72 protein-coding genes, 2 tRNA genes, 3 pseudogenes and 1 riboswitch are annotated in these 99,299 nt (G+C 57.8%); of the genes and pseudogenes, 24 read left to right on the top strand and 53 right to left on the bottom strand.

The genetic code is table 11. The features are described from left to right. The 3 genes and pseudogenes from ACIQYF_RS01880 to rnr form a co-directional block, all read right to left on the bottom strand. Positions 1-111, bottom strand: a pseudogene (locus ACIQYF_RS01880) (30S ribosomal protein S6); the annotation flags it as partial. Positions 112-361: 250 nt separating this feature from the next. After that, positions 362-1,129 (bottom strand): 23S rRNA (guanosine(2251)-2'-O)-methyltransferase RlmB, encoded by a 768-nt coding sequence (gene rlmB / locus ACIQYF_RS01875; RefSeq protein ID WP_322235559.1) that lies wholly within the window; start codon positions 1,127-1,129, stop codon positions 362-364. Next, positions 1,126-3,801 carry a ribonuclease R gene (gene rnr / locus ACIQYF_RS01870; RefSeq protein ID WP_402855994.1) on the bottom strand — a complete coding sequence of 892 codons (2,676 nt, stop codon included), beginning with the start codon at positions 3,799-3,801 and terminating at the stop codon, positions 1,126-1,128. Before rnr ends, rlmB begins: the two co-directional genes overlap by 4 nt. Before the next feature lie 224 nt (positions 3,802-4,025). Here rnr and ACIQYF_RS01865 point away from each other — a divergent pair. From ACIQYF_RS01865 to ACIQYF_RS01850, 4 genes are all read left to right on the top strand, one after another. Continuing rightward, positions 4,026-4,112 (top strand) — tRNA-Leu (locus ACIQYF_RS01865). 175 nt (positions 4,113-4,287) lie between these two features. Further along, positions 4,288-4,374: transfer RNA gene (locus tag ACIQYF_RS01860), tRNA-Leu, on the top strand. 203 nt (positions 4,375-4,577) lie between these two features. Then, on the top strand, positions 4,578-5,600 hold the full coding sequence (locus ACIQYF_RS01855) for an iron ABC transporter substrate-binding protein (protein ID WP_402855991.1): 1,023 nt from the start codon (positions 4,578-4,580) through the stop codon (positions 5,598-5,600). Further along, positions 5,600-7,153: an ABC transporter permease gene (locus tag ACIQYF_RS01850; RefSeq protein WP_402855988.1), complete on the top strand. Its 1,554-nt coding sequence runs from the start codon at positions 5,600-5,602 to the stop codon at positions 7,151-7,153. The genes ACIQYF_RS01855 and ACIQYF_RS01850 overlap by 1 nt, the downstream gene beginning before the upstream one ends. Before the next feature lie 140 nt (positions 7,154-7,293). Here the strand turns inward: ACIQYF_RS01850 and ACIQYF_RS01845 are convergent, their stop codons facing one another. The 13 genes and pseudogenes from ACIQYF_RS01845 to ACIQYF_RS01785 all read right to left on the bottom strand — a co-directional run bounded on the left by ACIQYF_RS01845 (position 7,294) and on the right by ACIQYF_RS01785 (position 21,732). Then, positions 7,294-8,082: a methyl-accepting chemotaxis protein gene (locus ACIQYF_RS01845; RefSeq protein ID WP_402856193.1), complete on the bottom strand. Its 789-nt coding sequence runs from the start codon at positions 8,080-8,082 to the stop codon at positions 7,294-7,296. A gap of 69 nt (positions 8,083-8,151) precedes the next feature. Beyond that, positions 8,152-8,412: pseudogene (locus ACIQYF_RS01840) on the bottom strand (HAMP domain-containing protein); the annotation flags it as partial. A 982-nt stretch (positions 8,413-9,394) separates the two neighbouring features. Continuing rightward, entirely contained in the window at positions 9,395-10,684 is a 1,290-nt protein-coding gene (locus ACIQYF_RS01835) for an adenylosuccinate synthase (RefSeq protein WP_402855985.1), read from the bottom strand. Positions 10,685-10,741: 57 nt separating this feature from the next. Beyond that, on the bottom strand, positions 10,742-11,929 hold the full coding sequence (locus ACIQYF_RS01830) for an ATP phosphoribosyltransferase regulatory subunit (RefSeq protein ID WP_402855982.1): 1,188 nt from the start codon (positions 11,927-11,929) through the stop codon (positions 10,742-10,744). Between the two features lie 350 nt (positions 11,930-12,279). Next, positions 12,280-13,152 (bottom strand): protease modulator HflC, encoded by an 873-nt coding sequence (hflC, locus tag ACIQYF_RS01825; RefSeq protein WP_402855979.1) that lies wholly within the window; start codon positions 13,150-13,152, stop codon positions 12,280-12,282. Then, complete coding sequence (hflK, locus tag ACIQYF_RS01820) at positions 13,152-14,333, bottom strand: FtsH protease activity modulator HflK (protein WP_402855976.1); 1,182 nt, start codon at positions 14,331-14,333, stop codon at positions 13,152-13,154. The genes hflC and hflK overlap by 1 nt, the downstream gene beginning before the upstream one ends. Before the next feature lie 96 nt (positions 14,334-14,429). Continuing rightward, positions 14,430-15,731: a ribosome rescue GTPase HflX gene (gene hflX / locus ACIQYF_RS01815; RefSeq protein WP_402855973.1), complete on the bottom strand. Its 1,302-nt coding sequence runs from the start codon at positions 15,729-15,731 to the stop codon at positions 14,430-14,432. A gap of 12 nt (positions 15,732-15,743) precedes the next feature. Further along, entirely contained in the window at positions 15,744-16,004 is a 261-nt protein-coding gene (gene hfq / locus ACIQYF_RS01810) for an RNA chaperone Hfq (RefSeq protein ID WP_019411154.1), read from the bottom strand. 89 nt (positions 16,005-16,093) lie between these two features. Continuing rightward, positions 16,094-17,074, bottom strand: coding sequence for a tRNA (adenosine(37)-N6)-dimethylallyltransferase MiaA (gene miaA / locus ACIQYF_RS01805; protein ID WP_402855969.1), 981 nt, complete (start codon positions 17,072-17,074; stop codon positions 16,094-16,096). After that, positions 17,074-18,972 (bottom strand): DNA mismatch repair endonuclease MutL, encoded by a 1,899-nt coding sequence (gene mutL, locus ACIQYF_RS01800; protein ID WP_402856190.1) that lies wholly within the window; start codon positions 18,970-18,972, stop codon positions 17,074-17,076. The genes miaA and mutL overlap by 1 nt, the downstream gene beginning before the upstream one ends. Positions 18,973-18,983: 11 nt before the next feature. Then, positions 18,984-20,411, bottom strand: coding sequence for an N-acetylmuramoyl-L-alanine amidase (locus tag ACIQYF_RS01795; protein WP_402856187.1), 1,428 nt, complete (start codon positions 20,409-20,411; stop codon positions 18,984-18,986). Positions 20,412-20,413: 2 nt separating this feature from the next. Then, positions 20,414-20,884: a tRNA (adenosine(37)-N6)-threonylcarbamoyltransferase complex ATPase subunit type 1 TsaE gene (gene tsaE / locus ACIQYF_RS01790; RefSeq protein ID WP_402855966.1), complete on the bottom strand. Its 471-nt coding sequence runs from the start codon at positions 20,882-20,884 to the stop codon at positions 20,414-20,416. Further along, positions 20,872-21,732: an NAD(P)H-hydrate dehydratase gene (locus tag ACIQYF_RS01785; protein WP_402855963.1), complete on the bottom strand. Its 861-nt coding sequence runs from the start codon at positions 21,730-21,732 to the stop codon at positions 20,872-20,874. Before ACIQYF_RS01785 ends, tsaE begins: the two co-directional genes overlap by 13 nt. A gap of 62 nt (positions 21,733-21,794) precedes the next feature. On the opposite strand from ACIQYF_RS01785, the gene queG reads away from it, so the two are divergent. Continuing rightward, positions 21,795-22,928, top strand: a complete 1,134-nt coding sequence (gene queG, locus ACIQYF_RS01780) for a tRNA epoxyqueuosine(34) reductase QueG (protein ID WP_402855960.1) — start codon at positions 21,795-21,797, stop codon at positions 22,926-22,928. Here the strand turns inward: queG and ACIQYF_RS01775 are convergent. Both ACIQYF_RS01775 and ACIQYF_RS01770 read right to left on the bottom strand, forming a co-directional pair. Beyond that, entirely contained in the window at positions 22,878-27,533 is a 4,656-nt protein-coding gene (locus ACIQYF_RS01775) for an RHS repeat domain-containing protein (RefSeq protein WP_402855957.1), read from the bottom strand. The two genes, queG and ACIQYF_RS01775, sit on opposite strands and share 51 nt — an antisense overlap. A 62-nt stretch (positions 27,534-27,595) precedes the next feature. Beyond that, the gene (locus tag ACIQYF_RS01770) at positions 27,596-28,591 is read right to left on the bottom strand and encodes a hypothetical protein (protein ID WP_402855954.1); all 996 of its coding nucleotides are present in this window, start codon (positions 28,589-28,591) and stop codon (positions 27,596-27,598) included. A gap of 480 nt (positions 28,592-29,071) precedes the next feature. Between ACIQYF_RS01770 and ACIQYF_RS01765 the strand changes: the two genes are divergently transcribed. Beyond that, positions 29,072-29,329, top strand: coding sequence for a DUF3077 domain-containing protein (locus ACIQYF_RS01765; RefSeq protein WP_402855951.1), 258 nt, complete (start codon positions 29,072-29,074; stop codon positions 29,327-29,329). On the opposite strand, the gene ACIQYF_RS01760 is transcribed toward ACIQYF_RS01765, so the two are convergent. Beyond that, positions 29,326-29,937 (bottom strand): trimeric intracellular cation channel family protein, encoded by a 612-nt coding sequence (locus tag ACIQYF_RS01760; RefSeq protein ID WP_402855948.1) that lies wholly within the window; start codon positions 29,935-29,937, stop codon positions 29,326-29,328. The genes ACIQYF_RS01765 and ACIQYF_RS01760 overlap by 4 nt on opposite strands. A gap of 145 nt (positions 29,938-30,082) precedes the next feature. Between ACIQYF_RS01760 and ACIQYF_RS01755 the strand changes: the two genes are divergently transcribed. Then, entirely contained in the window at positions 30,083-31,165 is a 1,083-nt protein-coding gene (locus tag ACIQYF_RS01755; protein WP_402855945.1) for an RHS repeat-associated core domain-containing protein, read from the top strand. A gap of 45 nt (positions 31,166-31,210) precedes the next feature. Here ACIQYF_RS01755 and orn read toward each other — a convergent pair whose 3' ends face one another. After that, positions 31,211-31,753 carry an oligoribonuclease gene (gene orn / locus ACIQYF_RS01750; RefSeq protein WP_402855942.1) on the bottom strand — a complete coding sequence of 181 codons (543 nt, stop codon included), beginning with the start codon at positions 31,751-31,753 and terminating at the stop codon, positions 31,211-31,213. A gap of 106 nt (positions 31,754-31,859) precedes the next feature. On the opposite strand from orn, the gene rsgA reads away from it, so the two are divergent. Next, positions 31,860-32,891 carry a small ribosomal subunit biogenesis GTPase RsgA gene (rsgA, locus tag ACIQYF_RS01745; RefSeq protein WP_402855939.1) on the top strand — a complete coding sequence of 344 codons (1,032 nt, stop codon included), beginning with the start codon at positions 31,860-31,862 and terminating at the stop codon, positions 32,889-32,891. A gap of 62 nt (positions 32,892-32,953) precedes the next feature. On the opposite strand, the gene motB is transcribed toward rsgA, so the two are convergent. Beyond that, positions 32,954-33,943: a flagellar motor protein MotB gene (gene motB / locus ACIQYF_RS01740; protein WP_402855936.1), complete on the bottom strand. Its 990-nt coding sequence runs from the start codon at positions 33,941-33,943 to the stop codon at positions 32,954-32,956. A 3-nt stretch (positions 33,944-33,946) separates the two neighbouring features. After that, on the bottom strand, positions 33,947-34,798 hold the full coding sequence (gene motA / locus ACIQYF_RS01735) for a flagellar motor stator protein MotA (protein ID WP_402855933.1): 852 nt from the start codon (positions 34,796-34,798) through the stop codon (positions 33,947-33,949). Between the two features lie 265 nt (positions 34,799-35,063). On the opposite strand from motA, the gene ACIQYF_RS01730 reads away from it, so the two are divergent. Genes ACIQYF_RS01730 through asd form a run of 3 tightly spaced genes read left to right on the top strand, consistent with a single transcriptional unit; the run spans position 35,064 to position 38,325 of the window. Next, positions 35,064-36,593, top strand: a complete 1,530-nt coding sequence (locus ACIQYF_RS01730) for an HDOD domain-containing protein (protein ID WP_402856184.1) — start codon at positions 35,064-35,066, stop codon at positions 36,591-36,593. Between the two features lie 43 nt (positions 36,594-36,636). Continuing rightward, a complete protein-coding gene (locus ACIQYF_RS01725; RefSeq protein WP_402855930.1) occupies positions 36,637-37,464 on the top strand; it encodes a rhodanese-like domain-containing protein in 828 nt (275 codons plus the stop codon). Between the two features lie 9 nt (positions 37,465-37,473). Further along, on the top strand, positions 37,474-38,325 hold the full coding sequence (gene asd, locus ACIQYF_RS01720; RefSeq protein ID WP_402855927.1) for an archaetidylserine decarboxylase: 852 nt from the start codon (positions 37,474-37,476) through the stop codon (positions 38,323-38,325). Between the two features lie 104 nt (positions 38,326-38,429). On the opposite strand, the gene serB is transcribed toward asd, so the two are convergent. Beyond that, the gene (gene serB / locus ACIQYF_RS01715) at positions 38,430-39,644 is read right to left on the bottom strand and encodes a phosphoserine phosphatase SerB (protein ID WP_402855924.1); all 1,215 of its coding nucleotides are present in this window, start codon (positions 39,642-39,644) and stop codon (positions 38,430-38,432) included. Positions 39,645-39,776: 132 nt separating this feature from the next. Here serB and ACIQYF_RS01710 point away from each other — a divergent pair, with 132 nt between their 5' ends. Next, positions 39,777-41,315 carry an AhpA/YtjB family protein gene (locus ACIQYF_RS01710; protein WP_402855921.1) on the top strand — a complete coding sequence of 513 codons (1,539 nt, stop codon included), beginning with the start codon at positions 39,777-39,779 and terminating at the stop codon, positions 41,313-41,315. A 185-nt stretch (positions 41,316-41,500) separates the two neighbouring features. On the opposite strand, the gene ACIQYF_RS01705 is transcribed toward ACIQYF_RS01710, so the two are convergent. The 9 genes from ACIQYF_RS01705 to ACIQYF_RS01665 all read right to left on the bottom strand — a co-directional run bounded on the left by ACIQYF_RS01705 (position 41,501) and on the right by ACIQYF_RS01665 (position 50,825). Further along, complete coding sequence (locus ACIQYF_RS01705; protein ID WP_402855918.1) at positions 41,501-42,205, bottom strand: membrane integrity-associated transporter subunit PqiC; 705 nt, start codon at positions 42,203-42,205, stop codon at positions 41,501-41,503. A gap of 179 nt (positions 42,206-42,384) precedes the next feature. After that, positions 42,385-44,649 carry a DNA topoisomerase IV subunit A gene (gene parC, locus ACIQYF_RS01700; RefSeq protein WP_402855915.1) on the bottom strand — a complete coding sequence of 755 codons (2,265 nt, stop codon included), beginning with the start codon at positions 44,647-44,649 and terminating at the stop codon, positions 42,385-42,387. A gap of 11 nt (positions 44,650-44,660) precedes the next feature. Then, complete coding sequence (locus tag ACIQYF_RS01695) at positions 44,661-45,182, bottom strand: TIGR02281 family clan AA aspartic protease (protein WP_402855912.1); 522 nt, start codon at positions 45,180-45,182, stop codon at positions 44,661-44,663. Continuing rightward, positions 45,179-46,159 carry an esterase-like activity of phytase family protein gene (locus ACIQYF_RS01690; RefSeq protein WP_402855909.1) on the bottom strand — a complete coding sequence of 327 codons (981 nt, stop codon included), beginning with the start codon at positions 46,157-46,159 and terminating at the stop codon, positions 45,179-45,181. The genes ACIQYF_RS01695 and ACIQYF_RS01690 overlap by 4 nt, the downstream gene beginning before the upstream one ends. Further along, positions 46,159-48,063, bottom strand: coding sequence for a DNA topoisomerase IV subunit B (parE, locus tag ACIQYF_RS01685; RefSeq protein ID WP_402855906.1), 1,905 nt, complete (start codon positions 48,061-48,063; stop codon positions 46,159-46,161). Before parE ends, ACIQYF_RS01690 begins: the two co-directional genes overlap by 1 nt. A 52-nt stretch (positions 48,064-48,115) precedes the next feature. Further along, on the bottom strand, positions 48,116-48,724 hold the full coding sequence (locus ACIQYF_RS01680; protein ID WP_402855903.1) for a YqiA/YcfP family alpha/beta fold hydrolase: 609 nt from the start codon (positions 48,722-48,724) through the stop codon (positions 48,116-48,118). Positions 48,725-48,824: 100 nt separating this feature from the next. Continuing rightward, positions 48,825-49,640, bottom strand: a complete 816-nt coding sequence (gene cpdA, locus ACIQYF_RS01675) for a 3',5'-cyclic-AMP phosphodiesterase (protein WP_402856181.1) — start codon at positions 49,638-49,640, stop codon at positions 48,825-48,827. 118 nt (positions 49,641-49,758) lie between these two features. Further along, positions 49,759-50,211, bottom strand: a complete 453-nt coding sequence (locus ACIQYF_RS01670; RefSeq protein ID WP_402855900.1) for a DUF1249 domain-containing protein — start codon at positions 50,209-50,211, stop codon at positions 49,759-49,761. Then, on the bottom strand, positions 50,202-50,825 hold the full coding sequence (locus ACIQYF_RS01665; RefSeq protein ID WP_402855897.1) for an NUDIX domain-containing protein: 624 nt from the start codon (positions 50,823-50,825) through the stop codon (positions 50,202-50,204). Before ACIQYF_RS01665 ends, ACIQYF_RS01670 begins: the two co-directional genes overlap by 10 nt. Positions 50,826-51,197: 372 nt before the next feature. On the opposite strand from ACIQYF_RS01665, the gene ACIQYF_RS01660 reads away from it, so the two are divergent. Next, positions 51,198-51,935, top strand: a complete 738-nt coding sequence (locus ACIQYF_RS01660) for an RsiV family protein (protein ID WP_402855894.1) — start codon at positions 51,198-51,200, stop codon at positions 51,933-51,935. Positions 51,936-52,024: 89 nt separating this feature from the next. Here ACIQYF_RS01660 and cytX read toward each other — a convergent pair whose 3' ends face one another. Both cytX and thiC read right to left on the bottom strand, forming a co-directional pair. After that, positions 52,025-53,287 (bottom strand): putative hydroxymethylpyrimidine transporter CytX, encoded by a 1,263-nt coding sequence (gene cytX / locus ACIQYF_RS01655; protein ID WP_402855891.1) that lies wholly within the window; start codon positions 53,285-53,287, stop codon positions 52,025-52,027. A gap of 163 nt (positions 53,288-53,450) precedes the next feature. Further along, complete coding sequence (gene thiC, locus ACIQYF_RS01650) at positions 53,451-55,340, bottom strand: phosphomethylpyrimidine synthase ThiC (protein ID WP_402855889.1); 1,890 nt, start codon at positions 55,338-55,340, stop codon at positions 53,451-53,453. Positions 55,341-55,494: 154 nt separating this feature from the next. Next, positions 55,495-55,600, bottom strand: a riboswitch (TPP riboswitch). A gap of 179 nt (positions 55,601-55,779) precedes the next feature. Between thiC and ACIQYF_RS01645 the strand changes: the two genes are divergently transcribed. After that, positions 55,780-57,216, top strand: a complete 1,437-nt coding sequence (locus ACIQYF_RS01645) for a TolC family outer membrane protein (RefSeq protein WP_402855886.1) — start codon at positions 55,780-55,782, stop codon at positions 57,214-57,216. Positions 57,217-57,341: 125 nt separating this feature from the next. After that, on the top strand, positions 57,342-62,027 hold the full coding sequence (locus ACIQYF_RS01640; RefSeq protein ID WP_402855883.1) for a dermonecrotic toxin domain-containing protein: 4,686 nt from the start codon (positions 57,342-57,344) through the stop codon (positions 62,025-62,027). A gap of 19 nt (positions 62,028-62,046) precedes the next feature. On the opposite strand, the gene waaA is transcribed toward ACIQYF_RS01640, so the two are convergent. Beyond that, entirely contained in the window at positions 62,047-63,324 is a 1,278-nt protein-coding gene (waaA, locus tag ACIQYF_RS01635; protein WP_402855880.1) for a lipid IV(A) 3-deoxy-D-manno-octulosonic acid transferase, read from the bottom strand. Between the two features lie 147 nt (positions 63,325-63,471). Here waaA and ACIQYF_RS01630 point away from each other — a divergent pair, with 147 nt between their 5' ends. The 4 genes from ACIQYF_RS01630 (at position 63,472) to ACIQYF_RS01615 (ending at position 66,923) form a co-directional block, all read left to right on the top strand. Next, positions 63,472-63,804: a DMT family transporter gene (locus ACIQYF_RS01630; protein WP_402855877.1), complete on the top strand. Its 333-nt coding sequence runs from the start codon at positions 63,472-63,474 to the stop codon at positions 63,802-63,804. A 139-nt stretch (positions 63,805-63,943) separates the two neighbouring features. Beyond that, a complete protein-coding gene (locus ACIQYF_RS01625) occupies positions 63,944-65,119 on the top strand; it encodes an NAD(P)/FAD-dependent oxidoreductase (protein ID WP_402855874.1) in 1,176 nt (391 codons plus the stop codon). After that, positions 65,116-65,928 carry an aldo/keto reductase gene (locus ACIQYF_RS01620; RefSeq protein ID WP_402855871.1) on the top strand — a complete coding sequence of 271 codons (813 nt, stop codon included), beginning with the start codon at positions 65,116-65,118 and terminating at the stop codon, positions 65,926-65,928. Before ACIQYF_RS01625 ends, ACIQYF_RS01620 begins: the two co-directional genes overlap by 4 nt. Positions 65,929-65,969: 41 nt before the next feature. Next, complete coding sequence (locus tag ACIQYF_RS01615) at positions 65,970-66,923, top strand: metal ABC transporter ATPase (RefSeq protein WP_402855868.1); 954 nt, start codon at positions 65,970-65,972, stop codon at positions 66,921-66,923. 165 nt (positions 66,924-67,088) lie between these two features. Here ACIQYF_RS01615 and hldE read toward each other — a convergent pair whose 3' ends face one another. The 3 genes from hldE to ACIQYF_RS01600 all read right to left on the bottom strand — a co-directional run bounded on the left by hldE (position 67,089) and on the right by ACIQYF_RS01600 (position 71,768). Further along, positions 67,089-68,510, bottom strand: coding sequence for a bifunctional D-glycero-beta-D-manno-heptose-7-phosphate kinase/D-glycero-beta-D-manno-heptose 1-phosphate adenylyltransferase HldE (hldE, locus tag ACIQYF_RS01610; protein WP_402855865.1), 1,422 nt, complete (start codon positions 68,508-68,510; stop codon positions 67,089-67,091). A gap of 263 nt (positions 68,511-68,773) precedes the next feature. Continuing rightward, a complete protein-coding gene (gene msbA / locus ACIQYF_RS01605; protein ID WP_402855862.1) occupies positions 68,774-70,585 on the bottom strand; it encodes a lipid A export permease/ATP-binding protein MsbA in 1,812 nt (603 codons plus the stop codon). Positions 70,586-70,601: 16 nt separating this feature from the next. Beyond that, the gene (locus tag ACIQYF_RS01600; protein WP_402855859.1) at positions 70,602-71,768 is read right to left on the bottom strand and encodes an O-antigen ligase family protein; all 1,167 of its coding nucleotides are present in this window, start codon (positions 71,766-71,768) and stop codon (positions 70,602-70,604) included. A 98-nt stretch (positions 71,769-71,866) separates the two neighbouring features. Here ACIQYF_RS01600 and ACIQYF_RS01595 point away from each other — a divergent pair, with 98 nt between their 5' ends. After that, the gene (locus tag ACIQYF_RS01595) at positions 71,867-72,472 is read left to right on the top strand and encodes a lipopolysaccharide kinase InaA family protein (protein WP_402855856.1); all 606 of its coding nucleotides are present in this window, start codon (positions 71,867-71,869) and stop codon (positions 72,470-72,472) included. On the opposite strand, the gene ACIQYF_RS01590 is transcribed toward ACIQYF_RS01595, so the two are convergent. From ACIQYF_RS01590 to ACIQYF_RS01560, 7 genes are all read right to left on the bottom strand, one after another. Further along, a complete protein-coding gene (locus ACIQYF_RS01590; protein WP_402855853.1) occupies positions 72,469-73,560 on the bottom strand; it encodes a glycosyltransferase in 1,092 nt (363 codons plus the stop codon). The two genes, ACIQYF_RS01595 and ACIQYF_RS01590, sit on opposite strands and share 4 nt — an antisense overlap. A 47-nt stretch (positions 73,561-73,607) precedes the next feature. After that, positions 73,608-74,369, bottom strand: a complete 762-nt coding sequence (locus ACIQYF_RS01585; protein WP_402855850.1) for a glycosyltransferase family 2 protein — start codon at positions 74,367-74,369, stop codon at positions 73,608-73,610. Positions 74,370-74,437: 68 nt separating this feature from the next. After that, the gene (locus ACIQYF_RS01580) at positions 74,438-75,394 is read right to left on the bottom strand and encodes a glycosyltransferase (protein WP_402855847.1); all 957 of its coding nucleotides are present in this window, start codon (positions 75,392-75,394) and stop codon (positions 74,438-74,440) included. Beyond that, positions 75,391-76,815, bottom strand: coding sequence for a PIG-L deacetylase family protein (locus tag ACIQYF_RS01575; protein WP_402855844.1), 1,425 nt, complete (start codon positions 76,813-76,815; stop codon positions 75,391-75,393). The genes ACIQYF_RS01580 and ACIQYF_RS01575 overlap by 4 nt, the downstream gene beginning before the upstream one ends. A 98-nt stretch (positions 76,816-76,913) precedes the next feature. Further along, the gene (locus ACIQYF_RS01570; RefSeq protein WP_402855841.1) at positions 76,914-77,810 is read right to left on the bottom strand and encodes an antimicrobial resistance protein Mig-14; all 897 of its coding nucleotides are present in this window, start codon (positions 77,808-77,810) and stop codon (positions 76,914-76,916) included. Beyond that, a complete protein-coding gene (locus tag ACIQYF_RS01565; RefSeq protein WP_402855838.1) occupies positions 77,810-78,940 on the bottom strand; it encodes a glycosyltransferase in 1,131 nt (376 codons plus the stop codon). Before ACIQYF_RS01565 ends, ACIQYF_RS01570 begins: the two co-directional genes overlap by 1 nt. Next, positions 78,924-80,681, bottom strand: coding sequence for a carbamoyltransferase (locus ACIQYF_RS01560; RefSeq protein ID WP_402855835.1), 1,758 nt, complete (start codon positions 80,679-80,681; stop codon positions 78,924-78,926). Before ACIQYF_RS01560 ends, ACIQYF_RS01565 begins: the two co-directional genes overlap by 17 nt. 113 nt (positions 80,682-80,794) lie before the next feature. Between ACIQYF_RS01560 and ACIQYF_RS01555 the strand changes: the two genes are divergently transcribed. The 3 genes from ACIQYF_RS01555 to ACIQYF_RS01545 all read left to right on the top strand — a co-directional run bounded on the left by ACIQYF_RS01555 (position 80,795) and on the right by ACIQYF_RS01545 (position 87,898). Further along, the gene (locus tag ACIQYF_RS01555) at positions 80,795-81,091 is read left to right on the top strand and encodes a hypothetical protein (RefSeq protein WP_402855832.1); all 297 of its coding nucleotides are present in this window, start codon (positions 80,795-80,797) and stop codon (positions 81,089-81,091) included. A gap of 162 nt (positions 81,092-81,253) precedes the next feature. Then, positions 81,254-85,546 (top strand): dermonecrotic toxin domain-containing protein, encoded by a 4,293-nt coding sequence (locus tag ACIQYF_RS01550; protein ID WP_402855829.1) that lies wholly within the window; start codon positions 81,254-81,256, stop codon positions 85,544-85,546. 273 nt (positions 85,547-85,819) lie between these two features. After that, positions 85,820-87,898 carry a TonB-dependent receptor family protein gene (locus tag ACIQYF_RS01545; RefSeq protein WP_402855826.1) on the top strand — a complete coding sequence of 693 codons (2,079 nt, stop codon included), beginning with the start codon at positions 85,820-85,822 and terminating at the stop codon, positions 87,896-87,898. A gap of 92 nt (positions 87,899-87,990) precedes the next feature. Here ACIQYF_RS01545 and ACIQYF_RS01540 read toward each other — a convergent pair whose 3' ends face one another. The 8 genes from ACIQYF_RS01540 to glnE form a co-directional block, all read right to left on the bottom strand. Continuing rightward, a complete protein-coding gene (locus tag ACIQYF_RS01540) occupies positions 87,991-89,430 on the bottom strand; it encodes a lipopolysaccharide kinase InaA family protein (protein WP_402855823.1) in 1,440 nt (479 codons plus the stop codon). Then, a complete protein-coding gene (locus ACIQYF_RS01535) occupies positions 89,430-90,182 on the bottom strand; it encodes a lipopolysaccharide kinase InaA family protein (protein ID WP_402855820.1) in 753 nt (250 codons plus the stop codon). The genes ACIQYF_RS01540 and ACIQYF_RS01535 overlap by 1 nt, the downstream gene beginning before the upstream one ends. Next, on the bottom strand, positions 90,179-90,913 hold the full coding sequence (locus ACIQYF_RS01530) for a lipopolysaccharide kinase InaA family protein (RefSeq protein ID WP_402855817.1): 735 nt from the start codon (positions 90,911-90,913) through the stop codon (positions 90,179-90,181). Before ACIQYF_RS01530 ends, ACIQYF_RS01535 begins: the two co-directional genes overlap by 4 nt. Further along, positions 90,913-91,719: a lipopolysaccharide core heptose(I) kinase RfaP gene (gene rfaP / locus ACIQYF_RS01525; protein WP_402855814.1), complete on the bottom strand. Its 807-nt coding sequence runs from the start codon at positions 91,717-91,719 to the stop codon at positions 90,913-90,915. Before rfaP ends, ACIQYF_RS01530 begins: the two co-directional genes overlap by 1 nt. Further along, positions 91,719-92,840 carry a glycosyltransferase family 4 protein gene (locus ACIQYF_RS01520; RefSeq protein ID WP_402855811.1) on the bottom strand — a complete coding sequence of 374 codons (1,122 nt, stop codon included), beginning with the start codon at positions 92,838-92,840 and terminating at the stop codon, positions 91,719-91,721. The genes rfaP and ACIQYF_RS01520 overlap by 1 nt, the downstream gene beginning before the upstream one ends. Further along, entirely contained in the window at positions 92,840-93,901 is a 1,062-nt protein-coding gene (gene waaC / locus ACIQYF_RS01515; protein ID WP_402855808.1) for a lipopolysaccharide heptosyltransferase I, read from the bottom strand. Before waaC ends, ACIQYF_RS01520 begins: the two co-directional genes overlap by 1 nt. Beyond that, the gene (waaF, locus tag ACIQYF_RS01510) at positions 93,902-94,936 is read right to left on the bottom strand and encodes a lipopolysaccharide heptosyltransferase II (RefSeq protein WP_402855805.1); all 1,035 of its coding nucleotides are present in this window, start codon (positions 94,934-94,936) and stop codon (positions 93,902-93,904) included. Between the two features lie 192 nt (positions 94,937-95,128). Continuing rightward, positions 95,129-98,071 carry a bifunctional [glutamate--ammonia ligase]-adenylyl-L-tyrosine phosphorylase/[glutamate--ammonia-ligase] adenylyltransferase gene (glnE, locus tag ACIQYF_RS01505; protein WP_402855802.1) on the bottom strand — a complete coding sequence of 981 codons (2,943 nt, stop codon included), beginning with the start codon at positions 98,069-98,071 and terminating at the stop codon, positions 95,129-95,131. Positions 98,072-98,454: 383 nt separating this feature from the next. Between glnE and ACIQYF_RS01500 the strand changes: the two are divergent. After that, positions 98,455-99,299: pseudogene (locus tag ACIQYF_RS01500) on the top strand (pyruvate dehydrogenase (acetyl-transferring), homodimeric type); the annotation flags it as partial.

Below are 99,299 nucleotides of genomic sequence, written 5' to 3'. Positions count from 1 at the left end.
GTGGATTTTGCCGCCGTCTTCTTCGATCAGCTTGGTGTAACGCTCTACCATGCCGCCGACTTGTTCGCTTTGATCCGGGTGGACCAAAAAGATGATTTCGTAATGACGCATGAATGCTCCTTACGGGTTGTAGCCTGCCGCTAACTAAAAAGCGGTCAGACAAGGAGTGAATGACACTTGTGTGTCTTGCCTAGAGAGGCACATATGCGCCCGCCATGACGGCAAGGGGCGCAATTGTAGAGAAGGCACAGGAGAGGCGCAAGGTGATTGGTGATTATTTGAACAATCAGTTCTCACCTTACCCTGTCGCCAATGCCGCAGACTGCGAGCGGGACCGCACAGCCTTCAAATTAACGGCTTGCTATTTCTTCTTGGCTGGAGCCTTGGCTTTGACGCTGCGCTGACGCAGGGCTTCGAACAGGCATACGCCAGTCGCTACCGACACGTTCAGGCTGCTGACGCTACCTGCCATCGGCAGACGCACCAAGTAGTCGCAGTGCTCACGCGTCAGACGACGCATGCCCTTGCCTTCGGCCCCCATGATCAGGATGGTCGGCCCCGTCAGGTCTTGTTCGTACAGTTCCTGCTCGGCCTCACCCGCCGTGCCAACGATCCACAGGCCGCGCTGCTGAAGTTTTTTCAGGGTCGCGGCAAGGTTGGTCACGGCCACCAACGGAATCACTTCCGCTGCGCCGCAGGCTACTTTTCGTACCGTCGGAGTCAGCGTTGCAGACTTGTCTTTAGGCACGATAACGGCCAAAGCACCGGCCGCATCGGCGGTACGCAGGCAAGCACCCAGGTTGTGCGGGTCGGTCACGCCGTCCAGCACCAGAATCAGCGGAGCACCTTCAGTGCGATCCAGCAATTCGTTGAGCATGGCCTCGCCCCACACCTGGCTTGGGCTGACTTCAGCCACGACACCCTGGTGCACGCCTTCAACCCAAACGTCCATTTCGCGACGTTCAGCCTGGCCAACATCGACCCGGTTTTCAGCAGCCAGCGCGACCAGGGTCTGGACGCGAGGATCGTTGCGGCTTTCCGCCAACCACACTTGCTTGACGCGTTTCGGGTGGTGACGAAGCAACGCTTCTACAGCGTGAATGCCGTAGATTTTTTCCAACTGACTCATGGTTTGGCCTTAGGTTTGCGCGCCCCGCCGCTTTTGGCGGCTGGAGCGGTGCCCGATTTTGGCGGGCCTTTACGGTGTTTGCTTGGCTTGGAAGGCTTGCCCGCGTCTTTAGCGGGTGCTGCCCTCCCCGACTTTCCCGGCTCCGGTGTCCGACCGCCGCTTTTAGCATCGGCCAGCAGCGCCTTTTTCAATTCACGACTTTTGCGCAACTCGGCATTTTTAGCCGCCGCATCGCTTGAACGATAAGCGTCGTCAGTGGTTTTTTTTGCCGTCTTGGCCGGCGCACTGCGACGCGCTGGTTTAGCAGCCTCGACTGGCGGCTCGGTAGCCTTGGTACCGGACTTGCCGACATTTTTGCCAGCGCTCTTGCCGGCAGGTGCGTCAGCCGTACGATTCTTGCGACCAATGGGCGCGCTAAGGGTTTTCTCAGCCATCTCGAAGTCGATTTTGCGTTCGTCGAGATCGACGCGCATAACACGCACTTCAACGGTGTCGCCCAAGCGGAAGCTACGACCGGTGCGTTCGCCCGCCAAGCGGTGATGCACAGGATCGAAGTGGTAGTAATCGCCCGGCAAGGCGGTCACGTGGACCAGACCCTCGACATAGATGTCGGTCAGCTCAACAAACAGGCCAAAGCCGGTCACGGCGGTGACAACACCTGGGAATGTCTCACCAACGCGATCCTTCATGAACTCGCACTTGAGCCAGTTGGTCACGTCTCGCGTGGCTTCGTCGGCACGGCGCTCGCTCATCGAGCACTGCTCGCCGAGTTGCTCGAGGATCGCTTCGTCGTACGGGTAAATACGCGCCTTAGGAATGGTCATCGCGCCAGCACGCAGAACGTGCGGGGTATCCTGCTTGGAATGGATGACACTGCGAATCGCCCGGTGAGTGAGCAAGTCCGGGTAGCGACGAATCGGCGAAGTGAAGTGGGTATAGGCTTCGTAGTTCAGGCCAAAGTGGCCCTGGTTATCAGCGCTGTACACCGCCTGACTCAACGAGCGCAGCATCACGGTCTGGATCAGGTGGAAATCCGGACGATCCTTGATGGTTTCAAGCAGTGCCTGATAGTCCTTCGGCGACGGACCATCCTTGCCTTTGTGCAGGGTCAGACCCAACTCACCAAGGAACGCGCGGAGTTTTTCCAGACGCTCAGGCGGCGGACCATCGTGCACGCGGTACAACGCAGGAATTTCGTGCTTCTTGAGGAATTCAGCGGTGGCCACGTTGGCCGCCAGCATGCATTCTTCGATCAACTTGTGCGCGTCGTTGCGGGTGGTTGGGCGAATTTCAGCGATTTTGCGCTCGGAACCGAAGATGATTCGGGTTTCCTGGGTTTCAAAATCAATCGCGCCACGGGTATGACGCGCAGCCAGCAGCACCTTGTACAGCGAGTACAGCTGCTTGAGGTGCGGCACCACATCGGCGTATTCGCTGCGCAGTTGCTTGGCTTCGCTGGTTTTCGGCTGCTCAAGGATGGTGCTGACCTTGTTGTAGGTCAGACGCGCTTGAGAGTGAATCACCGCCTCATAGAACTTGTAGTCAGTCATTTCGCCCGTTTTGGAGATGGTCATCTCGCACACCATGGCCAAACGGTCGACTTTCGGGTTCAGGGAGCACAAACCGTTGGACAGCTGCTCTGGCAGCATCGGGATTACACGCTCGGGGAAGTACACCGAGTTACCGCGCACCTGAGCTTCTGCGTCCAGCGCCGAACCGATTTTCACGTAGCTGGAAACGTCGGCAATCGCCACGTACAACTTCCAGCCGCCCGAGAACAGACGCAGCTTGCCAGGCTTGGCTTCGCAGAACACTGCGTCATCGAAGTCGCGAGCATCTTCGCCGTCGATGGTAACGAACGGCAGATGACGCAGATCGATGCGCTTCTCTTTGTCTTTCTCTTCTACTTCCGGTTTCAGGCGGCCTGCTTCTTTAAGCACAGCCTCTGGCCAGACGTGAGGAATGTCATAGGTGCGCAGCGCGATGTCGATTTCCATGCCAGGCGCCATATAGTTGCCCACCACTTCAAGCACATCACCCTGCGGCTGAAAGCGCGGCGTCGGCCAGTGAGTGATCTTCACTTCGACGAACTGGCCAATCTTTGCACCCGCATTGCGGCCCGGCGTCACCAACACTTCCTGCTGGATTTTCGGGTTATCGGCCACTACAAAGCCAATGCCGCCTTCTTCGAAGTAGCGACCCACGATGGTTTCGTGAGCACGCGAGACCACTTCAACAATCACGCCTTCACGACGACCACGACGGTCGAGACCCGAAACACGGGCCAGCGCACGGTCGCCATCGAATACCAGGCGCATTTGCGACGGGCTCATGAACAGGTCGTCACTGCCATCATCCGGGATCAGGAAACCGAAGCCATCGCGGTGACCACTGATGCGGCCGAGAATCAGGTCAAGTTTGTCCACCGGCGCATACGTGCCACGGCGGGTATAAATCAGTTGAGCATCGCGCTCCATCGCACGCAGGCGACGACGCAGAGCCTCAATTTGGTCTTCAGTCGTCAGACCAAACTCTTCTACCAACTGCTCACGAGCAGCAGGCGAGCCGCGTTCGGCCAGGTGCTGAAGGATCAGCTCGCGGCTAGGGATAGGGTTTTCGTATTTTTCCGCTTCACGTGCGGCCTCGGGATCGAGGGTCTGCCAATCGGCCATTAGATAGTTTTCACCTTGTCTATATGCGGGTTAGTTTGGCATACGCGTATTGAAACGGGAAATTTCGGGTTCATACAGTGCTGTATTAGCCCGTTCTGACACGCTTTGTAGGCGCTAACCAACCATTCGCGAAATATTTGCAATATTTTTAATCACAACGCTTTACAGGTCAAAGGGGCATCCGTATAGTGCGCGCCATCGACAACGGCAACGTTGAAGATGCTGCCCAGATGGTGAAATTGGTAGACACGCCAGCTTCAGGTGCTGGTGATCGCAAGGTCGTGGAAGTTCGAGTCTTCTTCTGGGCACCAATTTAGAGATGGAGATTAGTACAATCTTCACACTCACACAAAACCCGCGAAAGCGGGTTTTTTGCATTTCGGGATCTTATAAAAATTTGATTTATTAAAACCAAAACAGGGGTTTACAGATCAAACAGCTCTCCGTATAGTGCGCCACATCAACAGCGGCAACGTTGCTGATACTGCCCAGATGGTGAAATTGGTAGACACGCCAGCTTCAGGTGCTGGTGGCCGCAAGGCCGTGGAAGTTCGAGTCTTCTTCTGGGCACCAATTCAGGTTTACAGATTCACTCTGTATAACCCCACAAAAACCCGCGAAAGCGGGTTTTTGCATTTTCGGGTCAAGCAAATCTCTCACCCCTTCCTTTAACACCCCCTTTTACGACCATCGCTCTCGCCGTCAAGCGCACTTGAGAAACAATATCGTTTATTATTGTGTCAAGTTTTGTAGTACCCAAGCGAGGAACCCAGCGAATGATGCTCCGAAATACCCGGTTTGCGACATCCCTACTGCGCGGTCTGACTCTTTCCATTCTCGGTCTTGCACTGGCAGCCCCCGCCTACGCCACCGACCCTGTCACCCTGACGTTGTATAACGGCCAGCACAAGGAAGTCGGCGATAACCTCGCCGCCGCCTTTGAAGCCAAGACTGGCATTCACGTCAACGTACGCAAAGGCAGCAGCAACCAACTGGCCAGCCAAATCATGGAGGAAGGCGACCGCTCACCTGCCGACGTGTTCTACGCCGAAGAATCACCGCCGCTGAACAACCTCGGCGAACAAGGCTTTCTGGCCAAGGCTGACGACAGCACCCTGCAAGCACTGCCCAAGGAATACGTGGCCGCCAATGGCACGTGGATCGGCGTAACCGCGCGCACCCGCGTAGTGGCGTTCAATCCCAAACTGATCAAGGAAGAAGACCTGCCTAAGTCGGTGCTGGATTTTGCAGGCCCTGAATGGCAAGGCAAAGTCGGTTTCGTACCGACCAGCGGCGCCTTTCAGGAACAAGCCGTAGCCATCATCAAACTGCACGGGCGTGAGGCCGCAGAAGAATGGCTGACCGGCCTGCGTGCCTTCGGCAAGACCTACACCAACAACATGGTGGCGCTCAAGGCGGTGGAAAACGGCGAAGTCGCCACTGTTCTGGTGAACAACTATTACTGGTTTGCCCTGAAAAAAGAAAAAGGCGAACTGGATTCCAAACTGCACTACTTCACCGATGGCGATGCAGGCGGCTTGATCACCGTGTCCAGCGCCGGCGTACTGAAGGCCAGCAAACACCCCAAAGAAGCCCAGCAATTGCTCGCCTACATGGCCAGCGAAGAAGGTCAGCGGGTGATCACCAACACCACCGCCGAATACCCGATGCGCAAAGGCATGGTCTCGGAGCGCGGCCTCAAGCCGTTTGATGAGCTGCAAGCCCCCAAGATCACACCAGCCGACCTGGGCAACGCCGAAGAAGCGCTGGACCTCGAACGCGACACTGGCCTGCTCTAATGCTCTCTGCCGCCCAACCCGCGCGCTACACCCTGAAACGCAAAAGCCCGTCGATCTGGCTGCTGCTGCCCGTCCTGTTATTGGTCGGGCTTAGCCTGCTGCCACTGCTGTATGTCGGCACCAAGGCCTGGCAAGCCGGTTGGACACAAGCACTGAGCCTGCTCTGGCGGCCTTATGTGTTTGGCCTGATGCGCAACACGTTGCTGCTGATGATCGGCGTTACCGTGACCTGCGCGCTGGTCGGGCTGTCACTGGCCTGGTTACTGGAGCGCAGCAACTTGCCGGGCAGACGCCTGTGGGGCGTAATTCTGTGCCTGCCATTTGCCGTACCGGCGTTCGTCAGCAGCTTTACCTGGGTCTCGCTCAGCGCCAGCTTTGAAGGTTTGGGCGGGGCGATTCTGGTGATGAGCCTGTCAAAATACCCGCTGATTTTTTTGCCGGTCGCAGCCACCTTGCGCAACCTTGATCCAGCCCTTGAAGAGTCAGCCCGCACCTTGGGTCAGAATCGCTGGGGAGTGTTTTTCAAAATAACCCTGCCGCTGCTCTGGCCATCGTTGCTGGCCGGCTCATTACTGATTGCCCTGCACATGCTGGTGGAATTCGGCGCGCTGTCGATCATCGGCCTGCAAACCTTCACCACCGCGATCTACCAGCAATTTGAGCTGGAGTTCAGCAACGCCAATGCCGCAATGCTGTCTGCAGTGCTGCTGGTGATGTGCCTGAGCCTGTTATGGCTGGAACTGAAAGTGCGCGGCAAAGGCCGACATATTCGCATCGGCCAAGGTGCTGCCAGACGCGCCGAACAAGTGCGACTGGGCAAGTGGTCATTGCTGGGGCAAGTGTATTGCTTGCTACTGGCTGTGATTGGCAGCGGCATTCCGCTGGGCATGCTGGTGTACTGGCTGGTCAAAGGCAGCTCGGCGGCATTCCCGATGGCGGCGATTGGCGAGGCACTGTTCTCGTCGCTTTCATTGGCGCTGGGCGGTGCAGCATTGTGCCTGGTGCTGGCGGTGCCGGTTGGCTTGCTGGTGGTGCGTTACAAAGGCCAACTGGCAATCTGGGCCGAGCGCCTGCCCTACCTGCTGCATGCGCTGCCTGGGCTGGTGATTGCGTTGGCGCTGGTGTACTTCTCGCTGCATTACGTGCCCGCGCTGTACCAGACCTCGGCATTACTGCTGATCGCCTATGCGCTGCTGTTTTTGCCGCTGGCACAGGCACCGATCCGCACGGCGCTGAACAAGGCCGCCCCGCAGTTGGAAGAAGCCGCTCGAACCTTGGGAGCATCACCGTTCTCGGCTTTTTGCCGGGTGACGCTGCCGATCATCTTCCCGGCGCTGGGGGCCGCCTTCGCACTGGTGTTTCTGGACGCCATGAAGGAGCTGACCGCGACCTTGCTGCTGAGCCCTACCGGGCTTAACACCCTGGCCACACAGGTCTGGGCGCACACCTCGAACATCGAGTTCGCGGCGGCGGCACCTTATGCGGCGCTGTTGATATTGGTCTCGGGGCTGCCGGTGTACTTGCTGACGACGCGGATGTATTTGAGCCGCTGAAAAAGCAAGCCTTCACCTTAGCGACCGCAGTTCTTGTCGTCGCTGACGAGGCACGAAAGCTGCAATGCGGGCCCCAGGACCACCGCCTGGGGCCGCTTCGCAACCCATCGCCGCCTCATGCCTGGGCAGCGGCTACAGAGTTAAGCCCTGAACTGCCCCAAACTCGCTTTCAGTTGCGCCGCCAAACCATCCAACACCTTGCCGCTGGCCGTAGTCTGCGTCACAGCCTCTGCTGCGCGCTCAGCCTGTGCATGAATCACTTCTACCCGCCCGCGCACTGCATGCGCCCCCTGAGCCTGATGCGCAGCGGCTTTAGTGGCCTCACCTATGGCCGTGTGCACCTGCTCAACCGACACCTGCACACTCTTTTGCAGTTGCACGCTACCGCGCAACACCGCCAAGCCCTCATCGGCCTGGCGCCCAGCCTGAGCAATCGCTGCCACTGCTTCTTTGGCGCCCTGCTGCAAGGCCACGATATGCGCCTGAATATCGCCGGTGGAGCTTTGCGTCTTGCTCGCCAGCGCGCGCACTTCATCCGCCACCACGGCAAAGCCACGCCCCGTCTCACCGGCCCGCGCAGCCTCAATGGCCGCGTTCAACGCCAACAAGTTAGTTTGCTCGGCGATGCCATGGATCACCGTCAGCACCACCTCGATCTGCTCGCTTTGCTGCGCCAGCCGCTCGATGACCTTGGCACCCGCGCCCACCTGTCCGGCCAGCGCTTCGATCAATCCCCCCACCTGAGCAGAAGTGCGGGTGTTTTCATCGGTCGCCTGACGAATATCCACCACCTGTTTAAGCGCCGCCTGCATGGCCTGGCTCTCAGACTGCGCGTCATCCGCCATGGTCGACAGCGCCTTGAGGCTCTGCGCCACTTCATCACGCTGCAACTGCGCGGCCGCATCCGCCCCGGCATTGCGCAAGCTCATGGCGCCAATCTCGACCCCGGTGCGCTGCGCCACATCCCCCGCCTCGCGCACGATGGGCTGCAATTTGTCGACAAAACGATTGACGGCCGCCGCCATATCGCCAATTTCGTCCTTGCTGTTCAAACCCACCCGCTTGGTCAAATCGCCATCGCCCGCCGCCAGATCATTCAGCGCCGTAATCAACAGCAGTAATTTGTTAACCACACGCCTGCCCAGCACCACTGCCAGCAGCAGCAATACACCCAAGCCCACCAGCGCAAGGCTCGAACCGATGCGCCAGCGCAAGGTGTCTGCGGCGTTCTGCACCGTCAGTGCCGTATTGGCCTGCATCTGCGCCGCCGCAGTCTGAGCCGACTGCAAACGAGCTCCCAACGCCTTTGAGCTGTCGCTCGCCGCACCTTGCAGGCTTGCGTCGACCAATTGCTCACTGCTGGCTATCAACGCTGCAAAGCGCTTATCCAACGCCGCCAGCGCCTGCTCAACCGACGCCGTGGAAACCCCCATCAAGACTTTGCCGATCTCCACCCCATTCGGGCTGATAGGCGCCTCGACGTAATACACCGCCGGATCGCTGCGCGCCGCATCCAGCACTTTGTCCAGTGCACGCTCGCCCTTGCCCTTTTCCAGCAGCGCCTGGTTGATGGGGTTGTCTCGATTGAGATAACGCGTCAGGTGTTGCCCCGTCGCATCGTCGTAGACCACGAACAACACATTGGGATTTCGCTGAGCACGGCGCGCGAATTCAGACAGCGCAGGCACATCGTTGTCCCACATTGCACGGGGCGCAACAGACGCCAGCAATTGCGCCATGTCATTCGCAGAGTCCTTGAGGCTCTTCTCCAGGGTTTCCAACAGTTGCATTTGCTCTTCTTTCAGACGCGGCGCCAAGCCTGCGGTCAGACGCTGGCGAGTGCTGGAAGACAACCCTTCAAGACTGCTCTTGACCTCACGGTCTGCCTGCGCCAATTCAGCCGAGAGCTTTTGACTGTCAGAGGCCAGGCCCGCGTCTAAATCAGACTCCAACGCCGAGATCGTGCTCCGTGTGAGTGCCACAGCCACCAGCACTTGCACCAAAAGGGCGATACCGAGGGTAACGAATACAGGCCGCAGCAAACGGCTTTGTAACAATGAGAGAACGGCAGACACAGAAAACCCCTCTACAACGGCGCCATAATGTTGATGGCACACTAATGGCATTTTCAAAGCAAGGGTCGTGCCGCGGGCGGGATCACGTTCGCAGCAGCTGGCGAAGAGCAATGCCCCAAAAACAACAAAGGGCCCAGAAGGGCCCTTTGTTTTGTATCGCGACGTGTTACGCGAACGGGTGACGCAGAACGATGGTTTCGTTGCGGTCCGGACCTGTCGAGACGATGTCGATCGGCGCGCCGATCAGTGCTTCTACGCGCTCGATGTAAGCGCGAGCGTTTTGTGGCAGCTCTTCCAGGGTTTTGGCGCCCACGGTCGATTCGGTCCAGCCCGGTACGGTTTCGTACACAGGCTCCAGGCCTACATAGCTGTCAGCGTCGGTCGGCGCCACTTCAACACCATTTGCATCTTTGTAGCCGACGCAGATGTTGATGGTTTCCAGACCGTCGAGTACGTCCAGCTTGGTCAGGCAGATGCCCGAGATGCTGTTCACATCGATAGCGCGACGCAGGATAACGGCGTCGAACCAGCCGCAACGACGAGCACGGCCGGTGGTAGCACCGAACTCGTGACCTTGTTTGGCCAAGTGCGCGCCAACGTCGTCGAACAGCTCAGTCGGGAACGGCCCCGAACCTACGCGAGTGGTGTAAGCCTTGGTGATGCCCAGGATGTAGTCCAGGAACATCGGGCCAACGCCCGAACCGGTCGCAACGCCACCCGCAGTGGTGTTGGAGCTGGTGACGTACGGGTAGGTACCGTGGTCGATGTCCAGCAACGAACCTTGAGCGCCTTCGAACATGATGTCTTTGCCAGCGCGACGCAGGTCGTGCAGCTCGGCAGTCACGTCCAGCATCAGCGGCTTCAACAGCTCAGCGTATTCTTTGCACTCGGCCAGAGTCTTGTCGAAGTCGATGGCGGTTTCTTTGTAGTAACCGACCAGCATGAAGTTGTGGTAATCCACCAGTTCACGCAGCTTGGCTTCAAAACGCGGCATGTTCAGCAAATCGCCAACACGCAGGCCACGACGAGCAACCTTGTCTTCGTATGCCGGGCCGATGCCACGACCGGTAGTACCGATCTTCAGCTCGCCACGGGCCTTTTCACGGGCCTGGTCCAGCGCCACGTGGAACGACAGGATCAGCGGGCAGGACGGGCTGATACGCAGGCGCTCGCGCACCGGTACGCCTTTCTCTTCCAGCTTGATGATTTCACGCAACAGGGCGTCGGGAGCAACCACCACACCGTTACCGATCAGGCACTGCACGCCTTCGCGCAGTACGCCCGACGGGATCAGGTGCAGAACAGTTTTTTCACCGTCGATTACCAAGGTGTGGCCAGCGTTGTGGCCACCTTGGTAGCGCACTACAGCGGCAGCATGTTCGGTCAGCAGATCAACGATCTTGCCTTTGCCCTCATCACCCCATTGGGTGCCCAGGACTACGACATTCTTACCCATAACACTTGTCCTCATTCGCGCAAACTTGGTGCCGGCAACAACCGCCGGCAGGAAAACTCAAGAAACCAGCGGCACTACTTGCCACAAGCCGTTCTGCTGAATCAATTGGCGGTCGCAGTCCGCCTCACGGGCGGCAGCTTGTGACTGCCCAGGCAACGCCTGAACCACACGCCGACCTTCACTGCGAAGCTGGCAAACCTGCTGCCAGAGTGCCGCATCTGTGCTGTCAGGCATCCAGATACCGCCAGACGGTAACTCGACTTCAGCACGCCCCAGGGTCACCAGGGTTTTCAAATCGGTCGAAAAGCCGGTCGCCGGACGGGCACGCCCGAACACAGCACCGATGTCGTCATAACGACCGCCCTGAGCGATGGAGTCTCCAACGCCCGGTACAAAGACCGCAAACACCACACCTGTGTGGTAGTGATACCCACGCAACTCACCCAGGTCAAAATACAGCGGCAACTGCGGGAAACGCACAGACAACCGCTCGGCAATGGCCAGCAAGTCGTCCAGAGCAGCCAGAACCGGGGCCGGAGCCTTGGCCAGACGCTCACGCGCAGCAACCAGCACTTCGCGGCCGCCACACAATTCAACCAACGCCTGGAGCATGCCTGCTAAATCAGCCGGCAAGCCTTCGGTCAAGGCCGTTACTTCGTCGATCGCCTTGCGTTGCAGGGCGTCGAACAGTTGTTGTTCCACTTCAACCGACAGGTTGGCCGCACGGGCCAGCCCACGGTAAATACCTACATGCCCCAGGTCCATGTGCACATCCGGCACGTCGGCCAGTTGCAACATCGCCAGCATCAGGCTGATGACTTCTACGTCGCTGCTTGGGCTTGCATCACCATACAACTCGGCACCCAACTGGATCGGGCTGCGCGAGGATGACAACGCGCGCGGCTGAGCATGCAGCACGCTACCGGCGTAGCACAGACGGCTCGGGCCTTCGCGACGCAAGGTGTGCGCATCGATGCGCGCCACTTGCGGCGTGATGTCGGCACGAAAACCCATCTGGCGACCCGTTTTCGGGTCAATAACCTTGAAGGTCCGCAAGTCGAGATCCTGGCCAGCCCCTGTCAGCAAGGACTCCAGGTATTCGATATGCGGGGTGACGACGAACTCATAGCCCCAGCTCTGGAACAGATCCAACACCTGACGCCGCGCGACTTCAATGCGGGCTGCCTCAGGTGGAAGTACTTCTTCGATGCCATCTGGCAGAAGCCAGCGGTCTACCGTTGCCATTACGCCATTCCCCTATGATCCGGGCGGCCAGCCAGCAGGCGAGCCTTGAGTAAAGCAGAACGTGGCTGTGTCTTCAGCGCGCACAGCAAAAAAGCCTGAATGACAGGCTCAGCACATTCCTCGAAAAATCTGCCGACGCTATAACAGCCATTCGGTCAATCAAACATGCAGACGCAAAAAAGCCGGGAATTTCCCGGCTGCCGCATCATACACACGTTTTCTAAAAGGATCACCCCGCGAGGCAATTTGCCCGCCCGGCGGAGCGAATGCAGATGATGCTTTTTGCTGTAGGAACGAGCTTCAAGAGATCGAAAGATCGCGCGCAAGCTCGCTCCTACAGATTTACAGCGTTACTGCGGCTTGGACTTTTCCAGGTAGCGGAAGAAGTCGCTGCTTGGGTCCAGGACCAGTACGTCGCTCTTGTTCGCAAAGCTTTCGCGGTAAGCGCGCAGGCTGCGATAGAACTTGTAGAACTCTTGGTCCTGACCGTAAGCCTTGGCGTAAATCGCCGCTGCCTGAGCATCACCATCACCGCGTGCTTCTTCGGACTGGCGATAAGCCTCGGCCACCAGAACACGACGTTGACGGTCGGCGTCAGCACGAATGCCTTCTGCCAGTTCGTTACCCTTGGCCCGATGCTCACGTGCCTCACGCTCACGCTCGGTGCTCATACGCTCGAAAACGCTGCGGTTTACTTCTTTAGGCAGGTCAATGGCCTTGACGCGAACGTCGACCACTTCGATACCCAACTCTTTCTCAGCCATTTTGTTCAGCGATGCGGTGATGTCAGCCATCAGTGCATCACGCTCACCCGACACCACTTCGTGCAAGGTGCGCTTACCGAACTGGTCACGCAGGCCCGACTCCAGACGACGCGACAAGCGCTCGTCAGCAATCTGCTTCATGCCCGAGGTCGCCGTGTAGAAGCGCTCGGCATCTTTCACACGCCACTTGGCGAAGGCATCAACCATCACTGCTTTCTTTTCCAGCGTCAGAAAACGCTGAGTCGGCGCGTCCAGCGTCATCAGGCGGGCGTCGAACTTACGCACCTGGTTAACGTATGGAATTTTCACGTGCAGGCCCGGCTGAACATCCGCCTGAACCACACGACCGAAGCGCAACAGCACTGCACGCTCGGTTTGCGAGACGATGTAGAAGCTGTTCCAGGCAACGATCGCCACGACAACGGCAACAATAAGGGCGATCAGCGATTTATTGCTCATCAGCGACTCTCCCTGGTACGCGGTGGTGTCGGCAGATCCGTGCTGATGTGCGAGCTTGAATCATTGGTGCTCGCCGCAGCTGCCGAACCCGTTGCCGGGGTGCTGCCATTACGGCCTTCGATCATTTTGTCCAACGGCAAGTACAGCAGGTTGCTCTGGCCGTTTTTGTTACCGGTCACGAGTACTTTGCTGGTGTTGCTGAAGACTTCCTGCATGGTGTCCAGATACAGACGATCACGGGTCACTTCAGGATTTTTGCGGTACTCGGCCACCAGCTTGGTAAAGCGGTCGGCTTCACCTTTGGCGCGAGAAACCACTTCATCACGGTAGCCGTTGGCATCTTCGATAATGCGCTGAGCCTGACCACGGGCTTCCGGCACCACGCCATTGGCGTAGCCTTCGGCCTGGTTACGGGCACGCTGTTCGTCTTCACGGGCACGGATCACGTCATCAAAGGCTTCCTGCACTTCACGCGGTGCAGCAGCGTTTTGTACGTTGACCTGAGTCACGGTGATACCGGTTTTGTAGGTATCGAGGAAACGCTGCAAGCGCTCCTTGACGTCTACAGCCATTTGTTCACGACCATCGGTCAACACCTGATCCATCGAAGTGGAGCCCACTACGTGGCGCAAGGCACTGTCGGTGGCTTGTTGCAGGCTGACTTCCGGCTGATCAACGTTGAGCACGAAGTCGCGCAGGTTGCTGATCTTGTACTGCACGGTCAGCGGCACTTCGACGATGTTTTCGTCTTCAGTGAGCATCTGGCCCTGCTTGGTGTACGCACGCTCACGCGTGACGTTTTCCATGTACTTTTTATCGAACGGCGGGAAGTAGATGTTCAGACCCGGCCCTACGGTTTCGTAGTACTTGCCCAGGCGCAGCACCACGGCTTGCTCCTGTTCGTCGACTACATACACCGCGCTGTACAGCCACGCGGCTGCCAGCACGACCAAACCGATACCGAGCAGACCGAAGCCAGCACCCTTACCGCTTGGGCCGCCTTCGTTGCCACTACCGCCAGTACGTTTTTTTCCACCACCGAACAACCCATTCAGGCTTTCCTGTAGCTTTCGGAAGGCCTCGTCGAGATCTGGTGGTCCCTTGCGGTCGCCATTTTTAGGGCGTTTGCTACCCCAGGGATCTTGATTATTCGAGTTGCCACCCGGCTCATTCCAAGCCATAGCGCTCTCCATCTGATAAAGCAAAGACGCGCCCACGGCGCGCCGACCAATGCTACAGAATGCCTATCACAGCGGCACAGCCGCTTTGCGAGGCTTTTATTGCAAAGTGTGTTCTTCGATGAATTCCAGCGGCTGCATCCCTTCACGGCTGACCAAGCGATTTAGCTCGGAACGCGGCAGGCGTACGTCCAACAAACTGGCTCCCTCATCGTCATGCTGTTCCTTTTGCACAACTCCCAGTTCGAAGAATTGTGCACGCAGTCGAGCAAAACGTTGCGGCAAGCGCAAGGTGCCGACGAACAAATCATTACCCAGCAACTCGGCGATAGCTTGCTCAAGCAACTCCAACCCTTGACCTTCACGGGCCGACAACCAGACCCGCTGCGGTTTGCCATCGGCATCGCGCTGGATCTGCGGCTCTACACCTTCAATCAAATCGATTTTGTTGTAGACCTCGAGGATCGGCAAGTCCTGGGCACCAATTTCGCCCAACACCACCATCACCTGTTCAATCTGCTGCATGCGCTCAGGCTCGTGCGCATCAATCACGTGCAGCAACAAATCAGAGTTGCTCGACTCTTCGAGCGTAGACCGAAATGCTTCAACAAGCTTGTGCGGAAGATGACGAATAAAGCCCACTGTATCGGCCAGCACAATCGGCCCCAGGTCGCCCAGATCAAGACGGCGCAAGGTCGGGTCGAGCGTGGCGAACAGTTGGTCAGCGGCGAAGACATCAGAGCCGGTGACCGCATTGAACAACGTGGATTTGCCGGCGTTGGTGTACCCCACCAGCGACACCGTAGGAATGTCGGCGCGCTGGCGCCCTCTACGGGATTGCTCACGTTGACTGCGGACTTTTTTAAGGCGGGCCTTGATCTGGCTGATGCGGATACGCAACAGACGGCGGTCGGTCTCGAGCTGGGTTTCACCCGGACCACGCATACCAATGCCGCCACCTTGACGCTCAAGGTGAGTCCAGCCACGCACAAGACGCGTGCTCATGTGATCAAGCTGAGCCAGTTCGACCTGCAGCTTGCCTTCATGGGTACGGGCGCGTTGAGCGAAGATGTCGAGAATCAGCCCGGTACGGTCAAGCACGCGACACTCGAAAACACGCTCGAGGTTACGCTCCTGACTGGGCGTGAGGACGTGATTGAAAATCACGATGTCGACCTTCTCGGCCTTGACCAGGTCGCATAACTCCTCGACCTTGCCACTGCCAATCAGGTACTTGGCCGATGGCCGATGACGCGGCACGTTAAAAAACGCGACAGTCTCGGCGCCGGCCGATACAGCTAACTCCTGGAACTCCTGCGGATCTTCGCGCGCCTCAGGGTCCTGACCTTCCAAGTGAACGAGGATCGCTCGCTCACCACCACCGTGGCGCTCAAAGAACAAAGCAGACTCCTATCAGGCGTTACCTGGTTCAGCGTCTGCCAGTTCCGATTCAGTTGCGCTAGGCAAACGAATTGGACGCACTGGTACTACTGTCGAGATAGCGTGTTTGTAAACCATTTGGCTGACGGTGTTTTTCAGCAGGATCACGAACTGGTCGAAGGACTCGATAGTCCCCTGCAGCTTGATCCCGTTGACCAGGTAGATGGAAACGCCAACCTTCTCTTTACGCAAAGTATTCAAGTAAGGGTCTTGTAGCGAATGCCCTTTTGACATATGCCGCACTCCTGTAAGGATAAAAATAGAAACAAAAATTAGATGGCTGGTGTCGCCATACCCATAGGATAGACGGCAATTCCAAAGACTCAGCTCAATATGGAGACCGAATCCAGGTATTTCAAGGCTCGTGGCAGATTGTCGCAGTCCAGGCTGTCTAGCCAATGTAGATCATCCCAACTGCGTAACCAGGTGAACTGACGCTTGGCCAATTGGCGCGTAGCAATGATGCCGCGCTCCTGCATCTCGGCTGCTGTCAGCTTGCCGTCCAGGTAATCCCAGACTTGGCGGTAGCCCACTGCACGTATAGACGGCAACCCGGCATGCAGGTCACTTCTATTACGCAGGGCTAAGACCTCATCAATGAATCCCTGTTCCAGCATTTGCCCGAATCTTTGTGCAATTCTTTCATGCAGCACCTGCCGGTTCGCCGGAGCGATGGCCAGTTGGGCGACAGTATAGGGCAATTGTCCGCGCCCAGAAGCTGCTGCTTTAGTAGATTGATCAGATTGTTTTTGCCGATGGGCCGTCATGCTCATGCCGCTGACCCGATAAACCTCTAATGCACGGGTCAGACGCTGCGGATCATTGGGGTGAATACGCGCCGCAGACTCCGGATCGATGGCCGCCAACTGATCGTGCAGGGCTTGCCAGCCCAGGCGCTGAGCTTCTTCTTCAAGCTGCGCACGCACTTGCGGATCAGCCGCCGGCATGTCCGCCAGCCCGTCAAGAAGCGCCTTGTAATAAAGCATGGTGCCGCCCACCAGCAGCGGGATATTACCCCGTGCAGTGATCTCAGCCATGGACGTGAGCGCGTCACGGCGAAAATCAGCCGCAGAATAGCTCTGGACCGGGTCGATGATGTCGATCAGTTGATGCGGGTGCGCCGCCAGAATTTCTTTCGAGGGCTTGGCCGTGCCAATGTCCATGCCGCGATACACCAGCGCCGAATCGACACTGATCAACTCACAAGGCAGCACTTTGCTCAGCTCAATCGCCAGGTCGGTTTTACCGGCTGCTGTCGGCCCCATCAAAAAGATGGCCGGGGGTAAAGCATTGGAACCTGTCATCAGCGACCGCGCAAAAAGAGTTTGTCCAAGTCGTCCAGGCCCATCTGGGTCCAGGTCGGACGACCATGATTGCACTGGCCGCTGCGCTCGGTGTTTTCCATGTCACGCAACAAGCCGTTCATTTCCGGGACCGCCAAACGACGATTGGCGCGGATCGCGCCGTGGCACGCCATGGTGCCGAGCAATTCGTTGAGGTGCGCCTGAATCCGATCACTGGTGCCGTATTCCATCAAATCACCCAGCACGTCATGCACCAGACGCTGCGCCTCGGCCTGTTTGAGCAAAGCCGGGATTTGGCGAATAGCCAAGGTTTCCGGGCCCAGGCGCTGCAACTCGAAGCCCAGTCGCTGGAACCATTGGGCATGCTCTTCGGCGCAATCGGCCTCACGCTGACTGACCGAAATCGACTCGGGCACCAGCAGCGGCTGGCCACTCAGCCCTTCGCTGGCCATGGCGACTTTAAGACGCTCGTACATGATCCGCTCGTGGGCTGCGTGCATGTCCACCAGCACCAGCCCGTGGGCGTTTTCGGCAAGAATATAAATACCCTTGAGCTGCGCCAGCGCAAAACCCAACGGCGGAATATCACCCTGCCCGTCAGGTAACGGCGCCGCATTGGCCTCAGGCAATGGCGCGAAAAATTCGCGGTAGGCATTTTTAGCTTCAGCGGTCGGCACAGAGGGTGTCGAAGACGGCGGGCGATAGTAAGACTGATAGCCCGCTCCGGCGCCTGCCCCCGGCACGTGTGGCACAGGCGCGGCCTGCGGTTGCTCAAGCAGGTGAGCGGCCAGGCGCATCTCGCCTTGCGGGCCGAACTCGCCAGCGTCGAGCCCGGTTGGGCGCTCAGCACCCGGCACTGGCGCAGGCGCCGCCAATTGGTCTTCGGGGCGCACATCGCCCAGGGCGCGGTGCAAGGTGCCATACAAAAAGTCATGCACCATGCGCCCGTCACGGAAGCGCACTTCGTGCTTGGTCGGGTGCACGTTGACGTCGACCACCGACGGGTCCACTTCAAAAAACAGTACAAACGTCGGGTGCCGACCATTAAACAGCACATCGCGATAAGCCTGACGCACCGCGTGCGCCACCAACTTGTCGCGCACCGCACGGCCATTCACATAGAAATACTGCAAATCGGCCTGACTGCGCGAAAAGGTCGGCAAACCGACCCAGCCCCACAAATGCAGGCCATTGCGCTCCACTTCAATCGGCAGCGCCTGCTCCAGAAACGCCGGCCCGCAAACCGCCGCCACGCGCCGGGCGCGGGCTGTATCGTCACGGGCTTCGTGCAGGTTAAGGATGCTTTTGCCGTTGTGGCGCAGATTGAAGGCCACATCAAAACGCGCCAGCGCCAAACGCTTGATCACTTCTTGCAGGTGATCGAATTCGGTTTTTTCGGTTTTGAGGAATTTGCGCCGCGCCGGGGTGTTGAAAAACAGGTCACGGACTTCAACCGAAGTACCGACCGGGTGCGCGGCGGGCTGAACCCGGGGCGCCATGTCGCGGCCTTCGGTTTCGACCTGCCAGGCCTGATCGGCACCCCGGGTGCGCGACGTCAGGGTGAGACGGGCCACCGAACTGATGGAGGCCAATGCCTCCCCGCGAAAACCCAGGCTCATCACCCGTTCAAGGTCTTCAAGGTCACGGATCTTGCTGGTGGCGTGTCGCGCCAGCGCCAGCGGCAAGTCGTCGCTGGAAATACCGCTGCCGTCGTCACGCACCCGCAGCAGCTTGATCCCGGCCTGCTCTACATCCACATCAATTCGCTTGGCGCCCGAGTCGAGGCTGTTTTCCAGCAACTCCTTGATCACCGATGCCGGACGCTCAACCACCTCTCCCGCAGCAATCTGGTTAGCCAGACGCGGACTGAGCAGTTCAATGCGAGCGCTGCTGCTCAAGAGCTCTTCACTCATTGCTTGGACACCAAGTCGGTGGCCGGAATATTCAGATTTTGGCCAACTTTCAGCTCATCGGTTCTCAAGTTGTTGCTGGAACGCAGCGACGCCACGCCCACTTGATAACGCACAGCAATCATCGCCAGGGTTTCGCCGGGGCGCACGGTGTGCTCGCGGGTGCCTTGGGCGATCTTGCCAGTGTCACGCAGCCAGGCAATGTAAGTGCCCGGTGGCGGGTTTTGCTGGAAGAACTGACGCACGCCGCTGCTGATCGAACGCGCCAGCGCTTGCTGGTGACTGCTCGACGCCAGCTTGGATGCTTCGTTGGAGTTTGAGATAAACCCGGTTTCGACGAGGATCGATGGAATATCGGGCGACTTGAGCACCATAAATCCGGCTTGCTCAACACGTTGCTTGTGCAACGGAGTGACCCGGCCAATGTTGCTCAACACTTTCTGCCCAACGTTGAGGCTTGACGTCAGCGAGGCGGTCATCGACAAGTCGAGCAACACGCCCGCCAGCATCCGGTCCTTGTCATCGAGACTCACGTTGCCCGCACCGCCGATCAAGTCAGAACGGTTTTCGCTGTCAGCCAACCAGCGTGCGGTTTCAGACGTCGCACCGCGTTCAGACAACGCAAACACCGACGCACCAAAGGCCGCCTTGGACGGTGCGGCGTCGGCGTGAATCGACACAAACAGGTCAGCGCCCTTCTTACGGGCGATTTCGGTACGGCCACGCAGCGGAATGAAGTAGTCGCCGCTACGGGTCAACTCAGCTCTAAAGCCCTTCATGCCATTGACCTGGCGTTGCAATTCTCTGGCAATCGCCAGCACCACGTCTTTTTCGTGCTGCCCCCCCGAACCGGAAGCACCCGGGTCTTCGCCACCGTGGCCGGGGTCAATCATCACAATAATGTCGCGCTTGCCACTCGGTACTGGCTCCAGCTTGAGATCGGGCTGCGCAGGCGTCACCGGAACCACAGGGACCTTGGCCACAGTGGTGGCAGGCAAGCTTGGGGCAACATCGGCTCCCTGATCGAACAGGTCGACCACCAGACGGTTGCCGTACTGGGCATTTGGCGCCAGTACAAAGCTCTTGGGCGTGACCGGTTTTTTGAGGTCGATCACCACCCGCAAATCAGTCGGGGTGCGCTGCGCCGAGCGCATGCTGGTGATCGGCGTATTGGCCGTGGGTACATTCAAAGGCCCGGCCAGGGTCGCGCCATTGATATCAATCACCAGACGATCAGGTGACGTCAGCGTGAAGACGCTATGCTGCACCGGGCCAGTCAGGTCAAACACCAGCCGTGTGTTGTCTGGAGCACGCCACAAACGCACGCTTTTCACTTGTGTCGCTGCCACGGCATTCACCGCCATGACACTCAGCAACAGACCTACGGCGACACTGACCAACGCGCGAAAGCGCATACCAAACCCCATCATTATTTGAATTCCAATGCCAACGCCTCACACCAAGCCTCGCCACGCGGGCCTTGTGCCGACACCTTCAGCGAGCGCCCGGCGTTGTGCGGGCTAATGGTAATGGTCAGGTCAGGCTTTGGCAAAAAGCCTGCACCTTTATCGGGCCATTCGATGAGGCATAAGGCGTCATCTTCGAAATAATCGCGGATACCCATGTATTCCAGCTCTTCAGGGTCGACCAGGCGATACAAATCGAAATGGAATGCCCTGACTTCACCAATCTCGTAAGGCTCCACCAATGTAAATGTAGGACTTTTTACAGCCCCCACATGCCCAAGGCCGCGAATAATGCCGCGTGACAGGGTGGTTTTACCTGCCCCCAGGTCTCCTTCAAGAAAAATCACGCCATGTCCTTGGGTGATGCGAGCCAACTGCCCGCCCAATGCGACCATGGCCGCTTCATCAGCCAATAGCAGTACTAATTCAGACACGGTGCTTGCTCCTCCAACAACTGACGAATGGCTGGAATCAAATCACTGGCCGCCAGCCCACGGCCCAATTGCCCTTGTTGTTCCCCTGCACGGGCGTGCAACCACACCGCCAGGCACGCGGCATCAAATGCCGTCATGCCCTGCGCCAACAGCGCGCCGAGCACACCGGCCAGCACGTCACCCAAACCGGCCGTCGCCATTGCCGGATGCCCGTGTGTACACAGCGCCAATTCGCCATCCAGGCCTGCGATCAACGTGCCCGCCCCTTTAAGGACGCACACCGCTGAGTATTTTTTAACCAGCGCCCGAGCCGCAGCCGGGCGATCGGCCTGCACGTGTTCAGTGCTAAGGCCCAGCAAACGCGCGGCTTCGCCAGGGTGCGGCGTGAGCACCGAGCCCGGCGGTAAATCAAACTGCGCGTTGGACAACAGATTCAGCGCATCGGCATCCCACACTTGAGGCATTTTTGCTTGAGCCGCCGCCGACAACAGACTACGCCCCCATGCGGCCTGCCCCAACCCCGGTCCAACCACGACCACTGAGGCTTGCGCCAACACGCCCATCAACTGGTTCGCCGACAGCACGCCCAAGGTCATCACCTCAGGCAAACGGGTCAAGGCCGCAGGCACATGCTCTGGTCGAGTCGCCAGCGACACGAGGCCAGCGCCACAACGCAGCGCACTCTGAGCACTGAGGGTAATGGAGCCGCCAAAACCACGGTCGCCGCCAATCAGCAGCACATGCCCGAACTGGCCCTTGTGCGCGCTTGGGGCACGCGCAGGCAGTCGCGGCAGGGCGTCTGCGAGCAGTGGCTGGGGTTCAGGAAACAGGTGTTTGGTCTGCGGCATACGTGTCGGGCTCCGATGTCTGGCAGAATTATACGCATCTCAGCTCCGGTTTCTCTTGCCTCATGCCTGCTATTACTACCGACCTCCCCGCTCTTGCTCAGTCCATCAAGGAATGGGGCCGCGAGCTGGGCTTTCAACAAGTCGCCATTGCCGGCCTTGATCTGGGGGAACACGAACAATATCTGGAGCGCTGGCTGGCCGCTGGCTACCACGGCGACATGGACTACATGGCCGCCCACGGCAGCAAACGCTCACACCCCGAAGAACTGGTGCCCGGCACCCTGCGCGTGGTGTCGTTGCGCATGGACTACCTGCCCGGCGACACCCACATGGCGCAATTGCTGGCCCAACCCGAAAAAGCCTACGTGTCGCGCTACGCACTGGGCCGCGATTACCACAAGCTGATCCGCAAGCGTGTGCAGCAACTGGCCGACCGCATTCAGAAAGATATTGGCCCGTTTGGTTTTCGTGCCTTTGTCGACAGCGCCCCGGTGCTGGAAAAAGCCATCGCACAAAAAGCCGGGCTGGGCTGGATCGGAAAAAACACCCTGGTTCTCAATCGCAAGGCGGGCAGTTACTTCTTCTTGAGCGAACTGTTTGTGGATCTGCCGCTGCCAGTAGATGAACCTCACGAAACGGAACATTGCGGGCGCTGTACGGCGTGCCTGGACATTTGCCCGACCAACGCGTTTGTCGGCCCCTACGTGCTGGATGCACGACGCTGCATTTCGTACCTGACCATCGAACTGAAAACCGCGATCCCCGAAGAGTTGCGCCCGCTGATTGGCAATCGGGTGTTTGGCTGCGACGACTGCCAGATCGTCTGCCCCTGGAACCGCTTTGCCCGCACCACCGCCGAGGGCGACTTCAAGCCCCGGCATAACCTGGACAACGCCGGGTTGGCTGAGCTGTTTATGTGGGATGAAGACAAGTTTTTGAGCAACACCGAAGGCTCGCCCCTGCGCCGGGCCGGTTACGAACGCTGGCTGCGCAATTTGGCGGTGGGTTTGGGCAATGCGCCTTCAACCATTCCCGTGCTGGAAGCGTTGAAAGCGCGGCGCGATTACCCATCGGCTTTGGTGCAAGAGCATGTGGAGTGGGCGTTGGCACAACACGCCACTCGGCAAACAGCCCCTGGCCTTAACTCAAGTGTGGCCCCCGACTTGTTTAATCTCTACAGAGGCCTTACGGAGTAAAAACGTCACGCGGTCCTTACCGCCAATGCGCACTTCAAATTGATTCGACTTACGGCTTAATTGGGTGTACTTCGCTTGACCTATTCGCTCAGCGGCAACTTTAGGGTGAAGGTTCTCCTTATCAATCGCGTCAATGAACGCCTCGTAATCACGCATTGCGCTATCGCTCAAGTCGGGCTTTATATTTCGCGGTTTGGGCCTGATAAGGTTCCACTTGAACGAAGACTCTTCCTCTGCCGGATTTAACCTTGCCATCTGCTTTGCCGCCTTTGCTCCTCCCCTCCCAGAGAGGCCTTGTTTAAATGCATCATTCATGCGGTTACCCCACTGACTGAATGCTTTCGTCGAGGCCGCGAGCCCAGCCCCTAACGATAAAAGCCCCAAGCCTAAACTCACATAACCCAGCACATCCCCCGCGCCCGAGTTCGGAAACAACTCCTGTACTGCGGCTCCCGCGATACCTGCTACGCCACTGGCGACCCCCGCCACCAACCCGGTAATCGCCAAGGGAGTCGCGGCGCCGAAGCTTAGAATGCTCGCAAGAATACCAAACACTGCAAGGCCAACACCCAACCAGGCCTGCCACGAAGAGTGCCCAGTGGGGTCACTGCGATTAATCGGATCACCCAAGCAATACACATAAGGATTGAGACCACCTTCACCAAACGGGCTAAGGCTGTCAGGGCTTTGAAAACGCATCAGCAGCGGATCATAAGCGCGATAACCATTACCCAATAAGTAGCACCCGGTGATCGAGTCAAATCGCTCATTGTTTAACCCTAACAAACTCTGCAGGCCATCTTGGGCCGTGCGCGCGCCATAGGGTGTGTAGGTGACAGCGCGTAAAGGTGCCGCCTCGGCCAAGACGGTATTTTGATGGTCAACACCCAACAACACTGTTTGATCAAGCGAGCCATGCAAGCCTTGCCCCAGCAATACATCCCCCAGCCGGAAGAAAGTCGCCGCATCAGGGCCCCTGACTTCACTGCTGACGGCATCATTTCGATAAAAAAGATGCGTGGATGTTTGCTCGCTGTCGGTCATTTCAAGTAACCGATCCCGGGCGTCATACCCATAACGCCGGATGACCGAACTCACTGCCACTGAGACTTCGCTCAAACGGCCCAGCCCGTCATAACCCAGGCTACGGCCCTGAGTGTCGATTAGCAGTTTGCCGTTGGCGTCATAACGCAGCGTGATCGCCGCCGGGTAATCCGGATGAGAGTGCTGGAGGCCGATCAATTGGGTCGGATCACGCTCACTCATCGTATAAGTGGTGGTGTTTACTCCCCCCGGGAACTGGGTTTCCAGCGAAACAATATTGTCAAACGCGTCAAACGTGAACCGTTGCCCCACTATCTCTTTGCCGAAAACGTCAAGCGGGCGGTGCGTACCTGCGCAGCGGTAGGTTTCTAGCCTGCCCCGCGAGTCATAACTGAAGTTCTCGTCCCGAAGCATACCGGTCGCGCCAACCAGGGTGCGCTGCGCCACCTTGCTGGCCTTGGTGTAGCGGGTTGTTAACGTATAGGACTCACTGCCAACAAGTTCGATCACTCGCTGCACTTCACGCGCCAGCGCGTCATAGCTCAGCGTAGTCTTCAACTGCTGCGATGATGCATCCGTCGCGCTTATCACATGCAACTGACCTAGCGCGTTGTACGTGAACTCAGCAGTCAAATGCGTGTGCCTGAAAGACTTAACACGACCCGCAGCGTCGTACTCGTAACGGTGTTCTTCCCCTTTCACGTCTACATGACTCAAGACACGCCCGCCCAACGAATAGCGGTTGGTTGTTTCATAAGCGTGCCCAGGTAAAGCCCATCGCTCATGGGTCAGCCAACCGGCACGCGAATATTGGAAAGTTCCCACGCGGCCCTGCTCGGAGCACTCCGACATCAACCCCGACCGAGGGTAATAGGCATAGTTCGAGATTTGATCGGCCTGCGTACGTCGGGTCAAAAGCCCATCCAGCAAAGGCTCGTATTGGTGTGTAACACGTCGACCATCAGGCTGGATGATGGCCGTGGGCGCGTGCCCCGAGCCTACGTATTCGTGCCTGACCTCCCGCCCGCCCGTCACGGCACTGATCAATCGCCCCAGTCCATCGAAGGTTTGGCTGCCCAAGGTCTTGCCAGCCACGCGAATCTCTACAGGCAGAGCGTCATGACTAAAGGATGCATAACGGGTTTCAACCACATTGCCATCTGGCAACGTACTTCGACTAAGACGCCCAAACGCATCGTAGTGAAAGGAGGTCACGTTGCCTGCGGGGTCTGTCTGTTGTGTGCACCGATCAAAACCATCATAGGCATGGGTCGTCTTAGCCTGGCTAACCCCCTCCACGTCGAACAACTCGACACTCACAGGCTTGCCCCGCTCATTGAAAAACGTCACGGTTTTGCCATGCCCCTGCTTCCATCGGGTTTCACATAACCGCTCTTGCTCTCGCTCGATGTAGTCATGCAAACCATCTGGGCCCTGAATGGTTTTAACCTTGCCCCAATCGTCATACTCATAGCGGGTGCGCTGGGCCAGAGGGGCTCCATTGAGCCAGTCAGTGGCTGTTTCACTCTGAAGCTGGCCAGAACTGTTGTACGTATTCGCTTTAACGACCCGCAAAGGGATGCCGCTCGCAGAACCGTCTACCTCATCCTCTTCTTCGAGCGTGCAGACACGGCCAATACCGTCATAAGTCACCCGCTGCCGCATGCCATTAACATCGGTCACCAATAGCGTGGGGTACTGAGACTCTGCCTGCGGCAATTGATAAACGCGTACGGTATGCGCCGCATAGGCCGTACCTTGCGACACTGTTTCGCGGGTCACACGCCCCAACGCGTCATATTCGTAACTAACAGGCGCCTTGCCTTCTTCCTGGGTCGACAGGCAATTGCCCGTCAGCGCTGCATAGACAACCGTGCTCGCGGCGCTCTTTGCGTCGTGCCCCGTGAGCGCAGTTTTAACACTCACTGCCAGGTTGTTGACGCTGTAGGTATAGGTTTGCCGGGTAGCCAAAGCGTTGAGCGTCGACGTCTTGGCCGACAAGCGGCCATGGAGGTCAGGCGCCTGGGGCGCGTTAACGTATTCATAATCGATTTGTTCGTATAAATGCTCGCCCTGTTCGCCGCGCAAATAAAACTGTTCGCGCACAGGAACAATCGAAGCAATTGAATAGCCTTCAAGCAGCGGGGAGCTCGCATACCGGTAGCGCGTGATGCTGCTGCCAGACTGTGAGTCTGCGGGGTTAAATACCGTTCTCTGGCGAGGAAACCTGACAAACGCGAGCGGATCTGGCGGGCAGTCAACACCGCCTTCAGTTGCAAAATACTCAGTCAACGTGGTTAAGCCACCGGGCTCCACTCGCCTGATTTCATTCCCGAAATTATCGTATTCAAACTGCGTGACCTCCTCTCGCGAGCGCTTCGAAATGGCGTCTTCATAGCGCATGACCGAGCGCTTTGGTAAACGGCATTGAGCAGGCTGCTCTTCAAAGCTTTTGCCTGGCTCATAGTAATAATCAAACAGCTGGGAGGTGATTTTCGCACCGCAACGGCGGACTTCAGACACCAACAGGTGAAACTTGTTATAGGTACGCACCGTCTCCTGATAACTGTTGGAATCTCGCAGCAGGGTCTCGTAGGACGTGTAGTTGTAGTCCCCAGCCAATTTATAGAGTGCATCGCTGGCCGTTGACGCTGAAACACCGGGGGCGCCAAAGCCCAAAAAGTTTTGGTCCGAGAAACGATAGCTCTTATGGATGGCTGGCTGCCCATTACCTGGAAACACCGTATAGGTTGCCACCGACGCCATTGCCGCGCGGCCGGCTCCTACCGGAAAGCGCAATCCCGCTTTTTTATAGCTGACGCGCTCAACAGCCCCCATGGGCGAGAAAATCCGCGATACATACGTCAAGCCATCAATGACCTGATAACCAATATCCCAACGGCCTGCGCAGGGCAGCGTAATACTGACGATACGGTTATTGGTGAAACGGATATCAAAACGGGCTTCTTGATCTGTGTCGGGGTATCGCTTGAGCTGTACCCCGGCGCCAGTGCGCGTTATCGACAGCAACGTACGCTGGCTATCACGAACGGCTGCAAGCATTGGCTGGCCGTTGAAGAGCGTGTATTCCAGATCAAGGCTTGCCCCATTGGCTGCCCATATACGCTGCGATACGGCTACGCTGCTCTGGCCCACCCTGCACAATTCTTCACGCTGACCATTAACGGTCGACAGGATGAAACGGTTTTCTTCGGTTTTGCCCAGCCTGAAACGCTCAATTTTTTGGTCAACGAGCTGGACTTCAGCAGGTAACTCCAGCGTTTTACAGGTTTCACCACTGACCAGCGTCAAACATTTAGCCGCGCGGTCATAACGCGTACACGCCAGCGTCCAACCTTTGCCAAAACCGCGGTCCAAGGGGTTGAGCGGATTGAAGTGAAAATTAATGGGCAAAGAGGGACCATTCAGTGCGTGCGAAGTGATCTCCCCCAATGACAGCGTGCAACTATAAATACCCGTTCGCGGATCGACACCTCCCAACAGGAAGCTGCTGAAATTAAAAGCATTTGAATACAATTCTTCGCCTTCCACATCCGACATATATAACGTCCATTTAATAAGTAATTTACAAGCACGCTGCCATTGTTTTAAAAACGGCGAGCCTACTTTAATTCAAGTTCAAAACTGTTCGAGTTAGTGACAATTTGAAAGTTATGAGCGGTACCAAAATCATCCAATACCGTCATCGTAAATGGTTGAGTCTTGGCCGGCACACGTCTGTCGGTCCACCCCGAGAAGCCCTGGACCAACGAAATTTCACCCGGCCTATCGTTGACCTTAATTAAATAGTTCTCCTTGACCCGCCCACTGTGGTCTGCCGGATCTTTTGGCAGCCACACATCTATCGCTCCATGGTGATCATCAGCGATAGCGCACACTATGTATTGGGGGTACCCCCATGTTCCTTGCCGCCAGGGATTACAGTAAATTTCCACTTCACTGTCGCTATCAAACCCAGGGGAAAACCACCCTGCAAGCGGTACTTTTACACCACCGAGATACAACCCCAAGTACCACCTGTAAATTGATCTGGCCGTTCCAGAAAACTCCTCGACTTTAGTTAATCGAAAATTTTCAAAACCATATTGGACAGGTGCAATGGCTTCGAGGGTGACAGAACTGTCGCTGCCTCCAAACGGCCCGCTCGGGTTATTGCTTTTGACAAGCCTGCCATTAGGCAACGTGATGGCTGCGGCAATCCGCTTTTCATCGAGCTGCTCACAACTGACCCAGCGCTGAATTCGTACGACCTTATCGTCAAATTCGCCAATGTGTCGGCGACTACGGCCACCCGCACCTGACATTTCATGCCTGTATTTATTAGGCGTTTCAGAGACGCTCCAGGGTGAACCAAGATCAGCGCCACCTAAATATTCAATTAATTTAAGTGATTCTACTATCTCGGGTGTAGGACGAACTTCTCGCCCCTCCGAATCATGGCAACTAATACACACGATCACGCGAGCTTGCATCCGCCCGTTGGCGTATATTTTTTTGATAGCCGTACCGGGGGCCGAATCAAACACAACTTCAAAAGTAGCCACACCTACAATCTGATTTGTTTGCGCCGATAGCGCAGAATCCAATAATTCATCCATGATATAAACCTAAACCCTCCCTGTTTAATTAACTGTTTTTAATTAACCGCCCCCTTAGAATAGTTAAATAACTGCGCACAACCACTCCTTATCATCTACGCACCGTGTAGGAGTGTTCAGTAATGAAGAGGGATTTATTAAAGCGTTTTCAACTACATCTCAGGGCGTTACATCCCACACAAACAGCAACGTCTTAACCTGATATTTCCCTTTCCCTTGCGGGATATATCCGAGAGAATCCCCACCGCCTTGTGGCGCTGGAACTGTGCGGATAGTCTCGCCAGGTCACTGATTTCAGTGACCGGTTTTGACAGACCGTCTGATCTCGCATGACCACTACTGTGTTATGGCGGCCATGTGCGGGGCATCTTCGGGTGCGCCGAGTTCGCGAGACTCCTCGGTCTGTCAACCCGCACATAGCTGCCACCCTTTCCGATTGACAGCGGATTGACGGCAGCTCCAACGTTTGGAGTTTCTCGCATGAACAAACTAGTCCCCGACCCACCCCTCGACGCCTTCCACACCAGTGCCCATCACTGCACGCGGCTGTACACCATTAACCCCGGCATTCCGGCACGAGATGCACTGATGCAGGTGTCATTGCTGTTAAAAGGCGCGGAGCTGAACGCCGACGACATCAGCGCCCATCTCTCTGGCCTTGAAGCCGAACAGCTGTGGCGCGTGATTCACAGCATGGAGATGGCCCGCGGCCTGGTGGACTCGCTGCTGGCCGATTAATGCTCGTCGTTGTACACGAACTTGGGCATTTCCCAACTGAAGCGAATCGCCAGCAAGCGCAGCAAAAGCCCACCGAACAAGGTGACGAAAATCGCCTGTTCGTTGGGCATGTTCAGGTAAGTGCAGAGCAAGAAGCACCACGCGGCCGCAAATGAAACGCTGGCATACAGCTCACGACGAAAGATCAACGGGATGTCATTGCAGAAGATGTCACGCAGGATGCCGCCAAAGACGCCGGTAATCACCCCACTGACTGACGCCACCAGCATGCCTTGGCCCATTTCCAGGGCGGTCATGCAGCCGATCAGGGTAAACGCCACCAACCCCAGCGCATCGAGTACCAAAAACAGCGAGCGTAAATGGCGCATCAGCGGTGCGATAAAAATCGTCACCAGCGCGGCAAAGGTGGTGAGCACCAGGTATTCCGGGTGTTTGACCCACGTTAGCGGGTAATGCCCCAGCAGCACATCGCGCACCGAACCGCCGCCGAGCGCGGTGACGCAGGCAATCAGCACCACACCAAACCAGTCCATGCCCCGACGCCCGGCAGACAACGCGCCGGTCATGGCTTCGGCAGTAATGGCAACTAAATAGAGCATCAGCAACATGGCAGCGATCCTTGCAGGAAGGCGCGCAGTCTACTCACTTGGTGCAGGCACCAAAAGGGGGCATCTACTGACCTAGCAGATCTGCTAGCTAGGCAAGAGGCTATCCATCACAAACACTGGCCTCTCACCTCTTGGGAGAAACATCATGCAAAAGGACAGTTCAACGCGTTTATGCAATTACCACTACGACCCATTGGATCGCCTGAGCCGCAGCCAGTCTTCAGACCAAACCAGTATCGGACGTTTTTATAATCAATCGCGCTTGGCCACGGAGATTCAAGGCCTGAACCGGCACAGTATTTTTCAACACGGCGACCAATTGCTGGCGCAGCGCTCACACGATGGCAAAGCAATTGACACAACATTGCTGGCCACAGACACACAGTGTTCAGTATTAACTGAAGTGAGCAGTAAAACTCACCGAACAGCGGCGTATACCGCTTACGGTCACACCGACCCCGGCAATGGATTGTTGAGCTTGCTGGGCTTTAATGGTGAACGCTCAGACCCTGTGACGGGGCACTATTTATTAGGCAATGGCTATCGCGCATTTAATCCGGTACTCATGCGTTTTAATAGCCCGGACAGTTGGAGCCCTTTTGGGAAAGGGGGCATTAATGCGTATGCGTACTGCACAAACCCTATTACATATAGCGACCCGACTGGACATATTAAATTCAAAACACTTAGCACGGTGATTGCACGAAGCAGAAGCTCATTAAAAAAAGCCCAAGAAAATTCACTACGAAAACTCACACGAGAAGGAATACCAGAGGTTGAACTTGAGACACAAATCGAATTTGTCAATGACTACATGAGAGCAAGAAAATCGTCAAACCCCTTCATCGAGGTTCTCAGTTATCCGGAAATCTCGACCCTAAACAAAAACCCTAAAACTTTAATTGGTATAACACTGGATACATTTACTGGCAGCGAACTGCACAGACTAGAAACCACCGTTTATAAAAACGTCATGAGCCACATTGCCTCGCGAACTACAGACTCCCAATCTTTACATCGACTCAATAAAAATTATCATCCAGCGATGCAAATAGCCAACTTTATAGCTGAAGACACCCCCGGCGTCTCACCAAGCGAATTTTCAACCTTCCTTATCAACCTATCAAACCACACACCTACAAATATGAACGCCGCCGATTCACTTGGCGTAGAAACTTACTATAAAATGCTGGCAATAAAACTTAAGCAAACGAGAGGAAGTCATTAAAAAACAAGCCCACTGCACTTTCGCAATGGGCTCAAACATGGACAATTAAAACTTAATAAAGTGCTTGCGATAATGCTGCAACTCAGCAATCGACTCACGAATATCGTCCAGTGCCAGGTGCGTGCCTTTTTTCACTAGGCTGTCGCGCACTTGCGGCGCCCAGCGGGCAACCAGTTCTTTGAGGGTCGACACATCAAGGTTGCGGTAGTGGAAGTAGCTTTCGAGGGCTTTCATGTGGGTGTACAGAAAACGCCGGTCCTGGCAGATGCTGTTGCCACAGATCGGCGATTTGCCTTTGGGCACCCACTGTTCAAGGAAGGCGATGGTCTGTGCTTCGGCTTCGGCCATGCTGGTGGTGCTGTCTTTGACGCGCTGGATCAGGCCGCTGCCGCCATGGGTACGGGTGTTCCATTCGTCCATGCGCGCCAGCACGTCGTCGCTGTGGTGGATGGCGATGACCGGGCCTTCGGCCAAGGTGTTGAGTTCGCTGTCAGTGACAATGGTGGCCATTTCGATAATGACGTCGTTGTCCGGGTCAAGGCCGGTCATTTCCAGGTCGATCCAGATCAGGTTCTGCGCGTTGTTCATAAAGGCCTCCAGAGCTTAGTCGCGCAGTTTAGCTTAGGCACCCGGCCCTCGTGCTAAACTCGCCAGCGTTTTACCCTCCTTATCGTTTTATCAACACGGAACACCCATGGCCAAACGCCAGCTCAATCGTCGCCAAAACTGGCGCATCGAAAAGATCCAGGGCGAGCGCGCTGCCCGCGCTGCCAAACGCGAATCCAGTGCCGTCGAAGCGCTTGAAGGCGGCGACTTAGGCCCCGAGCAACTCGGCCTGGTGATCGCGCACTTTGGTGTGCAGGTCGAAGTCGAAGCCCAGGAAGGCGATCTGAAAGGCCAGATGTTTCGTTGCCACTTGCGCGCCAACCTGCCCGCACTGGTAACAGGCGACACGGTGGTGTGGCGCGCGGGCAACCAGGGTATCGGCGTTATCGTCGCCCAGTTGCCGCGTAAAACCGAACTGTGCCGCCCCGACAGCCGCGGCCAGCTCAAGCCGGTAGCCGCCAACGTCGACATGATCGTGATTGTGTTCGCGCCGATGCCCGAGCCGCACGCCAACCTGATCGACCGTTACCTGGTCGCCGCCGAGCACGCAGGGATTCGTCCGCTGTTGCTGCTCAACAAAGCGGATTTGATCGACGATCAAAACGCCCCTGCGCTGAATGCGTTGCTGGGTGTTTATCGTCAGTTGGGCTACCCGGTGCTCGAAGTGTCCGCGCACCACGGCGATGGCATGCAGCAGTTGCAAGCGCAACTGGACGGCCACATCAGCGTGTTCGTGGGTCAGTCGGGTGTGGGCAAGTCATCGCTGGTGAACAGCTTGCTGCCTGAGGTCAACCTGCGGGTGGGACCACTGTCGGAAATTTCCGGTCAGGGCACGCACACCACGACGACGGCGCGATTGTTCCACTTTCCAGGCGGTGGCGAGTTGATCGACTCCCCGGGTATTCGCGAGTTTGGCCTGGGCCACGTGAGCCGAGCGGATGTGGAAGCAGGCTTTATCGAGTTCAACGATTTGATCGGTCGCTGCCGTTTCCGCGATTGCAAGCACGACCGCGAGCCGGGCTGTGCATTGTTGATGGCGCTGGAAGATGGCCGCGTGCAGCAACAGCGCATGAACAGCTATCGCTCGATCATTGCGAGCTTGCCGGAAAGCAGCCACTAGCTCCTCACACAGGCCCGCGCAAATCCCGTAGGGGCGAGCTTGCTCGCTCCTGCACAGAGGCGTTATTGGGTGGCTGGCGCTTTGTCATCAAACAAGTTCAGTTTCTGACGCTCTTCGTGCATCGGTGGCGGCTGTTGGTCGGCTGGCAGTTTGATCGGGTCAACCAGCGCCTTGGGCAGTGTTTGTGCCTTGACCGGGTCAGGCCCTTGCTCGCCCTCAATCGCTTGCTGGGCCTTTTTGGTCAGTACCACGATGTCGATCCGCCGGTTGACCGGGTTGTTCGGCCGGGTTTTGTCGAACAACGCCGATGACGCATAGCCCACAACCCGCGCCACTTGGTTATCGGGGTAGCTGCCTGCCACCAACGCACGCCGCGCGGCATTGGCCCGGTTGGCCGAAAGCTCCCAGTTGCCAAAGTCACCCGTGCCCGCATAGGGCATGGCGTCGGTGTGGCCGCTGATGCTGATTTTGTTCGGCACCGCTTTAATGGTATCGGCCAAGGCCAGCAAAATATCTTCGAAATAGGGTTTGAGGCGCGCACTGCCAACATCGAACATCGGGCGGCTTTCGGCATCCATGATTTGGATACGCAAACCGTCAGGCGTGATTTCGAACAGCAACTGATCCTTGAATTTTTGTAGCTGTGGATTTTCTTCGACCTTGTTTTGCAGTTCTTGCAACAACAGCTCCAGGCGCTCTTTTTCAACCTGCTCGGCCATGCTTTGAATCTGATCCGCATCGACTTTGATTTTGTCGGGCTGAGGTTGCAGCTTTTCTTCCGGGTTGAGGGTGTTGTCCGGCGCCAGCGCTGGCGTACCGCCCAGGTCGATGGTGTAAGGCGTACCGCTTTCCGTGAAGCCGATCGGGTCTTTGAAATAACCGCCAATGGCGATTTTTTGTTCCGGGGTGGCCGCTGTCATCAGCCACAACACCAGAAAGAACGCCATCATCGCCGTTGCGAAGTCCGCAAAAGCGATTTTCCAGGCGCCACCGTGATGGCCTGCGGCATAGCGCTTGACGCGCTTGATGATGATCGGCTGATTGTTTTCCATAAATCAGCGACCGCGAACCACTTGCTCCAGCTCGGAGAAGCTCGGCCGATGCTTGGGGTAGAGTACTTTTCGACCAAACTCGACTGCCAGCGACGGCGGCATGCCCGAGGCCGAGGCCACGAGCGACGCTTTGATCGACTCGTAGACGTTGAGTTCTTCTTTGGCATCGTGTGACAACGAGGTCGCCAAAGGACCAAAGAAGCCATAGGCCGCCAAAATACCGAAGAAGGTCCCCACCAGCGCCGCCCCCACGTGCATGCCGATGGCCGCCTGGTCGCCTTCACCCAGCGAGGCCATTGTCACCACAATGCCAAGCACCGCGGCCACAATACCGAAGCCCGGCATACCGTCGGCGATCCCGGTGATGGCGTGTGAAGGGTGTTCGAGTTCTTCCTTGAGGTTGAACAGCTCCATGTCGAACAGCCCCTCCAGCTCATGGGGCGCCATGTTGCCCGACGACATGATGCGCAGGTAATCACAGATAAACGCAGTCATGCGCTCGTCTTTCAAGACGGTCGGGTATTTGGCGAAAATCGGGCTGGCCGCCGCGTCTTCGATGTCGGCCTCAATCGCCATCATGCCTTCGCGGCGGCTCTTGTTGAGGATCTCGTACACCAGCCCCAACACTTCCAGATAGAAAGTGTGGGTGAAACGCGAACCGAACATGCTCAGTGATTTTTTGATCACGTGCAGGGTCATGTAGCCGGGGTTGGCCTGTAGAAAGGCACCAAAGGCAGCGCCGCCAATGATCATGACCTCGAAAGGCTGAATCAGCGCACCGATCTTGCCGTGGGAAAGCACGTAACCGCCGAGAACACTCGCAAATACGACGATGATGCCGATAATTTTAGCCATAGTTAATAAGGTACTTATTGAGTCGGGTTCAGGGCACATTCCAGCGTAGCTAAAACTCTTTCACTCCTTATCGGCATTTGTGCGCCAGACTATAGTCGTTGAAGCAGAAAAACCATGTTCTGCATCGCCCACCGCACATCTTTTGCGCAAGAAAACCCAAGAAATTGCAGACGCTGTCAAGAACAGCAACATCAACAACTTGTGCGATGAATGGGGCGGTGCAATATTCATTTCCACTTACATTGATGATGACCGCGCGCCCATCATGACCACTGAAAAGACTGAACAGCCTTGCACCCTGGATGCGTGGGTTACTCACCTCGACGCGGTTGCCTTGCCGATCCCGCAGCAAAGCCATGCGCGGGTGTGCAAAACCATCAGCGACAGTCGCCGCTCGTTGCGCGAAATTGCCGAAGTCATGCAAGACAGTCCGGCACTCGCCCTCAACCTGATCCGTGAAGCCAATCAACACGCGAAAAGCAGCCTCAGTGAACCCGCCGAAAGTCTTGAGGTGGCCATTAATCGCCTGGGTTTAAAGCGCACCCAAGAGCTGCTTGAACAGATGCCCGTGCTGCCCACCGAAGAAATCCCAGTCGCGTTGCGACAAGTTCAGCTCATCAGCCAGCATGCCGCGCAGCAAGGCATCGGCCTGTTTGGCAATCGTCTCGCGCGGTTGTGGCAAGAAGTGTACTGGGGCAGTTTGTTGTTCTTCTCGCCGCTGTGGCCGATGGCCGTGAGCTACCCCAAACAACTCGAAGAATGGGAAGCGCGGGTGGTTCAAAAGGGTGAGTGCGCCCGCACGGTTGAACACGCCCTGTTTGGGGTGCGCCTGTTTGAAATCTGCCGTGCCCTGGCCCAGTTGTGGCGGCTGCCCGACTGGGTGATGCAGGGTTACGCGGTGATCACGGATGACAAGCGCACGCTGATCAAGGTGCTGCACATCGCCCGCGACATCCATCAACCGCTGCTCCAGCAGCAGCATCTGGATGCCGAGCCGGCACTGCGCCGCTGGCTGAATCACCCCGCTAACAGTCTATTGCTGGCCAACGGCCTGGCGCTGTCGGCCCAACAGGGCTGGGACTCGCCGCACAATCTGCGCTGGCAGTACCTGAGCAGCCTGTATCTGCAGTTGCCACTGCATGAAGTGCAGCAACAGGTGCACCAGAATGCCGCGAGCAGCGCCCGCTATCACTCGATGCCCGAGCTCTGGCACCCGGCACTGGGGCTGCTCATGCCTTGGGACACGCGGCGCGCAAACACCCACGGCCAGCCTGCCCCACCGCCTTCGGCGCAAGCACTGCAAGCGTGGCGCAAGTTCTGCGGCCAACTCCTCGAAGAACCGAGTGCCTTTGCCAACCCCATGCACCTCACCCTTTGCGCACGTGAAGCACTACAGGCGTGCGGCATGCGTAGGATTATCCTGCTGATGGCCGATAAGACGTCGAGCGTCCTGCGTGCGTTTCAACTCTTGGGCGTGCCAAAAACAGCGTTCGACATGACCTTGAATGTCAGCGACAGTACGGCCTTGCAACGCTTGATGGCGCAACCGGCGCAAGTACGCCTGACGCCCGAAAACAACGCCGTGATTTCTGCGGCTTTGCCCGACAGCCTGCGCAGCCTGTTCCCCGGCGAGCACCTGCTGATACGCTCGCTGAGCAATAACGGGCGCGTGGTGATGCTGGTGCTGGCCGACCAGGACGGCGGGCCGTTTTCGCAAACCAGCGTGCAAGCGTTTGGTAAAACCGCGCAATGCATCGAGAAAGCGCTAAACACCTTTACTACCCGCGGGCGCTAACGCTTGCGCTACAATTCGCCCCTTTTTTTGCTCTGGAGAACACATGCCTGACTTCTCTGGCTTGCCGTTAGTCATTGAACCCCGCGAGCTGCACGCGCGGCTCGATGCACCCAACCTGATCGTGGTCGGCCTGACCAGCGTTGAGTGCTACAAAGCCGGGCATATTGCGGGTGCTCATTTTGTCGACCCCAAGCGCACGCAACTGGGGCAGACGCCAGCGCCGGGATTGCTGCCGACCCAGGCCGCGCTTGAAGCGCTGTTTGGCGAGTTGGGGCACAACCCCAACGCGGTATACGTGGTGTATGACGACGAAGGCGGCGGCTGGGCCGGGCGTTTTATCTGGTTACTGGATGTGATCGGGCACCGTGCTTATCACTATCTGGACGGCGGTATTTGCGCCTGGACTGGCGAGGGCTATGACGTCACGCAAGACGTACCGCCTGCTGCTCGCGGCCGGGTTGTGCTGACCTTGCACGATGAACCCACCGCGACCCGCGAGTACCTGCAAAGCCGTCTCGGCGCCGCCGATCTGGCGATCTGGGATGCGCGTAGCGCGGCCGAATACCGCGGCGAAAAAGTGCTGGCGGCCAAGGGCGGACACGTCCCCGGCGCCACGAATTTTGAATGGACTGCAGGCATGGATAAAAACCGCAACCTGCGCATTCGCACCGACATGGCCCAAGTCCTCAAGGACCTTGGGATCACGCCGGACAAAGAAGTGATTACCCACTGCCAGACTCACCACCGCTCTGGCTTTACTTATCTGGTCGCCAAAGCGCTCGGTTATCCGCGCGTGAAAGGCTATGCCGGTTCTTGGGGCGAATGGGGCAACCACCCCGACACGCCCGTTGAACTGCCCGAAAAACACTAAGGATTTTGCATGAATAAGCGTTTGTTTCTTCTGAGTCAGTACCTGTTGCCGCATCACCTGCTGTCGCGTCTGGCCGGCTGTATTGCTGAATGCCGCGTGCGCTGGTTTAAAAATGCGTTCACCACCTGGTTCGCCAAGCGTTACCAAGTGGACATGTCTCAGGCGCTGGTTGAGGACGTGACCGCGTACGAGCACTTCAACGCCTTTTTCACCCGCGCCTTGAAAGACGGCGCTCGCCCGCTGGACCAAACCCCGGGGGCAATCCTGAGCCCGGCCGATGGCGCAATCAGCCAATTGGGCCCGATTGAACACGGTCGTGTGTTCCAGGCCAAAGGCCACAGCTACAGCGTGCTGGAACTGGTGGGCGGTGATGCCGCCGTGGCTTCGCAGTTCATGGGCGGCGAATTCGCCACCATTTATCTGTCGCCCAAGGACTACCACCGCGTGCACATGCCACTGGCGGGTACCCTGCGCGAAATGATCTATGTACCGGGCCGTCTGTTCTCGGTTAACCAGACCACCGCCGAAAACGTGCCGGAGCTGTTTGCACGCAACGAACGTGCGGTGTGTATTTTTGATACCGAACGCGGCCCGATGGCCGTGGTCCTGGTTGGCGCCATGATCGTGGCATCGATTGAGACGGTGTTTGCCGGCCTGGTCACCCCACCCAAGCGCGAGCTGAAAACCTTCCGTTACGACGAAGCGGCCCGTGCGCCGATCCATTTGGACAAAGGGGCCGAGTTGGGTCGATTCAAACTGGGTTCGACGGCCATCGTGTTGTTTGGCCCAGAACACGTGAAATGGGCCGAAGGCCTGAGCGCCGGCTCGCCGGTAATGATGGGCCAGAAGATCGGTGAATAACCTGTAGTCGCTGCCGCAGGCTGCGATGGGTCGTGAAGCGTCCCCGCTAAAAGCGAAGGGCTTGAGCCCTTATCGCAGCCTTCGGCAGCGACTACACGTTCTGTTTAGCCCTGACTGTTGCGGTCGCGCTGGCCCAGCAGGTACAGCACACCGTCCAGACCCAAGGTTGTGATCGCATGCTTAGCCGACTTTTTAACCAGCGGCTTGGCGCGGAACGCCACACCCAAACCGGCAATGGCCAGCATCGGCAAATCATTGGCACCGTCACCGACCGCAATGGTCTGCTCCAGAATCAAACCTTCCTTGTGTGCCAGCTCAGTCAACAAGTCTGCCTTGCGTTGTGCATCAACAATCGGCTCAACCGCCACGCCTGTCACTTTGCCATCCACCACTTCCAACTCGTTGGCGAAGACATAGTCGATACCCAGCTTGGCCTGCAATTGCTTGGCGAAGTAAGTAAAGCCGCCTGACAAGATCGCGGTTTTGTAGCCCAGGCGCTTGAGCTCGGCAAACAACACCTCGGCCCCCTCGGTCAGTCGCAACGACGCACCGATGGAGTCCAGCACGCCCACGTCCAGACCTTTAAGCAGCGCCAGACGCTCTTTGAAGCTGGCCTTGAAGTCCAGTTCACCGGCCATCGAACGCTCGGTGATGGCCGACACTTGATCGCCCACGCCGGCGGCCTTGGCCAGTTCGTCGATCACTTCGGCTTCGATCAGCGTGGAGTCCATGTCGAACACCGCCAGACGGCGATTGCGACGGAACAGGGTGTCTTCCTGCAAGGCGATGTCGACCTGGAGTTCTTGCGCCAGGTTAAAGAACGCTGCGCGCAGGGCGTCGATGTCGGCCATTTCGCCGACGACACGCAGCTCAATGCAGCTTTTGCTCAACTGGGTGGGCGCATCCAGCGGTACACGGCCTGACAGGCGATCGGTTTGCTCAATGTTCAGCCCGTGCTGGCTGATTACCGAGGTCACGCGCTGCAACTCAAGGGCGGTCACCTGACGGCTCATCAACGTCACGACGTGGCGCTTCTGGCTTTGCTCGCTGACCCAACGCTGATAGTGATCTTCGGTAATCGGGTCAAAACGCAGTTGCAGCCCCTCATGAGCGATCAGCGGCTGGAGGTCTTTAAGCACTGCGGACACTTGCTCGGCTTCGGGAATATCCACCAGGAAACCCAGCGACAAAACGCCATGGATGACGGCCTGACCGATGTCGAGAATATTCACACCATTGCTGGCCAGCACGCCGGTGATGGCCGCAGTGAGACCCGGACGGTCTTCACCGGTGATGTTTATCAGGACGATTTCGCGCAAGGCACACCCCCATTCGCTAAAAAAAACGCATTCTACCCACTTTCAGTGACCATCGGGCATCGCCAAGGCTTTGCCGCCTCTGGGCTGCTCGCTATACTGCGCACCAACTTAACGGACTAAGAGCCGCGCTCAGTGAACCGGCCATCGCCTGTAAAAACCGATAACTTCTTCTTGCTGATCTTCCGGGCCCTTCGCGATAGACGCGTTCCGATTGCTCTGCGTATTGCCAGCCACAACGTGATTCTGGTCGCGTTGGCGTTGGTCATTTACGCCGTGGTGATGGGCTTGCAATTCAAACAGGCCATGCACGAGCAAGCCGATGCGCTGGGTCAGAGCCTGACCACACAAACAGCCACGTCTGCGACCGAGTTGCTGGTGTCCAATGACATCCTCAGCCTCAACGTGCTGCTCAACAACCTGACCAAAAACCCGCTGGTGGCGCACGCTGCCATTTTTAGCGTCGATAACCGCATCCTCGCCGAAGCCGGCCAACGCCCAAAAAGCAGCCTGCTGGGCGAAACCGAAGGCGTGTATCAGACCAAAATTACCTTTCAGGATGTAACGGCCGGGCACTTGCGCATCAGCCTGGACATGCACCAGTTCGAGCAGCCGATGACCATCAGCTTGCAGAGCATGGGCATTTTGAGCGCTATTTTACTGGCGCTGGCGCTGGCACTGAGCTTGCGTTTGGGCAGGAACATTACGACGCCTTTATTGCAGTTGCGTGTCTGGCTGCGTGAGCCCGACCCGTACACCCCGGCCATCAATCGCCAGGATGAGATCGGTGATCTGGCCCGTCAGCTGCACACCCGCCTGGCCCCACCGGCCCCTGAGCCGGAGCCCGAGCCAGAACCGGAATACGACACCGAAGAAGAAGCCGAAGAAGACGAACCGGCCTTCGAAGTGCGCAACCTGCGTGATCCAGGCTTTGATGAAGCTCCCGCCGTGCCAACTCCCAAAGCGGCACCGCGCCAAGTGATCAGCACCGAAGAAGACGAGAACGACGACGAAGACCCGTTCGCTGATTTGCGCGACTCCACCACAACAGCCGTCGCGCCTGCTGCGCAGGTCAAAGCACAACCGGTCAAGCCTGCTGCGCCGCAACCGAGTGCTGTACTGGCCGTGCAACTGGGCGCACAAGAGCAACTGCGTCGCTTGCCACGCGCCCGTTTGATGGAACTGCTGGAGCGTTATCGCGACTGCCTGAACCAGGCGGCGTCGCTGTACCAAAGCGAGCTGCACACCTTGAACGATGGCAGCACGCTGATGTTGTTCCATAGCGAAGACAGCGGCGACGACTACCTGACCAACGCTATTTGCTGCGGCGAGTTGTTGCGAGCCTTGGGCCACGCCTTGCAGATCGAAGTCGCGGACAGCGGCATCACCTTGCAACTTCAATTGGGCCTGGTGCTGGGTGAAGGGCTCAGCGGTATAAGCCAGATCGACCTGCTGCTGACTGAAACGGCACAAGACGCCCTGGCGCTGTCGCAACACAGCCGCAACCTGCTGCTGGTGGAGCGCAAAATCAGCGACGACGCGTTGATCCGTCAACGCGCCCGCATTCGCCCGATTGCCAGCCCCGAAGGTGCCTGCTGCGTTGAGCGGTTGATGGAGCCCTACCCATCCATGCTCGAACGCCAACTGGCGCGGATGCATGAGAATCGCGGGTAAACCCTGGCTGGCGACCGCTCATGAGGCTGCGATGGGTTGCGAAGCGACCCTGAACGGCGACGGCCCTGTGGCCCGCATCGCAGCCTCGTACCTCGTCAGCGGCTACAAGTGACAGCAATCTGTAGCGTTTGATCTGCAAAAAAAATCCCGCACATGTGCGGGATTTTTTGTGTCTGGCAGCCGCCTCAGAAGCGGAACACTTCCATGTCTGTGCGAATTGGTGCAGCCATCGGAATCTTAGGCTTGTTTACTTCTTGTTTGGGCGCAGGTCGGGTTTGCGGCTTAGGCAGCTCAATCAGTGGCGGCTGATTGGCCAGCGGCTTGAGGGCCGTCGCCAATTGCTCGCTCAGTTGCTGCAACAGTTCGCCCTGGGCTTTGACCTGCGAAGCCGTGCTGCCGTCGTGCTGCTGTTGCAGGTGCACCATGCGGTTGTCACGCACTTGGCCGCGGCGGTCAAGCAAGCGCCATTGCGCATCCAGTGTCGCAGGCTGGTCTTTACCCGAGTCCAGCCGCGTGATCGACAACAGCACTTGCACGTCCGGAGCAAAGCCGGCTGTCGCAGGTGCTAATACCACGCGCTGACTGTCCAGACGCCACGCCAACTGGCGGACCAATAACTGGTCGATGTCTGACGACAAGCTGCCCGCCCAACGCCCATCGGTGGCCGCGCTCAGGCTGCCATCGGATTGACGCTGCAGCAGGGTTTCACGTTGCAGGTAATCAGCCACGATCACCGGGCCAAGTACCACCGCCATGCCAGCACTTTGCTTGGGCTGGCCGGGGTTGCCGCTGTCCAGTTGGTACAGGGACGCTGGCTGGTGCACGCTGCACCCCGCCAGGCCAAGCACACCGGCCAGCAACGCAATTAAAGGAAGGCGCAGAACGTTCATCATTCCATCCAGGTGGCCGCCGCAAGGCACGCCACAGTGTGATTCTCGAAAAATTCGTTGGGCACATCGCCATTAGCGGTGCCGAAAGTGCGCCATATCATCCGCGAATATCAAGCATGACTCCAGCGCTGCAACGCCGATCTGCGCGAAAAAACGCAGATCGGGTGCACTAATCACACTTAATTAGGCGTTTCTACCAACAACGCGTCCACGCGCTGGAAACCGCGCGGCAACTTGTTACCTCGCCGTCCTCGCTCACCTTTGTAATGCTCCAGATCGTCAGCCTTGAGCGACAAAGTGCGCTTGCCCGCCTGCAACACCAATGTGGCGTTATCCGCCAGCACGGCGATGTCGGTCACGTACTCTTCGCGGCTGGCAACGCGCTCACCGGGGATACCGATGATCTTGTTGCCTTTGCCTTTGCCCAACTGCGGCAGGTCGCTGACTTTGAAGATCAACAAGCGACCTTCGGTGGTCACGGCGGCCAACCAGTTGTGTTCGCGATCCGCCACAGGGCGCGGCAGCATGACTTGCGCGCCTTTTGGCAGGCTCAGCAACGCTTTACCGGCTTTGTTTTTGGCTTGCAGGTCTTCACCTTTCACCACAAAACCGTATCCGGCATCGGAGGCGATCACGTACAGCGCATCGTCATCGGGCAGCAACACGCATTCAAACGTGGCACCCGGCGGCGGTGTCAGTCGGCCGGTCAACGGTTCGCCCTGCCCACGGGCTGACGGCAAGGTGTGTGCTGCCACCGAGTAGCTGCGCCCGGTGGAGTCAATAAACACGGCAAATTGGTTGGAACGCCCGGTAGCCGCGGTTTTGTATCCGTCGCCCGCTTTATAGGACAAACCGGTCGCGTCCAGGTCGTGGCCTTTGCCGCAACGTACCCAGCCTTTTTCAGACAACACGACGGTGACCGGCTCAGTCGGCACCAGCTCGTTTTCCGACAAGGCCTTGGCTTCGGCACGGGACACAATCGGTGAACGACGATCATCGCCGTAGGTTTCAGCGTCTGCCAGCAGTTCAGTGCGCACCAGCTTCTTGAGCTTGGCTTCACTACCCAGCAAGGTTTGCAGCTTGGCTTGTTCTTTACGCAGCGCATCTTGCTCGTCGCGCAGTTTCATCTCTTCAAGGCGGGCCAATTGGCGCAAGCGCGTGTCGAGGATGTAGTCAGCCTGGGTTTCGGTCAGGGCAAAACGGGCAATCAGTTCGGCCTTGGGGTGCTCCTCGGTCCGAATGATGTGGATCACTTCGTCGAGGTTCAGGTAAGCGGTGAGCAAACCGTCCAACAGGTGCAGGCGACGCTCGACTTTATCGAGGCGGAACTGCAAGCGCCGACGCACGGTTCTGACCCGGAACTCCAGCCATTCAACCAGCAAGGTGCGCAGGTTTTTCAGCTGTGGCTTGCCGTCCAGGCCGATGATGTTGATGTTGACCCGGAAGGTCGACTCAAGCTCGGTCACGGCGAACAAGTGCTGCATCAGTTCGTCGAGATCAACCTTGTTGTTACGCGGAATGATCACGATGCGGCACGGGTTTTCGTGGTCGGACTCGTCACGCAGGTCAGTGACCATCGCCAGCTTGGTGGGCTTGGCCTGCATCAGCGCGGCGATTTGCTCCAGCACCTTGGCACCCGACACCTGGTGCGGCAGCGCAGTGACAACGATGTCGCCGTCTTCAACGTGGTACACAGCGCGCATGCGCACCGAGCCGCGACCGGTCTGGTAGATCTTCAGCAGATCAGCGCGCGGGGTGATGATTTCAGCTTCGGTCGGGTAGTCCGGGCCCTGAATGTGCTCGCACAGTTGCTCAACCGTGGCTTTTGGCTCATCGAGCAAACGCACGCACGCACTCGCGACTTCACGCAGGTTGTGCGGCGGCACGTCAGTGGCCATGCCCACGGCGATGCCGGTGGTGCCATTGAGCAGGATGTTCGGCAAACGTGCGGGCAACACTGCAGGTTCGTCGAGGGTGCCGTCAAAGTTCGGCACCCAGTCCGCCGTGCCTTGGCCCAGTTCGCTGAGCAGCACTTCGGAATAGCGCGACAAACGCGCTTCGGTGTAGCGCATGGCGGCGAAGGATTTGGGATCATCCGGCGCCCCCCAGTTGCCTTGCCCGTCGACCAGCGTGTAGCGATAGCTGAACGGCTGCGCCATCAGCACCATGGCTTCGTAGCAGGCCGAGTCGCCGTGCGGGTGGAACTTGCCGAGTACGTCACCGACGGTACGCGCCGATTTCTTGTGCTTGGAGTCTGCGTCCAGGCCCAACTCGCTCATGGCGTAAATAATACGCCGCTGTACCGGCTTGAGGCCGTCGCCGATATGCGGCAAGGCCCGATCCATGATCACGTACATGGAGTAGTTGAGGTAGGCCTGTTCTGTGAAGTCGGCCAGTGACCGGCGTTCTACGCCGTCCAGGCTGAGATCAAGGGAGTCGCTCATGCGGACCTCATTCAGTTCGTTGTCTGGCGCAACAGCATGGTGCCGCCGCGCTGGGTAAATTCAAGTTTGTTCAAAGCGCTCATGCCCAGCAGCACTTGTTCGCCTTCAAGGCCGGGAGCCGCCACCGCACGCACGTTGCGCAGCACGATGGCGCCCAGTTGCAGGCGGTCGATCTGGGTCCGATAACCCTGCACCCGCCCATTGGCAGTACTAAGCGTCACGGGGGCACCTTTGGGCAGCGCCAGTTGCCTGGCCAGCTCCTGCGGGACCGCCACATCGGTGGCCCCGGTATCCAGTAAAAATTCCACCGGCACGTTGTTGATGCGGCCGCTGGCGACAAAGTGGCCCTGCACGTTGCCCTGCAAAGTCACCTCGACATAGCCCTCGCCTTGTTGCGAGGTCACGTCGGTGTTGGGGTTTTCCTGGCGCTGCTCCCAGCGCCCGAAAAACTGGGTCGCCAGGTATAAACCGGCGCACCAGGCCACGATCATAAAGACCCGCCCCACCCCTTTGCCCGGCGGTTGCTGGCTCATGACTTGGCGCTCCAGCCACCTTGCGGGGCAGCAAAACGCCAGACGATGGGGCGCTTCTCACCATCGGCGCGCACGTGGTTGCCATTGTCGACGCCGATCCAGGCGCCTTTGGCATCCAGGCTCAAGGCCTCGGCGTTGCCATAAGGGCTTTTGTACAGGCGCGCCGCCGTCAATGCTTCGCTGGCAAACGACCAGCAGCGCTCGATTTCGCCGGTGTCCAGGGTGCGACGGCAAATGCGATAAGCCATGCGCTCAAGGGTGAACAACTTGCCCTCGAACAGCGCCAGATCAGAGAAGTCTTTGTGTTGCGCCTTGCCCTTGAGCTGAGGCGGTGGCTGTTCAAAGCCGCCTTCGCTCATCAATACGCAGCCGTTTTCACAGTCCCATACGCTCTGTTTTTTGCGAATGCTCAGCAAACCTCTGCGCTCGCGCTCGGCCGCCAGCCAAATCTGATTGCCCTGCGGGTTGACCGCAATGCCTTCGAACAGCGCATTAAAGTGCAGCAACATGCCGCTGGCACGCGCTTGGCGCACCAGCGCCGGGTCGATTTTAAGCCACGAAGGTTCGCCAATCGGTGGGACGAACAGCACCGCCGCGTGCGCCTCACTGACCACGTAACGATTGCCGGCGTCATCACAGGTGATGCCTTCGAAGTCCAGGTCACCACCGCGCAACGGGCTGATGGCTTTACCCATCATGCGTACGCCCCATGGCAAACCACTTTCTGGCACGGGCGGCACGTCGATGGGCAGCGCCTCGGCGTGCCATTGGGCGTAACGGGTATCCAGTTGGTAAATCTGATCATCGTCGCGATCAGACACGGCCCACGCCTCGCCCTGGCACATCGCCAACCCGGACAGGTTACCGCCGCGCATGCCTTCTACCGGATGCTCGGATTGCAACGCCAGTTCAGGCCAGTCCTGCGCCATGACCGGGGCCGCACTCACACACAACAGCGCCAGCAAGGCACTGCGCATCAGGCCAGCACCTGCGCCAGATCGCCTTTGGATTCCAGCCAGGACTTGCGATCGCCTGCGCGTTTTTTCGCCAGCAACATGTCCATCATTTCCGAGGTTGCGGCGTAGTCTTCCAGCGTGAGCTGCACCAGACGTCGGGTATTGGGGTCCATGGTGGTTTCACGCAACTGCGGTGGGTTCATTTCACCCAGACCTTTGAATCGCGTGACCTGTGGCTTGCCGCGTTTTTTCTCGGCCACCAGACGGTCCAGAATGCCGTCACGCTCGGCTTCGTCGAGGGCGTAGAAAATCTCTTTGCCCAAGTCGATCCGGTACAGCGGCGGCATGGCCACGTACACGTGCCCGGCATCTACCAGCGGACGGAAATGCTGCACGAACAGCGCACAGAGCAAGGTCGCAATGTGCAGGCCGTCGGAGTCGGCGTCGGCGAGGATGCAGATTTTGCCGTAGCGCAGTTGGCTGATGTCAGCCGCGCCCGGATCAACACCAATGGCCACGGCGATGTTGTGCACCTCTTGGCTGGCCAGGACTTCACTGCCGTCGACTTCCCAGGTATTGAGGATCTTGCCGCGCAAGGGCAGGATCGCCTGAAACTCTTTGTCCCTTGCTTGCTTGGCCGAACCGCCAGCGGAGTCACCTTCGACCAGAAACAGTTCGGAACGCATCGGGTCCTGCCCGGCGCAATCGGCCAATTTACCGGGCAAGGCCGGACCTTGGGTGATGCGCTTGCGCTCGACCTTTTTGCTGGCCTTGAGACGACGACCGGCGTTATTGATCGCCAGCTCCGCCAACTGCATGCCCAACTCGGGGTTAGCGTTGAGCCACAGGCTGAACGCATCCTTGACCACACCCGAAACGAAGGCCGCCGCTTCACGGGACGACAAACGCTCTTTGGTCTGGCCGGAGAATTGCGGCTCCTGCATTTTCATCGACAGCACGAACGCAATGCGCTCCCACACGTCTTCCGGCGCCAGCTTCACACCACGCGGCAGCAAGCTGCGAAATTCGCAGAACTCGCGCATGGCATCGAGCAACCCCTGACGCAAGCCGTTAACGTGGGTACCGCCCTGCGCGGTCGGGATCAGGTTGACGTAGCTTTCCTGCACGCTGTCGCCGCCTTCGGGCAGCCACAGCAGCGCCCAATCGACGGCCTCTTTATTACCGGCCAGGCTGCCGCAGAACGGCTCGTCGGGCAGGCGTTCGAATTCGCTGACGGCGTCGACCAGATACGAGCGCAGACCGTCTTCGTAATGCCATTCGACTTTCTCGCCGGTGCCTTTGTCTTCAAAGCTGACCAGCAAGCCAGGGCACAGAACGGCCTTGGCCTTGAGCACGTGCTTGAGGCGGCTGACCGAGAACTTGGGCGAATCGAAGTATTTGGGGTCCGGCGCAAAGTACACGCTGGTTCCGGTGTTGCGCTTGCCGACTGTGCCGATGACTTCAAGGTCGGTGGCTTTGTAGCCATCGGCGAAGGTCATCTGGTATTCGTTGCCGTCACGCTTGACCTTGACCCGCACCTGGGTCGACAAGGCATTTACCACCGAGATCCCCACGCCGTGCAGGCCGCCGGAGAACTGGTAGTTCTTGTTCGAAAACTTGCCACCCGCGTGGAGCTTGGTCAGGATCAGCTCGACGCCTGACACGCCTTCTTCGGGGTGAATGTCGACCGGCATGCCGCGCCCGTCATCGCTGACTTCCAGCGAGTGGTCGGCGTGCAGGATGACCTGCACCGATTTGGCGTGACCGGCCAGGGCTTCGTCGACGCTGTTGTCGATGACTTCCTGGGCCAGGTGGTTTGGCCGACTGGTGTCGGTGTACATGCCGGGGCGTTTGCGCACCGGGTCGAGGCCCGAGAGGACTTCGATGGCGTCTGCGTTATAAGAGCTAGCGCTGGGAGTGGCCATAGGGTCTCGTCGTTAGTCGTAAATGAAAAATAAGGACCATTCGACAGGCGCCTTAAAGGGCCGCAAAGTCGATGGTTTGATACTGATGTGCCGCTATCCCGGCGAAACTCAACAGCGCGGGCAGTTGCTGGGCAAAACCCTGGTAACTGTGGTCGCCACCCCCCTGAATGCGCAAGGCACAGGCTGCGTAGTACTTTTCGGCATGGCGGTAGTCCAGCGTTTCGTCGCCTGTCTGCAACCACACCTGATAACGCTGCGGGTCTTGAGGCGCCTGCACTTCAAGTTCGGCCAGGGCTGCCACGTGATCGTGGGTCAGCTCCCAGGTTTCACCGCTGTACAGGTTGGTTTGCGTGCCCAGGTAGCCGTCGAACATGCGATGCGGGCTGACGGCCGGGTTGACCAGCAAGGCCTTGAGCCCATGCTGTTCGGCCAGATAGGTCGCATAGTAGCCGCCGAGCGAGCTGCCGACCAGCAATGGGCTGCCCAGCTCGCTGATTGCCGCCTGCAATTGGACCAGCGCTTCACGCGGATGATGATGCAAGGCCGGAACCCGCAACTGATCGCTCAGCCCCATGCGTTGCATCACGGAGGTGAGCTGCGTGGCCTTCTTCGACTCGGGAGCACTGTTGAAACCATGGATATACAAGATGGAACCCGACATGCAATCACTCCCGAGCACGATTTAAGCTGAACGCAGTATCAATAAAGACGCGCAGTTTAGGGCAATAACCCGTCTCAAGATATTTCCAAGTCACCCACACTCAGTAATTGTTAGCGCTGTAATCGGGTTCAAATGCAAAGTTATCCACACGCGAGACCCCTGTCTCCAAAGTGCCATCAGGCTGCAGGCGCAACCAGCGATAGCCGGGCGCCTCGCCACTGACATCGAAGTCCCGGCTGGCAGGCGTGAACTGGATACACGTAGACGGTGATGCCAGCAGCCGCACGTTGTTGCGCTGTTGGTCGAAGGGTTGGTGAATATGCCCCCAGAGCACCGCCCTCACCTGTGGAAAACGGTCCAGAACGGCCCAAAAAGCGCTGGCATTAAGCAGGCCAATCGGCTCGATCCACTCACAGCCCACCGACACGGGGTGGTGATGCAGGGTGATCAGGTGATGGCGATCAGGGGCTTCGCTCAACGAACGCGCCAGCAGTTGCAGCTGATTGTCTTCCAGGTAGCCGTGGCTTTTTTGCTCCACGTTGGAGTGCAGCAACGTAATGCGCCAATTGCCGATGTCCACCACCGGCTCCAGCAAGCGGCTTTGCACGGCGGCTTCGAGCATCGGCGGCAGAGCGTCGTGATTGCCGGGGATCCAGCGTGCATGGGCCGAGAGCGGCTCGGTCAATTGCCGAAAACGCTGGTACGCCGCCACGCTGGCGTCCTGGGCCAAATCACCGGTGCCCAACAACAGATCAACCTGGGGCTGCTCGGCGCGCACCCGTTCAATCACGCTTTGCAGGCTTTTTGCGGTGTTGAGCCCCAGCAGCGAACCGTCTGCGTCGGCAAACAAATGGCTGTCGGTCAGTTGTACCAGCAGCACCGGGTCTTCGGTGGTCAGCGTGGAGACATTGGGCAAGGCACTCTCCCAGGCGGGGGTCATTATCGATTTCTCACATGGGAGCTGCCGCAGGCTGCGATCTTTTAACGATCAAAAGATTGCAGCCTGCAGCAGCTCCCACGGGTTGGATTCAGGTCTAGCGCACGTCTGCGTATTCATGCCCACAGGCCAGACAATGGCTTAGCCATTCACCCAAAAATACGTTGAGTTGGGCTTTTTCGTCTGGCTGGTGCATGGCCACGTTGGGGTAAGGATAGATGCTGCGAAAGCGCCGTGCATGTTCAGCACCAATCACTTCGGCCATGCGCGCATCGTGATACACCTGCACTTGCAGTTCGGGCACAGGCAGCCACGGCAGACTGTGTTCCTGGCGCACGCGCAAGGTGCTGGTGTACGGGCAGTCGAGCACCACCTCAAGGGTCAGTACGCCCAGCATTTGTTCGCCCTGAGTGACCGCGATCTGGCGGGCACTCGGCTGCTCGCGCATGTCGGGCAACAAACGCATCAGGCGCGCATAGTTGGCCTCGCAGGCGGCCTGCAAGCCAATCAAATCAACCCGGTAGCGATCACGGACGCCATTTACAGCCATAACCCCCTCACTTCAGCGCGGTTAAGCGCCAGCCATTGCAGGGCAATAATGCTCGCCGCATTGGAAATACGTCCATCTCGTACTGCTTGAAGTGCATCTTCATAGGCCCATCGGGTCACTCGAATGTCTTCAGCTTCTTCTTCCAGGCCATGCAGCCCCCCTGCGCCAGAGCTGTCGCATCGCCCCAGGTACAGGTGTACAAATTCTGTGCTGCCACCCGGCGACGGGAAATAGCGGGTAATGGGCCATAACGACGAAAACGTCAGCCCGGCCTCTTCTTCGCCTTCGCGACGGGCAACCTCTTCGGGCTCCACCTCGCCTTCCTTGTCGATCAACCCTGCCACCAGCTCAATGAGCCACGGGGTTTGGGCCTTGCCGACGGCGCCGACCCGGAACTGTTCGATCAGCACCACTTCATCGCGTTGCGGGTCATAGGGCAGCACGCACACGGCATCATGGCGGACAAATACTTCGCGACTGATCTCACGGCTCATGCCACCGGCAAACAGTTCATGGCGCAGGATGACCCGGTCCAGTTTGTAAAAACCCTGATAGCCGTTCTCGCGCTTTACGATCTCGACAGCGCTGGGCGTGGCCTTGGTGATGTCAGTCATTGAAAACCTCTTGCTGGCAAATTCACACCGGGGTGGCCCTCGGCATCGCGCATCCTAACGCGCCTATGGTTCTGGATGCAGCCCCTTTTACACTGCGGGGATAGACGGATCGCCTGCAAACCAACTCTAATTGGCATGCTTAAGTGTAGGGTCTGTTGACGGTTAATTGCGGCCACGACGCGTGTCAAATTTTACCGGGCCACGTTGCAGGGCTTGAGAAGGGAAAAACCATTCCCTTCGCCCTGCCCGGCTAAGTTTGACCCAGCGACGCGGCTCGCAATGAACCGTCAACAGACCCTATGGCGAACTGACGCCTTTGTTGGCAGTCGAACGACCCTACGCTCACCTTTCTTTCGTTGATGAAGGACGACCATGTCGCTTTTAAAAATTGCCTCCCTGACTTGCATCGCCCTGACGCTGGGCGCTTGCCAGAGCGTATTTCAACCCAAACCCCTGGCGTTTACGCCGGATGCGTCCGAGCAGGTCAAGGCGGGCTGCAACGGTGATGAGTGCCCATTGGTCAACATCGAGACGGTGCACTTCGCCGATGCCCCGAAACTGGATGCGCTGATCGAAAAACGCTTGCTGAAAATGACCGCCAACTCGCCGGACGACAAGCTGGCGCCTTCGCTGACGGCCTACCGCGAGCAATTTCTGCGCACCGCCGACAGCCGCAACAGCATGTACTTGCAGGCCAAGGTACGTGAGCAGCATGACGACTTGGTGATTGTTGAACTGATCAGCTACCTGGACACCGGCGGCGCGCATGGCATGCCGGGCCGAGGGTTTATCAACTGGTCGCGCAAAGACCAGAAAGAAGTGACCTTGCAGGACATGCTCGTCCCGGGTCAGGAACAAGCGTTCTGGGGTGCGGCGAAAGTGGCGCATAACAACTGGTTGATCAGCTCGCGCTTAGGCAACGACCCGGAGTACGTTAAAACCTGGCCGTTCCAGCAGACCCCGAACGTGGCGCTGCTCAAGGACAAAGTCGTGCTCAAGTACGACGTGTACAGCATTGCCCCGTACTCGGAAGGGAATGTGGAGTTGAGCATTCCTTACACGCGTTTGAACGGGATTTTGAAGCCTGAGTGGATTCCGGGCCGCGGTTGATCAGCAACATTCTGTAGGAGCTGGCGCAGGCTGGGATCTTTTGATCTTCAACAGCAAAAGATCGCGAGCACGCTCACTCCTACAGGTGATTAGCGTTTACGGCCCAGCACCCCCTGCAACACCCCCGCCAACAGCAATGCGGGCAAGGTCGCACCGACATCAGGGAACAGGTTGGCCAGCAGGTGGTAGGTGCTCACCCCGCCCAACCAGGCCAGCAAGGTTGGCCAGTGCAGCAAACCCGGCACCCCGTCGGCGCTGCGTTTACGCAGGATGAAGTGGTCCACCAGCACCACGCCAAACAACGGCGCAAACACCGAGCCGATCAGCAGCAAGAAGTTCTGGTACTGCGCCAGCGGCGCCAGGCAGGCGATCAGGGTGCAAATAATGCCAATCGCCAATGCCAGGTGCTCAACCTTCAAGCGCAACAAAATCCCGCTGGAAACCGCCGCCGAGTGAATGTCGGCAAAGGCGTTTTCGGACTCGTCGAGCAGAATCAGCAGTAACGGAATACCCAGCCCTGCCCCCGCCAGCGCCAACAGCAGCGCATTGACTTCGCCGCTCGGCGCGAACGCCAAGGTGTAGGCCACACCCAGGCTCATCAGCCAGAAATTGCCAATCAAAAAGCCCAGTGCGGTGCCGCCAAACACGCTTTTGGCACGTTTACCAAAGCGCGAGTAGTCGGCAATCAGCGGCAACCACGACAGTGGCATGGCGATAGCGATATCAAAACCCACCGCAAACGGCATCGAACCATCGCCTTTCTGTGCCCATAACGCGGCCAAGTCAGCTTTAGCGAAGAGGTTCCAGGTCAGCCACAGGCACGCGGCCAACAGCAGCCAGATACCCCATTTACGCAAGATCTTGCGCACAAAGGTCAACGGGCCGCTCACGGCCAGCAACGTGGCCAAAGCGCCGAAGAACAGGGTCCAGAGCAGCGGATGGCTGAGCAAGCTGCCTTCGCTGAACGCACGGGCGCCGAGCAGACTGGCGGCATCACGCATCACGATGATTTCGAACGAACCCCAGCCAATCAGCTGCAATACGTTCAGCACGGCAGGCAGCATCGCACCGCGACGGCCGAGGCTCAGTTTCAGGGCGGCCATGGATGACAGGCCGGTGTCGCTGCCGATCACTCCGACCGACGCCAGTAACGCCACGCCGACCAGGGTGCCAAGAAAAATCGCCAGCAGCGAACCCGACAGGCCCAGCCCCGGGGCCAGTAAGGCTCCGGTCTGCAACACCATCAGCCCGATGCCGAGGGAGAACCACAGGGAAAACAGATCGCGGGCGCCGAAGACCCGCTTGTCCAACGGGACAGCGAGGTCGGGGGAGTAAGTGCTGGGTGTGTTCAAAACATCATTCTCGAAAAGGGCCAGACCCGGAGTTGCTGTCGAGGCACGAGGCGGCGATGGGGTGCGCAGCGACCCTGGTGTTGAAGGTCTTGCGGCCCTTATCGCAGCCTCGTCCCTCGACAGCGACTACACATTGGCGCCAGCAGCGGCTGGCGCGTTTCCATCACACTTTTTTGTACAGCTGGCTGCCTTCCTGCTTGAAGCGCTCGGCCTGTTCCGCCAGGCCTTTGGCCACGTCGACGTCAACCGCTTCAATACGCTGGTTGGCGGCGTAGATGCGCACTTCCTGGGTGATTTTCATCGAGCAGAATTTCGGCCCGCACATGGAGCAGAAATGCGCGACCTTGGCCGAATCCTTGGGCAAGGTTTCGTCGTGGTACGAACGCGCGGTGTCGGGGTCCAGGCCGAGGTTGAACTGGTCTTCCCAGCGGAACTCGAAGCGCGCTTTGCTCAGGGCGTTGTCGCGGATTTGTGCGCCCGGATGGCCTTTGGCCAAGTCCGCCGCGTGAGCCGCGATTTTGTAAGTGATGATTCCGGTCTTTACGTCATCTTTGTTCGGCAGCCCCAAGTGTTCCTTGGGCGTCACGTAGCACAGCATGGCGCAACCGAACCAGCCGATCATGGCGGCACCAATGCCCGAGGTAATGTGGTCGTAACCCGGTGCAATGTCGGTGGTCAGCGGGCCGAGGGTGTAGAACGGCGCCTCGTCGCAGCACTCCAGTTGCTTGTCCATGTTCTCTTTGATCAACTGCATCGGCACGTGACCGGGGCCTTCGATCATGCATTGCACGTCGTGTTTCCAGGCGATTTTGGTCAACTCACCCAGGGTTTCCAGTTCACCGAACTGCGCCGCATCGTTGGCGTCGGCAATCGAGCCCGGACGCAGGCCATCACCCAGCGAGAAGCTGACGTCGTAGGCCTTCATGATTTCGCAGATGTCGTCGAAGTGGGTGTAGAGGAAGTTCTCTTGGTGGTGCGCCAGGCACCATTTAGCCATGATCGAGCCACCACGGGACACAATGCCCGTCACGCGCTTGGCGGTCAGTGGTACGTAGCGCAGCAACACACCGGCGTGGATGGTGAAGTAGTCAACGCCCTGTTCAGCCTGCTCGATCAGGGTGTCGCGGAACAATTCCCAGGTCAGGTCCTCGGCCACGCCGTTGACCTTTTCCAGCGCCTGGTAAATCGGCACGGTGCCGATCGGGACCGGCGAGTTGCGGATGATCCACTCACGGGTTTCATGAATGTGTTTGCCGGTGGACAAATCCATGACCGTGTCCGATCCCCAGCGAATGCCCCAGGTCAGCTTGGCCACTTCTTCTTCAATAGAGGAGCCCAGCGCGCTGTTGCCGATGTTGCCGTTGATCTTCACCAGGAAGTTGCGGCCAATGATCATTGGCTCCAGCTCAACGTGGTTGATGTTGGCCGGGATGATGGCGCGACCGCGGGCGATTTCGTCGCGCACAAATTCAGGGGTGATTTCTTTCGGGATGTTGGCGCCGAAGCTATGACCCGCGTGCTGCTGGTCGAGCAAGCCTGCGGCTCGAGCTTCTTGCAACTTCATGTTTTCGCGGATGGCGACGTATTCCATCTCGGCGGTGATGATGCCCTGACGCGCATAGTGCATCTGGCTGACGTTGACCCCGGCCTTGGCCCGACGCGGGTTCTTCACGTGGGCGAAGCGCAGTTTGGTCAGCTCGGCGTCTTCAAGGCGCATTTGGCCGAAGTTCGAACTCAGGCCCGGCAGGCGCTCGGTGTCATTGCGGTCATCGATCCACGCTGAACGCACGTCTGCCAGACCTTTACGCACGTCAATCTCGACGGACGGGTCGGTATACGGGCCTGAGGTGTCGTAGATCAATACCGGAGCGTTGATTTCGCCGCCAAAATCAGTCGGTGTGACATCCAGGCTGACTTCACGCATGGGCACTAGAATGTCCGGGCGCGAACCCTGTACGTAGACTTTTTGAGAACGGGTAAATGGCTTGACGGACTGCTCATCGACTTTTGCCGAATCACTGAGATTGATCGCATTTTTTAGTGTTGTACTCATCACGGCTCTCCAGACTGCATCCAGGTGGATTGTCGGAGGGAGAACCTGAAAAAAGCACGGACGCACCCAAGGACTGGATGCTGAGTGACGACCTCGAACGATTGATCATTTTTTGAACAATCGATCCCGGACGGCACTCAAGAGGACTCGCCGGGAGACGAGAAATCTTGTTCCCTACGCAGGCGCTAACCTGATCAGGTTCAACGGGATCCGAAATTATTCGATCTCAGCCTCATAGCAAGGCACCCCGACAAGAACGAGGCCAGTCTAGAGAAGACTGATGCAGAACGCCAACACAGAAACAAACGACGTGGTGAAAGACTCCACAACGCCATTGTTGCAAGGGGTTACGGCAACTACACTCGCTACGTCTTGAAATCACGAGTGCCAGAACACGGCCTCGTCCATCAATTTCGCACTATTGAACTAGGGATCGCTCATGCTGCGCAAACTCTCGCTGGCTATCGCCGTGTCTTGGGCGACCAATGCTATGGCTCTGGATACACCGGCCCCCTTGTCCAGCCAAAACGGTTTGGTCAGTGTTTACCAGGAGGCGGTGGACAATAACGCCGACCTCGCGGCAGCCCGTGCCAACTATTCGGCACAAAAAGAAGTCGTGCCGCAGGCCCGTGCCGGGTTGCTGCCCAACCTGTCGGGCGGCGCTGAGTCGAGCAACGTGCGCACCTCCATCGATCGGCCTTCGATGACCACCACCCGCAGTGCAATGGTGTATCAGGCCACGCTGGCTCAACCACTTTTTCGGATTGACCGCTGGTTCCAGTTAAAAGCCGCCGAATCGGTCAACGAACAGGCTGCCCTGCAACTCTCGGCCACCGAGCAGAATCTGATTCTGCAAAGCGCAAACAATTACTTCTCGGTGCTGCGCGCACAAGACACGCTGGCCGCGACCAAGGCCGAAGAAGCAGCGTTCAAGCGCCAACTGGATCAGTCCCGCGAGCGTTTTGATGTGGGCCTGTCGGACAAGACCGACGTGTTGCAATCCCAGGCCAGCTACGACACTGCACGGGCTAACCGCATGCTCGCCCAGCGCCAGGTCGAAGATGCCTTTGAAGCGCTGGTGACGCTGACCAATCGCCAGTACCACGCGATTGAAGGCATGCGCCACAGCTTGCCGATCTTGCCGCCGACGCCGAACGACGCGAAGGCGTGGGTCGATACTGCCGCGAAGCAGAACCTCAACTTGCTGGCCAGCAACTTCGCGGTGGATGCCGCCGAAGAAACCCTCAAGCAACGCAAGGCTGGCCACGCGCCGACCGTCGATGCGGTGGCGCAATACAAAACCGGCGATAACGATGCATTTGGTCTGACTAACCCGAATGCCCTGAACCAGCGCTATGGTGGACCGGTCAACCAGACCAGCATCGGCATTCAGCTGAACATCCCGATCTACAGCGGCGGCCTGACCAGCTCGCAAGTGCGCGAGTCATACTCACGCCTGGACCAAACCGAGCAGCAGCGTGAGCAGTTACGTCGCCAAGTGGTCGAAAACACCCGTAACTTGCACCGCGCGGTCAATACAGACGTAGAGCAGGTCAAGGCTCGCAAGCAGTCGATCATCTCGAACCAGAGCGCTCTGGAAGCCACAGAAATTGGTTATCAGGTGGGGACACGCAACATCGTTGACGTGCTCGACGCCCAGCGCCAGCTGTACAACTCAGTACGTGACTACAACAACAGCCGCTATGACTACATCCTCGACAACCTGCGCCTTAAACAGGCTGCGGGCACGTTGAACCCGGGAGATCTGGAAGCATTGTCGCGTTATCTGAAAGCCGACTACAACCCGGACAAAGACTTCCTGCCGCCGGATCTGGCTCAGGAAGCCGCTGCGAATATGCGCTCGCCGGGCAACTGAAGCACTGACGTCTTCACAAGAGGCGCACAGTTGCCATAACCCGATACCACCGTTCCTTGAGAGCACCAGAGGTTAATACGACATCACGGTCGTTTGACCTCTCGGAGCTCAACACAGGAACGCTCATGCCAACGTCAACCTCACAGACATTTGTGCCGCCGGAAAATGCCGTGCGCGCGCAATTCGCCGGTTCGCCGACACTCGAATCCGTCACTCGAAAACTGCTCGCCGATGCCATAGCCCAGCGCTACCCTTCGCTCGTCATTGACCTCAATCGCACGCAACTTGCCACCCCTCGCCCTGAAGGCGGATGGGAAATTGAGCCATTTATGGCAAAGGTGATGAGCTTCCTGGGCAGCGGAACAGACCTTGATTTCAGCCCGATTTACGGCGAAGTCTACTATTTAAGCGATCAACCGCCCGCATGGCTCACCCAGCAAGAGGGTGAGCTGGACATGAAAGTCATTGAAAAGCTGGTCAAAGAACTCACTTGGCGTTTGCCCATTGGCCTGCAAGACGCGCTGAGCGAGTTCTGGGGCCAAGATTCAGGTGCAGGTGGTAATCGCTGGCACTGGCTCAGTGATGTTATTAAAGACACCCATACGATCCATGCCCTTCAACAACCCCGCATGGATGAAAAGGCACTTCACGCCATCAGCCAGGTGATCAACGCCCCTGAGCGTGAAGATCGAATCCGCCTCTATGGGGAAGATGCGGTACGGGCCTACTGGATTAAAGTTTCAGTGATTAGCGCTGGCGTCATGAGCTCAGGGCTAACTTCGCGCATTGCACTGGCGACCCCTGATCAGGTTTACCTTCTCAAGCCTAACGGCACAATCAGTACCTATAAAGATATTGACTCACTGAGCCGCCACTGGAGTGCAGGAATCTATCGGCGTTATGCTGCACAAGACATTCGCCTGAAACGCTTTGAACTGGAGGGCAATGTTTTTGAAGCCTGCGCCTCTGCCATCCTAAACCAGCAACTGCGACGCATCAGTTTACTGAAACTGCCCACCAGCAAAGGATGGCAGGCGTTGGAAAGGGTGTATTCGAATATTATCGACACCTCAGCATTCTTTTTAGATTCACCTCAGGCAACGCTCGAGACACTTGAATCACTCAAAACACAATTGCCTGACTGGCTGGCAAAAGCATCCCCGGCAGATCAGGCACTCTATCGTCAATACAGCCTGGCTCTGTCCGCAAGCAAAAAAATCAATAAAGGGCAGACGTATCTCTCCGGTATTACCGATTTGCATACCTACGCCGTCGATGTACTTCGTCAGCAAATGCGCGCTGACCAAGTCCATTTGGAACCCAACGCCGCCAAATATTCATCAGATGCCGTACTCGACCCCCAAGCGATTGAGCTGACGTTTACCACCGCAACGGGCTTGCCGGGTGCGGTGGGCATCACGGAATCTACGGCCATGACCCTGACTGAATTGGCGTTGAACAATCTGATTGGACGCCCCAAAGGCAGTGTGACACTGCGCCATCGCTATGGGTTAGCCCTGCCCGAGTGGCTTACAACCGACTACATCACCCGGCGAAATGGCCTGATTGAACAGGTAAATATTGGTAAAGCTTATCCCGAGAGACTGGAAGACCTGCTGCTCAGTAGCCCGGAGCAGAGCTCGCGTGAAAAGTTATTTGCGCAATACCTAAGCGCGCAACTGCCCCTGCAAGCGCTGGAACACAGCCTGAAAAATGAGAACGGGGTCACCGCCCTGGGCGCGCGATATGTGGCGGCAGTGGTACAACCGGGATCAGGTGCCAGAGTCGTCGACGCAAATATCATTGTCATTCGCCACTTGGCACTGTTACGCCAACACGATGCATTGCCCGATATTGTGGTCAATATGTTCATCATTGAACCCGCTGACTTCGAACAAGGGCCCCACCTGCTTTACCGCCCCTTTTACGACCAGTCGTTAGTGGAGTACCCGACCCGTGCGGCACTGTTGGACGCTATTGCGCAACCAGGCGACCTGCAAAATAGCGTACTGACCTGGTTAAGCGACCGTGCACGTCCCGTCTATGATTACGGCGGCATCAAAGAGCCGCATATCGTGCATTTCATGCTGGGTGATGAGTTCGCACCGATTGATACGCCAGCACCTGCACTGCTAGCCACAGATGTCGCCAGCAATGAGTTAATGCAATATTTGGCTAACGGCCAACTGATGCTGTTCCTTTATGGCAGTAATGCACGGGCGCTTGTAGAACAGGCAAATGCAGACACCGTTTCAAACAGTGAAAGCCGCTGGGCCGTGCTTCTGGAGGGTGCAAACCTTATTTTCGACAGTCTGCTGCAGCTACCAGGACTGCCCCAGCCCCTAATGCTCACAGCCGGATTGAGAAGTTTGACCTCGTTGGCCGTCAGAAATATTCCGGCGCTGGCCAGTAACGATAAAGCGGTCCGTGAAACCGCAGCTGCAGATGTACTGATCAACTTGAGCATGCTGCTGTTGCACCCGGTCCTGAATGCTCTTCCTCGGCTCGCAAAATTACCGTCAGGCCTCAAGGACAGCGTCATGCGGCCCTTTGCCCCGCCACAATTGAAGGAGACCTGGCCCGCCCCCATCCCGCCAAAAATCGATGTGGGGCTGGTCGCGCTTGCGGGGGAATTCCCCAATACGGAAAGTACCGTGGTGGACTTCAGCTTCGCCAGCGCCCGCAACCAGCTGACGCCCAGCCAAAGGGAGCGTCTGGCCCGCTTAAAAGTGACACGCCCTGAGCCTCTGCCGCCGGCATACCATGAGGGCCTACACAAAGGGCTTTATCGTATTGATGGAAAGTGGCACGTATTGATCGGTGAAGATCTTTTCCTCGTCGACGTGGACCCGAGTGGCGCCGCCATTATCGTCAGCGCTACGGACATCAACCAGCTCGGCCCCAGCGTAAAGCCGGACAGTCGAGGCACATGGTCGCTGGATCTGCGACTGCGCCTGCAAGGCGGTATGCCTCCTAAGCGGATCATCAGCAAGCAGCGAAAAAATGAAGCCCGAAAACTTGAACTGGACGCTGATCTGGAGAACTTTCATTCACAAGAAGAACCTCTACACAGAAGGGTTCAAGTCACTATAAGAGCGCTTAAATCTGCTTCAGCGGACCTACGCTTCCCCCGCGCGCAGATTGCATCCCTGCGAGACAGGCTCAACATAGCGTTGCAAGAGCAATTGGCTGCATTCATGAAACTGCTCGATACCACACAGGAGCGCGCCCTGCTTGATATTCCCTTTAAAAATCCTGTTCTGATCTCGCTGCTTGAGAAGGCCTTTGATAACAGAGTCGATGCGTTGTTCCTTTCCGCACGCGAGCAAAGAGCACTGATTGAAAAATGGCCGCAGTTCAGTTCACCCGGCCCCGAGTTTGATTTGGCGGGAGAGGAAGACCCGCATGGGTTTTCACAGTTCATTCAAGAACAGGCAAGCCTCAACGAGCGCGCGATTGCTCGCCTCGAACAAAGAAACTCATTCCTGGATGAGTTGTTTAACCAAGGCTCGGCTGGCGTGACCTTAGGCACGTCCCTGCTCAACGATCTATCCGAAGAAGCCCATACCGTGCTGAGCCTTAAAGGGTTTCAACTGAACTGTCTTAAATTGGCCAGTACCAAAATAGCGATAGGCAAAGCCGTTGAAGACACCCTGGACGCTACGATTGATCCTCTCCAGGAACATACTCAAACCCACAATGAACTCAACTTGCAGCGCTTAGATACCCACATACGCCTCGAAGTCCTGGACAGCTTGGTGGGCAATTACGGCCAGGCGCTCGATGGATTGCATGGCATCCAAATGGTACACGCCGAAGATCTGGAGCCTGAATACTTCGATAAACTTGTGCAACTGCTGACAGAGCTCTATCAGGACGCCAGAAAGTCACTGGCAGACGAAATAAAACCTGAACCGAAATCGCGAAAAAAACCTCGAAGCCGCCCGTCCTCGGGAGGCGCACCGCAGAAAAAAATAATCAGTGTCAAAGGTAAAGGCAAATTGATTGGTGAATTAAAACCCGCCGGTCAGGACTGGCCGGTTGACGTCATAGAAGTCCGCGACGGTTACGACAAAAAATTGCTCTCGACCTACTCCCAGCGCGGTAACGAATGGGTAGAAATCAAACAAGATCCCTTGCCTTCAGTTGCCCCTTCAAGAGCGCTCAGCCTCATTAAGGGTGACGCACGAAAACTTTATCGCCTCTATGAACATAATCTGTACAAAGCCCGAGAATTCCGAAAGCTCTGCAGGTACCCCGTAGAAATCGAAGAACTGTTCAATAACGAAGGCAAAAAACTCGACGCCCTGGCCACCGAAATGGACGTCGCCCTACAGAGCCTTCCAGCAGAGTCCCGGCGCCCCGATGATGTGGCTCTGGTAGACAACATGCGAGTCGCGGCCGGCAACTTCTTCAGTGAGGGCAAGGCCTTGCGTACCCAATTAAGCTTTGAACTGCCACCGACCCACAGCAACCTTCAATACCTGATTGACGAGAATCTGGTTCAATTTGCCGCTCTCGGAAAGCGCATTCAGTTAAAAGGACCACGCAAAGACTTCATCCAGGAATACGCCATCAATAACAAAGACGGCTTTGCACTGTGGTATGCCCACTTCCACTATGCGGAAGCTCGAACGCCAAAAGCTGAATTTGAGGTGGCTCACCTTAAAACAAAGGAGCAGCGCAAATTGAGCTATTTCTCACAACTGGCTGACGCACGCAGTGAGCAAGCCGTCGTCGATGTGCACCGCGGTACGCTCGGCAGAAGCTTGGCCGAGCGCTGGTTTCTGCCTCTGGCCGGTGATGAGTAACGCGACCTGGCTCGACGGCTCATCGTGGCATTAAGCCACCCAATGCATTGAGTAAACGCTGGAGTGCGCCTTGGTTGGCCTGAATAACCTTCAGGCCCGCTTCGGCCATTCGGTGCGCATCCTGGGGCCGTTCAAACAAGCGCTGCACCGCCAAGGCCAAACCTTGGGCATCTTCCACTTCCAGCAACGCGCCGGCTTCGCGCAACAACGCAGCGATGTCGAAAAAATTGAACAGATGCGGCCCGCTCAACACGGGCTTGCCCAAGGCGGCGGGCTCCAGCAGGTTGTGCCCGCCGTTGGGCACCAGGCTACCGCCGACAAAGGCGGTGTCTGCCAGAGCATAGAGAAACAGCAACTCGCCCATCGTGTCGCCCAGCATAACCTGAGTCTGAGGGCTGACCGGCTCGCCACTTGAGCGGCGTACCGAGGTAAAGCCTTCGCGCTGGCACAGCTCAAACACTGCGTTAAAACGCTCGGGGTGACGCGGCACCAGAATCAATAGCGCATCAGGGCAACTGACCCGTAATTGCCGATGAGCCGCGAGCACGATTGAATCTTCGCCTTCGTGGGTACTGGCGGCGATCCAGACAGGGCGGTCTAGTGCCTGCCACTGTTCACGCAATGCCCGGGCCTTGACCAACAACTGCGGATCAAGACTCAAATCGAACTTGATGGACCCCGTAACCTCAACACATTCAGGACGCGCGCCGAGTTCACGGAATCGTTGCGCTTCAGTTTCTGTCTGCACGGCAATGAGGCTCATGGCTTCAAGCATCGGGCGGGTCAGCTTGGCAAACCGTGCATAGCCTTTTGCCGAACGGGCCGAAAGCCGCGCATTGGCTAACGCCACTGGAATGCCACGTTGAGCGCATTGATGAATATGATTGGGCCACAACTCGGTTTCCATGATCACGGCCAGCTTTGGCTGTACGCGATTCAAAAAACGCGCCGCCGCCCAAGGCAAGTCATAAGGCAGGTAGCAATGCTGGATTCGCGGTTCATTGGCAAACATGGCCTGGATACGCTCCGATCCGGTGGGCGTCATGCACGTCACCGTGATGGGCAATTGCGGGTAACGCTCAAGCAGTGCCCGGATCATTGGCGCGGCGGCGATACTCTCGCCCACCGACACCGCATGCACCCAAATCCCGCCGGGCTGCATGGCAGGCTGGTTCAGCGCGAAGCGCTCACCTATGCGTTTGGCGTACGCGGGGGCCTTGCGTGCCCGCAGCCACAACCGAATCGCCACCAACGGCAGCCCCAGGTGAAACAGCAAGGTGTAGAGAGTTCTATTCATAGGAGCGGAGTTTACTTGAAAACGACGTCCACGATGATGGCAGCGAACAGGCCCAATACCAGCCCTCAAAAAAGCCCCCCTACACAGTTTTACAACCTCTAGAATGGCGTGCTGGTAAATTGCGCCACCCACCCTCAGGATGCCCCCATGACCGCTTACTACTATCTGGCCATCGCCATTTGCGCCGAAGTGATTGCCACCGTTTCGATGAAAGCGATCAAAGGTTTTAGCACGCCATTACCGTTAATTCTGGTGATTGCGGGCTATGCCACGGCGTTCTGGATGTTGACGCTGGTGGTGCGCACCATTCCGGTGGGCGTGGCATATGCGGTGTGGGCAGGCATGGGCATTGTGATGGTGAGCATTGCTGCGCTGTTTATTTACGGGCAAAAACTCGATGTGCCCGCCATGCTGGGCATGGGCTTGATTGTGCTGGGCGTGGTGGTGATTCAACTGTTTTCGAAAACGGCAGGACATTGAGGCAGCTGCAAGCTTTAAGCGGCAAGTAAAACCGACCAAAAGCGGAGCATCATGCGGCTTTTGATCTAGCTTTTACTTGCAGCTTGCAGCTTGCAGCTTCTTTATACTGCGTCTTTGTCTTTGAACACTGAGGTCGCCCATGCCATCTGTTATTTCCACCGACGTGCTGATTGTCGGCGCTGGTGTCGCTGGCCTCTGGCTCAATGCCCGCCTGCGCCGTCAGGGTTTTTCCACAATTTTGGTCGAGAACCAATCACTCGGTGGCGCACAGACGCTGAAGTCGCAGGGCATCATTCACGGCGGCGCCAAGTATGCGCTGCACGGTGCGCTGACCGGCGCCTCTGAAGCCATTGCGGACATGCCGCGCCGCTGGCGCGAAGCCCTTGCCGGTGACGGCGAGCTGGATTTAAGCGGCGTGCGCTTGCTTTCACAAGCCCATTATTTGTGGTCCCCCGGCACCCTGGCAGGCAATCTGACCAGTTTTTTTGCCAGCAAGGCGGTGCGCGGCCGAGTCGATCAGGTCAAGGGCGATCAACTCCCCCCCGCGCTGCAAGACCCGCGCTTCAAGGGTAAGGTGTATCGCCTGGCTGAGCTGGTGGTGGATGTCCCAAGCCTGATCGCGCGTTTGGCCGAGCTGGCGGGCGATAGCCTGCTGGCGGGCCAGCACATCGAGCCGCTGTTTGAGAACGAAGAGTTGATTGGCCTGCGAGTCGATGGCCGCGACATTCACGCACAACGCATCGTGCTCAGCGCTGGAGCCGGTAATGCTGAACTGCTGGCCAGCGCCGGAATCAGCGTGCCCGCGCAACAACTGCGCCCACTACACATGGTGCTGGTCAAAGGCCCAAGCCTTAAACCTCTGTACGCGCACTGCCTGGGCGGTGGCCCCAAGCCGCGGATTACCGTCACCACGCACCCGGCCGCAAATGGCGAGTGGGTGTGGTATTTGGGGGGGGATATTGCCGAAGCCGATGGCGTGGCCCGCGAACCGGCCGAACAAATCGCCGTGGCCAAAAAAGAACTGGGCAATTTGCTGCCGTGGGTCGATCTGAGCCTGGCGCAATGGACCACGCTGCGGGTCAACCGTGCCGAGCCGGCGCAGTCCGGGCTGACACGTCCGGATAACGCCTTCCTCGCGGATCAAGGTCGCTTACTGGTGGGCTGGCCAACCAAGCTGGCGCTGGCGCCGGACTTCGCCGATCGGGTTATCACTGCGCTTGAGCAGGACGCTATCACGCCGAGCAATCCGCCTGCGCTGCCTGAGTTCCCGCGCCCGCCCTTGGGTCAAACTGCTTGGGAGCAACTGCTGCCATGAGCCAGGCAACCCTGCACGACTTTCTTCGCCCATTGGGCAGCACCGGACTGCGGGTATCGCCGCTGGGCTTGGGCACCGTGAAGCTGGGCCGCGACCAAGGGGTGAAATACCCCAGCGGTTTTCAGATACCGGATGATGCCGACGCCAAAATGCTGCTCAAACTGGGCCGTGACCTGGGGATCAATCTGATCGACACTGCGCCGGCTTACGGACGCAGCGAAGAGCGCCTGGGGCCGCTGTTGCGCGGCCAGCGTCAGGATTGGGTAATTGTCAGCAAGGTCGGCGAAGAGTTCGACAACGGCGTTTCGCGCCACGACTTCAGCGCCGCACATACCCGAAGCTCGGTCGAACGCAGCCTGCAACGCCTGGAGACCGATTTCATTGATCTGGTGCTGGTGCACTCTGACGGCAACGATCTTGCGATCCTCAACGAAAACGAAGTCTACGCAACCTTGGCCGAGCTGAAACGCGAGGGCAAGATTCGCGGTTTCGGGCTCTCGGGCAAAACCGTCGAGGGCGGCCTTAAAGCCCTGGAGAACGGCGACTGCGCGATGGTGACTTACAACCTGAACGAGCAGTCCGAAAAGCCGGTGATTGACTACGCAGCTGCTCACGGCAAGGCGATTCTGGTGAAGAAGGCCCTGGCCAGCGGCCATGTGTGCCTCAAACCCGGGGTTGACCCGGTGCGCGCCAGCTTCGAACTGGTGTTTGGCCATCACGGGGTTGCCAGTGCTATTGTCGGTACTATTAATCCGCTGCACTTGGCCCATAACGTGGCGACCGTTGCGCAGGTGCTGCGTAACGCCTAAAGCTGCCGAATCGGCCGACCCCGACGCAAGAAGGAGCCGACATGCCGCGAATGCTGATCCGCAAGAACCCCAGCGACTTCAAAACCCTGCCGTTGTATGTCGAGGCCACGCCTGAAGGCTTGAGCTATCAAAGCGTCGGCATGCCGCTTAACTTTTCGCAAACCTTGAGCAAGCGCCGTCTGGTGAGCGTCGCAGACACTGAACGCTTCGCCGTCGAGTTGGCCAACCTGGGGGTATCGGTACGCCTGACACTGACCTGGCAAGGTCGCGATTACTGGGTATTGGTGCGCCAGCGGCGTCAGGACCGGGGCGATGTAGTGCTCAAGCTGATCTCGGGCTATGTGCCTGCGCATGAGGTCAACTTGCCACTGCACACGGCGGTTCAGGAAGTGGCTGAAGAGTGCCTGCTGGAAACCCCGGAAGGCTGGCTAAGCGGGCGCTTCAACGAAACGTGGCTACCGGCCCCTTACGCCAGCGCGCTGCATTACCGAGAAGCCCTGCCCTTTCGCCTGACGCCGTTGTCCGGCGCGGCACGACCTGTGCGGTGCGCCAGCCAGCCTTTGCTGGAGCGTCCACGGGCATACGTACATTTACCGACCGCGTCCCTGCAACTGATCTACGACCTGCGCCTTGAGGTGCCCAAGGAAGCCAAGTCGCTGAGCCTGTTTCATGTTGATGAACGCTTGGAAGGTGATCATCTGGTCGCCCGCCTGAATCGCAAGCGCCCGGATCTATACCTCATGCCACTGGCCGATGGCAAACCCTGCGCCCAGTTGTATACCTTGACCAAGGATCAGCTGAAACCGGCCAGCACTCGAGGGCTGTATCTGGCAGAAAGTTTTGCGCCTCAGGAAGGCTGGGTGGTCCGCGAGGAACGCATTCGCTGGAAGGACTGGCTCAAACAGCAAGGCTTGAGCGCACCGAGCAAGGAGTCGAGGCTCAAGCGCCTGACCAGCAAGGCGCGGCAGATATTCAGGAAGGTGGTGACGAAGTAAGGCTTTCGCCACTGCGACGCAACGGCTTTTTACGGGCGGCGCGCAGAAGATCAAACGCACGGCGGCCTGTTTGAACGAACGCGAACCCTGTGGCGAGCTTACCGCGCGATCTTTTGATCTTGAAAGATCGCGAGACAAACTCGCGCCTACAGAGGTCGACGTTGGTTAATGACCGCGGATTTTCTCGACGATAGCCGTGGTTGAGCTGTTTTCAACCAGCCCCAACACTTTCACCGTCCCGCCATACGAGGCCACGATGTCAGCACCGACCACTTGGTCGATCCCGTAATCGCCGCCTTTGACCAGCACATCCGGCTTGACCTGGGCCAGCAAGTTTTCCGGGGTGGCTTCCGGGAAGCTGATAACCCAGTCCACAGCGCCCAGGCCAGCCAATACGGCCATGCGCCGGTCAACGCTGTTGATCGGCCGGCCCGGTCCTTTGAGACGGCTCACCGAGGCGTCATCGTTAACCGCGACGATCAGACGATCACCCTGAGCCCGCGCCTGCTCCAGGTAGGTCACGTGCCCGGCGTGCAGGATGTCAAAGCAACCATTGGTGAAGACGATTCTCTCGTTGTGAGCCCGCGCATCGTCGATGGCCAACAACAGTTGATCAAGGGTCAGTACGCCGCGCTCGGAGCCTTCCGAACGCTGGATGGCCCGGCGCAGTTCCGGGGCGCTGATAGCCGCCGTACCCAGCTTGCCCACTACAATACCGGCCGCCAGATTGGCCAGCGCCACGGCGTGCGGCAGTTCTTCACCGGCAGCAATGGCTGCAGCCAAGGTCGAGATGACCGTATCGCCAGCACCGGTAACGTCAAATACTTCACGGGCGCGAGCAGGCAAGTGCATGGCCGCAAAGCCCGGACGCAGCAAGGTCATGCCGTGTTCGCCACGGGTGACCAGCAAGGCTCCCAGCTCAAGATCAGCCATCAGCTTGGCGCCTTTGGCGACCAGATCAGCCTCGTCGGTGCAGCCACCGACAATGGTTTCGAACTCGCTGAGATTAGGTGTGATCAGGCTTGCACCCCGGTAAATCGAAAAGTCTTTGCCTTTAGGATCGGCCAGCACCGGAATGCCCCGGGCGCGCGCGGCCTGGATCAATACCTGGTGATTTTTCAAGGCGCCTTTGCCGTAATCGGACAGCACCAGCACTTTGATGCCGTCGAGCAAGCTGTCGACTTGCGCGCCCAACGCCAAGGCGTCGGTCGTAAACGGCTCTTCAAAGTCGATACGCAGCAGTTGCTGGTGACGGCTCATGACCCGCAGTTTAACGATGGTTGGCTGGTGCGCGATGCGCTGGAAAATTGCGCGTACACCCGCGCCCTTCAAGCTATTGGCCAGGCTGTCGGCAGCTTCATCGTCGCCGGTGACACCCACCAGCGAAGCTGGCGCGCCAAGGGCAGCAATGTTCAATGCAACGTTGGCTGCACCGCCCGGACGGTCTTCAATTTGCTCGACCTTGACCACCGGCACTGGCGCCTCAGGGGAAATCCGTGAGGTTCCGCCATGCCAGTAACGGTCGAGCATGACATCGCCTACCACCAAGACAGGGGCTTGATCGAATCGCGGCATGGACAACTTCATGGAGAACCCACATACAAAATGAACAGGGGCGCGATATTAACACAGGGTGAAGGCAGGTCAGTTCACGGCGTTAATCGCAGGAATGAGAATCAGAGATGGCTTACATGACCCGGCGCACGGTACACGTCGGTAAACGCAGCTTCAGTCAAATAAAGACCGCTGTGGGAGCGGGCTTGCTCACGATGCAAACAACTCGGTCGATGAGAACAGCCGAAGTGATGCTATCGCGGGCAAGCCCGCTCCTCCAGGTTTGTGCTCCCGCTTTAGGCGATGTCGCCAGAAGACAGCGGGGCATCGAGGCCCATCGAGTGCAGGCGGGCGTAGTAGCCGTTTTGAGCCAGCAACTCACTGTGGGTGCCACGCTCAACGATCTGGCCCTGATCCATGACCAGAATCATGTCGGCTTTCTCGATGGTCGAAAGGCGGTGCGCAATCACCAGCGTGGTGCGGCCTTGCATCACATGGTCAAGAGCGGCCTGGATATGGCGCTCAGACTCAGTGTCGAGCGCTGAAGTCGCTTCATCCAGGATCAGCAACGGCGCGTTCTTGAGCAAGGCACGGGCAATCGCCAGACGCTGACGCTGACCACCGGACAACAGCACACCGTTTTCGCCAACCTGAGTGTCCAGGCCTTGTGGCAGCTGCTCGATAAAGTCCATGGCGTAGGCATCACGCGCAGCTTTTTCAATATCCGCACGCGGCGCACCGGCCAGATCGCCGTAGGCAATGTTGTTGGCGACAGTGTCGCTGAACAAGGTCACGTTCTGGGTCACTTGCGCGATATGACGGCGCAGGTTGAGCAAGCGATAGTCTTCAATCTCAACCCCGTCGAGCAGGATTTCGCCCGAGGTGTGGTGATAGAAGCGCGGGATCAGGTTAGCCAGCGTCGATTTGCCGCTGCCGGAACGCCCCACGAGTGCCACCATCTGCCCCGGCTCAACCGTAAACGTCACGTCCTTGAGCACCTGACGATCAGTGTCGGGGTAGGTGAAGTTGAGGTGACGCACTTCAAGGCGACCGCTGACGTGGTCGCGCTCAACGGTGCCATTGTCGACTTCCTGTGGCTCGTCCAGTTGCTCAAAGATGCTTTCAGCTCCCGCCACGCCCTTCTGGATCGTCGAGCTGACTTCAGACAGCTGACGAATCGGCTTGGGCAGCAGGCCCGCCAGGGTGATATAGGCAATCATGTCGCCCGCCGACGAATCGCCGCGCAGATACAGCACCAGGAACATCAAAATGCCCATGGCCACGTAGATGACCAATTGCAGCATCGGGGTGTAGATCGCCCCGGTACGGGTCATGCGCAGTTGTTTGTCAGTATTGCTCTGGCTCGCATTCAGAAAGCGTTGGCGCTCATACGTTTCGCCGCCGAAGCTGCGCACCACTCGATACCCCTGAATGGTCTCGGAGGCCACGTGGGTCACATCGCCCATGGCCGCCTGGATTTTCTTGCTTTGCTTGCGAAATTTTTTGCTGGCCGTGCTCACCATGACGGCGATCAACGGCAGGATGGCAATCATTACCAGCGTCAGGCGCCAGTTCATCCACAGCAGAGACGCAAACAGGAACACCACCGTCATGCCTTCACGAATCACGACCTTGATCGCATCAGTGGCGGCGCCCGTGACCATGGTCACGTTAAAAGTGATGCGCGAGATCAGACGACCCGTGTTGTGCTTGTCGAAGTAACGGTTAGGCAGTACCAGCAGGTTGTTAAACAGCTGCACACGCAGGTCGTGGACCAGCCCCAGCGACACTTTGGCCAGGAAGTAGTTACCCAGGAAAGAGCCCAGCCCCTGCCACGCCGCGATCAATACGATCAGCAGCGGCACGGCTTGTAGCAGGCGCAGATCACGCAGGTAAGGCACGCTTGGGAACAACACTGCGTCGGGATTGGACAGGCCATCGACGAAATACTTGAGGATGTAACCCAGCATTGGTTGGGTCGAAGCGAAAATAAGGAAGCCGACAATACTCAGCAGGAAAAGGCCGATGTAAGGCTTCACATAACTCAACAGCCGGAAGTAGACTTTCAGGCTTGAACTCTGTTCCGCTTCGGACGGTGAATCACTCATCGTAGAGCTCACTGATTTAAGGAAAACGCGAAATTTTATCACAGGCTTCACGACACGCCGGCTTGAACGACAAAAGAGTCGCCACGGCAATCGGTAGCCAGGTGATAAACCATTCTGCACGCGGGGTATCCAGCAGGCTGGCCGCATCAAACTGCATGGCCAGCGTCGAAAACACCCACATGCCAATGACGGCTTGGCCCAAGAGCGTCGCCCGTGCGCGCCAGCCATAGACAAGCACCGAAAACCAGGCGACAGACCAGAGCAGCAACCCTGGCAGGCCCAAACTGATCGCCACACTGGTAAACAGATTGTGTGAGTGATCAAAGGTCAGCCCAACGGCCTTTACGTCAAACGGCGCCTCAAGCCCCAAGCCAAGCCATGGGTGCGCTTGGATCATATGCAGGCTGGCCATAAACAGTTCCGGCCGATACGAAGAACCGCGTGCAAGCATCAACGCCTGCATGTACCAAAACACCACTGCAGCGCCAACCAATGCAAGGGTCGCAATCATCAACGTACGCCGATCACGGCGCCAAATTGGCATGGCCAGAACCGTTAGCAACAGCGCCAAGGCCGCGCCACGGCTTTGGGTCATGACCACAAAGCTGCCCAGCAACCCAAGCGCAACCAGCCAAAGCAATTGCGCCCGACGCCCTTGAGGCACCCAGTGCAGCATCCAGATGCCGGCCACGCCGATCGCATAGGCACCCAGGATAGGATGAGCCAATTCGCCCAGCCCCTCCAGACGCACCGACCAGGCATGATCTTTGACGAAATAGAAATAAATAATGGCCACCAGCGCCATCAGCGCCAGTCCGAGTCCGCCCCACTTCATTAATCGCACGATCCGCTCAGGGCGGCCATTGGCCAGGATCGGGAATGACACGACAAACAGTGCAATGTAAACCAGCTGTTTAGCCTGGCTCAGTGGCTGAGCGCTCCAACTCAAGCTGATAACGGCCCACACCGCCAACCCGACGAGTGACAGGCAAAGCGCCCGCTGCGCCTGCCAAACCTGGCCTAATACCGAACGAGCAGACCATGCAACAACAAGTGTCGGAACCCAGGTAAACAACACCAGGCCCTGTTGGTAGATTTTGTTAGTGGGCGCAAAGGCAATTGCCAACATGAACCACAACACACCGCACGTCATAAGGGCTTGAGCCCAACGACTTTCGTACATCATCCCACTCCTCATTCAACCACCCAGCCAACCTGGAATGGTTAAAACGCCACTTTTTCGGCATTATTGCGTGTCTGACTGCTCGCAAGGGTTCTACGATGCAATGTTCACGGCTTACACAAGCCGCTTTAAATCAAATGATTGAAGGCGCCAAAACGCTTGAAGCGGACAGCTACGGCGCAAAAGTCTACCTGCTGCAAGACGGGAACATAGTGAAACTGTTTCGTCGCAAGCGCCTCCTGTCATCTGCCTTGCTGCGCCCTTATTCGAAGCGGTTCATCGATAACGCTGCTCAACTTGAAAAACTCGGTATCCCGACGCTCAAGGTGTTGGCGTTCTATCGCCTGGAAAAACCAGGCATGACTGCGGTGCTGTATCACCCGTTGCCAGGTCAAACACTGCGCCAGATCGCGGAGAAAAACGGCTTTAACTGGGAAGAAAACCTGCCGAAGCTTATCCAGTTGATCCGTCGCTTGCACGCTGCAGGCATTTACTTCCGCTCCCTGCACTTGGGCAACATCGTAGTCACCCCAGAGAATCAGTGGGGTTTGATTGACGTAGCCGATATGCGCTTTTTTAAGGCGCCGCTGCCTAAAAAGCTGGTGCAGCGTAACCTTCAGCACTTCTTGCGTTACATCGAACGCGAGAACCTGAGCGACAAGTTCCCCGTACAAGCCCTGCAAAACGCCTTTCAACAGGCTTAAAACACGCTGGAGCATGCCTGTTTAAAGCGCAACCAGGCGTGCTCCGGATCAAGCCCCGCGTATTGGCGTGCAGCGACTTCAGACGCCGCAAGAGACGAACAGGCGTCAATCGCCTTGGCCCAGGCCGATACGTCATTGACCGGCACGTAAGAGCCCCCGTCACCCAACTGTTCATAAAATACGGGCAAATCGCTCGCCAGCACCGGCACACCCGCGATCACCGCTTCTTGTACGACCAACCCCAAACCCTCTGCTTGCGAGGGAATCAACACCCAGTCAAACGCCCGAAACAGATGGGCCACGTTGCTCACATAGCCCGGCAGCAGCACCTTGCCTTGCAATCCGAGCGCATTGATTTGTGATTCCAGGGATGCACGCAGAGGGCCTTCGCCGATAATCATCAGCAGCCGATCTGGATGGGTGTTGATGTTTTGCGCAAAAGCCTTCAACAGCATGTCAAAGCCTTTGGAGTCGACCAGTCGCCCTACGGCGCCGAACACCTGCTGGCTCTGCACAGGAAGGCCCAATTGCTGGCGCGCCTGCTCACGTGACAACGATTGTTGCTGAGACTTTTGCGGGTCCAGCATGCTGCTCAAGGTAAGGACCGGCAACTTGACATCTGCCGCGATCGAATCAGCCAGGGTTTGCGAGACAGCGCACAGGGTCAGTTGCTCAGGCGCGAACGCGCGAAAAAGGCAAAGGTCCTTGCATTGCAGTCGGGTTGAACCGTGAAAGATCACCACTGCACGCACTTGCGGCAGCGCTCGCAATGCAGGCAACAGGACGCGCGCCACGCCCAAACCATCAAGCAGCACCCGCTGGGCATCATTTTCTAACAGCGCGTTGCGAAAAAAACGGTTACGAAAAAAACGAGAAAACACCCAGATCCCACGCCCTTTCAAAAAGCGCGACGACAACTTCCAGGCTTTAACTTCCCCAAGCTCGCTCAAGCAAGCCGGGGCCTCGTGTTGCAACAGCCAGGTTTTAACCGGAGTCCCGGACGGCGCCTGGGACAGGATTTGCTGGTGAACCTTGTGTACAGACGCATAGGGAGAACCGCCCGACCACATCACATTAATGATGCTCATCACACGCTTCCTTGTCGTTCAATCATCACGATTCAAACCCGCACCTGCTAACTGATAAGAACGCCAATCAACACTCCCAGCAACAAAGAAACAAACAGTTTGATACGCTCTCGGCGCCCGCGTCTGAGCTTGCGCTGGCGCTCCTCCGGTACTTCGACATGATTGCCGAAGCCGGTATGCAATACCGCGTCAGCCTCCAGTGCCACCGCCTGCAGATTAAGCTCGGCATAGCGTTTGGATAGCGCTTTTTCGCCACCATGCCCGCTATAGGGAGCACACAACAAATATTCTTTGTAACGGCGTAATCCAGGGTTAAGCGAAAAACTCTGCCATTCCGGTTTGTCCGACAGTACCGGATAGCACGCAACACCCCCGATCACTTCACGCTCACCATAATGCAGGTAAGGGCTGTGAATGCGTAAGTCATGAGCATAGCTGCGTAACCAGACCTGCAAGATTTCTGGTTTGAGTTCCAGAATGGTTCTTGAGTCTTCGACAAAGCCCGGGCGATAAAACTCCCAATCGTCTTCGCAATGAAAAATATAGGGGGTGCTGACCTTAGAGTAGGCCAGATCAATCGAAGCCAACTGCCCAAGTTTCGGGCTATTGACGAAAACAGTGCAGTGCTCAAGCCAATTGGGCGGAATCGCCGCGCGCACGGCCTCATCACCGGAGTCTTCGGTGATAAAGACTTCACGGATAGGCGCTGTATTGAACCGGTCAAAGCTCTCGAGCGTCAGCTTGAGCAAGTCAAGACGGCCGCAACTGGTCACAACCAGGGTAATGTCACTTTCTTGGCAGAACCGCACGGTTCGCCTCCTCTCATTGTTAGATTCAGTCCTTTGGGGGGTATCACCGCGATTGACTCAAGGTCGTCTCAAATACCCAGTTTCAATCGAACTCGATCTACCCAGGACAGGGGTGGATGAGGACGTAGTGCTGGTTGTAGCTCTTCAACAATCCGCTGGCCAATTCGACCGAAGCTGTACTGTGACACCGCCAGATCACGACCACGAAGGGCAATATCGGCAGCTAGTTGAGAATCATTACGCAAGCGTGTCAGTTTTTTCTGTAGCTCGGGAATATCGCGATAAAAAACGATGTTATGCATGTCTTCAAAGCCCAATGCACGGTTTTCTGCTTCACCCTGATCAAAGGCTAGCAACACGCAACCACAGGCCATGGCTTCGAAGTTTTTGATCATGTATTCGCCCATACCCACGTCCGCGCTCACAAAGAAGCGAATGCGGTTAAGGGTATCGCGGTAGTCATCACCGGACTTGGTACGGGTGACCACCAGTGGCTCTACACTGGCCAGTTCATCGAGCAAGGCTTTGCGGCCGCTGTAAGCCACGCTGTTGGTGCTGCCGACAAATGCCAGCTCAATGTCACGCTCACGGCCCAGATCATGCAGCAGCGTCTGGTCATAGCCCTTGGGCACGAACACCGCGTCAAAACCCTCGTCGCGCAAACGTTGCGTGACCATAAAGCCGGAGCTGATTACCCGCGCCCACGGCAGTTGACGGTAATGGGCACTGAATTTACCGGTGTACTTACACTCGATGTAGTTCTGATAGGCATCGTGCTCAAGAATGACCAGGTTGGGCACAGTGCGGATAAAGCTGACCTGACGGATTTCCTGTTTGAAGCGTAAGAAAAACACTATGCGGTCATAACGCGTAACGTCCACTTCGCGTCGGAAATACCCGCGCAAGTTGCGCTGTTCATCGCTGCTCAGCCAGCGAATATCACACTCGCAGTTCGCGGCAATGCCGTCATAGAGGCGATCCAGAATGGCTCGCTGCTCTTTCTGTACTAGAAATAGAACTTTCATGATTTTCCTTGCGGCGTCTCAAGACGCCAGAACAGCTCATGCCGTCGAACTGCTTTACGAAAATATTCATTCTCGCCATAAGGCGATGGCTTTCTGCCTGCGAGTAGCACCTGGATCGAACGACGCAGTCTGCGTTTGAGCGCGGCACGGGGTTGCAAGTCATGCATCATGCCCAGCGCCATCGCCTTGTCGCGCTGCTGATCAAGGGTCAATGGCAGGCTGCAAGGGTGCACGCTGAGCGAAGCATCAAAGACTGGCGGCAGGGCAATCCCGTCGCCGCTGTTGCCCATGGGCCAGCGGTCATTGTCATGCAGGTGGTTGGCGTACCCCAGCAAGGTCGTCGGCTGCCACTCCAGCCCTTGCAATGCTTCAAGCACCGCAGCTTGCGCGCAGATGTGATCGGGGTGCGGGTCAAGGGTGGGATGCGGCAACACAATGACTTCGGGCCGCGCGCGCAGAATTAACGTGCGTAAATCCGCCAGCAGGTTATGCCAGGTCGGAGCACCATCTTCATCACCTGGCAGCACAGACGGGTTGAATTGGCGAAACAGCCGGATGTCGCTGAGGTCCGCCTCGCGGGAGGCGACAGGCTGCTCGGGGGCGGCCTGCATCGCAGGCAGTTGCAGACAAAAATACCCCAACTGCGCGCAATGCTTTTCGGGCACCCCGGCCCAACGTGGTACCACCACACTGTCCCACGCCCGCAAACGCCCTTTGAGCCTCGCCGCTTCGGCCCGCTCAAGCCCCATGTGCTGATAGTGCTCAGCCTCAATTTCACCCGCAGTGAGGGTCACGACCCACGCTTCTTTGGCTTGGCTGTACAAGCCAAAAGCAGCCAGTTCGGCATCGTCTGCGTGGGGCGCGATCACCATCACCCGCTGCTCGCGGTAATCAGGATGGCGAAACACCCAAAGCTCAGGCTGGCCTTGCACGCTGCAATGACGCCCTTTGAGGCGCAGTTCACCGCGGTTCAATACCTGCGCTTGCTCACTGAGGTTCAGATACCGCAGGCCGTTGACTCCACGCTCGAAGGTTTGTTGGTCGGGTTGTTCGCCGCCCAGCAGTTGAACGCTCGGGTCGATAAAACGCCCCAGCCCGCGACTGCTGACCTTGATGGCCAATACCAGCGTTTCACCCCCCGCAAGGTTCAGCGGCTGATCAAGCAGCAGACGCTGCGCCTCAAGGCGCAGGTCAAAGCGTTCGCCGTCTGGCCCGAAGGTGTATTGGTAGTCGTCTTGGGGCGAGTAGAACAGATGGTCAGCGAACCATGCTTCATGGGCCACCCAACCCAGCACCGCCAGCACCAGCGGCAACCACCAGGCCAGCAACAGCCCGCTGGCAATCAGCACCAGCAGGCCGATCAGCAAGCCCATTCGCTTGTTGCGCCGATGGCGCTTGAGGAGTTGCTGTTTGCGGCTCATGGTCGGGCTCTATGCAGTTTTCCTATAGAGGCGAGCTTGTTCGCGATCTTCTGATCTTTTAAAAGATCGCGACCAAGCTCGCACCTACAAAGGATTGTTTACGTTTTAAACACGGGCACCGGGTTGCACCAACGCTCTTTGTATTCGCGGTCAGCGCGGCCGAACGAGAAACGCAAAGGCTTGTTAACGCTGCGCGCCTGCTCCCAGGCCGATTGAGTATTGAGGAAGCTCAATACGCTACCGGGGCTGAAATCACGGGTCTGAGGGTCAACACCACCGTTAACGTACTCAACGCTGATCCATTCGGGCGATTCAACTCGGTATACCAACTGAATGGCAATGGGAGAATCATTAAGAAACACGACCGATCCGATCAATAGTTCACGCAACAGCTCAACCACTTCGGCCATATGCTCGGCCCCTGTGGCCACGAAACCCCAGCGGCGCATGAACAAATCGCAGTAGATAGCTGCCAGTTCAGGGCTGGAAAAATCCGTCACCGGGCGCACGACACCGCCCGCTTCTTCCAGCAAGCGCAGTTCGCGGCGTTGGTTGTAGCGAAATTTCTTCGACAGATCTTCAGGCGCGCGCGCCATGGCCAATTGTTCGGTTTGCGCGATCAGCGTACTGAAACGCCCTTCATTGAGCACCGAAAGGTAGCGACCGCGATGTCGCAAAGGCACGTTGGCATCCGCCGCAGCGGGCAGAATGATCTCTGCATTGCCCAGATCGAACAGGCCTTTTTTGCCGTGACGCTTGAGCACGTCCTTGGACAAGGCCAAATCGCGGCCCCACGTCGGAATCGCTGCTTTTAGTTCGCCACCTTGCTCCCAGGCCAGATAGCGCACCGGGATGCCGGCCAATTTAGCCAAACGCTCAACCACCATGGGATGGGTCGCGACGCTGCCACCAAAACGCTGCCAAGCATCGGCGTAAGTCCCCGCGTCGACAACGTTCCAGCCGCGCTCACGCCAGCCTTGGAAAAAATTGAACATCAGGCCCCCGCAGTCAGGTCGGTGACTTGCGGCAATTGCCAGAACCGGTCATGTACCGCTTGATCGCTAAAGCGCTCATGCAGGCGCGCCAGCATCAAATCCGCACACGCCTGGCGTTGCTCATCACTGAGCCCCGCCAAATGCTTGATACCTTGAGCCAAGTGTTCGGCATCGCCCAGCGGGAACAGAATGCCCACACCTTCAACCACCTCCTTGGCACCGCCACAGGCCGTGGCCAGCAATGGAACACCAGCGGCCATGGCCTCCAGCAAGACCATGCCGAACGGCTCGTGATCGGAACTGAGGGCAAACACATCAAATGCACGGAAATAACGACGCGCATCGGGCACCTGGCCCAAGAACTTCACCTGCTGCTCAATGCCGAGTTCGCGGGCCAGTTCTTTGAGGTCTTGCTCCAGACGGCCCTTGCCCAGGATCACCAACTGGCTGTCAGTCGGCAGGCCTGGCAGCGCTTTGGCGAAGCCCTGAATCAAGGTGGCCTGGTCTTTGTCCGGGTGCAGACGCCCGACGTTACCGACAATAAAGCCATCGATCGACACACCCAGCGCTTCACGCGCCTGGGTGCCTGGCAGCTGGCTGGCTTGCACGGCGGCAATATCGATGCGGTTGTAAAGCGTGCTGATGCGCCCCGTCGGCCACTTGGGCAGGCATTTGCGCATGTCGTCACGCACCGCATCGGAAACACCGAGCAGGCTCAGACGCTTGCGAAACAGATGGGCAAACAGTTTGCGACTGCGACGCTGATAGTCGCCAAACGCGTGATGCACGCCGATCACCGGCAACCCCGTGGCGAGCAAGGCGATATAAATCGGCTTGAAGCGGTGGGCAATGCAGAAACTGAAATGGCGCGAGGCTGCGATTTTACGCAGCTTCGCGATGGCGCCCAGCTTGAGGCCACGAATGGCCTTGGAGCTGAATTCCATAAACAGCACTTCGTCCGACGCACAGCCTGCTGCTACCTCTGGGTCGGCTGCACCGGTCAAAAAGACCGTGGTCACCCGGTACCCGCTGCCGGCGAACAGGCTCGCGTACTGACGCGCACAGTCCAGAAACGGCCCGTCATAGCCGTGACAGAACTGCAGCACATGCCGCTCAGTCGAGCGATTCATAACGCGGCGCGCCTTCTTTTACGACCAGGATGTCTTCCATGATCAGGTACTGCAAATCAGAGCCGAAGAACATGTTCAGCGCGTCAGTCGGCGAGCAGACCATCGGTTCGCCACGACGGTTGAGCGAGGTGTTCAGCGACACGCCGTTGCCGGTCAGCACTTCGAGGGCTTTCATCATGTCGTAGTAGCGCGGGTTGTATTCGCGCTTGAGCACCTGCGCGCGCGAGGTGCCGTCTTCATGGACCACCTCTGGCACGCGGGTTTTCCACTCTTCAGCCACTTCAAAGGTGAAGGTCATGAAAGGTGCCGGGTGATCGACCTTGATCATCTGCGGGCCCACGGTGTCGAGCATCGACGGGCAGAAAGGCCTCCAGCGCTCGCGGAACTTGATTTGTTCGTTGATGCGGTCAGCCACGCCTTCGCTGCTCGGGCAACCGATGATCGAACGACCGCCCAAGGCACGCGGGCCAAACTCCATGCGACCCTGGAACCAGGCCACCGGGTTGCCATCGACCATGATCTTGGCGATCTTCTCTGGCGTGCCTTCGATCTTGCGGTACGCAGGCTTGCCAGGGTGACGGGCACACGCCGCGATTACGTCTTCGTTGCTGTACGCAGGGCCGAGATAGACGTGTTCCATCTTCTCGACGGGCACGCCGCGTGCGTGGGACACATAAGCGGCTGCACCCACCGCCGTACCGGCATCGCCGGACGCAGGCTGGACAAACAGCTCTTTGACTTCAGGGCGAGCGATGATTTTCTGGTTCAGCTTAACGTTCAGCGCGCAGCCACCAGCGAAAGCGATTTTGCCAGTTTCCTTGAGGATGTCGCCCAAGTAGTAGTCGATCATCTGCAAGGACAGTTTTTCAAACAGCGCTTGCATGCTGGCCGCGTAGTGGATGTAAGGTTCGTCGGCGATATCGCCTTCACGCTTAGGGCCCAGCCACTCGATCAGTTTTGGCGAGAAGTAAAAGCCTTTGCCCTTCTCTTTATAGCGACGCAGGCCGATGACGTTAGCGTACTCGGTGTTGATCACCAGTTCGCCGTTTTCAAACGAAGCCAGACGCGAGAAATCGTATTTGCTGGCATCGCCGTACGGCGCCATGCCCATCACCTTGAACTCGCCGTCGAGCATCTCGAAACCGAGGAACTCGGTAATCGCGCCATACAGGCCGCCGAGGGAGTCCGGGTCGAAGAATTCCTTGATCTTGGTGATCTTGCCGTTCTCGCCATAACCGAAGAAGGTCGTGGCGTATTCGCCCTTGCCGTCGATGCCCAGAATCGCGGTTTTCTCTTTGAAACCCGAGCAGTGGTAGGCGCTGGAGGCGTGAGCCAAGTGGTGCTCAACAGGCTCGATCTTGATTTTCTTCGGATCAAAACCCAGTTGCTCAAGGCAGAACACAATCTTGTTGCGATAGCGCTTGTAGCGCCGGTTGCCCATCAGAATCGCGTCAAGCGCGCGATCCGGGGCGTACCAGTAACGCTTGGCATAGTGCCAGCGTGCCTTGCCGAACAAGCTGATCGGCGCGAACGGAATCGCGACCACGTCAACGTCAGAAGGCTTGATACCGGCTTGCTCAAGGCAGAATTTTGCGGACTCATAAGGCATGCGGTTCTTTGCATGCTTATCGCGTACGAAGCGCTCTTCTTCAGCCGCCGCTACCAGCTTGCCGTCGATATAGAGGGCTGCTGAGGGATCATGGCTAAGGGCGCCGGACAGGCCAAGAATCGTCAATGCCACTGGATTAGCCTCTTAAAAATGCAGGCAGGCGGCGGGCGCCTGAAAAAAGGGTGTACTGCGCGCCAAGCGCAGAAACAACTAAAGGGCGGGATTATAGCGTAAAGCGCGCATGAATGACCCTGCACGATTTGCCGCGCCTTGCCATCAAGGTGACAGGTGCAGCGCCCCGCTTTGCGCAAAGAACCCAGCAGGGCGCAGGGGAGGTCGTCTTCTCTTATGGCAGAAATCTGGATCTCGCCCTGTTGAAAAATGACGATTGGCTACCAATGGAAATCCCCGTCACGGTTGCGCCACGCCTTGGACTGTCTCTGGCACACACCCGCCAAAGACTCCGCAAGCCAGGTCAGTTGAGGTTTGAAAATACCGCAGGCGGGGCTGTGCAGGCTGACCCTGATGACCACCTCGACTGACGCACGTCGAGTCACCCTGCCTGGCCGCCAAAGACGCTCGACGGCGTCTTTGGCGGTCGCAGGTTCGCTCCATAGATATGTAAGACCCACCCGCTAACACTTTGCGTTTTCCTGTGATCACGACGTCGCGTGCACCCCGCACGCCTCTACAGGAAACACGACATGCCTACACATCTGGAGCGCTTCAAAGGCGCTGAGCGCGAACTGACCACACTGACGGATGCCTTTCCCAACCTTGAGACCGCACTGGACCATCGTCTGCGGGTATTTTTCCCAACGCTGCCTGAAGACATCTGTACTGACTTTCTCTTCCGCAACTACTTATTAACCCCTGAGCCCGGCCAGTCATCCGTCATCGCCAGTCAATCGCTTAGCCAACTGATCGATGAGTGCTACCTCACTCAGACAGTTCCGACCTTCGGACCGGAATCCGGCCGCATCTACCATCAGGATTACACCCTGGCAGATCAAGACAAAGTCCGTGAAATCACCCTGCCCGCGCTGGAAAAATACCTGGATTTCACCACCCATAATCTTGAGACCTGCGTCAGGTCTGCATTGACTGACTTTTGGCGAAAAAAGAGTGAGCGCTTCGGCGGTCAAACGCCGAAAATCTGGCTGTCACAATTTATCCAAAAACTGATGCTTGCCGAAGCCAACGTACGTCGCGCGGATCAAACCTTAAGCGTTGCTGCGCTGGAAGCGATTAACCAGCTTTTCCCAGCGCCCGCCGCGGTTGCACCACTCACAACGACCTTTGGCTTTTATACGCTAGCACTCAATGGCCACTCATCAGTCCCTACGGTCGCCCTGTACGGTGCGTTCATCATCACCACAAAAGATCTGCCTGTTGACCCTTTTAACCCTCATTACAAACGAATCATCCAGGACGACACGCCAAGAACCGTCGTGCTCTACACCCCGCGCAATGGTATTGAAACCTTCGACTCCATCACAGCGCTCACCGTCGAGTTAAACGCCCGGATAAAGGACGATTATCAGCGTGAAACGTTACTCCATTGCGTGCTGAATGAAGAGCGTGTCCGCGCCCTGGCTCACCAGAACGTGGATGTGTTAGCCGTTAACCAAGAAGACACAACAACCTTTTACGTTGACCAACTGATTGCCAAGCAAGACCGCGACATCCGACACGACTGGATGCTCGCACGCAACCAGCAGCAAGACACGAGCATCGAGTTATTGTCCGAGCGGATCGAGTTTTTATTGACCTCAAGCTGGCTCATCAAACCCGAGTTTCTTTTACAAGCTCGCTACACCCGACTGATCGAAAGCCAGCTACCGCTGTGGCTAAAAAACGCCTCGGTCACTGACAAAACCCAATGGCGCCTGGCCTTCGAACGCCTGAACCGCGAAAGGTCCTCTTCGCAAGCCTCTAACGCTCACCCACTCAACGAGATCGGGGAAAAAAGCACCCTGCTCGGCTACGCCAGAGTCCAGCTCAAGCAACAGATCAAAATCGATCACGGCATTGACGTTGATCCAGACAGCATTTTCATTTCGACCACCGAGGCAGTGCAGACAGGGCCCGTGTTTAACCCGGGACAGTCAAGCTTCCCCCAGGGCTACAGCCTGCCGCGCACCGGCCCCACCCTTACCTACAAAACCACTCGTCGAAGCTTGAGTGAGGTCGCACTGTCCAACGTCGGTATTTGGGATGTCACCTTTGCCCTCACCGCACAGGTCAAAGATGCGGGCGGCAAAACCCACCCGGTTCTAACCCGCAGTTACCTTAAAGGGCTGGTGCGACAACTGGATATTGGCCAACGCTACAAAAACCTGCTTAACAGCCTGCTGGTTAACTCCGCTCAGGCTCAATGGCGCAAAGAGCGCTACGTCGAGTTTAAAAAAGCACAGTTAACGCTGGACCTGCTGGAAGCAAAGCTCTCGGGCAACTTGAACACGGTCGAAGCGGCCATGATTCAATTCGCCTACGACCATCCGCTTGACAGCACACGCCCGCGCCTAAACGCAGAGCTCATTAAAGTCCACCTGCTGATGCTGCGTTATAAACCGCTGCCCGGCATCCTGGTGTTCAGCACCACCGGCTCCAATCGCCTTATCTGCTATATGCCCGGCTCACCGGATAACACCTGGTTCCTGACCGCCAACTCTCGCAGTGAATTGAGCCAAAAGCTTTCCCGTGCAGATTTGCGTGCTTACATTCTGCGCCGCGTTACACCCGCCCAGCAGGCCTATATCAAACCACTGATTGAAAAGGGCCTGACAGACGACACGGTCCGTCTGCAACCCATCAATCATGATTTTTTCAAAGCGTCCTACGATACCGAAGCCCTACACGCCATCAATGATGCCGATGAGCAATCGACATCCACCTGGGAAAGCAACCTCAACACGGCCAAGGAAACAGCCCTGACCGTGATCGACATCATCTCGATTGTGCTGCCCACCAAGGTGCTGCTTCCCGTGGCGCTGGCGCGCTTCAGCTACCAGGTCATCCTGGGGAAAGACGCGCTGCGACGTGACCAGCAACACGAGGCGTTGCTGTACTTTCTGGACTCCATCACCCACCTGACCGATGGCGCCTCTGATTTTGCAGGGTCTGCAGTGTTCGGGGCTTCCATTCGCCAGCGTGTCAAACAACCGGCTCCCGTCTTGAGCAAGAGCGCTGCAAGCACACTGTCGCTTCAGGCGCTGACGCTACGCCGCGGGGAAGCGTATGCAGGGGGGGTGTATGAGCAAACAGTGACGTCTGGCCGCAGCACACCTGAGCACTACCTCAAAACCAGCGATAACGCCCTTTATGCCAGTCGATACGACAATCTGGATGATGCCTGGCGAACCATTGACGGGCGCCAGCCCGATGCGTTGTACAACCTGCCTATGCGCGAATTGTCTTCTGGCATATGGGATGTCGACCCCAACCTCCCGCAAAAGACAGGGATACAGCGCGTCATAGAAAGTGCGCAGGTCAGCGGGATTAACCTCGACCGCTACACCCCGGATGCCCAAGGGATCTATCGGGTGGGCAATAACCGATACATTCAGGAACAAGGTGTCGTTTTTGAAGTGTTCAGTGGCTGGCTGGGGCGTGATTGGTATTTGCAACTACCGAGCAGCTCAAGCACCGGAGGCGGTGCACGCTACAAACTGCGACGCAGTGCCGGCTACTGGGAAATCAAACACAAACCCACCGCCAGCACCAAGTTCTGGGAGCCGTTGGTACGCAACAGCAGCCAATTGCCGGAAGCGGTGCCCACGATTAATTACAGCGATTACGACGTTCCCAGTGAGTACAGGACCAAGATTAAAAACTGGATACATGAACACCGATCGTTTGTAGATACCACCGGGGCATCAGCGAGTATTGACTACACCAACCACCAACTCATCTTTTCACAATTAAGGTTCAGGTTGCTGGATGACGCCCGTGCATTCCTGAGCACAAAACCGGCAAAACCTCGGGTCAACCGTCCACAACTGCCTGCAGAGATAAGTCTGGAGAACGCGTCCAAGCGAATGTTCGAACACTCTACCGGCCTGGTTTTTGGAGAAACCCACTCTCACCAATCCCCAAAGAAAGTGCTGATAACTCAGATGGAGGCCTATGCCAAAAGCGATGTAGCCACCCTCTACCTGGAACACCTTCAAACTGACCTGCACCAACCCCTTCTTGACGAGTTTCATACCACGGGAAAGATGCCTATCGTTCTGGATGAATTTCTTAAAGCCCAGGACCTGGGGCACCGAATCGATCCCTCAAGCCCTTACAACTACAGCCAACTGGTGCGAAAAGCCCAGCGTCATGGCATTGAGATCAAAGCGCTCGATTGCATGGCCAGTTACAACCATAGAGGCATGCGTATGCGCCCTGACGGGAGTGAGCCATTGTCACAAGACCTGATCCGCTACCAGTCATTCAGTTACTTTGCCTCACGCATCATCCGCACCAATCAGCTGCGAAACGGGGGCCGGAAATGGATAGCACTTGTCGGGAACAGTCACTCAAATACCTATAAGGGCATACCAGGCCTGGCGGAACTTGAAGGTGTTATCAGTGTGCGCGTCTCGGATACCGCCCCGAATACGGGCCGCGGTTTACGCCAAGACATCGTGGATGTCATTAAACCAAGTCATTACTCCCATAACGTGGAAGTGCTCAAACATGACTATTGGCTGGAAGTGGATATCCCGCAGGCACACGCGCCCGAACAGCCTCTTTCACTTGTGCAGCTTAATGAGAGGCTCAAACATCCTGGTTATTTCAGGTTTGAGGCGAACTTACCCGAGGGCGCGCAGTTGATACACCGCGCGTCAAACCATGAAATCATTCGTACACCTATCCATACCGACCCAGACGGTCAGTTCTATATCGAGCGTGAAAGCTGGGGCAGTACGATCCATCAAAAGCGCTATGACACGATGGAAGACCTGATCAAGGACTTGCGCGACAGGGGCATGAGCCAAATGCAATAGTTTCAAAAATCTGGCACCCGACAAGGGCGACTCTGGTCGCCCTTACTCGAAACGGCTGGCCAGCCGTAGGCCGAGTCTCGCAACAGGTGTGGTGCTTGCTCCTTGCGCGGCTGATTGATTCGTCGCTGCGCAACCACACAGCACATAACGCATCGCATCTAAGGGGCCGCTTTGTGTGCCATCTTTATTCTTCCCGCTAAACTACCCCCCTTCTGCTAGCCTGATACCCGCCGCCCCAGACGGGTCGCTTCACACGGAACCCCTGAACTGCCCATGAAATGCTTTGCTCCCGCGCACTTTGCCCTGTTACTCCCTGGCCTCTGCCTGGCCCCTTTTAGCGTTGCCGAACCCCTGGAGCTCGATCCCAGTGTGATCACCGGCTCGCGTAACGCCAGCCCAAGCTTTGACCTGCCGTATTCGGTCGACAGCATCAGCCAAGGGCAAATCCGCGACGGACAGCTGGGCATCAATGCCTCGGAAGTGCTGACGCGGGTGCCAGGGCTGGTGGTGCAAAACCGGCAAAACTACGCGCAGGACTTGCAAATTTCGTCCCGTGGTTTTGGTGCGCGTTCAGCATTTGGCGTACGCGGTATCAAACTGATTGCCGACGGCATCCCGGCCAGCACTCCGGACGGTCAGGGGCAGGCAGCCACCTTCAACCTCGACACCGCCGAGCGCATCGAAGTGTTGCGCGGCCCGGCGGCCACCCTGTACGGCAGCAACGCCGGTGGGGTGATTCAAATGTTCTCTCGTGACGGCGAAGGCCCACCGCGTATAGGTGCCGAAACATTGGTGGGCAGCGACGGCTTGAGCAAAAACCACCTCACCGCAGAAGGCGCGACGGATGACGTGGGCTTTGTACTCGATGCCTCACGCATGGACACCGACGGCTACCGCGACCACAGCGCCGCACGCCGCGACCAGACCTTCGCCAAGCTCAACCTCAAGCCCGATGAAGACAGCAAATTGGCGCTGATCTACAGCAGCCTGGAGCAAAACGGCACCCAGGACCCCCTGGGCCAAAGCTGGGCCGCCTACAAGGCGGACCCGCGCTCAGTGACGCCCAGCGCGCTGACCTACAACACGCGCAAAAGCATCGACCACCAACAATTGGGCATGAACTACGAGCGCTACATCGGCGACGCGACCTTGCAGGTCAATGCGTATACCGGCACGCGCAGCGTGATTCAGTATTTGGCGATTCCCAAAGGCACACCCAGCAATAATCAGGGTGGCGGCGTTGTTCAATTCGACCGCAAGTTCTATGGCGGCAGCCTGCGCTGGCTGCAACCCGTACAAGGGGTGCCCGGCGACCTGACCCTGATTGGCGGGTTGGATTACGATCAAAGCCAGGACAGCCGCCACGGCTATAACAACTTTGTCGGCGATCAATTGGGCATCAAAGGTGCGCTGGTTCGGGACGAAATCGACACTGCCCGCAGCCTCGACCCGTATGTGCAGGCCAACTGGGCGCTGGACAACTGGACCGTTCAGGCCGGTTTGCGCTACAGCACCATGGAAATGGATGTCCATGATCAATTTTTGAGCAACGGCGACGACAGCGGCAACAAACGCTACGAAAAAGCCACGCCTTCAGTCAGTGTGATGTACGCCTTCACACCCGAACTGCATGGCTATGTCAGCGCCGGCAAAGGCTTCGAAACCCCGACGCAAGCAGAACTTGCCTACTCACCCAATGGCCAGGGCTTCAATTTTGGCCTAAGGCCTTCTGAGAGCACACAGTACGAAATGGGCTTAAAAGCTCAGCTCGACAACACGCGAATCGACGCCGCGATTTTCCAGATCACCACTCAAGATGAACTGGTGGTCTTGAGCAATACCGGCGGACGCACGACTTATCAGAACGCGGGTCGCACCTTGCGTCGCGGCTTTGAACTGGGCGTCGAAAGCCAACTGGCCGAACACTGGACCACCACCCTCGCCTACACCCGCCTGCAAGCGACCTACGATCGCGATTTCACCAGCACCTCAGGCACCATCGACAAAGGCAACTACCTGCCGGGTGTGCCGCAAACCACCTTGTTTGCCGAGGTCAACTGGAAGCCCACCGATTGGGTCAGCACCGCCATCGAAGGCCTGTACCGCAGCAAGGTCTACGTCGAAGACACCAACACCCAAAAAGCCGCGCCGGCCTACAGCGTCTTCAACTGGCGAGCAAAGTTTGAGCAAAAGATCGAGCACTGGACCTTCAGCCAGACCTTGCGTCTGGACAACCTGCTGGACCGCCAGTATGTGGGCTCGGTGATTGTGGGGGACAGCAACAACCGTTATTACGAAGCCGCGCCGGGCCGCTCGTGGTACGCCGGGGCCGGAGCGCAGTACAGCTTCTGATAGCGAAGATGAAAAAATCGCAGCCTGCCCGTTTGGCGTGCGCCTCACAACCTGCAGGCGCGCGCTTGCCCGCGATCGTTTGATCTGGCGCCTCACACCTCTTTGGGTAGGCGCCCGTCAATCACTTGATGCAACGCACTGCTCACCGGCCAGTTGCGCATAAAGCGCGCACGGTCACGGGCGTAAGCCGGGGCGAAGCTGCCCAGCGAGCGGTGCTGGCACATCGAATCCAGGTCGATCAGCGCCCAACGTCCGCTGTCCCAAAACACGTTGTGGCCTTTAAGGTCACCATGACTGATGCGTTCGCGAATCAAGTCAGCAAACAACTCGTCCAACGCCTGCAATTCGGACTCAGGGGCATCGCCACTGTCTTGATACGGCGCAAAACGCTCGATGATGTCCGGACCCGGCAGGTATTCGGTCACCAGATACGCTCTGCCACGCAGCCACAAAAAGCGCGTTTCAAGCAGCGCCAGCGGCTTGGCCGTAGCAATGCCCAAAAACGCCAGGCGATTGCCCTCGCGCCATGAATGCCACGCCCGGCTCGGGCGCCAAAAACGTTTGAGCCAGTGCGCAAAGCCTTTGATGTTGTAGCGTTTGACCACCAACGTGCGGCCCGCCACTTCAACCTTGCCAACGCTGGCTGCACCACCGGTTTTGTATAAATGCCCTTTATCGAGCAAGGCATCGGCTTTGTCCAAAACCGGCAGCATCGCCGCTTCTTCTTCGCGTCGAATGGCGCGCAAGGACAAAGACCCACGCTGCACGCTGAATAACGAACAGTCACGCCCCACTTTGTTCAAAAAGTCATTGAGGCGCCAGGCCCGCACTTTCTCGACCTGCTTAAGCAGCGCTTCCAGCGGCAAGGCGTGTTCGCCGTTGCTCAGCAGGTAATGCACCAGCAGTTCTTCGATAAACGGCTCAAGGTTTTTCGGTAACTGCGCGAAGAACACCCCAAGGTTTTCCAGCACTTTTTGCCGCGACAGCGGTTTACCCGCCTCTTCGACGCAAATGCCCGCCCCATCGATCAAATACAGCTTGCCGTTTTGACGCAGCAGATTGTCGAGGTGCAGGTCTTCTTGCCACAGCCCCTTGCGGTGCATCTGGCCAATCGCTGCCAACGCCTCGGCCAGTACGCCTTGTTGTTCATCCGCCAAGACCGGTAGCGATTCAACATCGCTCCAGGCCTCGCCCAAGCTTTGTGCGTGTTCGAGAAATTCAAACAGCAGCCAACCGCCCTCGCCTTCCTGCAAACCATCAGCCAGCAGTTGCGGCGTGGTCAAGCCTTGCTCGGCCAGCAGGCGCACCCCCGTCAGCTCACGCTGAAAGCTGCGCGCCGCCTTGCTGCCGACCATTAGCTTGGCCAGCACTGTACGCCCCCGCCACACGCCAGCCCCCACATACCGCTGGCCCGGCAAGACACGCAGCAGGGTCAGCAGTTGCAACTGTGCAGGCCCTGCGGCATCTGCCAGTTCGATGTTCAGCGGCAAGCCCGGCGCGCGCCCGGCTGTTTGCAGTTCAGACAATCGCATCAACGGCTCTCCTTGTGGCTGCGACGAACGTTCAATCGCTCAAACCAGGCATCGACCAGGCCACTTTCAACCGGTTGCTCCAGGTACGCCGCGAGCAACGTACGCACGTCGTCTGCGGTCCAGACCTGAGCACGGCGCAACAGGGGCTCAATGTCTTTGACCCGGTCTCGCTGGCCCAGCAGCAAGGGCCGAGTCTTTTCCAGATCGATCAATTGGGCGCGATACCCGGTGCCGTCAGGCTGCATGAAGATATGTTTGGGATAGAAACAACCATGCACCTGACGAACCGCGTGCAGGCGACGCGCTAACTGGCCACAGGTTTGCAAGATGGCTCGTTGCTGCTCAGGGGTCAGTTGCGGCCACTGCTCAAGCAGCGAATCGAGGTCGCTCCAGCCATCAAGGGCGCGAGTCATGAGGATGGCCCGGCGCTCGCCCTGTACCTTGCGCTCACCGAAAAACACCGCTTCCAACGCCGGAATGCCGAGCTGCTGGTAACGCTGAATATTACGGAATTCGCGGGCAAAGCTCGGCTCGCCGAACGGACTGTGCAAGGTGCGGGTCAGGTAGTTGCTCTGGCGCTTGAGGTAAAACCCCTGGCCTTCCAAATCCATGCGAAACACGCTGCTCCAGCCGCCGCGGCTGGTGTTGGGCTCATCGACCGCATCCAGTTGCAGGTTCCACAAGGCATCGAAATCAGACAGTCCATTGCGTTCCAGCAAAGCCCGTTCGGCTCCTGCCAAAAAATCAGTCATTCCCGGCCCTCAAAAAAACGCACGATATGGCGGACTCGTTCTTTGTCCGCCGCGTTGAGCGTAGTGCGTCCGGTGTATTGAAAGTAAAACCGCAGACGCTGGGTGGCTGTCAGGTGGTACTTGGCCACTTTGTCGAGGCACGCCAGGTCTTTGGTGATGCGGTACTTGAGCCAGAATCCACGCCAGAAATCGCCGTTCGGGCAGTCGATCAAATACAACTGGGACTGATCGTCGATCAGCAAGTTACGCCACTTCAAGTCGTTATGGGTAAAACGGTGGTCGTGCATGATCCGCGTGTAGCGCGCCAGTTGTCGACTCACGCCATCGACCCACGCACGATCTTTAAGCAGCGGATCGTTGTTGTCGGCCAAGTCGGAAAGGTCGCGGGTGTTGGGCAGTTCACGGGTGATCAAAGCTCCCCGATCATAGGCCGCCCCCCGACGCTCAAGCCCCCAGGCAACCACTTCGGCGGTGGGAATACCCCACTTGGCGAAGCGCTTGAGGTTCTGCCATTCAGACTTGACCCGTGGACGCCCCAAATACCGGCGCAAGCCTTTGCCCGCGCCGGTATAGCGTTTGACGTAGTAATTGACCCCGCCACGCTCAACGCGGATCACGTCCGATAACGGATCGCGCGTCAGATGTTCGCCCTTCAGGGCAAACACCGCATCCAAAGTGCCAAAATCGGCGGCCAAGGCGCTGTAAGCAGGTTCCAGATTCCAACCCGCCATTACAAAGCATCTCCATAGCGCACTTTGCGCTCGTAGAGTTTTTGCGCCTTGCCTTCAAGCCACGCCAGCAAACGGGCTTCGTCACGCAGGATCTGGCGCAGCGGCATCTGGAAGTAGCCGCGCAGGAAGCGCAGTTTGTCGCGCGGGGTCAGGCCAATGTCCAACGCCGAAAAGTACAGCGCGGCCAGGTCTTTGTTGCGCCAGCGCTTGCTGATCACGGCACGTGTCTGGGCGCGATGCAGATCGATCACCGACAGGCGAAAGTCATGCGCCGTGACCGGTTTATCGGTGTGCAGCAAAAAGTGGCAGATGTAGCAGTCGCGGTGGTTAACACCGGCGCGGTGCATCATGCCGACCATGCGCGCCACTTCAGCGATCAGCGCATGTTTGAGCGTGGGCTGCGGCGGCTCTTTGAGCCAGTTGATGCTGAAATCTTCAAGGCTGACGGTCGGCGCCAGTTCTTCGGTGATGATGAACGAGTGCTGTGCGGCCGGGTTGCTGCCCTTTTCGCCATAGGCGACAGCCGTCATGGTCGGTACGCCGACTTCGTGCAAGCGATTGATCGCCTGCCATTCCTGGCCTGCGCCCAGCACCGGAAGTTTGGCCGTGAGCAGGTTTTTAAACACTTCACCCCAACCAATGCCACGGTGGATCTTTACAAAATAACCACGCCCGTCGACTTCCGTACGCAAGGTACGGCGGCCTTCAAGTTCGCGGTAAACCTCGCCCTCCAGACGCTCGACTTCGGTGAACGCATCGCGTCCGGCCCACAAGCTTTTGAACGGTTCGGCAAGTATCAGTTTCATCAGTGTTGCTCCGCCAGAATCACATCCGCAGCATGCTGCGGCATGCTATAGAGGTCGGCCGTCTGCGCGTAGGCCAGGCCGTTTTGGCTCCAGGCGGCACGCGCAGCATCGTCGGACAACATGTAGGTCAGGTATTCATTGAGCTGTGTCTGTTCGAACGGTTCGTCCAGCACACGCCCCGCGTCAGCGTCGCTGATGTAATGGGCATAGCCGCATACCGCGCTGACCAGCACCGGCAACCCCGCCACCAATGCTTCGAGCAGCACGGTGCCGGTATTTTCGTTGTAGGCCGGGTGAATCAGCAGGTCGGCGCCCAGCAGGAAACGCGGGATGTCACTGCGTCCCCTGAGGAACTGCACATGCTCGCCCAGCCCTAACGTGGCGCTCTGCAATTGAAAGACTTTGGGGTCATCCTGACCAATGACAAATAGCTTGGTGCGTTTTTTGAGCACTGGCGGCAAAGCGGCCAAGGCTTTTAGGCTGCGGTCGACGCCTTTGGTCTTGAACCCGGAACCGATTTGCACCAGCAGCAGGTCATCATCTGCCAGCTTGAACTCGCGGCGGAACTCGGCGCGGATTTCAGCCGCGTTCGGCGGCGCACGACGGTCCAGCGCAATGCCCGGCGGCAGCAAATGGAAGCGCTGCAACGGGGTCTGATAATGCTTGATAAACAGCGGCTGCTGGACTTCGGAAATCATCAGGATTTCGGTCTTGGCATCCTTGTCGAATACCGCACGCTCGTACTCGGCAAAGTGCTTGTAGCGCTTGAAGAAGCGATAAAACGAATGCCGCAGATTCTGCGCCTTGTCTTCAAAACAGCCGTCGGCGGCGTAATACACGTCCAGCCCCGGCATTTTATTGAAGCCAATCAGGCGGTCGACCGGGCGTTTAGCCAGGTCAGCCTGCATCCAGGCGAGCATTTTTTCGTTACGGGTGTGGTTGTGGAACGCCTTGACCGGCGCCACCAACACTTCAAAGCCGGGCGGAATATCGCCTTCCCAGATCATCGTGTACACACGAATCTGGTGCCCGCGCTTCTGGCACTCCAGCGCAATGCGCATGAAGTCGCGTTGCAGGCCACCAAACGGGAAATATTTGTACAGGACAAAAGCCAGTTGCATTAGCGCAGTTCCTCAGCCAGTAACAACGTGCTTAATCGACTTGCGACACGCTCAGGGTTCAGACGATTGAAGCACAGCGGCCACTCTTTCTTCAGGTCAAACCGCTGCTGATCCTGTGCAGTCGGCTGGTAAGTGCATTTTTTCTGCAGGCACGGCGCACACGGGAAATCGCTGGCCAAGTGTATCTGCACCTTGCCGTAAGCACCTGTGAGGCCGGGATTGGTGGGGCCGAACAGGGAGATGGTCGGCACATCCAATGCCGCCGCCAAATGCCCAAGACCGGTATCGACCGCCACACAGGCGCTGGCACTGGCTAACACTTTAGCCACGCCCGCCAGGTTCAGCTTGGGCAGCACCACGGCGTTATGCAGACCGTTGGCGATGCGCTCGGCGCGGGCTTTCTCAGCCGGGTTGCCCCACGGCAAGCGCACTTCGACACCCAGATGCCCCATGCGCACGGTCAAGTCGCGCCAGTACACTTCGGGCCAATGTTTGGTGTCCCACGTGGTGCCATGCAAGAACAGTACGTAAGGCTTCTTGCGCGGCAATTCAACAAGGCGCTCTACATCCAGGCCGTAATCGCCCAGCCCTTTGGGCAGGTCGTAGCCCAGCGCCACGGCGAACAGTTGGCGCAAACGCTCGACCGCATGCTGCCCGCGGGCCACGGCCAAACGGCGCTGATAGAAGTGACTGGCCAGCGGTTCACGGGCCGAGTGTTTGTCCAGCCCCGCCACCGGCGCTTTGACGTAGCGGGTCAACCAGGCGCTTTTGACCAATCCTTGGGCGTCGATCACCAAGTCATATTTTTCAGCGCGCAGGTTTTGCTTGAAGCGCTTCCACTCACCGCTCTTGAGGGTTTCCCAGATATTTTTGCGCCAGCGACGAATGGCCACCGGGATCACATTGCCAACCGCCGGATGCCAGGTCGGGATCTCGGCAAAGCCTTCTTCCACAACCCAGTCAAAGGTGATGCCGGGAATCGCTCGCGCGGCGTCAGTCAACGCCGGCAAGGCATGAATCACATCCCCAAGGGATGAGGTTTTCACCAACAGAACGCGCACCTAGTTGACCTCGACCACTGAGCCCTGCAACCGCTGCAAGGCTTCAATCACGGGCTCTGGCATCAGTTCACGCAGGCAGTTGTAGTGGCCAAAACGGCAGGTCCGCTCAAAGCACGGGCTGCACTCAAGGCCCAGACGCACGATTTCAACCTGGTCGGCCAACGGTGGGGTGAAGCCAGGCGACGTGGAGCCGTACACCGCCACCAGCGGGCGATTGAGCGCCGCCGCCACGTGCATCAACCCCGAATCGTTGGACACCACCGCATCGGCGCACGACAGCAGGTCAATAGCCTCAGCCAGCGAGGTTTCGCCACTGAGGTTGAAAGACTCCTCTCGAAAGCCGGGAATCAGCCGCGAGCGAATATCTTCGCCCACGCTGTGATCGTTTTTGGAGCCAAACAACCACACTTGCCAGCCTTCGCGGATCTTTTGCTCGGCCACTTTGGCGTAATGCTCGGACGGCCAGCGCTTAGACTCGCCAAACTCTGCGCCGGGGCACAGCGCCAGCACCGGGCGGTCCAGCGCCAAGCCGAACTTGCTCAGGGCGGCGTCGCGACTTTGCGGGTCGATTTGCAGGTCAGGCCGCGGATACGGCCGAGGCAGGTCTGCACCCGGCTCATACGCCAGCGCCATAAAGCGCTCGATCATCAACGGATACCGCTCTTTATCGAGCTTGCGCACATCATTGAGCAGGCCGTAGCGGAACTCGCCCCGCCAGCCAGTGCGTTTGGGAATGCTGGCGAAAAACGGCACCAGCGCCGATTTAAGCGAGTTAGGCAGCAAGATAGCCTGATCGTATTGGCCCTTGAGGGACTTGCCGATCTTGCGTCGCGTGGCCAGTTCAAGCGCACCGTGGCCGAGCGGAAAGCTCAAGGCCTTGCGAACTTCAGGCATGCGTTCAAGGATGGGCCGGCTCCACTCGGGGGCAAGCACATCAATTTCGCACTGTGGGTGGCGCTGCTTCAGGCACTGGAACAGTGTCTGCGCCATCACCATGTCACCGACCCAACTGGGCCCAACGATCAAAATATTCATAAGTTTCCATAAACAAGCAAGGGAGGCTTAAGCCCGATGCTCGTCAGCCAGAACGCTTAATTGTAGAAGCGAGCGTGCTCGCGATCTTTTAAAAGATCAAAAGATCGCGAGCACGCTCGCGCCTACAAGACCGTGTTCACGTTACTGACGGCTTCAGACTCTTGCCTCCCCGCTGTAATTGCTGGCTGTAGCTTAGCTCAAGCCCAGTTGCGCCCATATGCGCCGCACATCACGGCGCGCGTCCACCAGTTGATCACCGGTGACCACCCCCGCTTCCTTCTGCAAGGCCTGGCGGTGGGCAACGGCACGAAAGGCCTTGTAAGCCTCGCGCAATAGGCTGGCGTCAGTGGCGGGCATCAAGCCTGCCTGTTCCAGCCCTTCCAGAATGCGAATGTTATCGGTGTAGCGCAGTAATGCCGGGTGCTCCCTGGACCACGCCAGGGCCGCGTATTGCACCATAAATTCAATATCGACGATACCTCCCGCGTCCTGCTTGAGGTCGAACGGCACCGTGGGCAGGAAGGCATTGTCGCCCGTACCGGCAGCCGTAATCCGCGTGCCCAGGTTGTCGCGCATTTTGGCGCGCATCTCGCTGACTTCCTGACGCAGGGTCGGTAAATCACGTTCACGGCCCAACACTTGCGCCCTGACCTTTTCAAACGCCGCCCCCACCTGCTTGCATCCCACCAGCACCCGCGCCCGCACCAGCGCCTGATGCTCCCAGGTCCAGGCTTCATTCTGCTGATAACGCTCAAATGCCCCGAGCGAGCTGACCAACAAACCCGAGGCGCCTGACGGACGCAGGCGCATGTCGACGTCATACAGCTGGCCGGAGTTGGTTTGCGCGGTCAGTAAATGGATGATCCGCTGCCCCAAACGGGTGAAAAACTGCGCACTGTCGATCGGTTTTGCACCGTCTGTCTCGGCATTGGGATCGCCATCGTGGATAAACACCAGGTCCAGGTCCGAGCCATGGCCCAGCTCGATGCCGCCGACTTTGCCGTAGCCCACAATAATAAAGCCGGGGTCGCACAGGCTGCCGTCCGAACGCTGCGGGGTGCCGTATTTGGCCACCGTCTGACGCCAAGCCAATGCCAGCACTTGTTCCAGAATCGCTTCGGCTAGCCAGGTCAGGTAATCGCTGACCTTCATTAAAGGCAGGCTACCGGCGATTTCAGATGCCGCGACCCGCAGCCGATGGGCCAATTTAAAGTTACGCAGCGCCTCCATCTGCTGTTCGAGGTCATCCTCGGGGATGCGCGTCAGCCGCTCGCGCAACTCGGCGGCCAATTCGGGCGCCAACGGCGGCTTGAACAAACGCCCTTCGTTGAGCAACTCATCGAGCAACAACGGAAAGCGGGTGATCTGCTCGGCAATCCATGGGCTGGCCGCACACAACGTCAGCAGACGGCGCAGCGCATCGGGGTTCTCCGTCAGCAACACTAAATAAGCAGAACGTCGGGCTACCGCCTCCACCAGTGGCAACACGCGCTCCAGCACCAAGTCCGGATTGGCATGCTCGACCGCCTGTGCCAACAAGCGCGGGATAAAGGCATCCAGCCGCTCACGCCCCAAGCGCTGCATGGCCCGCAATTGCGGGCTGGCGCGCAGGCTGGCCAATTGTTTCAAGGCGTTGGGCGCATCCACAAACCCGGCTTCTTTCAACTGCGCACACGCCGCTTCGTCATCCTGGACTTCTTCCCACAGGGGCAACCACTCGCCGCCGACAATCATTTCGCCTTCGTCGATGTCATTTTCATCATCCGGATCGGCAATCACCTGACGGAAATGCCAGTCAATGCGTCCGCGCCACGCCATCAGTTGTTCGTGGAACAGCCCCCAACTGTCGAAGCCCATCATGAAGGCGATGCGTGCTTGATCCTGCTCACTGTCCGGCAGCATTTGGGTCTGGCGATCGGCAATGGCCTGAATGGCGTGTTCGGTGTAGCGCAAGAACTCGTAACCCTCGCGCAGCTCGCTGATCACTGCTGGCGGCAAGTAGCCCTGCCCTTCAAGGATGCTCAGTACTTTAAGCAGCGGGCGTTGTTGCAGGCTCAAGTCGCGGCCGCCGTGGATCAACTGGAACGCCTGGGCAATGAACTCGACTTCGCGAATCCCGCCCGCCCCCAGCTTGATGTTGTCGGCCATGCCTTTGCGCCGCACTTCCTGCTGGATCAACTGCTTCATGGTGCGCAGCGCTTCAATCGCCGAGAAGTCGAGGTAACGCCGATAGACAAATGGGCGCAGCAAGTCGAGCAACTGCGCGCCCATCACCTGATCACCCGCCACCACCCGCGCCTTGATCATGGCGTAACGCTCCCAGTCGCGGCCCTGATCCTGGTAGTACTGCTCCAGCGCGTTAAAGCTCAGCACCAGTGCGCCCGACGAGCCATAAGGCCGCAGCCGCATGTCGACGCGAAACACAAAGCCGTCGACGGTCATCGGGTCCAGTGCCTTGATCAAGCGCTGACCGAGGCGAATAAAGAACTCCTGGTTGTCCAGCGGGCGTTTGGCGCCGACCGTTTCGCCGCCTTCGGGATAAGCGAAGATCAGGTCAATATCCGACGACAGATTCAGTTCTACCGCGCCGAGCTTGCCCATGCCCAGAATCACCATCTGCTGCGGCTCGCCGCTACGATGCCCGGTCGGGGTGCCGAATTGCTGGCAATGACGCTGATACAGCCAGCGATATGCCTGATCAATGCTTGCATCGGCCATGTCCGACAGGTCGCGACAGGTTTCAATCAGGTCAGCCTGGCGGGTCAGGTCACGCCAGATGATACGAATTTGCTGGCGCGTGCGCTGACGGCGCAATACGCGTCCCAGCTCATCGTCGGTTTGCGCCTGCTGTGCGGCCTCGGCAATCTGCGCGCGCAGCTCACCCGGCGCAAAACTGCGATCCAGTTGCCCGCAGCGCTCCACTTCGAGCAACATCAAAGGGTCACGCAAGGCTTGTTCAATAAAGAAGTCACTCGCCGCACTCACCCGGGCGAAATCGGTCCAGCGCTCAGACGACCACTGGTCGAGTCCGTGCTCGCCTTCCAGACCGGCCACTGCACTGCGCCAAGACTGCTCGGCGCGGCTGGCAAGGGGCAATAAAAGGGAGGGCATTGCGGCAAGCGAGGGGAGGCTCATGGTCTATCCTTGATCGGCGACGGTATTGCCGAGTACGGTGACAGGAAGAAACAGCGGTTAAATCCGACTGTCGAACAAAAGTTATAAATAGCTGTAAATCGTCTTTTTTTGAAACCAAATATCTGAAAAAAGGCAAAACACAAAACACAGCACCAACAATATCGATTTATCGCACAACCCAACAGGTGACTTTCGAAGGCTTCCCTGTAGTTTTACTACTGGCTCACGCACTCGAAAGGCTGAAATGAGCAACGATTTGTAGTAAAACTACACAACGCCGGAATCAACCTTCCGGTCATCCAAGAATTTATGTCGTCTGCCCACAAGGCCAGTCGCAAACTCAGGCAACCGATTCTGGAAGCCTTTCCGCCCTGGAGCAAGCCATGCAAGACCTCGATCCCGTCGAAACCCAGGAATGGCTGGACGCCCTGGAATCGGTTCTCGACAAAGAAGGCGAAGAACGCGCTCACTACCTGATGACCCGTATGGGTGAGCTCGCTACTCGCACCGGTTCGCAATTGCCGTACGCCATCACGACTCCATACCGCAACACGATTCCTGTTACCCACGAAGCACGCATGCCTGGCGACCTGTTCATGGAACGCCGCATTCGCTCGCTGGTTCGCTGGAACGCCATGGCTATGGTTATGCGCACGAACTTGAAAGATTCTGACCTGGGCGGTCACATCTCCAGCTTCGCCTCCAGCGCAACGCTGTATGACATTGGCTTCAACTACTTCTTCCAGGCCCCGACCGAAGAACACGGCGGCGACCTGATCTACTTCCAGGGCCACACCTCGCCAGGCGTTTATGCCCGTGCGTTCATGGAAGGCCGCATCACCGAAGACCAAATGAACAATTTCCGCCAGGAAGTCGACGGTCAGGGCCTTTCGTCCTACCCGCACCCTTGGCTGATGCCTGACTTCTGGCAGTTCCCGACCGTATCCATGGGTCTGGGTCCAATCCAGGCGATCTACCAGGCACGTTTCATGAAGTACCTGGAGTCGCGCGGCTACATCCCGGCAGGCAAGCAAAAAGTATGGTGTTTCCTGGGTGACGGCGAGTGTGATGAGCCGGAATCTTTGGGCGCCATCTCCCTGGCTGGCCGCGAAAACCTCGACAACCTGATCTTCGTAATCAACTGCAACCTGCAGCGCCTCGACGGCCCGGTTCGCGGCAACGGCAAGATCATCCAGGAACTCGAAGGCGTATTCCGCGGTGCTCAGTG

Origin of the sequence: Pseudomonas sp. NPDC096917, assembly GCF_044762555.1 — a bacterium.
Taxonomy (GTDB): domain Bacteria; phylum Pseudomonadota; class Gammaproteobacteria; order Pseudomonadales; family Pseudomonadaceae; genus Aquipseudomonas.
Note: the sequence above shows the minus strand (reverse complement) of the source record. Positions and strands in the feature narration are given on the sequence as shown.

Excerpts from the sequence above, each read along its gene's own strand:
- rlmB (WP_322235559.1), bottom strand. The coding sequence starts at position 1,129 with ATGAGTCAGTTGGAAAAAATCTACGGCATTCACGCTGTAGAAGCGTTG.
- rnr (WP_402855994.1), bottom strand. The coding sequence starts at position 3,801 with ATGGCCGATTGGCAGACCCTCGATCCCGAGGCCGCACGTGAAGCGGAA.
- ACIQYF_RS01855 (WP_402855991.1), top strand. The coding sequence starts at position 4,578 with ATGATGCTCCGAAATACCCGGTTTGCGACATCCCTACTGCGCGGTCTG.
- ACIQYF_RS01850 (WP_402855988.1), top strand. The coding sequence starts at position 5,600 with ATGCTCTCTGCCGCCCAACCCGCGCGCTACACCCTGAAACGCAAAAGC.
- ACIQYF_RS01845 (WP_402856193.1), bottom strand. The coding sequence starts at position 8,082 with ATGAGCTTGCGCAATGCCGGGGCGGATGCGGCCGCGCAGTTGCAGCGT.
- ACIQYF_RS01835 (WP_402855985.1), bottom strand. The coding sequence starts at position 10,684 with ATGGGTAAGAATGTCGTAGTCCTGGGCACCCAATGGGGTGATGAGGGC.
- ACIQYF_RS01830 (WP_402855982.1), bottom strand. The coding sequence starts at position 11,929 with ATGGCAACGGTAGACCGCTGGCTTCTGCCAGATGGCATCGAAGAAGTA.
- hflC (WP_402855979.1), bottom strand. The coding sequence starts at position 13,152 with ATGAGCAATAAATCGCTGATCGCCCTTATTGTTGCCGTTGTCGTGGCG.
- hflK (WP_402855976.1), bottom strand. The coding sequence starts at position 14,333 with ATGGCTTGGAATGAGCCGGGTGGCAACTCGAATAATCAAGATCCCTGG.
- hfq (WP_019411154.1), bottom strand. The coding sequence starts at position 16,004 with ATGTCAAAAGGGCATTCGCTACAAGACCCTTACTTGAATACTTTGCGT.
- miaA (WP_402855969.1), bottom strand. The coding sequence starts at position 17,074 with ATGACAGGTTCCAATGCTTTACCCCCGGCCATCTTTTTGATGGGGCCG.
- ACIQYF_RS01795 (WP_402856187.1), bottom strand. The coding sequence starts at position 20,411 with ATGGGGTTTGGTATGCGCTTTCGCGCGTTGGTCAGTGTCGCCGTAGGT.
- ACIQYF_RS01785 (WP_402855963.1), bottom strand. The coding sequence starts at position 21,732 with ATGCCGCAGACCAAACACCTGTTTCCTGAACCCCAGCCACTGCTCGCA.
- queG (WP_402855960.1), top strand. The coding sequence starts at position 21,795 with ATGCCTGCTATTACTACCGACCTCCCCGCTCTTGCTCAGTCCATCAAG.
- ACIQYF_RS01775 (WP_402855957.1), bottom strand. The coding sequence starts at position 27,533 with ATGTCGGATGTGGAAGGCGAAGAATTGTATTCAAATGCTTTTAATTTC.
- ACIQYF_RS01770 (WP_402855954.1), bottom strand. The coding sequence starts at position 28,591 with ATGGATGAATTATTGGATTCTGCGCTATCGGCGCAAACAAATCAGATT.
- ACIQYF_RS01765 (WP_402855951.1), top strand. The coding sequence starts at position 29,072 with ATGAACAAACTAGTCCCCGACCCACCCCTCGACGCCTTCCACACCAGT.
- ACIQYF_RS01760 (WP_402855948.1), bottom strand. The coding sequence starts at position 29,937 with ATGTTGCTGATGCTCTATTTAGTTGCCATTACTGCCGAAGCCATGACC.
- ACIQYF_RS01755 (WP_402855945.1), top strand. The coding sequence starts at position 30,083 with ATGCAAAAGGACAGTTCAACGCGTTTATGCAATTACCACTACGACCCA.
- orn (WP_402855942.1), bottom strand. The coding sequence starts at position 31,753 with ATGAACAACGCGCAGAACCTGATCTGGATCGACCTGGAAATGACCGGC.
- rsgA (WP_402855939.1), top strand. The coding sequence starts at position 31,860 with ATGGCCAAACGCCAGCTCAATCGTCGCCAAAACTGGCGCATCGAAAAG.
- motB (WP_402855936.1), bottom strand. The coding sequence starts at position 33,943 with ATGGAAAACAATCAGCCGATCATCATCAAGCGCGTCAAGCGCTATGCC.
- motA (WP_402855933.1), bottom strand. The coding sequence starts at position 34,798 with ATGGCTAAAATTATCGGCATCATCGTCGTATTTGCGAGTGTTCTCGGC.
- ACIQYF_RS01730 (WP_402856184.1), top strand. The coding sequence starts at position 35,064 with ATGACCACTGAAAAGACTGAACAGCCTTGCACCCTGGATGCGTGGGTT.
- ACIQYF_RS01725 (WP_402855930.1), top strand. The coding sequence starts at position 36,637 with ATGCCTGACTTCTCTGGCTTGCCGTTAGTCATTGAACCCCGCGAGCTG.
- asd (WP_402855927.1), top strand. The coding sequence starts at position 37,474 with ATGAATAAGCGTTTGTTTCTTCTGAGTCAGTACCTGTTGCCGCATCAC.
- ACIQYF_RS01705 (WP_402855918.1), bottom strand. The coding sequence starts at position 42,205 with ATGAACGTTCTGCGCCTTCCTTTAATTGCGTTGCTGGCCGGTGTGCTT.
- parC (WP_402855915.1), bottom strand. The coding sequence starts at position 44,649 with ATGAGCGACTCCCTTGATCTCAGCCTGGACGGCGTAGAACGCCGGTCA.
- ACIQYF_RS01695 (WP_402855912.1), bottom strand. The coding sequence starts at position 45,182 with ATGAGCCAGCAACCGCCGGGCAAAGGGGTGGGGCGGGTCTTTATGATC.
- ACIQYF_RS01690 (WP_402855909.1), bottom strand. The coding sequence starts at position 46,159 with ATGCGCAGTGCCTTGCTGGCGCTGTTGTGTGTGAGTGCGGCCCCGGTC.
- parE (WP_402855906.1), bottom strand. The coding sequence starts at position 48,063 with ATGGCCACTCCCAGCGCTAGCTCTTATAACGCAGACGCCATCGAAGTC.
- ACIQYF_RS01680 (WP_402855903.1), bottom strand. The coding sequence starts at position 48,724 with ATGTCGGGTTCCATCTTGTATATCCATGGTTTCAACAGTGCTCCCGAG.
- ACIQYF_RS01670 (WP_402855900.1), bottom strand. The coding sequence starts at position 50,211 with ATGGCTGTAAATGGCGTCCGTGATCGCTACCGGGTTGATTTGATTGGC.
- ACIQYF_RS01665 (WP_402855897.1), bottom strand. The coding sequence starts at position 50,825 with ATGACTGACATCACCAAGGCCACGCCCAGCGCTGTCGAGATCGTAAAG.
- ACIQYF_RS01660 (WP_402855894.1), top strand. The coding sequence starts at position 51,198 with ATGTCGCTTTTAAAAATTGCCTCCCTGACTTGCATCGCCCTGACGCTG.
- thiC (WP_402855889.1), bottom strand. The coding sequence starts at position 55,340 with ATGAGTACAACACTAAAAAATGCGATCAATCTCAGTGATTCGGCAAAA.
- ACIQYF_RS01645 (WP_402855886.1), top strand. The coding sequence starts at position 55,780 with ATGCTGCGCAAACTCTCGCTGGCTATCGCCGTGTCTTGGGCGACCAAT.
- ACIQYF_RS01640 (WP_402855883.1), top strand. The coding sequence starts at position 57,342 with ATGCCAACGTCAACCTCACAGACATTTGTGCCGCCGGAAAATGCCGTG.
- waaA (WP_402855880.1), bottom strand. The coding sequence starts at position 63,324 with ATGAATAGAACTCTCTACACCTTGCTGTTTCACCTGGGGCTGCCGTTG.
- ACIQYF_RS01630 (WP_402855877.1), top strand. The coding sequence starts at position 63,472 with ATGACCGCTTACTACTATCTGGCCATCGCCATTTGCGCCGAAGTGATT.
- ACIQYF_RS01625 (WP_402855874.1), top strand. The coding sequence starts at position 63,944 with ATGCCATCTGTTATTTCCACCGACGTGCTGATTGTCGGCGCTGGTGTC.
- ACIQYF_RS01620 (WP_402855871.1), top strand. The coding sequence starts at position 65,116 with ATGAGCCAGGCAACCCTGCACGACTTTCTTCGCCCATTGGGCAGCACC.
- ACIQYF_RS01615 (WP_402855868.1), top strand. The coding sequence starts at position 65,970 with ATGCCGCGAATGCTGATCCGCAAGAACCCCAGCGACTTCAAAACCCTG.
- hldE (WP_402855865.1), bottom strand. The coding sequence starts at position 68,510 with ATGAAGTTGTCCATGCCGCGATTCGATCAAGCCCCTGTCTTGGTGGTA.
- msbA (WP_402855862.1), bottom strand. The coding sequence starts at position 70,585 with ATGAGTGATTCACCGTCCGAAGCGGAACAGAGTTCAAGCCTGAAAGTC.
- ACIQYF_RS01600 (WP_402855859.1), bottom strand. The coding sequence starts at position 71,768 with ATGTACGAAAGTCGTTGGGCTCAAGCCCTTATGACGTGCGGTGTGTTG.
- ACIQYF_RS01595 (WP_402855856.1), top strand. The coding sequence starts at position 71,867 with ATGCAATGTTCACGGCTTACACAAGCCGCTTTAAATCAAATGATTGAA.
- ACIQYF_RS01590 (WP_402855853.1), bottom strand. The coding sequence starts at position 73,560 with ATGAGCATCATTAATGTGATGTGGTCGGGCGGTTCTCCCTATGCGTCT.
- ACIQYF_RS01580 (WP_402855847.1), bottom strand. The coding sequence starts at position 75,394 with ATGAAAGTTCTATTTCTAGTACAGAAAGAGCAGCGAGCCATTCTGGAT.
- ACIQYF_RS01575 (WP_402855844.1), bottom strand. The coding sequence starts at position 76,815 with ATGAGCCGCAAACAGCAACTCCTCAAGCGCCATCGGCGCAACAAGCGA.
- ACIQYF_RS01570 (WP_402855841.1), bottom strand. The coding sequence starts at position 77,810 with ATGTTCAATTTTTTCCAAGGCTGGCGTGAGCGCGGCTGGAACGTTGTC.
- ACIQYF_RS01565 (WP_402855838.1), bottom strand. The coding sequence starts at position 78,940 with ATGAATCGCTCGACTGAGCGGCATGTGCTGCAGTTCTGTCACGGCTAT.
- ACIQYF_RS01555 (WP_402855832.1), top strand. The coding sequence starts at position 80,795 with ATGACCCTGCACGATTTGCCGCGCCTTGCCATCAAGGTGACAGGTGCA.
- ACIQYF_RS01550 (WP_402855829.1), top strand. The coding sequence starts at position 81,254 with ATGCCTACACATCTGGAGCGCTTCAAAGGCGCTGAGCGCGAACTGACC.
- ACIQYF_RS01545 (WP_402855826.1), top strand. The coding sequence starts at position 85,820 with ATGAAATGCTTTGCTCCCGCGCACTTTGCCCTGTTACTCCCTGGCCTC.
- ACIQYF_RS01540 (WP_402855823.1), bottom strand. The coding sequence starts at position 89,430 with ATGCGATTGTCTGAACTGCAAACAGCCGGGCGCGCGCCGGGCTTGCCG.
- ACIQYF_RS01535 (WP_402855820.1), bottom strand. The coding sequence starts at position 90,182 with ATGACTGATTTTTTGGCAGGAGCCGAACGGGCTTTGCTGGAACGCAAT.
- ACIQYF_RS01530 (WP_402855817.1), bottom strand. The coding sequence starts at position 90,913 with ATGGCGGGTTGGAATCTGGAACCTGCTTACAGCGCCTTGGCCGCCGAT.
- rfaP (WP_402855814.1), bottom strand. The coding sequence starts at position 91,719 with ATGAAACTGATACTTGCCGAACCGTTCAAAAGCTTGTGGGCCGGACGC.
- ACIQYF_RS01520 (WP_402855811.1), bottom strand. The coding sequence starts at position 92,840 with ATGCAACTGGCTTTTGTCCTGTACAAATATTTCCCGTTTGGTGGCCTG.
- waaF (WP_402855805.1), bottom strand. The coding sequence starts at position 94,936 with ATGAATATTTTGATCGTTGGGCCCAGTTGGGTCGGTGACATGGTGATG.
- glnE (WP_402855802.1), bottom strand. The coding sequence starts at position 98,071 with ATGAGCCTCCCCTCGCTTGCCGCAATGCCCTCCCTTTTATTGCCCCTT.